This is a genomic window from Clostridium sp. (assembly GCF_050717635.1).
Classification (GTDB): domain Bacteria; phylum Bacillota; class Clostridia; order Clostridiales; family Clostridiaceae; genus Clostridium_AD.
In genome coordinates, this window is the sequence record NZ_JBOITO010000026.1 from 57,672 (window position 1) to 160,385 (window position 102,714).

100 protein-coding genes, 2 pseudogenes and 2 riboswitches (1 of these 104 cut by a window edge) are annotated in these 102,714 nt (G+C 31.0%); of the genes and pseudogenes, 18 read left to right on the forward strand and 84 right to left on the reverse strand.

What is annotated here, in order from left to right:
* The 10 genes from ACREWB_RS11905 to ACREWB_RS11950 all read right to left on the reverse strand — a co-directional run.
* A protein-coding gene (locus ACREWB_RS11905) for a peptidoglycan D,D-transpeptidase FtsI family protein (protein ID WP_431547655.1) crosses the window boundary here: on the reverse strand, positions 1-1,426 show its 5' portion. The gene continues 2 nt to the left of window position 1, outside the view; only the first 1,426 of its 1,428 coding nucleotides appear in the window; its start codon is at positions 1,424-1,426; only part of the stop codon is in view: it crosses the left edge, with 1 base visible at position 1.
* Positions 1,419-2,663 (reverse strand): FtsW/RodA/SpoVE family cell cycle protein, encoded by a 1,245-nt coding sequence (locus tag ACREWB_RS11910; RefSeq protein WP_431547656.1) that lies wholly within the window; start codon positions 2,661-2,663, stop codon positions 1,419-1,421. Before ACREWB_RS11910 ends, ACREWB_RS11905 begins: the two co-directional genes overlap by 8 nt.
* Before the next feature lie 26 nt (positions 2,664-2,689).
* Positions 2,690-3,121, reverse strand: a complete 432-nt coding sequence (locus ACREWB_RS11915; protein ID WP_431547657.1) for an FHA domain-containing protein — start codon at positions 3,119-3,121, stop codon at positions 2,690-2,692.
* Between the two features lie 68 nt (positions 3,122-3,189).
* Positions 3,190-6,012 (reverse strand): excinuclease ABC subunit UvrA, encoded by a 2,823-nt coding sequence (gene uvrA, locus ACREWB_RS11920; RefSeq protein ID WP_431547658.1) that lies wholly within the window; start codon positions 6,010-6,012, stop codon positions 3,190-3,192.
* A 73-nt stretch (positions 6,013-6,085) separates the two neighbouring features.
* On the reverse strand, positions 6,086-8,071 hold the full coding sequence (uvrB, locus tag ACREWB_RS11925) for an excinuclease ABC subunit UvrB (protein WP_431547659.1): 1,986 nt from the start codon (positions 8,069-8,071) through the stop codon (positions 6,086-6,088).
* A gap of 248 nt (positions 8,072-8,319) precedes the next feature.
* Positions 8,320-8,733, reverse strand: coding sequence for a hypothetical protein (locus ACREWB_RS11930; protein ID WP_431547660.1), 414 nt, complete (start codon positions 8,731-8,733; stop codon positions 8,320-8,322).
* A gap of 263 nt (positions 8,734-8,996) precedes the next feature.
* Entirely contained in the window at positions 8,997-10,160 is a 1,164-nt protein-coding gene (locus ACREWB_RS11935) for an SH3 domain-containing protein (protein WP_431547661.1), read from the reverse strand.
* A gap of 303 nt (positions 10,161-10,463) precedes the next feature.
* Positions 10,464-10,802 carry a hypothetical protein gene (locus tag ACREWB_RS11940; RefSeq protein ID WP_431547662.1) on the reverse strand — a complete coding sequence of 113 codons (339 nt, stop codon included), beginning with the start codon at positions 10,800-10,802 and terminating at the stop codon, positions 10,464-10,466.
* A gap of 14 nt (positions 10,803-10,816) precedes the next feature.
* Positions 10,817-11,206 (reverse strand): permease prefix domain 1-containing protein, encoded by a 390-nt coding sequence (locus ACREWB_RS11945; RefSeq protein ID WP_431547663.1) that lies wholly within the window; start codon positions 11,204-11,206, stop codon positions 10,817-10,819.
* On the reverse strand, positions 11,193-11,540 hold the full coding sequence (locus ACREWB_RS11950; RefSeq protein ID WP_431547664.1) for a PadR family transcriptional regulator: 348 nt from the start codon (positions 11,538-11,540) through the stop codon (positions 11,193-11,195). The genes ACREWB_RS11945 and ACREWB_RS11950 overlap by 14 nt, the downstream gene beginning before the upstream one ends.
* A 197-nt stretch (positions 11,541-11,737) precedes the next feature.
* Here ACREWB_RS11950 and ACREWB_RS11955 point away from each other — a divergent pair, with 197 nt between their 5' ends.
* Positions 11,738-11,872, forward strand: a complete 135-nt coding sequence (locus ACREWB_RS11955; RefSeq protein WP_431547665.1) for a ribosomal protein L7/L12 — start codon at positions 11,738-11,740, stop codon at positions 11,870-11,872.
* Positions 11,873-11,881: 9 nt separating this feature from the next.
* On the opposite strand, the gene ACREWB_RS11960 is transcribed toward ACREWB_RS11955, so the two are convergent.
* Positions 11,882-12,304 (reverse strand): helix-turn-helix domain-containing protein, encoded by a 423-nt coding sequence (locus ACREWB_RS11960; protein ID WP_431547666.1) that lies wholly within the window; start codon positions 12,302-12,304, stop codon positions 11,882-11,884.
* A gap of 530 nt (positions 12,305-12,834) precedes the next feature.
* Positions 12,835-13,086 carry a hypothetical protein gene (locus ACREWB_RS11965; RefSeq protein WP_431547667.1) on the reverse strand — a complete coding sequence of 84 codons (252 nt, stop codon included), beginning with the start codon at positions 13,084-13,086 and terminating at the stop codon, positions 12,835-12,837.
* A gap of 295 nt (positions 13,087-13,381) precedes the next feature.
* Here ACREWB_RS11965 and ACREWB_RS11970 point away from each other — a divergent pair, with 295 nt between their 5' ends.
* Positions 13,382-13,672 (forward strand): ribosomal protein L7/L12, encoded by a 291-nt coding sequence (locus ACREWB_RS11970; RefSeq protein WP_431547668.1) that lies wholly within the window; start codon positions 13,382-13,384, stop codon positions 13,670-13,672.
* Positions 13,673-13,998: 326 nt separating this feature from the next.
* Here ACREWB_RS11970 and ACREWB_RS11975 read toward each other — a convergent pair whose 3' ends face one another.
* From ACREWB_RS11975 to ACREWB_RS12045, 15 genes are all read right to left on the reverse strand, one after another.
* Complete coding sequence (locus tag ACREWB_RS11975; RefSeq protein ID WP_431547669.1) at positions 13,999-15,285, reverse strand: PDZ domain-containing protein; 1,287 nt, start codon at positions 15,283-15,285, stop codon at positions 13,999-14,001.
* Positions 15,286-15,367: 82 nt separating this feature from the next.
* Positions 15,368-16,564: a S41 family peptidase gene (locus ACREWB_RS11980; RefSeq protein WP_431547754.1), complete on the reverse strand. Its 1,197-nt coding sequence runs from the start codon at positions 16,562-16,564 to the stop codon at positions 15,368-15,370.
* A gap of 171 nt (positions 16,565-16,735) precedes the next feature.
* The gene (gene ftsX / locus ACREWB_RS11985) at positions 16,736-17,641 is read right to left on the reverse strand and encodes a permease-like cell division protein FtsX (RefSeq protein ID WP_431547670.1); all 906 of its coding nucleotides are present in this window, start codon (positions 17,639-17,641) and stop codon (positions 16,736-16,738) included.
* Positions 17,631-18,317, reverse strand: coding sequence for a cell division ATP-binding protein FtsE (gene ftsE, locus ACREWB_RS11990; RefSeq protein WP_431547671.1), 687 nt, complete (start codon positions 18,315-18,317; stop codon positions 17,631-17,633). Before ftsE ends, ftsX begins: the two co-directional genes overlap by 11 nt.
* A 354-nt stretch (positions 18,318-18,671) precedes the next feature.
* A complete protein-coding gene (locus tag ACREWB_RS11995) occupies positions 18,672-19,019 on the reverse strand; it encodes a type II toxin-antitoxin system PemK/MazF family toxin (protein ID WP_291639109.1) in 348 nt (115 codons plus the stop codon).
* A complete protein-coding gene (locus ACREWB_RS12000; protein ID WP_431547672.1) occupies positions 18,979-19,299 on the reverse strand; it encodes a CopG family transcriptional regulator in 321 nt (106 codons plus the stop codon). The genes ACREWB_RS11995 and ACREWB_RS12000 overlap by 41 nt, the downstream gene beginning before the upstream one ends.
* A 195-nt stretch (positions 19,300-19,494) precedes the next feature.
* A complete protein-coding gene (alr, locus tag ACREWB_RS12005) occupies positions 19,495-20,655 on the reverse strand; it encodes an alanine racemase (RefSeq protein WP_431547673.1) in 1,161 nt (386 codons plus the stop codon).
* Between the two features lie 57 nt (positions 20,656-20,712).
* The gene (locus tag ACREWB_RS12010) at positions 20,713-21,327 is read right to left on the reverse strand and encodes a germination lipoprotein GerS-related protein (RefSeq protein ID WP_431547674.1); all 615 of its coding nucleotides are present in this window, start codon (positions 21,325-21,327) and stop codon (positions 20,713-20,715) included.
* Between the two features lie 115 nt (positions 21,328-21,442).
* Positions 21,443-21,820 (reverse strand): holo-ACP synthase, encoded by a 378-nt coding sequence (locus tag ACREWB_RS12015; protein ID WP_431547675.1) that lies wholly within the window; start codon positions 21,818-21,820, stop codon positions 21,443-21,445.
* Between the two features lie 225 nt (positions 21,821-22,045).
* On the reverse strand, positions 22,046-22,399 hold the full coding sequence (locus ACREWB_RS12020; RefSeq protein WP_431547676.1) for a DUF6514 family protein: 354 nt from the start codon (positions 22,397-22,399) through the stop codon (positions 22,046-22,048).
* 472 nt (positions 22,400-22,871) lie between these two features.
* Positions 22,872-24,116 carry a hypothetical protein gene (locus ACREWB_RS12025; RefSeq protein ID WP_431547677.1) on the reverse strand — a complete coding sequence of 415 codons (1,245 nt, stop codon included), beginning with the start codon at positions 24,114-24,116 and terminating at the stop codon, positions 22,872-22,874.
* A gap of 2 nt (positions 24,117-24,118) precedes the next feature.
* Positions 24,119-25,243 carry a DUF58 domain-containing protein gene (locus ACREWB_RS12030; RefSeq protein ID WP_431547678.1) on the reverse strand — a complete coding sequence of 375 codons (1,125 nt, stop codon included), beginning with the start codon at positions 25,241-25,243 and terminating at the stop codon, positions 24,119-24,121.
* Between the two features lie 10 nt (positions 25,244-25,253).
* Positions 25,254-26,201, reverse strand: a complete 948-nt coding sequence (locus ACREWB_RS12035; protein WP_431547679.1) for an AAA family ATPase — start codon at positions 26,199-26,201, stop codon at positions 25,254-25,256.
* A 172-nt stretch (positions 26,202-26,373) separates the two neighbouring features.
* Positions 26,374-26,832 (reverse strand): COG2426 family protein, encoded by a 459-nt coding sequence (locus ACREWB_RS12040; protein ID WP_431547680.1) that lies wholly within the window; start codon positions 26,830-26,832, stop codon positions 26,374-26,376.
* Between the two features lie 51 nt (positions 26,833-26,883).
* Entirely contained in the window at positions 26,884-27,774 is an 891-nt protein-coding gene (locus tag ACREWB_RS12045) for a DegV family protein (RefSeq protein WP_431547681.1), read from the reverse strand.
* 229 nt (positions 27,775-28,003) lie between these two features.
* Here ACREWB_RS12045 and ACREWB_RS12050 point away from each other — a divergent pair, with 229 nt between their 5' ends.
* From ACREWB_RS12050 to ACREWB_RS12060, 3 genes are all read left to right on the forward strand, one after another.
* Positions 28,004-30,538 carry an FAD-dependent oxidoreductase gene (locus ACREWB_RS12050; protein ID WP_431547682.1) on the forward strand — a complete coding sequence of 845 codons (2,535 nt, stop codon included), beginning with the start codon at positions 28,004-28,006 and terminating at the stop codon, positions 30,536-30,538.
* Positions 30,539-30,774: 236 nt separating this feature from the next.
* A complete protein-coding gene (locus ACREWB_RS12055) occupies positions 30,775-30,939 on the forward strand; it encodes a hypothetical protein (protein WP_431547683.1) in 165 nt (54 codons plus the stop codon).
* A gap of 33 nt (positions 30,940-30,972) precedes the next feature.
* Positions 30,973-31,152 carry a hypothetical protein gene (locus ACREWB_RS12060; RefSeq protein ID WP_431547684.1) on the forward strand — a complete coding sequence of 60 codons (180 nt, stop codon included), beginning with the start codon at positions 30,973-30,975 and terminating at the stop codon, positions 31,150-31,152.
* 47 nt (positions 31,153-31,199) lie between these two features.
* Here ACREWB_RS12060 and ACREWB_RS12065 read toward each other — a convergent pair whose 3' ends face one another.
* The 5 genes from ACREWB_RS12065 to yidA all read right to left on the reverse strand — a co-directional run bounded on the left by ACREWB_RS12065 (position 31,200) and on the right by yidA (position 34,350).
* The gene (locus ACREWB_RS12065; protein WP_431547685.1) at positions 31,200-31,364 is read right to left on the reverse strand and encodes a hypothetical protein; all 165 of its coding nucleotides are present in this window, start codon (positions 31,362-31,364) and stop codon (positions 31,200-31,202) included.
* 357 nt (positions 31,365-31,721) lie between these two features.
* On the reverse strand, positions 31,722-32,372 hold the full coding sequence (locus ACREWB_RS12070; protein WP_431547686.1) for a deoxynucleoside kinase: 651 nt from the start codon (positions 32,370-32,372) through the stop codon (positions 31,722-31,724).
* Positions 32,373-32,476: 104 nt separating this feature from the next.
* Positions 32,477-32,602, reverse strand: a complete 126-nt coding sequence (locus ACREWB_RS12075; protein ID WP_431547687.1) for a hypothetical protein — start codon at positions 32,600-32,602, stop codon at positions 32,477-32,479.
* Positions 32,602-33,279, reverse strand: a complete 678-nt coding sequence (locus ACREWB_RS12080; protein ID WP_431547688.1) for a hypothetical protein — start codon at positions 33,277-33,279, stop codon at positions 32,602-32,604. Before ACREWB_RS12080 ends, ACREWB_RS12075 begins: the two co-directional genes overlap by 1 nt.
* 246 nt (positions 33,280-33,525) lie before the next feature.
* Positions 33,526-34,350 carry a sugar-phosphatase gene (gene yidA / locus ACREWB_RS12085; protein ID WP_431547689.1) on the reverse strand — a complete coding sequence of 275 codons (825 nt, stop codon included), beginning with the start codon at positions 34,348-34,350 and terminating at the stop codon, positions 33,526-33,528.
* 288 nt (positions 34,351-34,638) lie between these two features.
* On the opposite strand from yidA, the gene ACREWB_RS12090 reads away from it, so the two are divergent.
* Positions 34,639-35,586: a 7TM diverse intracellular signaling domain-containing protein gene (locus ACREWB_RS12090; RefSeq protein ID WP_431547690.1), complete on the forward strand. Its 948-nt coding sequence runs from the start codon at positions 34,639-34,641 to the stop codon at positions 35,584-35,586.
* A 59-nt stretch (positions 35,587-35,645) separates the two neighbouring features.
* Here the strand turns inward: ACREWB_RS12090 and ACREWB_RS12095 are convergent, their stop codons facing one another.
* The 4 genes from ACREWB_RS12095 to ACREWB_RS12110 all read right to left on the reverse strand — a co-directional run bounded on the left by ACREWB_RS12095 (position 35,646) and on the right by ACREWB_RS12110 (position 38,829).
* The gene (locus ACREWB_RS12095; RefSeq protein ID WP_431547691.1) at positions 35,646-35,909 is read right to left on the reverse strand and encodes a hypothetical protein; all 264 of its coding nucleotides are present in this window, start codon (positions 35,907-35,909) and stop codon (positions 35,646-35,648) included.
* Positions 35,910-35,997: 88 nt separating this feature from the next.
* On the reverse strand, positions 35,998-37,098 hold the full coding sequence (locus ACREWB_RS12100; RefSeq protein ID WP_431547692.1) for a stage II sporulation protein P: 1,101 nt from the start codon (positions 37,096-37,098) through the stop codon (positions 35,998-36,000).
* A 270-nt stretch (positions 37,099-37,368) separates the two neighbouring features.
* Positions 37,369-37,935, reverse strand: a complete 567-nt coding sequence (locus ACREWB_RS12105) for a cytidylate kinase family protein (RefSeq protein WP_431547693.1) — start codon at positions 37,933-37,935, stop codon at positions 37,369-37,371.
* Between the two features lie 3 nt (positions 37,936-37,938).
* On the reverse strand, positions 37,939-38,829 hold the full coding sequence (locus ACREWB_RS12110; RefSeq protein WP_431547694.1) for a DMT family transporter: 891 nt from the start codon (positions 38,827-38,829) through the stop codon (positions 37,939-37,941).
* A gap of 159 nt (positions 38,830-38,988) precedes the next feature.
* Between ACREWB_RS12110 and ACREWB_RS12115 the strand changes: the two genes are divergently transcribed.
* A complete protein-coding gene (locus ACREWB_RS12115) occupies positions 38,989-40,485 on the forward strand; it encodes a leucyl aminopeptidase (protein ID WP_431547695.1) in 1,497 nt (498 codons plus the stop codon).
* Between the two features lie 43 nt (positions 40,486-40,528).
* Here the strand turns inward: ACREWB_RS12115 and ACREWB_RS12120 are convergent, their stop codons facing one another.
* Positions 40,529-41,185: a hypothetical protein gene (locus tag ACREWB_RS12120; protein ID WP_431547696.1), complete on the reverse strand. Its 657-nt coding sequence runs from the start codon at positions 41,183-41,185 to the stop codon at positions 40,529-40,531.
* A gap of 197 nt (positions 41,186-41,382) precedes the next feature.
* On the opposite strand from ACREWB_RS12120, the gene ACREWB_RS12125 reads away from it, so the two are divergent.
* The 3 genes from ACREWB_RS12125 (at position 41,383) to ACREWB_RS12135 (ending at position 44,075) form a co-directional block, all read left to right on the forward strand.
* Positions 41,383-43,206: a MutS-related protein gene (locus tag ACREWB_RS12125; protein ID WP_431547697.1), complete on the forward strand. Its 1,824-nt coding sequence runs from the start codon at positions 41,383-41,385 to the stop codon at positions 43,204-43,206.
* Between the two features lie 190 nt (positions 43,207-43,396).
* Entirely contained in the window at positions 43,397-43,540 is a 144-nt protein-coding gene (locus ACREWB_RS12130; protein ID WP_431547698.1) for a hypothetical protein, read from the forward strand.
* Between the two features lie 373 nt (positions 43,541-43,913).
* Positions 43,914-44,075: a hypothetical protein gene (locus ACREWB_RS12135; RefSeq protein WP_431547699.1), complete on the forward strand. Its 162-nt coding sequence runs from the start codon at positions 43,914-43,916 to the stop codon at positions 44,073-44,075.
* Between the two features lie 144 nt (positions 44,076-44,219).
* Here ACREWB_RS12135 and galE read toward each other — a convergent pair whose 3' ends face one another.
* Positions 44,220-45,206, reverse strand: coding sequence for a UDP-glucose 4-epimerase GalE (gene galE / locus ACREWB_RS12140; RefSeq protein ID WP_431547700.1), 987 nt, complete (start codon positions 45,204-45,206; stop codon positions 44,220-44,222).
* A 137-nt stretch (positions 45,207-45,343) separates the two neighbouring features.
* Entirely contained in the window at positions 45,344-46,087 is a 744-nt protein-coding gene (locus ACREWB_RS12145; protein WP_431547701.1) for a hypothetical protein, read from the reverse strand.
* Between the two features lie 250 nt (positions 46,088-46,337).
* Here ACREWB_RS12145 and ACREWB_RS12150 point away from each other — a divergent pair, with 250 nt between their 5' ends.
* On the forward strand, positions 46,338-46,964 hold the full coding sequence (locus ACREWB_RS12150; protein ID WP_431547755.1) for a GntR family transcriptional regulator: 627 nt from the start codon (positions 46,338-46,340) through the stop codon (positions 46,962-46,964).
* A 53-nt stretch (positions 46,965-47,017) separates the two neighbouring features.
* Here ACREWB_RS12150 and ACREWB_RS12155 read toward each other — a convergent pair whose 3' ends face one another.
* The 4 genes from ACREWB_RS12155 to ACREWB_RS12170 all read right to left on the reverse strand — a co-directional run bounded on the left by ACREWB_RS12155 (position 47,018) and on the right by ACREWB_RS12170 (position 50,605).
* Positions 47,018-47,941, reverse strand: coding sequence for an ArsA family ATPase (locus ACREWB_RS12155; protein ID WP_431547702.1), 924 nt, complete (start codon positions 47,939-47,941; stop codon positions 47,018-47,020).
* 17 nt (positions 47,942-47,958) lie between these two features.
* On the reverse strand, positions 47,959-48,252 hold the full coding sequence (locus tag ACREWB_RS12160; protein WP_431547703.1) for a DUF7990 family protein: 294 nt from the start codon (positions 48,250-48,252) through the stop codon (positions 47,959-47,961).
* 165 nt (positions 48,253-48,417) lie between these two features.
* The gene (locus ACREWB_RS12165; protein ID WP_431547704.1) at positions 48,418-50,052 is read right to left on the reverse strand and encodes a carbon starvation CstA family protein; all 1,635 of its coding nucleotides are present in this window, start codon (positions 50,050-50,052) and stop codon (positions 48,418-48,420) included.
* 52 nt (positions 50,053-50,104) lie between these two features.
* A complete protein-coding gene (locus tag ACREWB_RS12170) occupies positions 50,105-50,605 on the reverse strand; it encodes a DUF8052 family protein (protein WP_431547705.1) in 501 nt (166 codons plus the stop codon).
* Positions 50,606-50,941: 336 nt separating this feature from the next.
* Between ACREWB_RS12170 and ACREWB_RS12175 the strand changes: the two genes are divergently transcribed.
* Together ACREWB_RS12175 and ACREWB_RS12180 are read left to right on the forward strand one after the other, a co-directional pair.
* Positions 50,942-51,190: a (2Fe-2S) ferredoxin domain-containing protein gene (locus tag ACREWB_RS12175; protein WP_431547756.1), complete on the forward strand. Its 249-nt coding sequence runs from the start codon at positions 50,942-50,944 to the stop codon at positions 51,188-51,190.
* Positions 51,191-51,254: 64 nt separating this feature from the next.
* Entirely contained in the window at positions 51,255-52,739 is a 1,485-nt protein-coding gene (locus ACREWB_RS12180) for a 4Fe-4S dicluster domain-containing protein (protein ID WP_431547706.1), read from the forward strand.
* A 64-nt stretch (positions 52,740-52,803) separates the two neighbouring features.
* Here ACREWB_RS12180 and ACREWB_RS12185 read toward each other — a convergent pair whose 3' ends face one another.
* Both ACREWB_RS12185 and ACREWB_RS12190 read right to left on the reverse strand, forming a co-directional pair.
* Complete coding sequence (locus ACREWB_RS12185; RefSeq protein WP_431547707.1) at positions 52,804-54,369, reverse strand: ABC transporter permease/substrate-binding protein; 1,566 nt, start codon at positions 54,367-54,369, stop codon at positions 52,804-52,806.
* Complete coding sequence (locus tag ACREWB_RS12190; RefSeq protein WP_431547708.1) at positions 54,369-55,496, reverse strand: betaine/proline/choline family ABC transporter ATP-binding protein; 1,128 nt, start codon at positions 55,494-55,496, stop codon at positions 54,369-54,371. Before ACREWB_RS12190 ends, ACREWB_RS12185 begins: the two co-directional genes overlap by 1 nt.
* Before the next feature lie 296 nt (positions 55,497-55,792).
* Here ACREWB_RS12190 and ACREWB_RS12195 point away from each other — a divergent pair, with 296 nt between their 5' ends.
* Entirely contained in the window at positions 55,793-57,484 is a 1,692-nt protein-coding gene (locus tag ACREWB_RS12195; protein WP_431547709.1) for an ABC transporter ATP-binding protein, read from the forward strand.
* 172 nt (positions 57,485-57,656) lie between these two features.
* Here the strand turns inward: ACREWB_RS12195 and ACREWB_RS12200 are convergent, their stop codons facing one another.
* Genes ACREWB_RS12200 through ACREWB_RS12220 form a run of 5 tightly spaced genes read right to left on the reverse strand, consistent with a single transcriptional unit; the run spans position 57,657 to position 61,485 of the window.
* Positions 57,657-57,779 carry a hypothetical protein gene (locus ACREWB_RS12200; RefSeq protein WP_431547710.1) on the reverse strand — a complete coding sequence of 41 codons (123 nt, stop codon included), beginning with the start codon at positions 57,777-57,779 and terminating at the stop codon, positions 57,657-57,659.
* Positions 57,780-57,821: 42 nt separating this feature from the next.
* Positions 57,822-59,783: an asparagine synthase-related protein gene (locus tag ACREWB_RS12205; RefSeq protein ID WP_431547711.1), complete on the reverse strand. Its 1,962-nt coding sequence runs from the start codon at positions 59,781-59,783 to the stop codon at positions 57,822-57,824.
* Complete coding sequence (locus ACREWB_RS12210; protein ID WP_431547712.1) at positions 59,780-60,259, reverse strand: lasso peptide biosynthesis B2 protein; 480 nt, start codon at positions 60,257-60,259, stop codon at positions 59,780-59,782. Before ACREWB_RS12210 ends, ACREWB_RS12205 begins: the two co-directional genes overlap by 4 nt.
* On the reverse strand, positions 60,234-60,524 hold the full coding sequence (locus tag ACREWB_RS12215; protein WP_431547713.1) for a lasso peptide biosynthesis PqqD family chaperone: 291 nt from the start codon (positions 60,522-60,524) through the stop codon (positions 60,234-60,236). Before ACREWB_RS12215 ends, ACREWB_RS12210 begins: the two co-directional genes overlap by 26 nt.
* Before the next feature lie 25 nt (positions 60,525-60,549).
* On the reverse strand, positions 60,550-61,485 hold the full coding sequence (locus ACREWB_RS12220; RefSeq protein WP_431547714.1) for a hypothetical protein: 936 nt from the start codon (positions 61,483-61,485) through the stop codon (positions 60,550-60,552).
* Positions 61,486-61,755: 270 nt separating this feature from the next.
* On the opposite strand from ACREWB_RS12220, the gene ACREWB_RS12225 reads away from it, so the two are divergent.
* Both ACREWB_RS12225 and ACREWB_RS12230 read left to right on the forward strand, forming a co-directional pair.
* Positions 61,756-62,976, forward strand: a complete 1,221-nt coding sequence (locus ACREWB_RS12225) for a nucleotidyltransferase domain-containing protein (RefSeq protein WP_431547715.1) — start codon at positions 61,756-61,758, stop codon at positions 62,974-62,976.
* A gap of 32 nt (positions 62,977-63,008) precedes the next feature.
* Positions 63,009-65,033, forward strand: a complete 2,025-nt coding sequence (locus ACREWB_RS12230; RefSeq protein ID WP_431547716.1) for a right-handed parallel beta-helix repeat-containing protein — start codon at positions 63,009-63,011, stop codon at positions 65,031-65,033.
* 156 nt (positions 65,034-65,189) lie between these two features.
* Here ACREWB_RS12230 and ACREWB_RS12235 read toward each other — a convergent pair whose 3' ends face one another.
* The 33 genes and pseudogenes from ACREWB_RS12235 to ACREWB_RS12395 all read right to left on the reverse strand — a co-directional run bounded on the left by ACREWB_RS12235 (position 65,190) and on the right by ACREWB_RS12395 (position 100,721).
* The gene (locus tag ACREWB_RS12235) at positions 65,190-67,334 is read right to left on the reverse strand and encodes a BppU family phage baseplate upper protein (protein ID WP_431547717.1); all 2,145 of its coding nucleotides are present in this window, start codon (positions 67,332-67,334) and stop codon (positions 65,190-65,192) included.
* A 362-nt stretch (positions 67,335-67,696) separates the two neighbouring features.
* The gene (locus ACREWB_RS12240; RefSeq protein WP_431547718.1) at positions 67,697-69,145 is read right to left on the reverse strand and encodes a flippase; all 1,449 of its coding nucleotides are present in this window, start codon (positions 69,143-69,145) and stop codon (positions 67,697-67,699) included.
* Positions 69,146-69,213: 68 nt separating this feature from the next.
* Complete coding sequence (locus ACREWB_RS12245) at positions 69,214-70,356, reverse strand: O-antigen ligase family protein (protein WP_431547719.1); 1,143 nt, start codon at positions 70,354-70,356, stop codon at positions 69,214-69,216.
* A gap of 40 nt (positions 70,357-70,396) precedes the next feature.
* Positions 70,397-71,188: a glycosyltransferase family 2 protein gene (locus ACREWB_RS12250; RefSeq protein ID WP_431547720.1), complete on the reverse strand. Its 792-nt coding sequence runs from the start codon at positions 71,186-71,188 to the stop codon at positions 70,397-70,399.
* A gap of 55 nt (positions 71,189-71,243) precedes the next feature.
* On the reverse strand, positions 71,244-72,173 hold the full coding sequence (locus ACREWB_RS12255) for a phosphotransferase family protein (protein WP_431547721.1): 930 nt from the start codon (positions 72,171-72,173) through the stop codon (positions 71,244-71,246).
* A 14-nt stretch (positions 72,174-72,187) separates the two neighbouring features.
* The gene (locus ACREWB_RS12260) at positions 72,188-73,390 is read right to left on the reverse strand and encodes a glycosyltransferase family 4 protein (RefSeq protein ID WP_431547722.1); all 1,203 of its coding nucleotides are present in this window, start codon (positions 73,388-73,390) and stop codon (positions 72,188-72,190) included.
* A 19-nt stretch (positions 73,391-73,409) separates the two neighbouring features.
* Entirely contained in the window at positions 73,410-74,753 is a 1,344-nt protein-coding gene (locus tag ACREWB_RS12265) for a nucleoside/nucleotide kinase family protein (RefSeq protein WP_431547723.1), read from the reverse strand.
* A 60-nt stretch (positions 74,754-74,813) separates the two neighbouring features.
* The gene (locus ACREWB_RS12270) at positions 74,814-75,548 is read right to left on the reverse strand and encodes a WecB/TagA/CpsF family glycosyltransferase (protein WP_431547724.1); all 735 of its coding nucleotides are present in this window, start codon (positions 75,546-75,548) and stop codon (positions 74,814-74,816) included.
* Positions 75,535-76,734 carry a glycosyltransferase family 4 protein gene (locus ACREWB_RS12275; protein WP_431547725.1) on the reverse strand — a complete coding sequence of 400 codons (1,200 nt, stop codon included), beginning with the start codon at positions 76,732-76,734 and terminating at the stop codon, positions 75,535-75,537. Before ACREWB_RS12275 ends, ACREWB_RS12270 begins: the two co-directional genes overlap by 14 nt.
* A 54-nt stretch (positions 76,735-76,788) precedes the next feature.
* Entirely contained in the window at positions 76,789-77,541 is a 753-nt protein-coding gene (locus ACREWB_RS12280) for an AAA family ATPase (RefSeq protein WP_431547726.1), read from the reverse strand.
* A 16-nt stretch (positions 77,542-77,557) separates the two neighbouring features.
* Complete coding sequence (locus ACREWB_RS12285; protein WP_431547727.1) at positions 77,558-78,244, reverse strand: YveK family protein; 687 nt, start codon at positions 78,242-78,244, stop codon at positions 77,558-77,560.
* A gap of 586 nt (positions 78,245-78,830) precedes the next feature.
* Positions 78,831-79,856 carry an acyltransferase family protein gene (locus ACREWB_RS12290; RefSeq protein WP_431547728.1) on the reverse strand — a complete coding sequence of 342 codons (1,026 nt, stop codon included), beginning with the start codon at positions 79,854-79,856 and terminating at the stop codon, positions 78,831-78,833.
* Between the two features lie 10 nt (positions 79,857-79,866).
* Complete coding sequence (locus ACREWB_RS12295) at positions 79,867-80,130, reverse strand: hypothetical protein (RefSeq protein WP_503417246.1); 264 nt, start codon at positions 80,128-80,130, stop codon at positions 79,867-79,869.
* Between the two features lie 221 nt (positions 80,131-80,351).
* Positions 80,352-80,690 (reverse strand): annotated as a pseudogene (locus tag ACREWB_RS12300) (UDP-glucose 6-dehydrogenase); the annotation flags it as partial.
* Positions 80,691-80,702: 12 nt separating this feature from the next.
* Positions 80,703-81,632 carry a GDP-L-fucose synthase family protein gene (locus ACREWB_RS12305; RefSeq protein ID WP_431547730.1) on the reverse strand — a complete coding sequence of 310 codons (930 nt, stop codon included), beginning with the start codon at positions 81,630-81,632 and terminating at the stop codon, positions 80,703-80,705.
* An 84-nt stretch (positions 81,633-81,716) separates the two neighbouring features.
* Positions 81,717-82,799 carry a GDP-mannose 4,6-dehydratase gene (gene gmd / locus ACREWB_RS12310; RefSeq protein WP_431547731.1) on the reverse strand — a complete coding sequence of 361 codons (1,083 nt, stop codon included), beginning with the start codon at positions 82,797-82,799 and terminating at the stop codon, positions 81,717-81,719.
* 297 nt (positions 82,800-83,096) lie between these two features.
* Positions 83,097-84,146, reverse strand: coding sequence for a mannose-1-phosphate guanylyltransferase (locus ACREWB_RS12315; protein ID WP_431547732.1), 1,050 nt, complete (start codon positions 84,144-84,146; stop codon positions 83,097-83,099).
* Between the two features lie 23 nt (positions 84,147-84,169).
* Entirely contained in the window at positions 84,170-85,129 is a 960-nt protein-coding gene (locus ACREWB_RS12320; protein WP_431547733.1) for an NAD-dependent epimerase/dehydratase family protein, read from the reverse strand.
* A gap of 30 nt (positions 85,130-85,159) precedes the next feature.
* On the reverse strand, positions 85,160-85,828 hold the full coding sequence (locus ACREWB_RS12325; protein WP_431547734.1) for a sugar transferase: 669 nt from the start codon (positions 85,826-85,828) through the stop codon (positions 85,160-85,162).
* Between the two features lie 373 nt (positions 85,829-86,201).
* Entirely contained in the window at positions 86,202-87,860 is a 1,659-nt protein-coding gene (gene treC / locus ACREWB_RS12330) for an alpha,alpha-phosphotrehalase (RefSeq protein ID WP_431547735.1), read from the reverse strand.
* A gap of 65 nt (positions 87,861-87,925) precedes the next feature.
* Complete coding sequence (treP, locus tag ACREWB_RS12335; protein ID WP_431547736.1) at positions 87,926-89,362, reverse strand: PTS system trehalose-specific EIIBC component; 1,437 nt, start codon at positions 89,360-89,362, stop codon at positions 87,926-87,928.
* Between the two features lie 184 nt (positions 89,363-89,546).
* Entirely contained in the window at positions 89,547-89,717 is a 171-nt protein-coding gene (locus tag ACREWB_RS12340; RefSeq protein WP_431547737.1) for a hypothetical protein, read from the reverse strand.
* A gap of 21 nt (positions 89,718-89,738) precedes the next feature.
* On the reverse strand, positions 89,739-89,882 hold the full coding sequence (locus tag ACREWB_RS12345) for a hypothetical protein (protein WP_431547738.1): 144 nt from the start codon (positions 89,880-89,882) through the stop codon (positions 89,739-89,741).
* 95 nt (positions 89,883-89,977) lie between these two features.
* Complete coding sequence (locus tag ACREWB_RS12350; protein ID WP_431547739.1) at positions 89,978-90,226, reverse strand: hypothetical protein; 249 nt, start codon at positions 90,224-90,226, stop codon at positions 89,978-89,980.
* A gap of 200 nt (positions 90,227-90,426) precedes the next feature.
* Positions 90,427-91,698 (reverse strand): bacterial transcriptional activator domain-containing protein, encoded by a 1,272-nt coding sequence (locus ACREWB_RS12355; protein WP_431547740.1) that lies wholly within the window; start codon positions 91,696-91,698, stop codon positions 90,427-90,429.
* 77 nt (positions 91,699-91,775) lie between these two features.
* A riboswitch (cyclic di-GMP riboswitch) is annotated at positions 91,776-91,859 on the reverse strand.
* Positions 91,860-92,029: 170 nt separating this feature from the next.
* Positions 92,030-92,740 (reverse strand): trehalose operon repressor, encoded by a 711-nt coding sequence (treR, locus tag ACREWB_RS12360; protein WP_431547741.1) that lies wholly within the window; start codon positions 92,738-92,740, stop codon positions 92,030-92,032.
* A gap of 52 nt (positions 92,741-92,792) precedes the next feature.
* Positions 92,793-93,734, reverse strand: a complete 942-nt coding sequence (locus tag ACREWB_RS12365) for an LCP family protein (protein ID WP_431547757.1) — start codon at positions 93,732-93,734, stop codon at positions 92,793-92,795.
* A 232-nt stretch (positions 93,735-93,966) separates the two neighbouring features.
* Positions 93,967-94,758: a glycosyl hydrolase family 18 protein gene (locus ACREWB_RS12370; RefSeq protein WP_431547742.1), complete on the reverse strand. Its 792-nt coding sequence runs from the start codon at positions 94,756-94,758 to the stop codon at positions 93,967-93,969.
* Positions 94,691-95,338 (reverse strand): LysM peptidoglycan-binding domain-containing protein, encoded by a 648-nt coding sequence (locus tag ACREWB_RS12375; protein ID WP_431547743.1) that lies wholly within the window; start codon positions 95,336-95,338, stop codon positions 94,691-94,693. Before ACREWB_RS12375 ends, ACREWB_RS12370 begins: the two co-directional genes overlap by 68 nt.
* A gap of 126 nt (positions 95,339-95,464) precedes the next feature.
* A complete protein-coding gene (asnB, locus tag ACREWB_RS12380; protein ID WP_431547744.1) occupies positions 95,465-97,306 on the reverse strand; it encodes an asparagine synthase (glutamine-hydrolyzing) in 1,842 nt (613 codons plus the stop codon).
* Between the two features lie 79 nt (positions 97,307-97,385).
* Complete coding sequence (locus tag ACREWB_RS12385) at positions 97,386-98,441, reverse strand: DUF5305 family protein (protein WP_431547745.1); 1,056 nt, start codon at positions 98,439-98,441, stop codon at positions 97,386-97,388.
* 39 nt (positions 98,442-98,480) lie between these two features.
* A complete protein-coding gene (locus ACREWB_RS12390; protein WP_431547746.1) occupies positions 98,481-99,638 on the reverse strand; it encodes a signal peptidase I in 1,158 nt (385 codons plus the stop codon).
* Between the two features lie 15 nt (positions 99,639-99,653).
* Entirely contained in the window at positions 99,654-100,721 is a 1,068-nt protein-coding gene (locus ACREWB_RS12395; RefSeq protein WP_431547747.1) for a type IV pilus twitching motility protein PilT, read from the reverse strand.
* A gap of 182 nt (positions 100,722-100,903) precedes the next feature.
* Positions 100,904-100,994, forward strand: a riboswitch (cyclic di-GMP riboswitch).
* A gap of 82 nt (positions 100,995-101,076) precedes the next feature.
* Between ACREWB_RS12395 and ACREWB_RS12400 the strand changes: the two genes are divergently transcribed.
* A complete protein-coding gene (locus ACREWB_RS12400; protein WP_431547748.1) occupies positions 101,077-101,694 on the forward strand; it encodes a hypothetical protein in 618 nt (205 codons plus the stop codon).
* Positions 101,695-101,782: 88 nt separating this feature from the next.
* Positions 101,783-102,406, forward strand: coding sequence for a hypothetical protein (locus tag ACREWB_RS12405; RefSeq protein WP_431547749.1), 624 nt, complete (start codon positions 101,783-101,785; stop codon positions 102,404-102,406).
* A 178-nt stretch (positions 102,407-102,584) separates the two neighbouring features.
* Here ACREWB_RS12405 and ACREWB_RS12410 read toward each other — a convergent pair.
* Positions 102,585-102,714, reverse strand: a pseudogene (locus ACREWB_RS12410) (asparagine synthase C-terminal domain-containing protein); the annotation flags it as partial.

Consider the following 102,714-nt stretch of genomic DNA (forward strand, 5'->3'; position numbering starts at 1 on the left):
ACTTTAAATAAGCACTGATAAGTGCCTTAGTTATAACAGCGGCCTTTCCACTACCAAATCCACCTTCTTCTACAATTACAGCGATGGCAATTTGCGGATTATCATAGGGTGCAAAGCCGATAAACCAGGAATGTGCCTTCATCGCTTTTCCAGTAGAATCATTATGATCCGCAGTTCCTGTTTTTCCGCCAATCTCTATTCCTGGAATAGCTACACTTGTACCCGTACCTTCAGTAACTACCCCTTTCATTAAATCTTTCATTATATCAGCATTATCCTTTGACATGACTTCTTCCATTGATTTGGGTTCTATTTTTTTTAGAGATTTACCCTTACTATTCATTATTTCGCTAACAAGCATAGGTTGCATCATAACGCCATCGTTGGCAACAGTGCTTGCAACTAATGCCATTTCCATAGGAGTGGCCAAAACACCCGCCTGACCTATACCGCTTTGGGCAATATTTCCTTTTTCATTGCTTTTGTAGGAAGGAAATCTACTGTTTTCTATTGTTAAGCCTTGCGCCGGAGTATCTCTATTGAAGTAAAACTTTTCTGCGGTATCCCTTAGTGCTTTATTTCCTAAATCAATACCCAAGGTACCAAAAACCACGTTACTAGATTTCACATATGCAGTAGTAAAATCTATATTTCCATAAGCATGTTTACCTGCATTCTCCAAAGATGTACTCTCATTAAATACTAACTTACCATTATCCTGAAATTTTCTATTGTAAACATCGGGAATATTTTCTAATGCGCTTATAGCCGTAATGGTTTTAAAGATAGACCCCGGTGGATACATCCCAGATACAGCCCTATTAAGCAGTGGTATATCTTTATTTGCAAGCATTCCCTTCCAATCTTTAGCTAAATTATTCGGATCATAGGAGGGCAATGACACCATAGCTAAAATCTCACCGGTTTTAGGATTCAAGGCCACAACTGCGCCTTTTAATTTTGTCTTAATCAACTCATCATAAGCTACCTTCTGAAGCTTAGAGTCAAGTGTGGTTTTCAAGCTATTACCAACCTTTTCCTTCTCATCCTTATCAAAGGAAAAAAACTTTGAAACATCTGATTGCGTCCCCATAAGCTCTGCATCATATTTTTTTTCAAGACCTGTAAGTCCATACACAGGATCAATATACCCTATAGCATGAGTAAAAACTTCTCCTCCTAAATATTTCACCTTTTGAGATGTTGCATTTATTTTTGTGCTTTTAGTTAAAGGCTCCATATCTTTATCGTAAATTGTACCCCTTAACACCTTATTTCTTTCTGCCCATAGTCTATTATTAAATGTACTCGCTACTGTTTTTTCACTATTAAACATATAAAAATAAGATATGTAAGAAATTAAAACAATAAAAAGTATTAAAAACACTAACATGACCTTTTTTATATTAATTACAAAATCATTCATAAGTTTGTCCGTCCTCCGATATCTTTTGAAGTATACCTAGGGAAAAGAAAGTTATTATCATAGAACTCCCACCATAACTAACTAATGGCAGCGTTATACCCGTTAGTGGAATAGCTCCAACTACACCACCTATTATGACTAGTACCTGAGCTGCTATCATTGTACTATAGCCCACCGCAAGAAGTCGCGTAAATTTATTTTTACCATAAACAGGCACTCTCATGCATCTATAAAATAGTAAAAAATGCACTATAAGTATAGCAAAACCAGTAAGGAGACCCATTTCCTCACATATAGCTGCAAAAATAAAATCTGTATTAACTACTGGAATCATTGTCGGATATCCAAGGCCAAGCCCTGTTCCGAAAAGGCCTCCTTCCGCTATAGAGATTAATGATTGCACCACCTGAGCACCTTGATCATAACCATATTTAAATGGATCTCCCCAAATCATAAACCTTAACTGTACATGATCAAACATTTTATAGCTTATAAATCCACCTACTATAAAAAGCCCTAGACATACTAGTACATATTTAAAATTAGAAGTAGCAATATATAACATAGTTACTGAAATAGCAAAAAATATAAGAGCTGAGCCTAAATCCTTTTGAAGTACCATGAATCCAAGTGAAACCATAACTACAATTCCAGGCTCAAGTAAGGGTTTTAATTTTGTAAACTCCGACTTATTCTTAAGGTTTATACCATAATATTGTAGCGTTGATGCTAAGTAAGCTACAAGAGATAACTTACCAAATTCAGTAGGTTGAAAAGTCACTCCAAAAATACTTACCCAATTTTTAGATCCATTTGTACTATCCGCAAATATACTTCCCATAGACATAAGTATAAGCGTACATATCATATAAAACCATCTGTACTTTCCAAACTTAGTCAAACTAGGTAAAAGTACCACTACCAAGATGAATACAGCGATTCCTAAGGCATACCAGATAAGTTGTCTAAGAGCAATAGAAGAATCTAACCTATATAACATTCCTATCCCTATAACCGCCAAGACATTTGAAAACAGCAAAATATATTTATCTCCGTCCGGAAAAAACTTTGTTATTATAAAATGAGAATAAGCAAAAAGAAGGCATACTATTACACCCATTATAATTGCACCTTTATCAAAGCCTTGTTTACCAATAAAAGATATATTTAAAAATAAAACTATGCATAAAAGATAAGTATATCTTAGAAGTTTCCTCTCTTCCACTATACTTTCCATACTATCACCTCACTCAAACTCACAATTTATCCAATAACCTTAAAAATTGAAGTTCCTATTTTAATTTCATCACCTTTTTTTATATCTACCTTGTCCACAACTTTCTTTTTGTTCATTAATGTGCCATTAGTACTCCCTAAATCATGTAAAACATAATTTGTATTTTTCAAAAATATTCTAGCGTGCTTTGAAGATACGTATTTATCTCCTAAAATCAGAAGATTGTCTGCCTTTCTTCCTATGGTAAGCTCATCATTTAGAGGAATAACATCACCGGTTCTTAAATTAAAATTCTCTCCTCTTTCTATAACCTCAAGCCCCATAGTTTTTTTTAAGGCTGGTTTCTTCTTTACACCGCCACCTTTCATGTCCTTATACATAATACGTAGTGCAAATATTATTATAATGTAAATAATCGCTATAATTACATATCTCATAATCAAACTTATCTTAATCATAATGCACATTCTCCTCTTTATAAAATAATCAAAGCTAGCATTGAAATAATATGCTAGCTTAAACTAAATTATAACATCTTTTTTAAATATTGTCCCGTATATGAATTTACATTCAATGATATTTCTTTTGGAGTTCCAGTGCATAAAACAGTACCACCCATATCTCCACCCTCAGGACCCAAATCAATAATATAGTCAGCGCACTTTATAACATCTAAATTATGCTCTATTACCACTACAGTATTTCCCGAATCAACCAGTCTTTGAAGTATTTTAATAAGTTTGCTAACATCATCAATATGAAGTCCTGTAGTAGGCTCATCTAAAATATAAAAAGTCTTACCAGTGCTTCTCTTAGATAGCTCAGAGGCAAGTTTAATTCTTTGCGCCTCACCACCAGATAATTGTGTTGAAGGTTGCCCTAGTCTAACATAACCAAGTCCCACATCCATAAGAGTTTGAAGCTTACTATTGATTCTTGGAATATTTTCAAAGAACTTTAAAGCTTCCTCAACCGTCATATCTAAAATTTCATGAATGTTTTTGCCCTTATACTTAACCTCTAGCGTCTCTCTATTATATCTTTTTCCTTTGCAAACCTCACAAGGCACATATACATCAGACAAAAATTGCATTTCTATTTTAATAATTCCATCACCACTGCAGGCCTCGCATCTTCCACCCTTTACATTAAAACTAAATCTACCTGGCTTATAGCCACGTATTTTCGACTCCGAGCTCATAGAGAAAACCTCACGAATTATATCAAAAACCCCTGTATATGTAGCTGGATTAGATCTTGGAGTTCGGCCTATAGGACCTTGATCAATATTAATAATTTTATCTATGTTCTCTACCCCTAAAATATCCTTATGAAGTCCTGCGTTTCTCTTTGATTTATTTAGCTTCTTGTTAAGCCCCTTATATAAAATATCATTTACAAGCGTGCTCTTACCAGACCCTGAAACCCCTGTAACACACGTGAAAACTCCTAGTGGGAACTCCACCGATACATTTTTAAGGTTATTTTGGTTAGCATTAATCACCTTTATACAGTTTCCGTTAGAAACTCTCGTATGCTCTGGAGCTACAATCTTCTTTTTACCACTTAAGTATTGACCTGTAATTGACGCTTCACAGTTCTTTATATCTTCTATACTTCCTGCCACCACAATTTCTCCACCATGCTCACCAGCTCCTGGTCCGATATCCACAATAAAATCTGCTTCCATCATAGTGTCCTCATCATGCTCTACCACAATCAGTGTATTTCCAATATCTCTTAAATGCTTTAACGTTTTAATAAGTTTTGCATTATCCCTTTGATGTAGACCAATACTAGGTTCATCTAGAATATATAAAACTCCCATTAAACTAGACCCTATCTGCGTTGCAAGTCTTATTCTCTGAGCTTCTCCACCCGAAAGTGTACCTGCTGTTCTAGACAAATTCAAATAATTAAGTCCAACATTCTCAAGAAAATTAAGCCTATCATTTATCTCTTTGAAAATTTGATTAGCTATAAGCATATTTTTCTCTGACAATTCAATGTTTTCTAAGAAGGTAACTTCATCAGTAATAGACATTTTACAGAATTCATATATATTCTTGCCCCCTACAGTTACAGCTAACGCCTCAGGACTTAACCTTGCTCCCTTACACTTAGGACAATGATTATCACTCATATATTGTTCAATTTCTCTTTTTATGTAATCGGAAGAAGTATCAACATAACGTCTTTTTAAATTATTTATAATGCCCTCGTAAGTGTGATTAAAAGTACCCGTTCTAAATTCCTTAACATAGTTTACCTTAATGCGTTGTCCACCAGTTCCATAAAGTATTATTTTAAGAATCTCTGGGTCATATTCTTCTATAGGTGTATCTAGGTCAAACTTATATTTTTCTCCTAGAGCACGAAGCACTGCAAAAGTCCATGAATCATCCTTAAGACTACCCTCTCCAAAAGACAATATAGCTCCGCCCTTTATACTCTTACTTCTATCTGGAATTATTAAATCTTCATCAATTTCCATAAGCGTACCAAGCCCATCACAGGTATCACACTTACCATAAGGGGAGTTAAAAGAAAACATTCTAGGAGCAAGTTCCCCTAAACTTATGCCACAATCAACGCAAGCAAAATGCTCACTAAAAAGTATATCTTCGCCATCTACAATACTAGCAATTGCAGATCCTTCTGCAAGTTTAAGCGCACTTTCTAGTGATTCCGAAAGTCTACCAATAGATTCCTCTTTAACAGAAATTCTATCAATTACTATCTCTATACTATGCTTCTTATTCTTTTCTAGCTTTATTTCTTCTTCCATAAGCTCTACTATATTTCCATCTATTCTAGCGCGAACGAAGCCATTCTTTTTGATATTTTCTAGTATTTTTACATGCTCACCTTTTTTCCCCCTTATTATAGGTGATAAAATTAAAAGCTTAGTTTTAAGTGGCAACTCCATTAATCTATCCACCATCTGGTCCACTGTTTGCTGAGAAATCTCCTTACCACACTTAGGACAATGAGGCGTGCCTGCTTTAGCATAAAGCAGTCTCAAATAATCATAAATTTCAGTTACAGTACCCACTGTAGAACGTGGATTTCTATTAGTAGTCTTTTGGTCTATAGAGATAGCAGGAGATAGTCCCTCTATGTACTCAACATCTGGCTTATCAATATTACCTAAGAACTGTCTTGCATAGGCTGAAAGGGATTCTACATACCTTCTTTGACCCTCTGCATATAACGTATCAAAAGCAAGTGAAGATTTACCAGACCCTGAAAGCCCTGTAAATACAACTAGCTTATCTCTCGGTATTTCTAAATCTACATTTTTTAAATTGTGAACTTTAGCTCCCTTTATAATAATCTTATCCCTCATAACATTCTCCTTTGCGTGTTAAACCATCCCCTGAATAGCTTTATCATATTTGAAACTATACGCTGAAATGTATTTAAATATTTTTAATCTGTTTCTTGAGTTTATATATTATATCTCTAAGCTCAGCAGCTCTCTCAAATTGTAAATCCTTAGCTGCCTGCTTCATCTCATTTTCATACCTATCCATTAACTTTTTAGTTTCCTCATAGTTTGCTTCCATAGCAGCTTCAAGAGTTTCATACACCACTTCATCCTCCGCAACTGTTACAGCTCCAATTACTTCTCTAATATCTTTCATAATAGTAGTAGGTGTAATATCATTCTTTTCATTATAGTCCATTTGAATTTTTCTACGTCTATTAGTTTCATCTATAGCCTTTTTCATAGACTTTGTAATTCTATCTGCATACATAATTACTTTACTCTCTGAATTTCTTGCCGCTCTTCCTATTGTTTGAATTAGTGAAGTTTCAGAACGCAAAAATCCTTCCTTATCTGCATCCAGAATTGCAACAAAAGCTACTTCTGGAATATCTAATCCTTCTCTTAAAAGATTAATACCCACTAGCACATCATAAGTGCCACGCCTTAAATCTTGGATAATTCTCATTCTTTCAATTGTATCAACATCCGAATGTAAATAAGCAATTTTCATTCCCATTTCCATAAAGTATTTAGTCAAATCCTCTGACATTTTTTTAGTAAGAGTTGTTACTAAAACTCTAAACCCTCTTTTTATTGTGTCCTGAATGTTAGCATATAAATCATCTATTTGACCTTTAACTGGCTTAATAGATATTTCCGGATCTAAAAGTCCCGTAGGTCTTATTACTTGTTCTGCTATATTTTCACTATGCTCTGATTCATAAACACTTGGAGTTGCACTTACGAAAACTGTTTGGTTTAAACTCTCCTCAAACTCCGGAAAATTTAGTGGTCTATTATCATAAGCTGAAGGAAGTCTAAATCCATATTCAATTAAATTAGTCTTTCTTGATTTATCTCCCCCAAACATAGCTCTAACCTGTGGAAGAGTTACATGACTCTCATCTATAAACATTAAGTAATCTTTTGGGAAATAGTGCATTAGTGTTTGAGGCGCCGTTCCTTTTGGCCTACCATCTAAAATCCTAGAATAGTTTTCTATACCACTACAATAGCCAACCTCTCTTATCATTTCAATATCATAATTAGTTCTTTGCTTAAGTCTTTGTGCCTCTAGTAACTTATCCTGTGATATAAGCTCTTTTAACCTAATCTCTAACTCCTCTTCTATTTGTTCTATAGCAGGTTCCAATTTTTCCTTCGAAGTAGCAAAATGTGAAGCTGGGAAAATAGATACATGCTTTAGGACCCCAATAATTTCCCCTGTTAGCGAATTAAAGGATCTAATTTTATCTATTTCATCTCCAAAAAATTCCACCCTAATTCCTTCACCGCTAGAAGACGCTGGGAATATATCAACAGTGTCCCCTCTTACTCTAAAGGTTCCACGAATAAAATTAATGTCATTTCTCTCATACTGTATATCTACTAATTGTCTTAGAACTTCATTTCTATCCTTTTCCATTCCCTGCCTTAGTGAAACTGTTAGCTTTTTATACTCTTCAGGATTTCCAAGTCCATATATACACGAAACTGAAGCTACAACAATAACATCATTACGCTCTAATAGCGCTGAGGTAGCTGAATGTCTTAATTTATCAATATCATCATTAATAGATGAATCTTTTTCTATAAAGGTATCTGTCTGTGCAATATAAGCCTCAGGCTGATAATAATCATAATAAGACACAAAATACTCAACGCAATTGTCCGGAAAAAAGTCTCTGAACTCTGAGCAAAGTTGTGCCGCTAAAGTCTTATTATGAGCAAGCACCAAAGTAGGCTTTTGAACTCTCTCAATAATATTAGCCATGGTAAAAGTCTTACCTGACCCAGTTACTCCTTTAAGAGTTTGAAACTTTTTGTCCTCCTCAATACCTCGCACTAGACTATCAATTGCCTGCGGTTGGTCTCCAGTAGGTTTAAACTTTGAGTGCAATTTAAATTCATTCACAAAATCACCACCTTGTTCGATAATAGTTATTAATCGCTATCTTGTATGGAACATTTGTTCTCACCTTACATTCTAACTATAAGTCTTTATTATGTCAATATATTATTGTTCACACCAGGGGTATTTTAATTTGAAAAAGTAGATAAATTATACATAAATTCATAATTTTACACCCCAGGGGTTAAAAAAAGACTTACCTCAGTAACTACTAAGACAAATCTTTATGTTTTACTCTTGTTGTACTTTTATCAAGCTTCTACAGTTTCTTTGTTCTCAGTTACCTCTTCATTTCCTAAGTCAAAAACATTTTGTTCTACAATATTTTCTTCAATCGTATCATTACTTATCTCAACTTTATTTATAATCGTTAGACATTTGATAACTTTTTTATTGACTATACCTACACCAAATAAAATAAATGAAATACCCCCATATATACCAATTGGTTCAGCTATTCCTGGTATAAGTTGAGATGTTAATAATGCTTTTCTTATAGTTGCAAGATCGTACCCACCAGTTAAAGCTTGAGCAACAGTACTCCTGTATAATAGTATATTATTAACTAATAATACAACTCCTATAAGTGCTACAACTGAAGCAACAATAAACAAAACAATTGAGATGCCTGATTTCTTAGATACTTTTTTTTCTTTAATTTCCACAATAAATCGTCTCCATTTCCGCCCTTAAAGGCTATATTATAATTTCAATCTTTTTTTAGTTATAATCTTTATAACTTGGTCTATATAGTTCTTAAGATTATTACCTTATGCGATTTATAATACTATGGGATTGTTTCGTTTAGGTGTCAATATTGTTAACAATTTATAACCAACAGGTACTATAGCTATTAATTTAGTAATTAAAAAAAGGACAAGTCCATGGAATTGGATTTGTCCTTGCTTAATCATATATAATAAAGTTCTTAATCTATCATTCTTCTACCTATTACAAAGTTATCTTTATAATAGCCAGTAAGTTCTGATGTCCTTATAATATCCCCATTCTTTGGAGACTGTATAAATTTATTATCTCCAATGTATAAACCTACATGAGATACTTGGCTAGGCTCAGCTGTATTCGTTCTGAAATATACTAAATCTCCCTTTTGAAGATCATTTATATTAACAGCAGTTCCTACATTTACCTGATCCATAGTTACTCTAGGCAAATCTATACCGAAATTTTTATAAACATATTGTACAAACCCTGAACAATCAAATCCTAGTGGCGTTGTGCCACCCCATAAGTACGGTGTCCCAAAAAACTTACTAGCGTACGTTATTAGCATATCACCAGTTATTTGTGTGTTAGCTTGTTTAGCATTATTAACTACGCTTACATATGATTTATATACATATCCCCATCCACTTGCGTATTTAATTTTATAAAATTGCCCCTCTGTTTCATATATAAGTACTTTACTATTTGGATAAACTTTACCCAAAAGGTTATTGCTTATAGAAGCCGTTCCTCGTACACATAAAAAATCAGATACTTTAACAGTACCAACCCCCGTAGCTTCTGTTTGAGGTATACTCATATCTCCTCTACTAACTGATGTGCTTGTACTATTACTTGCAGTTACAGTCTTATTTTCAATAACCTTAACATATAATGCACTTATATAGCTTGTTTTTCCATCATACACTATCTTATAAAATCCATTTGTTTTTTCATATATTTTAACCTTATTTCCACGTTTAATAACGCCATTCACAGCATAAGACAATCCCGCTCCTGATCTTACATTTAAATAATCTGCTGTTATTTCACCTTGCTTTTCCATTTTAGGAGCTTGTACACTATCTCCACTTCTAGAAACGGCGACTGTGCTTTTTACAACATTTACAAATGAACTATGCACGTATCCTGTCTTTCCTTTATAAGCTATTTTATAAAATTCTCCTTCTTTCTCAAGAATATTCACTTTGGTATCTTTATTAAGATGACCTGAAATACTTGAAGATAGAGAAGATTTTTGTCTAACCCGTAACCCACTCCCAGTAACTACTCCAGTATCTGCAGCTGCAATTTGGGAACTTGCAATAGTTATTAACATTACTAAAAAAGCTATTCTTTTCTTCATATTTTTACCTCCATTATTTTAGAATTTAAATCAATCCATTATTTTACAATTATATTTATTATTCCTTTGATTGTGTGCTAATATGGCCTATCTACTTTCTTTCCTCCTTTTCATTCCAATATTAGCTAAAATTCTATCCATAACATACTAAAGTAAATATTATGATGTTTTAATTAGCATTATAGCACTAATATACCAAAAATTTGTTGTTTTTTAAAATATAATTCTATTTTTAATTACATTAAAAAAAAACGGTATATCTCTTTACGAGGATCCCGTTTTCTTACAAATTCCCATCCTATCTTAGTGCTTGCTAAACATACGAATAATACAACCAATTCCAAGTCCCACAGCAGAAAAAAACATATAAATCACAAGATAACTACCCATAAATTCATTATAAAAAATATAACAAGAAGGTATAAATAACAAAGGTGCAATTAAAAGAAAGTACCATTTAAACCCATGTTTTATCCCAAATACTGCACCAGTTCCCAAACATACAAGAGGATTTAGCATGATCAGCAACCCAAATGCCACGTCTTTTGGTGCTCCTCCAATTTTTAAGGGAATTGGAAACAAGTAAAATACTACAGCTAAAATGATAATGTAAACTACGAGTTTTTTTAAAATTTGTTTCATATAAGTACTCCTCCTTAAAGATTTAATCTATAATAAAATATATTTAATACCGTTTTATCCATTTTTATCTCTTGTTTATCTATATCTTTAAAACTCCAGAAATAATAGCCGTAGAAACTTGCTAAAATTAAAGCTAGAATTAACCCGATAATAAGAATATGCCACAACCTTAACTTAGGAGTATGAATATGGTCAAGTTCTCCCCCTAAATCACCAGCATCCCCCATATGAAAAAGTACGGCTTGTTCTGCTTCTTCTTCAGACATACCCTTTTCCAAAAAATCCTCTTTAGATTCAATCAAATGAGCATAAATTTCTTCATAAGCCTCTTTTCGTGCTGTTCTGTCATCTATTTTGGATGAAACTTTATTTGCGTAGAAGTCAAATCTTTTATTTTTCACCATCTTCATTCCCTCCTTCTAATATAATATTGACTGCACTAGTAAACCCCCTCCACTCCTCTACTTTCTCATTAAAATACGATTGTCCTAATTTTGTAATCCGGTAATATTTTCGTTTGCGTCCAACTTCGCTTTGTTGCCAGTAACTTTCAACATATAACAATTTCTCTAAACTGTGAAGAATAGGATAAAGCGTTCCCTCTTTAAATGAAAATACTCCACTTGAAAGTAATTCTAATTTCTTTATTATCTGATATCCATACATATCCTCATTCGTAAATAGTTTGAGAACCATGATCGGTATGCTCCCTTTAAGTAATTCCTTATCAACATTCACCCAAATCACCTCTCTGTTATAAAATTTTATACACAACTATACTATGCATAGTCACCCTATGTATAGTATAGTTAAAATACTATTTTTTGTCAACAATTTAATAGTTAAACATTGGAATTCATACTAATATAAGGAGGCATTTTTAATGGATAATATATTTATTTAGTCAAGCATAATAGGTCTCTTACTGATTTTACATGGAAGTCGAATTAAAGAATATTATTTTAGACGGTAAAAAGATTCAAGCAATTAAACAATATAGAATAGTAATTGGAATTAGACTAAAGGAAGCTAAAGAGTATATTGATGAATTGAGTACAAAAAAAATATAAGGGATAGTTTCATCCCTTATTTTTTTCTTTGATACCTTTGATACCTTTAATAATATAGGAAGATCCAATAGCCAAAAACATTCCTACTGATCCCCACATTAAATTGTCTGTAATATATCCAATAGCAAGCCCTACTATCCACCCACCAACCATTAGCGAGGAATCAATATCATCGTCTTCATCCTCTTCATCTATTTCATCCTCTTTAATTTCAGTATATCCAGTATTTTTATCTTTTACTAAATCATCCAAAGTTATCTTAAATAAATCACTCAATATAATCAGTTTATTTATTTCTGGATACGTTTGTCCAGATTCCCACTTTGAAACAGATTGCCGAGATACATCTAATAATTCAGCAAGTTGTTCTTGCGACAATCCTTTTTCTTTTCTTAACCTTTGCAATTTTTCTGAAAAACTCAATTTAACCACCCCACCTAAATAATACCTATCCCCAAGCTATCACACTACCAATTTTCACTTGCACTTTTGTCAACTTGTGGTTGCTATTGCCGTAGTTAACCAAAAGTAACTATAATTTTATATTTTTTTCAGCAATAACTTATATGCAAATCATACCATTATTTTCTATAAATCTATATGTATTTATAAAATAAGCATAAAAAATACAAAAATAAAACCGGATAAAGATGATTTTCTCATCCTAACCGGTTATTTTCAACTATATTAAATTAGAAAATATTACTTTCCCTCTACTTGTAAACTTGCCCTCTATTTCCAATATTAATTACAACAATTACAAGTTCTTTATCATTCTTCTCAAACAAAACCCTAAAATATCCAACTCTTAATCTATATGTTTCATTTAGAACCTTTAATTTTTTTATATCACCTTCAGGAAGTTCAATAATTGAATTAATAATCCTTCTCTGTGTGTTTTATCTTGTTTCTTAATAAATTTTTCTGCTTTTTTAGTCAATTTTACATTATAGTTATTATTCTTATTCACCCAAATTTAGTTCCTTTATTAAATTTTCTAAAGGAATTAGTTCTTCTTTTGAATTGTTATACTGTTCACATAATTTATTCTCATTTTCAGTTGCTTCATCTTCATCAATTCTTGACCATCTTGTTTCTAACTCTTTATCATTTTTATGCTTCAAATATTCATAGAAATCTAATACTTCTGCTAAAACTTGCACATCCTCTTCTTTATTTAATTTTTCTATTACTTCTTTAGCTAATGGGCTCATTTAATCACTCCCTATTAATATTATCATCTAATAGTATTAATTATATCATATATTTTTATTTATAAACATTTCATTAGTTTAAATTAAGTAATATATTTTAGTCCTTATACTTTTCTTATGAACTAATACGAATATCATACCATTATTTTCAATAAGCTCATATGTTTTCATAAAATAAATACAACTAATGTTTGAATTTTATATTAATCTTCTTTATAATTAAATATAAACGCAATGGTAATCTATTTTTATTTTATTATAAAATAATTTGTTTTATATAAAGGAGAATTTGTATATGGATAATATATTTATCGGATCAAGCATAGTAGGATTAATATTGATCTTATTAAGCTTTATTACTCAGTTACAAGGTGAGATTTCACGCATCAAGCTAACTTTAGATAAGATAGCCAAACAAGTTGGAGTGCCCAGCCTCATAACAGAAGATGTAGAAACAGAATTAAAAAATCTTATTTTAGACGGTAAAAAAATCAAGGCAATTAAACAATATAGAATAATTACCGGAATTGGATTAAAAGAAGCTAAAGATTATATCGATGAATTGAGTGTAAAAACAAAATTTTAAAAAATATATACCTGACCTTATACCATTCTCTTACCGCCCCTTCAAAATAAGTTATGACCATGAAGATGTTTTTTCTTTGAGATTGCTAACAAAAGTATATATTGCGTAGAATGCGTTCGAACAATCCTTAGTAATTCATAATTTATTTTATTTACAGGTGCGTAAAGAAAAACATATGTTTGAGCGAAGCGAGTTTATGTTTTTTAGCAGCTGTATATAAAATAAATTTTAGAATTACTTGGCGAAGTGAGAGCATTTTAGCAATGTATACTTTTCGTTATAGCATTCTCAAAGAAAAAAGCGCAACTATCGTTACGCCAAGAAGTTTATTTTTTGTCTTTCATTTTGTCTAGTACATCTTTAAAACTCTTGTCATCCACCTTTACTATTTCAGCATCTTTTGGTACTTCCCTTGGTACAACAACCATTCCTAGTCTTTTGTTGCCATTCATATTGCTAAAACTGACATCTTTTAGACCTCCGGAAGCTTTTTTAATCTTAAAAGATACCGAATTAAAATTCCCTTTTATCACATTGAAAATTTCTGCGTCTGACTCTATTTTTTTCTCGTTAAGCTCCACTATTAAATCACCACTTTGAATACCCATATTAAATGCAGGTGATCTTGGAACTACTTCTAGCACCATTATTCCCTCTTCATTACTAGCGAATTTAGGTTTAAAAGTTAGCTCCATGTATTTTTCTAGTCTAAGCATTGCTTCGTGAGCTACTGCTGCAAATATCAAAACGAAAAACTGAAAAGACATATTAATTGCTGCAAGTTGTGCCACAGCTGCTAGCATCACACCATAACTTATTATTAAAACTCCAGAAACAAGAGTCTTTTTTTTCTTAGTTTTAGTAAAGGTAACACTACTGTATGCTATAACTCCATACAGCGAAACGGTTGCTATGAAAGAATTTTTCATTATTTTAAGTGCAATATCTCCTCTAATTAAATGCATCCAATCCGTACTCATTATATTTTGCATGGTCATTGACTCTGATGTAGCTACGCTTAAAAGTATAAGCAGTGAAATAGGTAGTGCCCAATATCTTTTCAAGGCAAAACCACCGATGATTTTATTATCTCTACTTGTAAAAACAGGAATAGCCCCTCTTGAGCCATCTATCATTACTAAACTTCCCTCTATAATATGAAGTATTCCAACCAATGTCATAAGTGTAAGGATATCTATATTTATAACATCCAGCTTAGGCATATTTAAAGTAATAGCTGCATATTTAAACAAAAGGCTGGCCATGCCTAGTACTGCTCCTGAATAAGAAAAGCATATAAATTTAGGCTTAAATGCCATGAAAAATAAGGATACCATAAACAATAAATAAATATTTGAACTTTCATCAAAAACTAATCCTGAATAAGTAAACATTAGACTAGCTATTGCTCCAGCAAAAATTCCTATTACAATTTGAGATATAGTTAACTCAAATGGAGAATCTAGTCTATCTCCCATTATCATTTTCTGCATCGCAACTATTTTCTTGTTTTTATTATAAAAAATTAATGAAATCATTATTATAATAAGCGCATTAGATGGGTCTACAATTGCTGCCGCAACTGCTTTTAGTGTATGTATTGCAATGTCCATTGCCTAAAATTCTCCTTTCATGCTGGAATATAAGCTTTTAAAAACCAAGTATCTACCAAATTAATGGTAGATACTTGTATTATTATTTAATTTTATCCTTGGCTAGTTCTAAAGCTTTTTTAAATTGTGGATCCACACTTCTATTATAAGGTTTTTCTTTAAGCGCTTCTGGATAGACAACTGCAACTTCTGGTTTAATCCCAATATGATGTATATTTTCCCCTAGTGGAGTATAGTATTTTGAAATAGTTACTTTTAATGCAGTACCATCATCAAAACCATCCCTCTTTTGGTAAAGCATAGTTTGAACCACACCTTTACCAAAGGTTTTTTCTCCCACTAAAGTACCCACCTTGTAGTCCCTTATAGCACCTGCAAATATCTCTGAAGCACTAGCAGAACCTCCATCAGTTAATACCGTTAACGGCATGCCTATGGCTAGGCCTCCCTCAGATTTATATTCAGTTTTCTTCTTATTCTTATCTACTGTATAAACTAAAACCTTATCTTTTTCAACAAAATTAGAAGTTAGTGATACAACCTGATCTAACAGACCACCTGGATTTCCTCTTAAATCTACTATTAAGCTTTTCATACCCTTGCTTTTCAATTCTTTCAATTTTTTATTAAAATTTTCAGTAGTATTTTCATCAAACATTGTAAGCTGAATATATCCAACATTACCTTCTAACATTTCGCCCTTAACTGTTACAAGATCAATTTTAGCTCGTTTCATGCTTATATCAAAACTACCCTTTACTTTTCTACTAATAGTTAATGTAACTTCTTCATTTTCCTTACCCTTCATCATTGAAACAGCTTTTTCTAATTCTTTACCAGACACATCTGTTCCATTTACCTTTTCAATAATATCCCCAGAAAGAATCCCTGCTTTTTTAGCTGGTGACGCATCAAAAGGTGCAATTACAACTATATTATCTTCTTTAACTCCTACTTGTAGTCCAAGACCTGTGTAAGCCCCTTCTGTTTGAGAATTAAAATCTGTAAATTCTTCTTTGTTCATAAAAACCGTATAAGGGTCCTCTAGAGAATTAGTCATGCCCTTTATAGCACCTTCTACTAAAACATCATCACTAATCTTACCATCATAGAGGTCATATAATTTATCTCTCACTAAAAATAATTTTTGAAACTTTGTTACTTGGTCATAATCATCTCTTCCCAATAGAACTTTTCCATTTGGAGTTCTTAAGGAAATTTGAGTAGAAGCAAATAGCGTTATAGAATTAGTAACTAAAACTAAAACTATGATCCACATAATCCATTTACCCTTTTTATTTTTATAACGTGCCTCGCTATTTTCTACAGTTTTAAACTGACTTAATTTACTTTCATCACTCATTTTTTACCCCTCTTTACAGTTCTCTATTTATTATTTATGTGAATATAATAAATTTATAACAAAAACCAGAAAATAAATACCTTATATTTATGCTATCAAGAATTTTCTTATTGATATAACACTTCCAACGGCACCAATAATTAAACCACCTAACATGAATTGCCATAAGATAGTACTTAATATAAACTGAGGGTTTATTATGGTAAACCCTAAAAAGTCTAATAATGTACTCGCATATTTTTGGAAAATCATTCTATAAGCATAATATAACCCTATAGTAGAAATGATTGCTCCTGATAGACCAAGCATCATACCCTCAATAATAAACGGCCATCTTATAAACCAATCAGTTGCCCCAACATATTTCATAATACCTATTTCTTTTTTCCTAGAGTATACTGTAAGCTTAATTGTATTTCCTATTAGGAATAATGATACACTTATCAAAATTAAAAATAATGCAAGCCCTATTATCTTTAAAGTATTCGTTATCTTTATAAGTTTATTAACCAGATCTCTTACTTCTTTAATTTTCTCTACACCACTAAGTCCTGTAGCAGCTTTAACTACATCTGTTATTATTTCAGGTTTTTCAACACTTACAAAATATGCATCGGGAAGAGGATTTTTACCTTCCTTTTCATAACCTGCAAGTAATTCTTTACTATCTTCACCAAATTGTTTCTTCATTTTTTCTAGCGCTTCCGCCTTTGTTTCATATCTAATATCAGTAACTCCCTTAACGTCATTAAGAGTTCTTTCTAAAGCTGATTTTTCCGATATAGTTATACCTTTTACTGGATAAATTTTCACTTGAAGTTCAGAACCTATTACTTTCATCCCTGAATTAATATTAAGAACAATTAATAAAAAGACACCTAAAATCAACAAAGTAGCTGCTACTGTGGCCACAGAAGCTATGCTGACAGTTTTATTTCTTTTTAAACTTTTTAAAGCATCCATAATAAAATATTTAAATGTACTAATCCTCATAACCGTACCTACCCCTCTGCTCATCTCTAGCTAGAACACCTTTTTCTATAGCTATTACTCTCTTTTTCATAGTGTCTACTATATTCTTTGCATGCGTCGCCATAATTATTGTAGTACCGGCCTTATTAATATCATTTAATATATCCATAATTTCTGCTGCTGTTTCGGGATCTAAATTTCCTGTTGGTTCATCTGCTATTAGGATTGTAGGATTATTTACTATAGCCCTAGCAAGCGAAACTCTTTGTTGCTCTCCACCTGAAAGTTCATGTGGAAAAGCCATATGTTTTTTTGAAAGTCCAACTAAATCTAATACTAATGGTACCTTTTTCCTAATATCTTTAGGCGTAGATTCTATAACTCTCATTGCAAAAGCAACATTTTCATAAACATTTAGTGATTCAATCAACCTAAAATCTTGAAATACTACTCCTATTTTCCTTCTATAAAACGGCACCTTTTCCCTGGTTAATTTTGTAACATTAGTATCATTTAAAGTAACAGTACCAGTAGTTGGTTCTACCTCTTTTAAAAGCACTTTAATAAAAGTGGATTTTCCTGCCCCACTAGGACCTACAAGGAATACAAATTCCCCTCTTTCAATAGTAACATCAATATTCGACAAAGCTATTACATTGTTATCATAAATCTTAGTTACTTTCTTAAATTGTATCATAATAAACTCTCCTTACCCTATTTCTATAATTTACTTCTGCAAAAATCCATAATAACAACATTATAACATAATCACAATGTTTAATATAAACTTAATTTTAAAGTTTTCATGAATTTGTTTCAAATTTGCTAATTAGTTTTGTCAAAAATTCAGTAATATTTATTCTTATGATTTCCTATAATTAAAATATTATGAAAACATATGAAATATTTGTTTTATTTTTATAATCAGCAAAAATTTACACCAACCTACTTTACCTATTTATTGTCTTTATTATTATACACTATTACAACATAGTTTTCGTACTTTTATAAAACTTCTAAAAAAAATAAGGGCACGAATGCCCTTATCGTTTTACAAACCTACACTAATTAAAAGTGCAGTATCTACCTTTTTCATATCATTATCAGTCATATGACCAATTTTTTCTTTTAATCTCTTTTTATCTAAAGTTCTTATTTGTTCAAGCAAAACTACAGAATCTTTATTTAAACCATACTCTTCTGAAGAAATCTCAACATGAGTAGGTAGTTTTGCCTTATTTATCTGTGACGTAATAGCTGCAATTATAATAGTGGGACTGTACTTGTTGCCAATATCATTTTGAATTATAATTACTGGTCTAACCCCACCTTGCTCTGAGCCTACAACCGGACTCAAATCAGCATAAAATATATCTCCTCTTTTCACTATTATTGTCATAAGACAAATCACTCTCCGAAAGCTTAACTTCATATTCTTTGAAATCTTTAATATCAATTTCAAAACCCATATCAGCTATTTCTAAATTTAATTCAGCCATTTCTAAATAACCACGTTTCATTTCATCTATATAACTATTTTTTTTCTTTTCCTCAATATATAGTATTATAGCTTCCCGAATAAATTCACTTCTTTTTTTACAATCTTTTTGAAGTGCCTTATTAAATTCTATATTAAGTGTTTCTGATAGGTTTACCACTAATTTCTTTGAAGTTGGCATAGAAAATTTAATACCTCCTATTTACTTAAGCAACAATATGTAAAGATAATTGTAAAATAAACTTAAGCAACATTATGTATAAAATAATTATAGTTCAATCTATGTCAATCTGTCAAAGAAACTATCCGTATTTTCACCTTTTTACGACAAGTTATCCTTCAGATAAATAGTTAATGTTTCATATACACGTTAATACTACACATAGTTTCTTATTTTTATACGCTGACCTTTTTTAACGTAAACTCTTGGAACTCTTTTAGTAATCATACAAATTACTTCGTAGCTTATAGTTCCTATTAGTTCCCCTATTGTGTCTGCTGTAAATTTATTATTATCATCTTCCCCCATTAGTATAACCTCATCTCCAACTTTTACTCCATTAATTTCCGTTACATCAATCATGCACTGATCCATGCAAATCCTACCTATTACCGGAGCAAATCTACCTTTTAAGATAACCTTTCCTTTTCCAAATAGAAGCCTTGTATAACCATCTGCATAACCAACTGGCAGTGTAGCTATAATACTTTCTCTTTCTGTTTTATACTTTCTGCCATAACTCACGTATTCTCCAGGGGGCAATGTTTTTATGTGTACAACATTCGTTTTTAATGTCATTACCGGTATTAAATTTATGTTTTCCTTGTTCACCTGACTGGATGGATAATATCCATATATTATTATTCCTGGACGTACTGCTTCATAATGAGTTTCTGGCAAATCTATAATAGCGGCACTATTAGCCATGTGCCTCATGTTTATGTTCACATCTTTCGCTTTCAACTTCTCGTAAAAATCATCATATTTTTTCGCTTGTTCATAAGTATAAGTTTTATCCTTTTCATCCGCTGAAGAAAAATGACAAAACATTCCTTCTATAATTATGTTGGGTAGCTTATAAATATTATATACTTCTTCTGCACTTTCTTCTGTTGGCAGAAAACCTATCCTTCCCATCCCCGTATCTACAACTATATGAATTCTAGCTATTTTGTTTTTCTTTTGAGCAGTTGTTGATAATTGTTTTGCAAAGTCATAACTAAATACAGCTTGTTCAATATCATATCTCAATAAATCACTTATTAAATTTGGAGGTGTGAAACCTAGAATCATTATCGGGCATTTTATACCTGAACGCCTTAGTTCCACAGCTTCACTTATTATTGCTACCGCCAGCCTATTAGCTCCATTTTCAAGTAGCACTGGGGCTACATCTATAGCCCCATGGCCATAAGCATCTCCCTTTACTACAGCTATGATATTTTCACTCTTAGATATTCTCCGAATTTCTCTCATATTATGAGCTAACTTATCTAAATCAACTTCTGCCCATACCGGCCTTAAATGCCTAAACATGGCCTTCACCTCACCTGTTATTTTGATATAATTTATCTGTTTGTGTTTTTAACATTACTATTGGATTAGAAAATCTGATGCTTCAACCTTCACATTAGGAAGAAATTTAGTATATGTTATATGAATTTTTTCTTTACCCTTAACATCGTAAATAATCATTTTCTCTGGTATCATGCTTTTAGTGTTAACATAAAGCAATGCATTATTAATGTTTTTATTGTTACCAGGTATAAATAGATTAATTACTGTATATTCAATATCATTATCGCTTTCAATAGCATATTTTATTTCTTCATTTGTATATAATAATCCTATGTACTCCCCTATAAAACTCAGTTTAAACAGTTCGTCAAAATCCTTGCTCTGTATATACTTTGTACCACTGTTTTTGTCACTAACATAAATATTATCATCTGTTTTATAAATGAACACTCTGTCACTATTTAGCTCTAATTTGTATCCGCCTCCCCTCAAATATGACTGTGTTGCCTTATAGTTAATAGTCTGCCTGTCATTTTTTATATCCATGCTCATTTCTGTAGTATAACTTTCAATATTTTTTAAGAAAGTTGTAATGTCATTAGTATCCTTTGGTTTTTTATTACATGAAGTTCCTAGTAATAAACACAAAAGCATTAAAAGGCTGAAAAATATTAGTCTGTTTTTTTTCATTGTATCCTCCTAGCATTTCTCTAGTGTACAAAACAATTATTAGTTGTCATGTACTACAACAAATCATTTCACTACTAATACTATTACTCATCCTTTAATACTATTACTAAAACAACTATTTTTCCACTTCTAATATAGCATAAGCCACTGCACTTTCTTCCCCATGTGATATGCTAAGATGAATGTTATATGGTCCTTCGCTATTAGCTATTTGCTTTGCTTTACCTTTTAAAATAACTATCGGCTTTCCAAGTGTTGTCCTGTCAATCTCAATATCTCTAAAATCAAAACCTCTAAAGCCTGTCCCTAAAGCTTTTGCTACTGCTTCTTTAGCTGCAAACCTCCCAGACACATATTCCGGCCTTAAATTTCTGCTCCTAAGATAATCTAATTCAGTCTCTGTAAAAATCTTTTCTAAAAACCTATTATTTCTCTCAATAGCATTTTTTATTCTTTTAATTTCAACAATATCAATACCAACTCCAACAATCAAAACTATCACCTCCACTCCTTAGCTTTTGTTTGCATTTTCAAATTTTATTAATACTATCTAAATCTATAATAATATAATAATACAATAAATTTATGATTATTTATAGTACCATCCATATAATACTTTAGATATGTTAACAAAAATTTCATTATATAACAAAAAGAGGACAAGTCTCCTCATAGAGGGGAGAAATTTCCTCAATATGTTAGTATAATCATATTATTATTAACAAGTCCCTATATTTTTTAACATTTCATCGAAATCAACAATATACTCGTCAATATAGTCACCCAATATATCAATCATATGAATAGGTGATACATTATTGTCATATAACATTTTTAAAAGATTTTTAACTTTATGCCTTTGTGGGCTTATGTTTTCTACACAATCCCTTTCAATGAACACAACAGTATCATCAAGTATGTCTTGTCTTTCTATTTCAATACCATAAGCTTGTACCTGAGTAAGTTCACCATACATTGAGACAGACATCTCACTTTTAACCATTCTGTAAAAGTAATTATGTTTTACATCATTCTCCATCAATTTTTTAGATAAATTTTCAATAATTATCATATATGATCCCCCCGTACTTTTCATTAAATTTATGTTAACATTGTCTTTCAGAAAATTCTGTCATACTATGCATTAGGGTAATAATATATTATCTCTTTAAACTGACAAGTTAAAACCCTCCCACCCATAATGTAATGGTTTACAAGAAATATTTAATCATCGTCTTTTAAATTCACTAGTTTATTTTGTCGAAATTATAATAAATATATATAAAAGTTTTTTTTATTAAATATTGAATATTCACTTGATAATTTGTAACTATTATTTAAAAGAGCTATTAATCCCCAATTAACTGGACATTTTGTAAAAATTTCGTATAACAATCACTTATGCAGTTTATTATTTTAGTCATTATTTAATAGCATTATATAATATGCATTTTTTTACTTTTAGCTTTTGCTGTTTTATTCTTGTTAATCTCATTTTATTTACATATTATACCAATACTGATATAACTCTAATACAATTTTTCTTACAACTGCCTCTTAATATTTTTGTGACCATTTTTAACCTGTTGCACTTGCTGCTCCGTGATATCATGTACTGAAAATTTTGCTTCATTATAGAATGCTGTCATCTCTTCTAAATCATCAGAATTATCCACAACACTTTTAGTTACACTTTTCAGCTGGGTGGCCGTCATGTAAGTCTTATAAATATCAGCTTGCTTGGTTATTTTCTCAAAACCTTTATAAGTATAAAGAATTTTATCTCTATTGCTCCCCCCGCCTGAACCTATCTTACCAAATAAACCCTTGACCCAATGTTTTTTCGTCTTTTTCACAACAATTCTTTCCTTTTCTTCTATAAATCCATTATATGTTTCTGCTTTACTTCTAAATCTTGTTAAAAATTTATATAATACATATAAAATAATCAGTATGATTACAATTTTAAAAACTAAAATAAGTATAGGCTGTAGTTGAAGCTCAGCCTGTGCAATTTCCTTTTTATCAATTGGATGGTTGTTAATTATAGCCCCATTGTTTATTGTATGTTCGCCTAATATACTTTCATCCGGATTTTTCAAATCCACCCCAGAAATAGATCCCATTGCAGGTCCAAAAATTTTAGACAGAATTGTTATTATTATAATCAATACAAAATCTATTAAATCCTTAAGTATACCTAATAATCCACTAACAATTTTGCCAGCATAATCTAAAGATAAAGTAAGCACTGAGATTCCTATTATTATATTTGTAACCATTGAAGTTTTGCTTTTAATATCATATACATATTTTTGCGTTTCTCTCATAAGTATTATAATCATGATTATATAGAGAATATGAAATTTATAAATTTCATCTACAAAATCTGTACCCAATCTAAATGAAATGATCCAGATGAATATAAGTAAAGCAATAGATTTATTTATATCTTCTTTATATTGAGAATGATCTATAGGTGCATCCTCCAAAAGATAAATTGTAAAAACAGAAAATAACAAATAGATTGTATTTAAAATACTAGCTAAATCTTTAAAAAATATAACAGAAGCTATAATGCTAACCCCCAAAGGTAAAATAACAAGGATTTTTTTGTGCTTCAAACTGGCAACATACTGCGTCAAAAACACAACGCATAAGCAAATTAAGAACAGTTTATACTCTACTGGATTTTCAAATAACCATTTACTTAAAGTTGACCAAATTATAAAAGAAATAGTAACAAAGCTTATATTATATATACTCTTAACTTTTCTATGCCCGCTCATAGTTACATCTCCCCTTTATAATTTATCTTCTCGACACCTGAAATGCATTCAACAGTAGCATTTGAAGAAACATCTATGATTTTAATTAAAATTCCCCGTCTTTTAAGTTTAGATAAAATAAAAACACTATCTTCATCTAAATAAGGCGTAATAATTACATAAGTACAATTCGGGCTAAATTCTTTTATCTTGCCTCTTAAGTAATCGCTAAATTTCAGGTTAACTGTATAGCTCATCCTTGCACTTAGTTCCATTATTTTCTTAAGTGCATTAATATCCGGGTAAACTTCAGAAGATTCTTTTATTTGAACGCCTATTAATTGAGAATTGGTCCACATTCCTACAGGAACTCCTTGTTTAATAGCAAAGGATGCTAAGGAAGCTGCCACTTTAATTCCATTTTCTATAAATAGTGGTTGAATATTGGACCAAAAAGGTTCTCCACATTGACCATTAACAATGATAGTAATCTCTCTATCTGAAGTAAAATCATATTCTTTCACCATAAGCCTGTCCATCTTCAAACTAGATTTCCAATGAATATCCTTCATTCTATCCTCTACGTTATATTCTCTTACGCCTTTAATATATAATGGATCCTTATGAATCCACCTTTTAACACAAGTATCACCTTGTATATTGGTATTTACAAATTCCAGATCATTTATATTAATAATTTCAGGGTAAACCAAAAATTCTAGAAAGTCACCTACAGTTTTGGTTTCTGAAGAGTATCCAAATAAATCTCCTACAGTAACGTCAATATCTTTTAAAACATAAGTTCCACGATGACTACACTTCAATTTATAAGTCCTTCTTTTTCTTTGGTACCAACCTATAGTGTATTTACTTAGACGCCATAAGTCATCCCCTTTTGAAGCTTTAACAGTGTCTGATACGAACTCTATAGCTGTAGGCATTTTCTCCTTTAACGTTAAAAATGATATGGGCAACCTTTTATTATTTTCAATAGTTGTAGTTAATGTAAATTCTTCACCCGGAATCATTCTATCTTTACTTATACTTCTAGTTATTTTGAGATTACAAAAACCTTTTCTTCGTGTAAACTCAGCAATTAAAGCGATAATAGCAAGTATGGAAAGCATTAAAGCAAATCGTATAAACATAACTCGCCCCCTACAACGTTTCTAGTGGAGCTTTAATCGTACTTATTATTTCCTCTATAATTGATTTACTCTTGTTTCCTGAACTAAGTTCATTTCTAAGCATCAATCTATGACTTAAAATAGGAATTGCCAATTCTTTAATATCCTCAGGAATCACGTAATCTCTTCCGCGTATAGCTGCAAGTGCTTGACTTCCCTTCATCATGTTTAGAGTGGCTCTAGGACTACATCCAAGTTCTATCTCTCTATGATTTCTTGTAGCATTCACTATTTCTATTATATAATTTTTTATTTCTTCACTTACATGTACCATAGTATAATTATTTTGAACGTAAGCTATGTCTTCCATGGTAACCACAGCCCTAAGTTCATCCATAGGATCCACTTTCATGAATCTATTCATCATAGTCTTCTCTTCACATTCATCTGGATACCCCATTGAAATTTTCATGAAAAATCTATCTAGTTGCGCTTCTGGAAGCGGAAAAGTTCCAAACTGTTCCACTGGGTTTTGAGTAGCTATTACGAAAAATGGTCTTTCAAGTTTTATAGTATTCCCCTCCACAGTTATCTGTCCCTCTCCCATACACTCTAAAAGTGCCGACTGCGTTCTAGGTGTGGCTCTATTAATTTCATCAGCTAAAACAAATTGACTTAAAAGTGGCCCGGACCTAAACTCAAAATCCTCTTTTTTCTGATTATAAAAATATATCCCAGTTAAATCTGAAGGGAGCAAATCTGGAGTAAACTGTATCCTCTTAAAACTGCAATTCATAGTTTTTGAAAGACTTTTTGCAAGCTTAGTTTTCCCAAGTCCAGGAACATCCTCAATAAGAACATGCCCAGAACATATAAAGCATACTATAACTTTTTCAATAGTATCTTCTTTACCTACTATAACTTTACCCACATTATCAACAATTATTGCCTTAAATTCCTCAAATTTCTTCGTATCCATTACTTAGCCCCCTTAGCTTCTATTGTTTATTACTAATTTATTTAATGTATGTATATTATTTATTTTAGCATGCTTCGCCCTAAAATTATACCAATTATTACTATTTTCAACAAATAAATTTCTTCGTATATTCTAAAAAAAACCTTTACCCCTGAAGGTAAAGGTTTTTTTGCTATAGTATATTTAAAAAAGCTGGAAAAGCTAAACTTAAAGCAGTAACGATAATTCCACAAATAAAAGATCCTATAACTGCACACATAACAGATTTTTTGAAATCCAACTTTAGAAAAGCTGCTATTGCAGTTCCCGTCCAAACTCCCGTAGTAGGAAGCGGTATAGCAATAAAAGTTATAAGTGCAATTTCTTCAAACTTTTCAAATTTAGCTTTATTCTTGTTTATCTTTCTGTCTATTAAATTATAAAAACCACTAAAGAATTTATATTTTCCTAGAAAGTCAAATATTTTATTGAAGAATATCAGTATAAATGGAACTGGAAGCAAACTTCCAACAAATGATAAAAAGAACACTGTTAGTGGATTAATGTTATACTCGTATATTCCAATGGGTATAGCCCCTTTCATCTCCACTAGAGGAACTGCTGACCATAGTAATACTATTAACCAATTCATAAATTATCTCCTTGTATATAAATTTCAATATTAACTATAAGTTTTATAGTTTTAAACATCGACTACATGATGTTGTCTTTCCTCGCCAACAAAAAACACTGCCAGTGCAGAAGGACCACTAAATCTTCCCACAACTGGTCCGATGTAATGTATAATCACTTCTTTAACTTGGACCCTTGCAAGTATTTCCTCTTTAAGTTTTACAGCTTCAGAAGCGCAATCAGCATGGCAGATAGCTATAGTTTGCGACTCAGGATTTTTAATCTTATCCACTAATATTTCAGCCAGCTTAGTTATGGATTTTTTACGTCCCCTAACCTTTAGCACTGGAATTACACGCCCCACCTGATTAAGAGTAAGAATAGGCTTTATATGTAGTACTAACCCTAAGGTAGCAGCTACATTAGATATCCTTCCACCTCTCTTTAAAAAGTTTAAATCCTGTACAGTAATGTAAGTATTTAAATTTGGTACGTCTTTTTCAATTTCCTGGACTATTTGTTCTGCGGTATATCCTTCATTTTTAAGTTCCACAGCCTTCATAACCATAAGCCCTTGTCCAAGTGATGCTGTTAACACATCAATAATATGTATTCGTACGCTAGGAAACTCTTCTAATATAGAAGTTCTAGCAATATTAGCACTATTGTAAGTCCCACTAAGACCTGAGGAAACTCCAACATAAATTATATCAAGTCCAAGTTCTGCGGCAGGTTTAAAAATATTATAAAAACTTTCAGAATTCGCCTGAGAAGTATTAGGAAGCGCACCAGCCCTAAGGTCATCAAAAAACTGTTTTTGCGTTTTACTTTGTCCTAAATCATCTAAGTATTCTTTATCATTATAACTATATGGTAACATAGCAAATGGAATTTTGTTACCATATATGTATTCTTTAGGCAAATCACAGCAAGAATCTGTCATAATAACAAAATCTTTCATTTGTTTTCCTCCTTCAATTTTTCATGTGTTTGTTAAAACTATCGTATTTCAGTATAGCTTATTTAAATATTCCTTTAAAAACTATAGCATAAAAACCCCCCACTGTAAAACAAAAAAGAATGCACAATATGAGAATTTTCGGTAATTTGTTATTGCTTTCTAAAAATTCTTATATTATAATATAAATAATAATTATTATTCTTAAATAATTATTAAAGGAGAGTTGAAAATGAAGGCATTAGAAGTAAAAAAAGATATATACTGGATAGGTGCTCTAGATCCTAAACTGAGAATTTTTGATATAATCATGTACACTCCTTTTGGTACTACTTATAACTCTTATGTAGTAAAAGGCAGTGAAAAAACCGCAGTATTTGAAACAGTTAAAATAAAATTTTTCGATGAATATCTGGAAAGATTACAATCATTAGATATTAACATAGAAAACATTGATTACATAGTAGTAGACCATACTGAGCCAGACCATGCAGGCTGCGTGGGTAAACTTTTAGAAATCTCTAAAAATGCTAAAGTAGTAGGCTCTGCTGCTTCCATTAAATTCCTTAAAGGGATTATAAATAGAGATTTTGAGTACATAATTGTAGGAGATGGAGATAGTATAAGTCTTGGAAATAAAACCTTATCTTTCATATCAGCCCCTTTCCTTCACTGGCCTGATTCCATTTATACCTACGTTGCAGAAGATAAGCTGCTTATCACTTGCGATTCTTTTGGAAGTCATTACTGTAATTCAGACATGTATAATGATTTAAATAGTAGCCAGGAAGATTATAATGAAGCCTTAAAATATTATTTTGACTGTATTATGGGACCCTTTAAACCGTATGTTTTAAAAGCCATAGATAAAATAAAGGACCTAAAGGTAGATATAATTTGCCCCGGTCATGGCCCTATTTTAAGGGAAGACCCTTGGACTATAGTAAACAAGTACAAAGAGTGGAGTTTACCAGAAAAATTATCAAAGGATCCACAAGTAACCATTTGCTATGTTTCTGCTTACGGATATACTGAGTCGATAGCTAAAAAAATAGAAGAAGGAATAAACTCTCATTGTAATTTCAAAGTTAAGTCTTATGATGTTATTCATCATGATATAAAGGATATTTTGTGCAGTATAGACAAATCCTCTGGGATAATATTTGGTTCTCCCACTATAAATGGAGATGCACTAGAGCCTATATGGGATATTTTAATAAAACTAAACCCTATAGTTCATGGTGGAAAAGTAGCCTCTGCCTTCGGTTCATATGGCTGGAGTGGCGAAGCTGTTCCTAATATAGAAGATAGATTAAAACAAATTAAACTAGATTTATATCCTTCAATGAAATTCAATTTTAAGCCTACAGAAAAAGATTTAAATTTTGCTTATAAATTTGGAGCATCTTTCGCAGATAAAATAGCTGAAAAGACCAAAACAAGTAGCTGTCCTACTAAACCTTCCACAGAAAAAAGATGGAAATGTTTAGTTTGTAACGAAGAATTTGATGGACCAACGCCACCTGACATCTGTCCGGTATGCGGTGCAAGCGCTGATCAATTCATTCAAATATCCGAAGACGTAGTAGCCTTTAGTTCCGATAAAAAAGAAAAATTTGTAATTATCGGTAACGGTGCTGCTGGATATTATGCTGCAGATGCCATAAGAAAAAGAAATAAAGCGTGTACAATAGAAATAATTTCAGATGAACCCTACTTAACCTATTACAGACCTGCTATTTCTGATGGAATAAGCGAAAACCTTAAAGATGAAAGTTTCTATCTATCTCCAAAAGAGTGGTATGTGGATAATAATATAAGCCTTACCTTAGGAGTAAAAGTTCAAAGCTTAAGCCCTGAGGAAAAGCAAATATTACTTGTAAACGGCAAGGCTGTAAGTTATGACAAACTCATACTAGCAAATGGTAGTAAAAACTTTATGATTCCCGTAGAGGGAGTAGATAAAGAAGGTGTATTCACTTTAAGAAATCTAAAAGATTTGCAGGCTATTAAAAATAAAATGAAAACCGCTAAAAAAGTAGTAATTGTAGGTGGTGGACTACTGGGACTTGAAGCAGCCGATGAAATTAAAAGCTCTGGCCTTAATGTTTCCGTAGTTGAATTTAGTGATTCTCTACTTAGTAGACAACTAGATAATGAAGGTAGCCTTATACTTAAAACTGCAGTTGAAAGCCGAAACATTGAAGTTATACTTTCTGATTCCGTAACAGTTATACAAGGTGAAACTTCTGTTACCGCAGTTAAACTTAAAAGCGGAAAAACACTAGACGCGGATCTTGTGCTATTTTCAACAGGTATTGCACCAAATAAAAATATAGCAGATAATACTAATATAAAAGCCAATAAAGGCATACTAATAAATGAAAATATGGAAACTAATATTAAAGATATTTATGCCTGCGGAGATATTGCAGAATTCAACGGTAGAGTATATGGCAATTGGCCTGCCGCTATAGAAATGGGAAAAGCTGCCGGTATGAACGCAGTAGGCGAGACTAAAATCTACGTTCCATCCCTAGGCGTAATTTCCTTTAATGCAATGGGCCTAGAACTATTATCTGTAGGTGAGATTTCTAGAGATGCATCCAAAACTCTTAGCACAACTGATAAAGAAAATAAAACATATAAAAAATTATTCTTCACTGAAAATATCATAATTGGCGGTATTATAATAGGAGATAACAAATCTTCAGCAAAACTAATAAGTGACATCGAAGATTCAAAATCATTAAAAGAATTAATATAGTGCCACCCCAACCTTGGTTGGGTCACCCTCGTGGCAAGTTGCAAAATGTACAAACGCAAAAGCACATAAGACTTAAAAATCTTATGTGCTTTTTTTTGCTATTAAAATCCATTATGTAAATAATATAACTTTTATTATGTTTTATATATTAAGTTCCAAGCATCTCATAGTATTTCAATAGCTTAAAAAGCCTAAAATAACAATGACAAAATATTTTTTTAGAAGGAGGTTTATTTGTGGCAAAGAATAAGAATGAATATCTCAATCACCAACGTGCTAAAGTTGAAAAATCAAATATGCTAGAAAATACAATTGAACAGATGGAAAAGTTAGTGCCTATTCTTATTAGAACAGATTACCTATATGATGAAAAAGCTGATCAAAACTCCAAGAAAAGATAAAAAATATAATCTAAAAAAAGAGGAGGAATTGATATGACACATAAAAAACAAATGGCACATAAAAAAAATGATTCTACTAATTTCGAACGTGGCAAGGCAGAAAACACCAATAACTCTGAACTAGAAAATATAGGACTGAATAATATAGAAGGCATAGAAAGCGATAAGGATTTACTTCAAAAACAAGATTTAAAAATGAGAGGATATTTTTAAATATATAATAAATACAAACCGTCAAAATCATAAAGATTTGGCGGTTTTTATTTTCTTTGTAATATTTTATTTTTCTTTCCTTTTTTCTTAGCTTTGATAGTAGCTGCAACCTCTGCATCTGTCTTAAAAGGATATTTAGAAATAATTTTTCTGTTTACAATCTTCAAATACTCTTGACTTCGGACATATCTATCTCCATTTTCTCTCTCCACAATAAAAGTTCTAGGATAGTATACTCCTCGTTTCTCGTCCTTCTCAATACCTAGATGAATCCTACGCTCATATTGAGTATCATAAAGTAAAAACTCACAAGATATCTTAGAATGTATTATATTATTACTAAATTTTATGAGTGCGGGGCTGTTCGCTTATTCCCTCACAAGACTTAAATTCTTTCAAGTCTATACATAGATTATACTCCTTTTAACCAAAGAATACAAGAATCATGTTATATATAATAATCTCTGATTTTTACGGGGATTTTGTATTTGCAAAAGATTAGAATTTCTTAATCAAAAGTTTCTTGTTTAGAGTTCAGTTGCAAGGCACGCCGGAGGAGTCATCCATTATTACTTTGCTAAAGCTTCAGCTATAAGCCTTACCACATATTCCATGTCTTTTGCACTATTCTCAAAATCTAACCCATCCACATTTATCTTTAAGATAGGAGATATATCATAATCCAAAAAATAAGCTCTATAATTAGCATTCAACTTTTCCCAATACTCACGTTCCACAATTTTCTCGTATTCTCTGCCTCTTTTATTTATTTTAGCCATAGCTAAGTCTACAGAAGTCTCTAAATATACAAGTAGTTTAGGTGCCTTGCAATGCTCAATCATATTCTCAAATAGATCCATATATAGATCAAATTCTTCCTTACACATTTCCCCAGCTTTATTTAACATTTTAGCAAAAATCACATCTCCGTAAATACTTCTGTCCATTACTGCATTTTTCACTTTTGAAGCGTCCTTTATATGTCTAAATCTCTTATTAAGAAAAAATATTTGAAGTGGAAAACTATATCTTTCTCTATCATAATAAAACTTTTCCAGTATAGGGTTCTCAGCCACTGGCTCTTCAAAAGGAATATACCCCTTCTCAGCCAATATATTCATAAGAGTACTCTTCCCTACTCCAACTACTCCATCTATAACTATCATATCCCATGTACCTCCTCGTTCTATCTTGCTCAATGTATCCTTATAAAATCCCATACTCGCCTCCCCCCTCATCTATACTTTTTACAAATAATCGCCTTTTAATACTCTTACCCACAAATTTCATTAAATTATAATCGCGAAGGTGATACCATGTAAAACTATAAAACATAGTATGAAGTTTCTCCGAAGTGACTTTCAATAAGAAGCGCAGAAATAATTGAAATTTGATTTAGAAATTCTTGTTTTGCAAGGCACGCTGGAGAAATTTCATACCTTTTTAACACTACGAAGTTTTCACATTCTCCCTTTTGGAATATGCCAAAATAACCCCTAGTACAAGAGATAAAAGCGCAGCCATAAGTACTCTATACTCTCCTGGAAGTAAAAACGTTATCGTATGAGCCGGTATCCAAAACAGAGGAATAGTTTTAAAAACAACGAAACTCATAAATCCATACCAATCTATTTTGTCAGTTACTGCTTTAAGTTTAACCTTTTTAATCTTGCTAAATTGTCCTTGACCCAAATCTATGAAAGTATCAGTAAATCTATGCAAAGTCATAAAAGTAGGTGCAAAAATCAAATTCATAAATGCACTTGTGAAAAACGCAAATAATAGTTTAGCCCCAAAAGTATCCGGTACGCCACTAGGCAATAACCCCTTCTCCATAGCACCTGTTACTCCATTCGCAAATATATCAAAGGCTATAACAAAACCCATACCTAAAAAGCCCCAAACTATAAATTTATATATCATTCCCACAGGTTTTTTATAATTTCCACTAACAATTCTAAGCGCTAACACTTCACCCATTGTAGCTAAAATAGAAACCTTAACAAACCCCATTATATACGGATGTGCTCTATTAGCTACAGTATATATCTCATTAGTTAATGGATACACAAGTAAAAAACCAATTACAAATAATATTCCAAGCCATATTAAATCCTTTTTCCTCACTATAAATCCCCCCCTCATAATTACTACCTATTATATCAGAATTCGCAGGTATTTTCACAAAAATAAAAGCTGGTAAATTGGACATTTACCAGCTTTCCTATATTTTTCTAAGGTGGGGTCATTTAATTCTTCTATATTAATATTTTTAATCTTGGGGGAGTAAATAGTATCAATCTAGAAGTTTGTATGAACTTATTATATATCTATTTTCGTTATCTGTCAACAATTATTATTAATTAATATCGACTATACTGCAAAACTTTCTTCGCCCTGTAAAACGAACTTATTAATAACATGTGCTACTCCATCTTCCTCATTGGTTTTAGTTATAAAATCTGCTATTTTTTTAATCTCAGGGAATGCATTTCCCATTGCAACACCGAGTCCAGCATACTTAATCATATGAATATCGTTACCTGCATCTCCTATGCATATAACCTCTTCTTGTTTAATATTTAGCATTTCTGCCAAAGCTGCCACTCCTGCACCTTTATTAACAGATTTATGAAGAAACTCTAAGTAGAATGGTGCACTTCTAACTACTGTATACTTATCACTTACCTCTTCTGGAATCTTATTCATTATTTCTTCGATAATTTCTGGCTCGTCCACAAACATAACTTTCACTATAGTTGTATCAGCTGGCACATCATAAACATCAGATATTTCTCTAGAAATACCATTCATATCTGCTTCATGTTTAGTATATTTACTATCTTTAGGAGAAATTACCGTAGTCTCCGTTAATGCATGTATATTACATTTAAGCTCTTTACTTAACTCAAACAAATATTTATAATCATCAAGGGTTAATGTTGTTTTTGATACTATTTCTCCACCTTCAGAACTTTGAACAAGAGCTCCATTAAAAGCTACTGCATAATCATCTTTTGAAATTAAGTCAAGTTCTTCTAAATATTTTTTAAAACCAACTAGAGGTCTTCCTGATGCTAGTACAACTTTTACTCCATTATCCCTAGCTAGCTTAATTGCCTCGTGATTTGCCGGTGAAATTTCTTTTTTATCATTCAATAATGTTCCATCCATATCTAATGCTATTAATTTATACATTCATTACCTCCACGTAACCACATTTCTTATAACCCACTTCATAGTATAGCACATGATTTTATAAGAAACGGATTACAGCCTTTGTAAATTTTATATGAATTTTTCCGTCTATAATAAATATGCTTAGTTTTGATGTTATTTATTATATAATCAATTTATGAATTTAATATTAAGTTTTGTATATGAATGTCATTGTCTAATAATGTCATGTTAGATAAAGTTAAACTAATAATTACTATAACTATGTAATAATGATAAGAAATATGTAAAAATTGGGGGGTATAAAATATGAAGCTAAAGAAAGAAAAAACATTGATTATCACCCTATCTATTATTATTATGACAGCATTAGTATATATTATTTTTACCTTAAATAATTTTTCTTGCTTTACCACATCCTCAAAAATGATTTCTGAAAAAGGAGTCTTGGATCTTACAAACTGGAATTTTAATGAAGATGGATATACTGAACTTTCCGGACAGTGGGGATTTTACTGGAAACAATTATTGACACCAGAAACTATTTCTACTACATCTGACCTTCCCTCTTATATGGAAATGCCCATGGCTTGGAATAAATATAATAGTGATTATGAATCTTTTGGTTATGCCACCTATAGTATAACCGTAAAATTGAATCCAAAATATAAGGGAACTCTTTTAGGTATAAGTGTTCCCTCCATGTTCTCATCATATAAATTATGGGTAAATGGAGACCTATTTTCATCTAATGGAATTGTTGGCACCAGCAGTTCATCAGAACGCCCTTTGTCCCTGCCTATAACCAATTACTTTATGAATAACAAGGACAAGGTTCAACTAGTACTTCAAGTTTCAAATCATAACTTTACAGAAGGTGGTACTTGGGAGAAAATTTATCTAGGTTCCCAGCCTCAAATTTCCAACAAAAGAAAGGCTTCAATTGCACTTGAGATTTTTTACTTCGGTGTACTCCTTATAATGGGCTTATATCATTTGTGGTTATATACCTTTAGAATAGATGATATTTCTAAACTTTATTTTGGTGCTCTTTGTATAACTGTATCCTTCAGGGCCTTAATGGTTGGTAATAAATACTTTTTAACCTTATACCCTGGCTTAAGTTACTCCTTGGCTCTTAGACTAGAATATATAACCTTTTACGCAGCAGCTTATTTTATGCTATGTTACGTATATCATTTTTACAAAGAAGATTGCTCAGAAAAAATTATAGAGTTTTGCAAATTCTTAATTTAGACTTATAAATATATTAACCATGAAAAAACCACCAAAATATTTGGTGGTTTTTTTTGCAACTAAATACTTACAGAAGCAAATAAATTTTTTATAACATCTATAATTGGATTTAGAACTTGCAATAGAATTTCTAGAATATCTGTTAATATAGGGATTGAAATACCTATTTGTCTAAGCACATATATTAAAAGGAATATACCAATAGTAAGACTTAGTATTCTTCCAATTATTTTAAATACCGAAATACCAAGATACACAAGTAATATGGCTACCGCAATCATAATAATGGTATTGAGATTAAAATTAGAAAAATCAACGTTCATAAAAACACCTCCATTATTTATAATAGTATAACTTACCCATTATGTTTTAGCAAAGGAATAATTTTCATAATATTTTTTTAATTATTTATCATTTTTTACCATTTAGTTGTTCTGCAAATATTCTTGATAAATACTTACCAGTATTTTCAACTTCGGTAATAGTATTAGTATATGTGCCCACTTCAATTAACACGGAATTGTCACTTTTATTTTGGTTATAAAAATCAATTCCACGATTAACAGTAGTAATTTCTAAGTTTTTTAAAAGATTAGGGTATATTTTATTTGATATTCCTATCATAGAATCTACTAGTTTTTTCTGCTTAGCATATCTAGGGTTTCCCTTTGCCATTACAAACATAATCTGGGCAACATTTTCCCCGTTTATTTTAGTAGTTACTAAATTCTTATTTTCTATACCATCTCTATGTATATCAATAACTAAATCAAAATCTCCATAAGCCTTTAAATATTTATCCAAAGTAATTCCAGATTTTTTGTATGACGCATTATAATCCCCTACATTATGCAACGTCTCATCATGTATAACTGCAATTCCATAATTTTTTTCTAGTTCTTCTTTTATTACATTCCCTACTGCGCATACATTTTTTGTTAAGTCCATATTAAAAGCACTTTTAGTTGTATCCTTTTCTGATGCGAGATAAGATTCAGTTGTATGACTATGATATATTAACACTCGTGGCTTGGCCTTATCTAGAGTTTGTTTTAAAGTAGGATTATAAAGGTCTGCAATCACATTAATTCCGTTGCTCTTAGCGTTTGACCTAGTTACTTGCTTATCATCTATTTTAAAAGGGTTAAGAATAAATGTTATTAAATTTTCCTCCTCATTACTCTCACTATTCACCTCACTACTAATTTTATTTAAATCTAAATATGAAACCTCTTTTGCTATTATTGTTATAGGATTTAAAACATCAATTCCTAAAAACGATAATACTTCAGTTTTCATATTAATTTCACTTTCTGATGGTTGTATTACAGATAATACATTATTAATAACATTAACATAAAAGTAGTTTTTATAACCTCCATTATTGTCTGCCCTAGCACTTTTGGGTATAATAAGGCTTATTAAAATGATAATAATAAATGTAAAGACACCTAAAAATATTCTCACCATGCCATCCTCTTTAATACCTTTGTTATTCATACTCATCTTCATCCCCACCCCCTGCATATATAATATATATATATGACATGATATACAAATTAATACTAGGAATGATAGTGCTACTTATTTTTGTGCAATTATAATTAATATTAGAAATATTGATTTCATTTTGGTATAATCAGATAAAAATACAATTTAATATATTTAACTTGCTAGGAGGTAGCTATAATGAAATTTCCAGATGAACTATCATTAGTGACTTGAAACTGAAACGAAGAAACTATTAAACTTCCATTAGAATTTCTTATTGGAATTTCTAGTTTAGAGTTCATTTGCAAGGCACGCAGAAGAACCTTCATACTCTTTTATTCTCTCTAAGATTTCCCGTATTACCTCTTCCGTACTAACAATTGACGTATCTATAACTAAATCATAGTTACGTGCATCACTAATATCCACATCATAAATATCCTTAAATCTACTAACTTCAAGTCTTCTTCTCTCAGTTATATTTGCCTTAGCATCCTGAACCTCTGCATACTTCTCTGATTTACCCCTATCATCCTTCATAGCCCGCTGCACTGAAACATCTATATCTACTTTCAAATAAATTTTAAAAGAATCAGGTATAAAATTCCATGCAAGTCTAGCATCAAAAATAAAATCATCCTTTCCTTTGCCGATTTTCATAGTTCTATCGTCAACTTCATTGTCTAAATTATTATCCAGCATATACTTATTGTACTGAGTTATAGATATACCTTTTTCTATAGCTAACTTCCGTTGTAAATCACCTACACTAAAATAAGTATACTTTAAGGCCTCACTTATAGCTTTAGCAACGGTACTTTTACCTGAATACAAATCTCCTGTTATAGTTATTTTCAATTATCACTCATCTCCTTTACTATATTTTTTCTTTTGTCCTAGTGTAAGAATTATTACTGAAAACAAAATCAAAACGCATCCAATTATAATGCTAAATGATAACTGTTCCTTAAGAATTAAAACTCCAAGTCCAATACTTACTATAGGCTCTAAAGTGCTTAGTATAGCAGCATTGGAAGGGCCTATAATTTTTATGCCCTTTAAAAACATTGTAAGAGCCAAAATTGTAGCTACTATAGCCATCCCACCACAAGCTAAAAGGCTATAAGGTTCTATATTAAAATCTAATCCTCCACTAATCATTCCCACTGTGAAAAGAATAAGCGAAGATATTAAGGCTAAATAAAAAGTCAGAACAAAAACATCAATCCTATTAACTTTGCTATGTGAAACTCCAATAATATAATATGCATAAAAAAATCCTGAACTTATAGCAAAACATATCCCTTTAAAACTTAATGTAACTCCACCAGTGCCCACTAGAAGATATATCCCAAGTATAGATAACCCAAGTGCTAAAATTTTACTAAAGTATAATTTTTCTTTGTACAAGATTACTGCAAAAACCGTTACTATTACAGGATAAATAAAATGCAGCGTAGTAGCAAGTCCAACTGTTATATACTTATAGGACATGAATAGTGTATAAGTTGTAGCCGTATATCCTATAATAGCCAAAAAAATAATGTGTATTATTGCTTGCTTATTTAATTTAAAATCTTTTTTTGTAATAATTATATAAGGTAATATAATTATTGAGGCTAAAAAGAACCTAAGAAACAATACTGTTAAAACATTCGCACCACCACTATAAGCTATTTTTGCAAAAATTGGCATAACTCCAAATGCCGCTGAGGATACCACCGTAAATATTATTCCGTATATCTTTTTCATATATTCACGCCCTTTGAATCATTTTATCATAATTATACAAGCTACACTATAATTATGATAAAAGTTTATTGACAAAATAAGCCTTTAACGGTACAATTAAATTAACTATTACTTGATAATCATTATCATTTTATAAATTGGAAGAGAAGGTGAAGCACTATGATATTAAATAGTAAAAGTATTAAATTATACAATAATGAAGCTCAAACAAAAATTATTACAATTTTTGAAGATTTAAAATTAGACAATTCGAATTTCGGTCTGGACAGCGAAACTCTCTCTAAAATTAATTTCATACTAGAAAACGAAGACATTAATGGTAAAAACGGAGAGCTTAAGAACGTCATTTTTTTTAGAAATCAATATCCTAAAAATATAATCCTAGTTGGGCTTGGAAAAAAAGAAGATTTTACTCTAGAAGCGCTGCGAAAAAATATAGCAAAATCAGTAAAAGAAGCAGCAAAGAACAAATCTAAATCTATTGATTTAAATATTGATAGCTTACTTAGCCTAATGAATCCCATTGAAACTATTAGAACTATTTCTGAAGCAGTAGTTATGGCAGATTATACATTTGATAAGTATAAAGGGGATAGAAAACCGAAAGACTTAGAAGAGTTCAATATAATATATTCTAATGAAGATGAATTAAAAAACATTAATAAAGGTATTAATGAAGGCGTAATACTTGGCCAGGCTAATTTGTTAGCTAGAACCTTAGTAAATGAACCTGCTAATCTATTAGGTCCCGTAGGGCTAGCATATGAAGCAAATAAAGCTGGTAATGAATGTGGCTTTCAAGTGGAGATATTTGATGAAACCTCCATAAAACTATTGAATATGAGTGCATTTCTAGAAGTAGCTAAAGCATCTACTAATCCACCAACATTGATTGTAATGAGATACAACGGTAACCCTGAAAACAGCGAAGACATTATAGGTTTAGTTGGTAAAGGCCTTACGTATGACTCAGGTGGATTGTCTATAAAGTCCACAGCCGGAATGGTTACAATGAAATCTGACATGGGTGGAGCAGCTGCAGTAATTGGTGCCATGACTGCTATAACAAAACTCAAAGCAAAAGTAAATGTAGTTGCAGTAGTTGCCGCTTGTGAAAATATGATTAGTGGCAATAGTTATAGACCAGGCGATATAATAAACTCCATGGGTGGCAAAACCATAGAAGTTCTTAATACTGATGCAGAGGGAAGATTGACTCTTATAGATGCAGTGAATTATATAATTGAAAAAGAGCATGCTACAAAAGTAGTGGATATAGCCACATTAACCGGGTCAGTTTTACACGCCCTAGGAACCACAGCTACTGGTGTAGTTACAAATAATGATTACTTCTTTAGTAGACTCGACATGGCTTCAAAAATATGTGATGAGAAGGTTTGGAAATTACCTACCTTTGATGAATATAAAGAGTTAATTAAATCTGACGTAGCCGACCTTAAAAACGTAGGAGGTCCAAACGCTGGTAGTATAACTGCTGGATTATTCATAGGTGAATTTGTAGGAGAAAATCCTTGGCTACACCTTGACATAGCTGGTACTGCTTGGGCTGATAAAGACAGTGATTACGGTTCAAAAGGTGGAACTGGTGAAGGCGCTAGACTATTGTATCACTTGATTAAGCAGCTAGAAAATTAAAAAACCCCCATCAAAATACTCCTAAGTATTTTGATGGGGGTTTTTACACTCCAAATATCTGTCTTATTACTTTTATACTGTTCTGATCAATATTGTAAATCACTGCACTCCTCATCGACATTTTTGCATCTAGCTTCTCAGCTGTACCTAATATTTTATCATCTACAATTTTAAATTCTTCTATTTTAAAAGGAACTACTCTTGCATTAATTCTTATTGAATTACCATCCGCAAAAATATTGTTATTTTTAAGCTTTGAAACTTGTGAAACCACAAATTCTTTAGGGATTTTAATCTTGCCGATTTTAAAACTCTCAGCATCAAATACAATATCTCCACTAGAAAGATTTAATTTTCCCTTAGAAGAAAATAGCAAATCAATATTTTTGTAACTAATGGGAGCCACAATTAAAAGCTCCCCCTCTAATATTTCTATATTAACTCCCTTTAGAGTTATGTTGCCCTTTTCTTTAGGATTAGCAAAATACATGCTACTTAACTCATCCATATCCTTTTGATTTAGTTCGAATTTGCCACCTTTTTCTTGTATATCTTTAAGTTTACCTAAAACTTCTATGGAATCTGTTTTTTTAACAGCTACTCCACCATTATATAATCCAGCCCTTATAAATGTCGCCATTCCTATCAAAATAATAAGTGCAAATACCCATCTATTTTTTTGTTTTTTATTTCTAGACATTTTTTCCTCCTATTTTTCATAATGTTTATATTTTAGCATAATAAAAATGTTTTTTACCATAAATTTTAAGAGTTCATAAATAGTTTATGGTTATTTTTATATTTACATGGGCATATTATCCTAATATTGAAAATTGCGGAGAAGACCATTTTTATGATATTATATATCTAGTTAAGAAAATTACACAGGAGGATATTATGGAAACTAAAAAAACACTTTATACTAATGAAAAAAGACATTACAATTATCTATTAAAAAAACAAAATGAAGCCATAAGTTTTATAGGCTTATTAAGGCTTTTGATTTTTGCAAGCGGCCTGGGCTTTACAGTTTTCTTTTATGTTCGGACTACTTATTACTTATGTCTTTCTGTAATAATTGCCACCTCTATCATATTTGTATTTTTGGCCATTAAGCATAACAAAATAAAATACAATAAAATTCGTTGTTCTATCTTATGTGAGATTAATGAAAACTCAATAAAACGCAGCAATAACAATTGGAAGGATTTCTTAGATAACGGCGACGATTTCTCTGATGAAGAACATAATTACACTAAAGACCTAGATATATTTGGTGATAACTCCCTTTTTCAATGGATAAATACCTGCATAACTTATCTCGGAAGAAAAAAACTAAAGGATGCACTATTAAAGCCTCTTTATAGCATTGAGGAAATATATGAACGACAAAAATCTATAAAAGAGTTAGCAAGCAGTCTTTCATGGAGACAAAGATTTCAAGCGGAAGCCATCCTTAGCGAACATAAAAATCATAATCCAGAAAAATTATATGGATGGGTAAAAGATAAAAATGAGTTCTTCCTAAAATCTTGGGTAATAATTACAGTAAGGGTACTTCCAATAATAACTCTATCACTCCTTGCTGCATCCTTTATTTTTTCTATTATATCCTATAAAATATCCCTTTTAGCCATTGTACTTCAGATAATACTGCTTGCAATTGGATATAAAGAGATAAGCCTCAGTTTAGACACTGTACACCAATATAAAGATACCCTCCTCATATATAATAAACTGCTTATGCATATAGAAAAGAAGACCTTCAGCTCTGAGTATTTGTTAAAATTAAGAGCTAAACTAATAAATGCAGATGGAACAACAGCTTCTTCGCAGATAAAAAAGTTAGTAAAACTAGTTAACTTAATATCTGATAGAGCAAACATGTACTACATGCCGATAAACATCCTTCTTCTTTGGGATTATCAATGTTTAATAAATCTACAACGCTTTAAAAAAGATAGTAGTCCATTTTTAAAAACTTGGCTGGAAGTTATAGGTGAATTTGAAGCCTTAAATAGTTTATCAATTATATCCTATGAGCACAGTGATTGGGCAACGCCAAAATTCCAGACTGGATCCCCTATTTTTAAAGCTCAAAACCTAGGCCATCCACTACTTGGAAGCAGCCGGATATATAACGATATTAACATAGAAAAATCACAAAACATTCTATTAATAACTGGTTCTAATATGTCTGGAAAAAGCACACTACTCCGAACTACAGGCATTAACTTAGTTTTAGCCTATGCTGGTGCTCCTGTATGCGGGAAAAGTTTTATTTGCTCTATTATGGATATATATACTTGCATGAGGACAAGTGATAATTTAGAAAAAAATATTTCTTCCTTCTATGCAGAGCTTTTAAGAATAAAGACTCTTGTAAGTGCTACAGAAAATAAAGCACCAATTTTCTTCTTGCTAGATGAAATTTTCAAAGGAACAAACTCTATAGATAGACATACTGGCGCTACGGTTCTTGTAACAAAATTAAGTAACGAAAATGCTCTAGGCTTTGTATCTACACATGACTTAGAACTAGGTGACATAGAGAATACAAACAAAAAAGTTAAGAATTATCACCTTAGAGAATACTATAAGGATAATAAACTATACTTTGACTATAAGCTTAGAAGTGGCGTATCTACCACTAGAAATGCTCTATACTTAATGAAAATGGCAGGCCTTAAAATTCCAAGTGATATGGTAATTCCAAAATAATTCTATTTTATTCAGAGTATGTTTTAATTAAAAGTATACTCTGTTTTTTTATATTTAATTTCTGATTTTTTTGATTTTTGACATTTAATCCATGTATATATTTAAACTAATTCCCTATGATTCAATAGTCTTTTAATTATATTTTCGGGCAAAATAATAACATAAATAAATCGGCGAAAGGAGATAAGTTATGAAAATTAATCTGTTATTTAGAAATATAATTATATTAATTTCTATAACGACATTCCTTAAAGGTTCTTCTGTTGTTGAATGTTCGAAAAAAGAAAAAGATTTTAAAAACAAATACGGCGTGCAATTAGTATTTACTAAATAAGCACTAATTATTACAATTAACTAAAAAAGTTGTACATGCAATCCATCAATTGGAAGCTTGTACAACTTTTTTATTTTTTTTAATTTTTTCTTGATTATTTAACTCATATTCCGCTCACCATAACGCATAAGGCACTAACGTACCTTATTCTATAGTCATAGGAAGACACTAAAATATTTAGGCATTCCAGAGATTTTTTTTGATTCCTCAGGCTGTCGCCTAAAAGAATTAATGACTTGCAATAATAATCGAGAAACTATTTAAATTTACTCTTGCTCATGCAAAAGTCTCGTAATCCAGCCACGAATATGAGCATATAACAATTAATAATTGTTATATACTCACAGAGAACTGCCCACAGGTAGATTTTTGCATGATCAAAATATTAGAATCTTTTCATCTTCTCTCAATTATTTCATCCATGACTCATAAAGATGACATAATGGATTTCTTCGCAATGTCTTTCAATAAGAAGCGAGAAACTATTGAAATTCCATTTAGAAATTCTTCTTTTGCGAATGTAAGATTCTCGTAAGCCAGCCAGGACGGCTGGCTAGCGAACCTGAGCCAGGAAGGCGAATGTGAGCGTTAGAGAATCTTACATGAGCAAAAGTTTAGAATTTCTTAATGGAATTTCTAGTTTTGAGCTCTTATTGAAAGACATGTAGGAGATTTCACATTATTTCTCGTACCCTTCTGGATGACCCTCGTGCCACGCCCATGCTGTTTCTATTATTGTTTGTAGTGAATCATATTTAGGCTCCCACCCAAGAATTTTCTTAGCCTTTTCACTAGAAGCTATAAGCACCGCAGGATCACCAGCACGTCTAGGTGCCATTTCTGCTTTTATTTCCCTACCCGTAACTTTTCTCGTTACATCTATTACCTCTTTAACAGAAAATCCCTTACCGTTTCCAAGATTACATGTTACGCTATCCTCGCCTCGTCTAAGCCTTTTCACTGCAAGTAGATGAGCACTGGCAAGATCAGATACATGTACATAATCTCTAACACAAGTACCATCCGCTGTATCGTAATCCTCCCCAAATACCATGATTTTTTCTCTTTGTCCAAGAGCTACCTGAAGTATAATAGGAATTAAATGGGATTCTGGTCTATGATCTTCGCCTATTTTACCGCTTACATGTGCTCCTGCTGCATTAAAATATCTTAGTGCCGTATATTTTATACCATAGGCATTATCACACCATTTTAAAATCTTCTCAACCGCAAGTTTTGACTCTCCATAAGGATTAGTAGGAAAAGTCTTATCTTCTTCAAGAATAGGAATATTATCCGGTTCTCCATAAGTTGCTGCTGTAGATGAAAATACTATGTACTTAACTTTATGATCTCTCATCGCCTTAAGTAAATTTATAGTTGATCCAATGTTATTTTCAAAATACTTTAGGGGCTCCGTAACACTTTCACCCACTAGTGAATCTGCCGCAAAATCTATAACTGCATCTATATTATTCTCTGTAAAAACCTTATTAAGTATTACGTCGTCTCTTAAATCTCCAGTATAAAGCTTTCCACCAAGTAACGAATCGCGATGTCCCTTTTGAAAATTATCTAAAACAACTACCTCTTCGCCTTTTTCTAAAAGCTCAGCAACCATATGACTTCCAATGTAACCTGCTCCTCCACATACTAAAATAGCCATTAATCAAATTCCTCCCTTAAAATTCCATTTATTAATTATCTTCTTATATCATTCTAACACATCTACTTATTTTAATTATAAATTTTTTATTAAGTACATATCAAAAACTACCAAAGCGTATGCCTTGGTAGTTTTTACTAGTTCTTTTCGTTATCATGATGACCATGTTTATGATGAGGTAATATCTTCTGTATTTCTTTTTCTTGATCTTTTGTTATAGTCCCATTATCAATAAGTGCCTTAAGTGGACTTTTCTTATTTTTCTTCATTTCTTTCTTATACGCCTTCTTTTCTGCTTTAGTCATATCCTTCATTTTGCTATAATTTTCTTTTCTCTGCGCATAGTTTGCCATTATAGCTTTTTCAACTTTTTCCTTTTGCTCAGGTGTTAGCACTTTGTTAACTACAAGAATGTTTAAACTCTGTCGAAGTTCTGCTGCTCTAATTTCTGTTTTCTTAAGATGCATTTTTTCTTTTAATGCATCAGATTTTTCCTGAGTTAGAATTTTTTCAGTAACTAATTCATTAAAAAATCCACCTTTTTCGCCTTTACAATTTTTGCATTCACTGTTGTCGCCACTTCTCTTGTCTGATTTTGTAGCTACATGATCTAAAACCCTTTTGCCCTCATCTGCTGTAATAATACCCGACTGTACACTCTCTTTAATTACACCCTCTAGTGTACCCTCCATATCTGCGTGCCTTGCCTCTTTCGCCTTTTCATTATCTACAGTAACTTTAAAACTCATACTTGTTGCAAGTTTTTCATTCAAATTGCTACTTTCTCTTACTGCAGCAAAAGTAATACTTGTGGATGAAAGTGCTAAGCCTGTGCATAACATTCCACTTAATATTTTCATTCTTAAAGATGTTTTTTCCATTTTCAGGTCCCCTTACAGTAAATTTTTCGTACTTTCTTATTATTACTGCATAACGTAAATAATATGCATTTTGCAAAAAGGCTGTCATCTTTATTTTATTCAATTTATAGTTAATAATGGATTTTATTTTTTAATTCGAACTTTACAACTTGCCACTTGCCACGTGGGTGGCACCGATGTATAATTAATTAGAATATCTTAGAAGGGGGGATTTATCGAAAGTATAATATTACTTTTGATAAAATCAAAAATGCCAAATGACTCTACGTTAAAACCTATATACCAAAAAATAGCTATTGATATAACTAATAGAATAATATCAGGGGATCTTTCTATAGGTGATAAGCTATATGGTAGATCTTCACTTGCAAGCCAGTATAACGTATCACCCGAAACTATAAGAAGGTCTATAACTCTTTTAAGCGACAAGGATATAGTTAAAGTTACAAAAGGCAGTGGCATAGTAATAAACTCAGCAGATAATTGTTTGAAATTTATAGATGAATTCAAAGATATAGATTCAATGAGTTCTCTAAAAAAAGATATTATGGATTTACTGGAAAAGAAAAAAGAACTTGATAAAAGTATAGAATATTCTATTGATGAATTAATAGATTATTCTAGTAGATTTAAAAATAGCAATCCTTTTATACCTTTTGAGTTTGAGATACAATCTGAAATGAGTATCATAGGTAAAACTATATCCGAAGTTGAATTTTGGCAAAATACAGGAGCAACTATAATTGGAATAAGACGAGATGACAAGTTAATACTATCCCCTGGTCCAGCTACCATATTTAGAGATAAAGATATATTTGTGGTTATTTGCGTGGAAAATAGCTATGACAGGATTGAGACTTTTTTGTCAAAAGACTAAAAATCTATAAAAACCCTTACGCTGCGGCACTATAGTGCTACAGCGTAAGGGTTTTAAAAATACCTGGCTACATCTTTAATATTATCTGCCCTCATATCCGAGCTAAGCATAGGAATTTTTATAATATTTTTACCTTTAAATGCATTATAAATTTCCTCTAAATATTTATTTTCAAGTTCTTTTCTTCCTATCCAAAACTTATCCACGCTATTCTCTGGTAAAATTCTATTAACAATCAAACTATCAACTTTAATTTTGTATGTATCTAATATTTTTATGGCTTTCACAGTTTCTTCTATGGCAAGCTTTTCAGCATTTAAAACGAATATAAAACTGAGCCTGTTATTGTCAGTTATTATTTTCCTTGCATTCTCCATATTTTCAAGTCTTTTTGTAAGAATCTTGATTACCTCATCATTAGAAAAGCCATCTTGATTCTTTTTACCTGCATTGTTTGCCATTTGCATTATACCAAGCGCTTTTTTTCTTTTAGCTATAAGAGACTTAAGCCATGCTCCTAAGAGTTCCGGTAGCGACATTAGCCTTACAGTATGCCCTGTTGGTGCAGTATCAAAAACTATTTGATCGTACTCACTACTTTTTTCATTTATTATTTCTATCATCTTATCAAAGAGAGCTGCTTCTTCAGTACCAGGTGAAACTGCCGCTGCATCTATCTGCTTTTTTATCTCCTTTACAATAATAGGACTTACTACATTTTTAAGATTAGCCTGCACACCGTTCATATATTTTTTGCTTTCTAACTTAGAATCAATTTCTAGTGCATCTAAATTTTTATCTATATTTATTATTTTACTACCAATAGGTTTTTCAAATATATCTGAAATTGAATGTGCAGGATCTGTTGAAACTAAAAGTGTTCTTTTTCCCTTTAGCGCAGAGTTTAAGGCAAAAGATGCTGAACATGTGGTTTTACCTACTCCACCCTTTCCACCGAAAAAAACTATTTTATTCATATGTATCCCCTCTTTCATTAGGCATCTAAATCATAATCTCCCCATTTTTCTCCCCATATTGATTTTCTATCCATCATTCTTCTTTGCCAACTTTCTAAATCCTCTGCTATATAAGGTAATAGCTCAAGTGCATAATAGGAAGTTGGGAAAGGAAGCCCAAGAGTATCTGCAAAACATAAAAGAATAAAATTATCCATTTCATCTCGTGCTTCTTTTTCAAGAATTGCTTTAGATTTTCTATTAAAATCTGTAGCACCCTGAAAAAACATCTTTAAATCTCCTAAAAACTCTTTTATTTTCTCTTTACCCACAACTCATCACCTCAATTCATAAATTTATCCACAGTCCACTCACCTAAATATTTATAAAGCTAACGCATTATAGTTTGAAATTTAAAACGATTAAATTTCAATGGCTACAATATGTTAGCTTTATTATTTATACTTTATTTACATTCTATACTTTTAAAAATATTTTTATGCCTTAACGTTCTTGTCTAAATCCTTAGGCTTTGAAGCTAATGCTTTTACACCAGATACTAATAGTACTATGGCTAGTACAAACAGTACGCAGGCTATAACAACTAAGAACCAGTTTGCCCCTAAATCCTTAGACTTCTCAGCTATTAATAGGACTAGTGCAACTTGAGTTACTAAAAACATAAATATAGCTGGAATAATTACCATTCTGTATTCTTTTCCCATATTCTTTAAGAATACTGCAATAGTTAGTAATGCAAGTGCCGCTAATAGTTGATTAGCTGAACCGAATATTGGCCATACTTTTGCCCAACCCATAAAGGTTAATGCACCACCAAATATAACAGTTACAACAGTTGCAACATATTTATTAGTAAGCATATTAGGAGTTTTTCCATTTTCAGTTCCATTATCAAACATTTCCTGGAATATAAATCTTCCAAGTCTTGTTGCTGTATCTAAAGAAGTTAGCGCAAAGGCTGAAATTGCAAGTGCAGTAAAACTCTTACCTGTTGCAAATGGTATTCCAAAGCTTGTCATGAAATTCCCTATACCATCCGAAAATACATTTACAGCTCCACCCTTTAATAGATCCGTAAGTTTATCAGCTCCAATATACGCTGCAGTAACAATGGCTACTATAGCTAGTACTCCTTCTATAAGCATTGAACCATATCCTATAAGTTTAACATCTTTTTCACTTGTTAATTGTTTTGCAGTTGTTCCTGAAGCTACTAGTGAGTGAAATCCAGAAATAGCACCACAGGCAACTGTTACAAATAGCATTGGGAATAGTAAATTTCCTTTTCCTAAATCGAAAGAAGTAACTGCTGGTAGTTTGATTGTTGGATGGCTAATTATTATTCCAAGTGTTGCTCCAATTAACATTGCATATAATAAGAATGAGTTTAAATAATCTCTAGGTTGAAGTAATATCCATACCGGTGCAATGGATGCTATTGAAATATATACGAGTAATATAATTACCCATGTATTATATGATAATACTAGTGGAAAACTTAGTCCAAGCCATATACAGAAAAATAGTAAAACTACTCCTATTACACTGCTTAAACCAAGACCTACACCTTTTCTATATACGAAATACCCAAAGAAAATAGCTAATATCATAAATAATCCTGAAGAAGTACCTGCTGATGGTGTACTTACAAAAGTACTTGCACATATTGATGTAAATGCAGCAATAACAAGTATAAGTGTAAGCCAAGCAAACCATGAGAATAGTCTTTTACCTGATTTACCCATATTAACATTTATAACCTCACCTATAGATTTACCATCATGTCTAATTGATGCGAATAAAGCTCCCATATCATGAACTCCACCAAAGAAAATACTACCTATAATAATCCATAATACAACTGGTAACCACCCAAAAACTGCTGCGCCTATAGGTCCAACTATTGGCCCTGCACCAGCGATAGAAGAAAAATGATGACCGAGTAAAATTGGAGCTGGGGTTGGTACATAATCTATCCCATCTTTTCTTGTGTGAGCCGGGGTTGGTCTTTTAACATCAATACCCCATTTTTTACAAAGCCATGCTCCATAAGTGGCATAAGCCAGCACAAAAACAATGATAGAACCTAAGACAAGTATTACTGAATTCATATAATTTCCCCCTTTTCATAAAATATCTATATAAATTTACAAAAAATTTATATTAGCTAGTTTGTTGAAAAAATTTTTCATTTGCCCTTGCAAACTTATTAGTAATAACTTTATTAGTATTGGAATTTATAAAAATTAATTTTACATTAACCCATCCCTTAAATCCAAATAAGAAGCTTTTATAATACTTGAATTTTTTTATAGCCTCTTGAGTTTCTAGATCAGGACTTTCAGTGCTAGAAAATATAAAAGTAATGACACTTGCCATATGCTCGGCGTCCATTTTGATGATAGCGTTTACATTTTCATCTATTAAAGATTTAATTTTAGAAATATCAAGTGCACCAAATTTATAATCTACACTTTTGTAAAAAACATATTCATGGCTCTTAAAAGCGTATACCTCTGCTGCTTTAAGGAACATATATTTAATACTTCTTTGATTAAACTCACCAGTAAAATCAAAATTAATTCCACCCATCTGCTTGTTATACTCAAGATCAAAATTACGCTGGAACTTTTTAATTAACTCTTTCATATATTTATCACTCATAGATATCTGCTCCTCTCACATATTTTCTACTCACAAACTAGTTTTAGACAACATAGTATATTATTTAACAAATAGACTATTTTTTTCTTTATATTCTGTATTTTCTGATTATTATCATACCACACAAATACAAATTTGTACACACTTTATTAACAATTCAATTATTCTTTTAAATATATTAAAGAAATTTCTAAATATAAATTTGTAAAGGTATACCTTATATTGTTTTGAAGGGTACTAAAATTACCCACTTGCTGATTATTCAACATAGTGATATTATTTTAACATATAGATTTTATTTAATGTAATAAAAACTAATTTTTAGGAGTGGTATATATAAAAACAGTAACCGTATGTATTGGTAGTAGCTGCCATTTAAAAGGATCCTACGATGTAATTCATGGACTTCAAAAATTAATTAAAGAAAATAATTTAGACAGCATCATTACACTAAAATCAGCCTTTTGTTTAGGTAAATGTGCAAACGGGGTATCAGTAAAGATCAACGATAGCTCTGTGATATCAGTTAGTAGAGAAAATATTAATGACTTTTTTAATGAATATATTTTGAACGATAAGGCGTAAATATTTTACTTGTAAAAAATAGAAAAATTTAATCTTAATTCATAAAATAGGAGAAGTGATAAACTTGAAGGTTTTTGATAATGATATACAACTCATAAAATACGAGGTAATACGAGAAGTTGTAAAACTTGCCCGCAAAGGAACTCTAAAAAAGGAAGGTAAAGACTTATTTAAAGTCCTAGTTCCAGGACCTAAAGCAAGAACCCGTTGTTGTATTCATAAGGAAAGAGCAATTATTGGTGAGAGAATAAAACTTATAAAGGGTGGAAATAAAAAAAATAAAAATGTTATTGAAGTAATTGATATTGCTTGCGATGAATGTCCTATACAACGTTTTAGAGTTACTGAAGCTTGTAGAGGTTGTTTAACTCACAAATGCATTCAAGTATGTCCTGTAGGCGCAATTCAATCTATAAATAGAAGATCTTACATAGATCCAAATAAATGTATTGAATGTGGTAAATGCAAAGATGCTTGCCCTTATAATGCAATCTCTGATGTTATGAGACCTTGCATAAGATCTTGTAGCGCAGGAGCCTTAAGCATTGATGAAGACAAAAAAGCAGTAATCGATAATGATAAATGTATACAATGTGGTGCTTGTGTTTATCAATGTCCTTTCGGTGCTATTATGGATAAATCCTCAGTAGTAGATATTACAAATGCATTGGTTGAAGCAAAAGAAGATGAAAAAACTCATGTATATGCTATCATTGCACCTGCAATCTCTAGCCAATTTACATATGCCAAAATTGGACAAGTAGTTTCCGGTATAAAACAATTAGGTTTTCATGATGTCATAGAAGTAGCCCTTGGTGCAGATATGGTAGCACAACATGAAACAAGTGAATTTATAGAAACCATAGAGGAACTCAAAACTATGACAAGCTCTTGTTGCCCAGCTTTTGTGTCATACATTAAAAAAAATTATCCGGAGCTTGGTAAACATGTTTCCAGCACAGTTTCACCTATGATAGCCATATCTAAACTTATTAAAAATACAGATCCGCTAGCCAAAGTTGTATTTATCGGACCTTGCACAGCTAAAAAAATGGAAATAAAACAACACGATATAAAAGGGATTACTGATTACGTAATGACTTTTGAAGAACTCCAGGCAATGCTTGATGCTTTTGAAATAGATATAGCAGAGTGCGAAGAACTTCCTCTAAATAACGCTTCATTTTATGGAAGAATCTTTGCTAGATCCGGAGGCCTTACAGAAGCTGTAAAACACTTAGTTGAAAAGGCTAATACTGATCTAGAATTTAAGCCTATAAGTTGTGATGGTCTTATTGAATGTGATAAAGCCTTGAAATTACTAAAATTTAATAGATCAGCTGGCAATTTCATAGAAGGAATGGCTTGCACCGGTGGATGTATTGGAGGCGCAGCTTCTCTTAGTCATGGTAGAAAAGATAAAACCGAAGTAGATAAATATGGAAAGTTATCCCTTGAAAAAAATGTTGCTGACTCACTAAGGGCAATAAAATTAGATGATATTGATTTACATCGCGGAGAAAACTTTATGTTACATAAAACCAAATAATAAAAAAAGTGGTGTTTTAAAATACTTATATGTATTTTAAAACACCACTTTTAAACTTTCTAAATTACTTTATAAATCCTTGTTCTTTTAAAAACTCCTTAGAAACATTTTCAGGAGACTCGCCTAATTTATCAACTTTATTATTTAAGACCCTCATCATTTCATCATCCATTTTACCTGACAATTTGTTTAGAACATCTTTGAGTTCTGGATACTCTTTTAAGGTATCTTCTCTAACTAGTGGAACTGCAAAATAAGGAGGAAAGAAATTCTTATCATCCTTAAGTACCTTTAAATCAAATCCTTTTAAAAGTCCATCTGTTGAAAAAGCATCTATTACATCACTACTCTTAGAATTTAAAGCTTTGTATCTAAGTCCAGAATCAACAGCCTTAAGATCTTTAAATTTCATATTATATTCTTTCGCAAGACCTATATATCCATCTGATCTGTTTGCAAATTCTATAGTTGGCCCCATTATAAGTTTATCACTTACTTTTGCAAGGTCTGAATAAGTTTCTATATTATATTTTTTAGCCGTATCTTGTCTAATTGCAAGTGCATATGTGTTATTAAAGCCCCAAGGTTCAAGCCAATCTAAAGCATATTTTGTCTTAAACTCAAAAGAAACTATGTCATATACCTTTTGTGGGTCATTAATTGCCTTTTGTTTTAGTATATTAACAAGACCAGTTCCTGTATATTCCACATACATATCAAGATCTCCCTTTTGTAATGCAGAAAATGCCACTAAAGTACCACCTAAATTTAATTTTCTTTCCACTTTGATGTCTGTATTTCCTTCTATTAAATCAGCTACAATATTTCCTAAAATCAATTGTTCTGTAAAATTTTTAGAACCCACAACAATTTTTTTCTCTTTAGGTTTAAAAATACTAGCCCCTACAACTGTCCCTATTATTAATACCGATACAATAAGTATTACTTTACTATTAACCTTTTTCCTTTTACCAGTTTTCATATGTCCATCTGTATCTTTAATTCCGTTTGGAGAAACTGATTTTTCAATTAGCCCTCCTACAAAGTCAATTAGTAGTGCTAATATACATGCCGGAATAGCTCCTGCAAGAATCATATTATTATCAACAGTTTGAACCCCTGCAAATACCATATAACCTAGTCCACCAGCCCCAATAAACGCTGCAATAGTCATAAGTCCTACTGCCGTAACTGCTGATATTCTAATACCTGCCATTATTATTGGAAGAGCTAATGGTATTTGTATCATTTTAAGAATTTGTGCATTGGTCATTCCTATGCCTTTAGCTGCCTCTAACATATCTGGATTTATGTTGTTTAGCCCTGTATATGTATTCTTTATTATTGGAAGAAGCGAGTAAAGCACTACCATAACAATAGCTGGTGTATCACCAATCCCGAGTATTGGAACTGCAAATCCAAGAAGTGCTATGCTTGGTACCGCTTGAATAACATTCGCAAATCCAATAACTGGTTTAGAAAGTTTTTTTACTCTAGTAATTAATATTCCTAGGGGAACTCCTATTGCTATTGCAATGAGAACTGCTATAACAGTTAATTGTAAATGTTGCAATAAATACTTTAATATCTCTTCTTTTCTAGAAATAACAAAATCAATAAACCCACTCATTATGCCTTCACCTCCATGTCAATAAATTGTTCACTAAGTATTGAAAGCAAACTACTTCTTGTAATTAATCCCACAAGTTTTTTATCATCATTAACAACTGGAACATACCCAATGCCGTGCTTATTCATTGTTTCCAATATATTAACTAAATTGTCATTGTCTTTAACTGTTATAACTTCTTCTTCCATTATTTCTTCTAACTTAGAAGTTTTGTTTATATCCTTTTTTATATCCTTTAATGTAACGATTCCTGACAATTTCCCATCTCTATCAGTAATTAAAAGACTATCCACTTTGTTTTTCTTCATTATATCAAGCCCTTGAATTATACTTCTTTTACCACTTATAGCTACAGGATCTTCAATCATAATATCCTTAGCCTTAATAAATTCTGGATTACTCCATATTCTGTTTTTACCTATAAACTCCTCAACATACGCACCAGCTGGATTTCTTAGAATATTTTCTGGTGTATCATATTGAACTATTTCTCCGTCTTTAAGTATACAAATTCTATCTGCAAGCTTTAATGCTTCATCCATATCATGAGTAACAAAAACGATTGTTTTCTTTACTTCTTGTTGTAAATTGAAGAGTTCCTCTTGAAGTTCGTTTCTAGTTATAGGGTCTAATGCACTAAAAGGTTCATCCATAAGAATTATATCTGGTTTTGTTGCAAAAGCTCTAGCAACTCCAATTCTTTGTTGTTGTCCACCACTTAGCTCTCCTGGATATTTATTCATATATTCTTCTGCGTTTAACCCTACCATTTCTAATAATACTAAAGTTCTTTTTTCAATTTTATCAACATCTAATTTTTGAAGTCTAGGAATGAGCTCTATGTTTTCTTTAACTGTCATATGTGGAAATACTCCAGTTTGCTGTATTATGTACCCCATATTACGTCTTAGTTCTATAGTATCTTCTGTTTCTATATCTTTACCATCTATAAGAATTTTTCCTGATGTTATTTTAGTAAGTTTATTTATCATTTTTAGTGAAGTTGTTTTACCGCATCCACTAAGGCCTATAAAAACTACAAATTCACCTTTATTGATTTTTAAACTCATATTTTTAATTACAACTTTATCTTTAAATGATTTTTTTACATTTATAAATTCAATCATTTTTTATTCCCCCTTGTGTTGCAATTTTTTTCACTTGATTTTCAAGCAACAACTTTATTATATCATAAAGTTGTTGCTTGCACAAATTACATAAATGCACTTTTTTAACTTATTTAATTCACCAAATATTATTTAAAATAACTATATTCTATAACTTGCAAAACAAAATTTTATTCTATACTTTCATTATAAGAACCACTTCCTTTATTTACATTTTAATACATATATGTTATTATATTTTTAGTGTGGGAATCTATTAAATTACTAAAAAAGCTTTAAATAAGGTGGTATTTATAATGAAAACTACAGTTACTAAAATAAAATGGATATTAAAACAAGCCAAAACTTCCATTTCACTGTTAACCTTTTTAATTGTTTTAGGAGGAATAATCTCATTATCTTCCGTATACAGAGCTATTGTAACAAAAAAACTTATAGATGCTGCTACAACCTCAAAATTTAATCAAATGATGCTATGGGTAAGCGTACTTGCAATATTTATAATACTAGATATAGCCGGTCGTGCAATTGCATCAGCATTATCTGCAAGAAGCTCCACTAAAATTACTAATTTCATACAAAAAAATCTTTATTCACGACTCTTAAACACTAAATGGTTAGAATTTTCAAAGTACCACAGTGGTGATATTTTAACTAGGTTAACCAGTGATGTTGATGCAATTTCAAATGTACTTGTAAACACATTACCAAATATCATATCACTCGGAATTACCTTAATTGCATCCACTATAGTACTTTTTTTCTACGATCCAGTTATAGCATTGCTAACCCTTTGCCTTTCACCTATACCTATTTTTTTAAGCCGAATTTATTCTAGAAAGCTAAAAATAATATATACTAAAATTCAAAAAATAGAATCTGAATATCGATCCCTACTTAATGAATCTATACAAAATATTGTTATAATTAAAAGCTTCTGTCTAGAAAAACAAAAAAACGAGAAAATCAAAGATATTCAAAAAATTAAATTAGATTTAGTATTAAAACGAAACCGTATAAATATTTTTTCTAATTCTATCCTTTCATTAGCTTCTTGGATTGGATTTTTGCTTGTTTTTAGCTTGGGAGGATTAAAACTTTCCAAAGGCACTGCCACCTTCGGAACCCTTACTGCAATGCTTCAACTAATTAGTAATATACAGGGTCCATTTTCAGCTCTTGCTTCTTCATTACCACAGGTAATTTCTGCTGTAGCTTCCAGTGAAAGAATTATAGAACTTGAAAACCTTAATCTTGATTCTTTTGACACTACTGCTACAAATTTCAATTCTGCAGGCATTATATTTGAAAATATTAATTTTTATTATAAAAAAGATAAATTTATATTACAGGATGTATTCGCTAATATATACCCCGGTGAAATAGTAGCCCTCACTGGTGCTTCTGGTGAAGGAAAAACAACCTTGGTACGCTTACTGCTTTCTCTATACCAAACAAATGATGGACATATTTTTATTACAAATAAAAATGAAAAATATGAAATCAATGCTTCAAATAGAAAAATGATATCCTATGTTCCACAAGGAAATTCACTTTTTTCAGGAACTATAGCGGAAAACCTTCGTTATGGGTCCCCAAATGCTACTGATAAACAGCTTGAAACTGCAGCTCGTGATGCTTGTGCTTGGGAATTTATTGAAATTTTAGAGCAGGGCCTGTATACCACAATTGGAGAACGAGGCTTAGGTTTATCTGAAGGACAAGCACAAAGATTAGCCATTGCCAGGGCATTAATTAGAAATACTCCCATACTATTATTAGATGAAGCAACCTCAGCTCTTGATACAGAAACAGAAATAAAAGTACTTCAGACAATACAACGCCTACACCCTAAACGAACTTGCATAATCATAACACATAGACCAACAGCTTTAAAAATATGCCACAGGATCTTTAAATTACAAAATAACTATTTACTTGAGCTTGATAATTTTACACCTGAGGATGCTGCTTTTGACGCAATTTAGTATCAATAACAATACTAACGTGTTAGCAATAACAAAGAGGAGTCCCTAAATTTATAAGGGCTCCTCTTTATTTTTCCATTTAATAACTTAACATTTACTCTAGTTTAATAGCAAAAAAATTAAACCATTGACTATGCCAATGGTTTAGCTTTTTAAGTACATTTAGTTAAAACTAAGACTTAGATCCATAAATATGATCTCCCACTAATATATGATCTTCCTCGCCACCATTTAATGTTCCTTTTGTGTCTTCTGTGCTTAATTCCCATACTTTTGGATTTTCCCATTGTTTCATAATTTTTCACCTCCTTTATATATACTTAAAATTTGATTTATATTAAATTCGGGCTTCAAATTTGTTAATAAAACGCCCAAAGATTAAACTAATAATTACCATATTCATATCTGCTGATATATTTTGTTCTGGATAATCTCCAATATCTTGCAAAGCCTTTTCAACTTCAGCCACATCGATATATGACTTAAATTTTTCTTTTTTCATCATATTTTCTAATTCCGTTTTAATTTGCTGCCAAATAGGTAATAATCTTTGTATCCAATCGGCACTTTGAGTTCCAGTAATGTCATAGTTAAGCCTTACTTTATCTGGCAAAACTCCCGCCATAGACCTACGGATTAAACTTCTTTCATGACCATTTTGCACATATTGTTCTGAAGGCAATCTTAGGCAAAATTCAATTACTCTTTTATCTCTAGTAGGGTCTCGCTTTTGTAAGCCATACTTTAATGAGGTTTTAGTATCTACAGCCCCTACTTGTGAAAAATATATTGGGCTAACAAAAGCCTTGCGTACTTCAGCTAAATCTGAATTTATCTTGCTATATGGTCCAATACAATTTTTTCTAAACCTTTCATCAACTTTATATTTTAATGATAATTTTGGATTTACTAGTTTCCAAATATTATTTTTCTCATTATTTTTTTTTCTACCTCTTATCCTATTGTAAATACCTTTTATATTATCAGGTAAAATTATTTTTAAAAATTCCTTATTAACGTCAACCCTTTTACAATTACGAAACTTACTGTACGCTCTAATTTCTCTTTCTAATGATAACCACTTTCCTCTTCTAAATAGAGTAATTAGGTGGGTAGGTAAATCTCCAAAAGAAACTGTAAAATTACCATATTGTCCATCCAGTAGAACAGTACAACCCTCTTTGACAGCAGCATTAGCTATCTCATTAACCCAGAAAAAATTTTTCGCAAATTTATATGGTTGTTCAAGAAAATCTATATATTCCTCAATATTTGTAACTGAATTTTTCCCTTCTGAACTACAATATTCAATATCTATATTTTTAAATTGTTCACGTATTACTTCAATAAATTCACTTTCATTTGTTACAACATTTTTGGGTAACCAATCCTTGTAGTCCGAAAATGGAATAGCACTAAAAGCCTTCAATCTTTTCCCAATAACTTCTAATTTTTGTGCAGCTATGCAAGCCACCGATCCAGAGTCAAGACCTCCACTCATCATTATCCCTACAGAACCCATACTGCGAAGACGACAATTAACTGCTTCAAAAAACACTTTTCTAAATTCTTGTTCATACTCCACATCAGTTTTAAATCTAAGTTCTGGTAGGCTTAATGGATCCCAGTATTGTTCTTTTATCATTCCTTTATCACTTAATTTTATAGTATATGCAGGTAATAACTGATTAATGTCAGCATATACAGTTTGATTACTATCAACTTCATGGATAGGCCCTTTTAAGGATAAAAAGTTTGCAATCCATTCATCGTTTAGCTTCGCCCCTTTTTCACAAACACAAAGCAAGGGTTTTGAAAGTGTACAAAATGCAAATATATTTGAAGAACAATAAAAGTAGAAGGCTCTATTTCCTACATGATCTCTAGCACAAAATATCTCTCTTGTTTTATCATTCCAAATTGCAAAAGCAAAGTCCCCTATTAAATATTTAGGACACTCTTCTCCCCATTTTTTATATGCTCTTAAAATAAGCTGGCTATCAGGTATATTACTCCATTCTAACTGTGGTATGTTCATTAAAGAAAAAAGTTCTCTACGGTTATCAATAATTGCATCTGCTGTAATAACTAACTCTTCTAGCTCATCATAATATGGTAATTTTTCCAATTTAGATTCTAATGTAATATGTTGCACTGCCGAGCCTAAGAATATTCCTTTATTATTCCAAGTTCCAAGCTTATCCACTTTATATTGGCTTAGTTTCTCCATTATACTTGCACTTATTTCCCCTTGTATTTCATCACCATTAAGATTTAAAATACCACAGATTGCGCTCATTGCTTTTCACCCCCAATGTTAGTTGCAAATTTTGCAACTTGAGTGAAACTTCTATAACCACTTCCACCAGTTATAATATCTGTTCCACTTCTAAGCCATGCATGTGCAATAGGATTATTTTTTTCATCCTTTGCTACTCCCAAATATAAAGTAGTACTTACCTTCCTTTTTTTAAGCATTATTTGTGCCGTAAGGGCTTTAACAAAACATTTGCTTTCCCAAGGAGTATATCTGCTAACAATCCAGACAGCCCAAGCAATTTTGTTCATATTAACCTTCTCAATATCATTTAACAATTGAGGTGATTCTTCCTTATACTTACCAGCAAACCTTGCTAACTTATAAAAAGGTAAAAATAAAATTGCAAAACGGACTATTCCAGACAAAATAAATACTTGGATAAGTAACCATTGATCCCTAAATGAAAGTTTCGAAAATTTCTTTAGTTTATTAATTAATCGATATAATATTGTCATGATACAACCTATTTAAAAATGTCATTACCGAATTTTCACAAGTTTGTGCATCCACATTAAATTCCTTTAACAATATTGAAATTATTTTTTTTACTTCTAAGGGTTTCTCAATAAGCTCCCATATACGGCTACCAACAATGTTAAATCCATAATATTTTCCTTTATTAATATCCATCATAACTATCTCACCATTCATATCTGTAGAATCTAATCCTATTTTTTGAACAATAACATTATCAAGTAAAATTTCTCTATCTTTCCCCATATTACTACCTACTCCTCGCCTTATATTATAAACATTCTACTTTTTCTTTTATCAGTCTGACTTGATCCTCTATAGAAAATATACCTGCTGGCCTTATTAGTTTAAAAAACTTAGTGTCCTTAGACACATTTAAACATTTTTTAAAATAGTCCGGCCATATACCTAATGTTTTTAGATACTCAACACGATATATATTTTTAAGTAAACTATTAAGTTTATCTATTCCCAAAATCTGTTTCACTTCTACACCGGTACATTCCTCTTGACTCAGTTCAAAAATAGCGGAAATTGGAACAGGTCCACTTGAATATCCTTTATCCACTTTAACCGCATACTTATCCTCATCATCATCATATACTTTTAACAACTTATTACTATCTACCCCCATTACCTCTAAACTATCACTCCATAGTTTTTGTTGAGGATATGCTGGTTGCACTAAAGGGATACCCTCTTCATTAAAAGTTACTGCTGAAATATCGTCAGCTAAAAAAACATGTCCCATTTTTCGTAAAGCAGAAGATATTGTTGACTTACCAGCCCCGGAAGCTCCTGTAAATACTACACACTTTCCATTAATAACTACTGCACTTCCATGTATAGGAATTATATCTCTTTGTATAAGGAGTACTCCTAATGCAGACCCTAATATAAATAGCTTAACTGAATTATTGTTAGCTTGCGTGTCAGGTTCTACTATAATGGTTTTACCATTTACAATATAATATTTTGCAACACCATCAACATTAAATAGCAGTTCATTTTTCGATATTTTAAAATATTCGTTATCACTAATACTTTCACTAACTTCTTCCGGCACCCTATCTAAATAAATATTAACATCACCTTCACACTCATCTTTACATTCCAATTTCATCAGTTCAGGAAGATAAATATCTGAAGCAATATTTAATCCAAAGGCACGGTAAAAATATCTGTTTTCCTTCTTATACATTTCCATATCATTTTCTCCTATAAAACGTTTTATTAAAGCTTTCAATTTTTAAAAAATACATAACCCTTTTTAAATTCTCTCCCTTATAATATTATACATTTTTTTCACATATTGTCAATGTGATACTTGAATTAATAGTAAAAAGAATTAGGCGTTTTAATCGCCTTCTTTCGTTTACATTATTTTACTTTTATGTTATGATTAATTTGTATTTTTAATTATTATACAATATTAAAATAAGCATATAATATTATTACTTTTACAGGAGGAAATATTATGAATAAAACTCAAAAAACTATAATTTTTTTACTGTCTTCCTCAATAAGAGAAACAAAAGTTGAAAATTTAAATACAGATAATATAAATTGGCTGGATGTTTTCGAAGAAGCAGAAGCCCATAATGTTACTCCACTTATATTCCCAACACTAAAAGCTCTTCATCAATACGCTACTATTGATGAAGAGCTAATATCTAAGTGGAAAAGAGCTTCCCTTTTATGTGGAATTAACCAAATAATGCATATAAAACAAATGAGTAAAGTCTTTGAGAATTTTAGAGAAGCTAATATACCTATAATTGCATTAAAGGGCCTAGTAATTAGAGACTTATATCCACATCCTGAACTTCGCAGTATGTCTGATGCTGATATTTTAGTACATAAAGGTGATATTGATAAATCAGAAAAAGTTCTTGTAAATCTAGGATACTATAAAGATAGTTCAATTGAAATACATAGTACCTTTGATCACAAAAAACACCTATCTATCGATTTACATTGGGCCCTTGTAAATGAGCTACATATTAAAACAGTTTCTCATTTTGATAAAACGCTTTGGACAAACACAAGGACTGTCGCTATGAATGGTTTACCTATATTAGCCCTATCACTTGAATATGAACTGTTGCATCTTATATTACATATGGCATCTCATATGATAAAATCCGGCTTTGGGCTTCGTCAACTTTGCGACGTAGTTTTATTCATTGAAAGCAAAAAGGATCATATAGATTGGAAGATTTTTTTTGAAAAGGTTAAATTATATAATATTGAAAACCTTACAATAACAATTTTCATTGTATGTAAGGAGCTATTTAATATGGATTTGCCAAAAGAACAGGATATAAAATATTTTAATTACAATCATCATATAGAATTCCTAATTAATGAAATATTTGCCAGCGGTGTTTTTGGTAAAAGAGATTATATAAGAAGTAACAGCACAAAAATTATGCAAGAAAATTATAACAATGATGAAAATTCAACAAACGAAATAAATTTAATGATTTCATTTTTGTTTCCATCTCCTAAAAAACTTAATGTAAAGTATTCTTATGCTAAGAAATATCCATTTTTAATTATATTTGCTTGGATACATAGAATCATGTATACCTTATGCTTCTATGGTTTTTCAAAATTCAAACAAATCGGTACCTTATACACAACAGCAAAAATAGCAAAAGACCGACTTAAGTTACTTAGATGGTTACAATTATAAATTGTTTTCACAATAAGGAGCATTGATATTTTATGAAAACTCTCTCTAAAAATAAATTTAAGTTTACCATATTTGTTTTAACAACTATGTTGCTATGTTCAATGATGTATATTTTCTATAAATCTAATTCCGGCATTTATTTTTATGTATCAACTTATGGTGATGATACAAGTAACGGAAGTAAAACTCATCCCTTTAAAACTTTAGACCGTGCAAAAGATGCCATCAGAATAACTTTAAAAGATAAAACAATCCATAAAGATATAACCGTTTTTCTTCGTGGTGGTAACTATTATATAAGCAAAAGCTTCTCTCTAGAAAAAATTAATTCTAACAATGAACAATTATCCATTACATATAAATCCTATAAAAAAGAAGAGGTGTTTTTTATAGGAGGATACAACCTAAAAACGACTGATTTTAAACAAGTTAATGACAAAACTGTACTTGATAGATTTATAAATAAAGATGCATCTAAAAATATTCTTGTGGCTGATTTATCTAAATATTTAATGGATTTTAATAGCAGTAAAGAAAGTATCAGTAACGCTCCTGAGTTATTTTTTAATAATAATCCTATGACTCTAGCTAGATTTCCAAATGATGATTTTCTTACCACTGGAAAAGTTATCGAAAATACCAACACTCCATTATATTCTTTTAAATATAGTGGAACTGAAACTTTTCTTTGGAATAAAAATCAAAATATCTGGATGAGTGGCTATTGGTATTATAATTGGAGCAATGCTCATATTAAAGTTTCAAATATAGATGCTAGTAATAACCTTATTAGCTTCAATGAAGAAGTAACTTATGGCATAAGAGAAAATCAGAGATTTTATTTCTTTAATATATTAGAAGAGCTTGATAAAGAGTGTGAATATTATATTGACTATGAAAAGAAGCTTCTGTATTTTCTTCCTAATGATTCCATAGCAAATTCAAAAATACAATTATCTCAGCTTAATGAACCTTTTATAACAATGACGGATGTATCAAATATAACTTTTGAAGGTATTACCTTTGAAAGTAACAGGTCTACTTCAATTGTAATTGAAAATGGAACTAATATTAAAATAAAAAATTGTATAATAAGAAATACTTCTCAAAATGGTATTTCTATAAATGGTGGAATAAATAATGGAGTAGAGAATTGTACAATTTATAACACTGGAACAGGTGGTTTAATTATTGATGGCGGAGACAGAAACACTCTTACACCCTGTAAAAACTATGCCACAAACAATGAAATATATAACTATTCTAGAATAAAGAAAACCTATAGTGCAGCCATTAGAATTTCTGGCGTTGGAATAATTGCTTCTCACAACAGTATTCATGATGCACCCCATACTGGTATTTTATTTACTGGTAATGATCATCTACTTGAATACAATGAAATATATAATGTAGCCACAGAAACAGATGATGTTGGTGCTATCTATACCGGCAGAGATTGGACTTTCAGAGGAAATATAATACGGTATAATTTTTTGCATAACATAGATAATAATATTGGTGATATGAAAGTTTCTGGAATTTACTTAGATGATTGCATGAGTAGTGCAGAGGTTTATGGGAATGTTTTTTATAAGGTTAAAGACCCAATTTTTATTGCAGGAGGAAGGGATAATATTGTTGAGAACAATATTATTGTAGATTGCGAGAATTCTATTAAATTTAATGAAGGAGGATTAACTAACAATTTAGGTCAATTATATACAAATTTAAAGAAAGTTCCATATGAGAGTAAGATTTGGACTAATAAATATCCTGAACTTAAAGACTTACTAAAGAATGGTAACCCTGGTACTCCTGATAATAATGTTATTAAAAATAATCTACTTTATCATACTAACATGCCATTAATTAGTGACTCTGTTGTAAAGTATGGAAATGTTAAAAATAATATTTACTATGATGTAGATCCTGGATTTGTAAATTCGGATAAAATGAATTTTAGATTGAATAAAAACTCAATTATATTCAAACAAATGAAAGATTTTAAAAATATTCCTTTTGAGAATATTGGAAGAAAATCATATGCTCCTTTTTAACCAACTTCTTCTATGTCTGTTGAAAAATAATAATAAAGAGGTACTTACTAAAAAAGTAAGTACCTCTTTAATTAATTTCAATTTTATTGCTAAAGTTTGGGTATAATTAAATCTGTTATCGTCCAGAGCGAGTTAATTGTAATAACTTATTCAGACTTATGCTTGTACTAAACCAAAGCCTTTCCATACACCAGGACTTCCAGTTGTTACACATACCCATCCCAGATAACCACTTGCCGTCGGTGAAGTATTAATCATTTTATCACCCTGTTGCCAATCCCCTGTAGTTGGTATCGCTGTGCCATAAAAAACCATATCTACTACTGCCATTTTCGCAAGCGTGGTTGTTATTGTAACTGCTACTACTGTAGTTGATGCGGTTTTATTAACTGTTATAATCTTATTAGTAAAATCAATAGCTGTTATCATAGCAGTTAATGTAGCGCCGGACTTACCTGCACCTGGAATATCTATACTTTGACCTGGAACACATGATGAACTATATATTGGTGATATAGTAGTTATTGTGTTTTCACCTGTATTCATTGTTCCTGTACCAATTGTTGAAATTGCATTCAACCCATTACATCTTCCATCTACATTTTGTACCGCTTTATATGCAAAAGGTCTGCCTACTCGACCACCACTATTAAAAGGTAGGGTATAATAACTGAAATCACCTACTCTATAAACACCTTGATTAATATAGTTGTCACTCGATACATGAGTTCTATTCATACCTAAAAACTTATTAAGTCTACTATTATATGCTACTTCATATCTAGTATCATCTGAAACTATTTGAGAAATTCTAATAACTGCACTTAAATGACCAGGAATTGCGTTCTTAGATGTGCCCAAATCATTATTATATATTTCTAGAAGACCATATACAGTCATATTACGAACATTCAATGATATTTCTCTATAATCATTAGAAATTAATCTTATTTCCTTTGATTTAGCATTAACATCCACTGTTATATTTTCTAAATTTAACATTATTTGTGGAGGTAATGTATCTAATCTTGTGTTATTTTGAACAAACCTTATTACACTGTTTGATGGCTTAAAAGTTATTAAGTTTCTATTAACTTCGATTCTAGCATCCTTAAAACTGACTATTCCTTTTTCAGCAGACATATTAGTAGTATCCATATACATTAAGCCCATTCCACCTGTAGCCCCAAGTGAGCCATTATCATAGGTGAAATTACTCATAGAAAATATAGAGTGAGTGAAAGTCTTGGCATCTCTAACATTAATAGCCCAACCACCAATTTTATCAAACCTTACTCTATCAATATGCCAATTAAGATAGTCAGATACACTTAATCCATCAGTAACTACTCCTTCTGCTCCTCCAAACTGTAAATCTACAAATCTTACTTGGTTATCAATTGGACCATCATAATAGACTAATGCAGTACTTTGACTTCCACCCCTAATAGAAACTCCCTCAAACCCATAATAAGGACAAGCAACATATGCATCTGTACCTCCTGTAATATGAATAACAGGTGTAGGATAACCATCTTTATGAAGTATCTGCGAAATACCAGAACCACAACCTAAATACATTATACCTCTAGCATGTGCTATTCCTTGCGTTATATATTTTCCTGCTGGAAAGTATACGCAATTGGTAGTAATACCTGTCATTGCTAAAGCTATAGCACTATTAATTGCCGTGGTATCGTCAGTTATTCCATCACCTACAGCACCAAAACTTTTTACATTTATATAGATTGAGTTACTAGAAGTATCTGCTCCCCTTAAACCCTCATTTGAGATTCTTATATCTTCTGCTATAACTCTATCTGACTCATTTGATATTCGTATATCTTCCGCTATAACCCTATCAGCTTCTGCTGAATTCATCTCCACCAATTTATCATCTATAATACTTATATAGTTTGCACTTAATATACCGTCTTTCCCTATTGAACTCTCTACCACAAAATTAAAACTTGGCATAGTTAATTCTTTACCATCTTTACTTCTGTGTATTTCGCATATTACTACACCAGCAACAGCTAATGTATTAGATTTTATTATACACTGTACTTTACCATTTCTTTCGTCGAGTATGCTTATCCCACTCGTTGCATTTTGGTATACAATAGTATTATCCGCCTTTAGGAATCTAAATTCAATTTCTTCCCCCGTTATATCCACAGATGATCCATCATCAAAAAGTGTAATTTCAAGGGTCGATGTATCTATATCTCCTTGTTTAAATTTTATATCTGTTACTGCATTTATTTTTATATCAAAATTTATTTTATATCTATTTTCCATAACATACCTCCAAATTTTAGAATTATAATTTATATTCTACTTACACCATAAAAACTTAAGTGATTTAATGTTTTTATGTAGTTTTTGTGTTTAAATTATATAATTCACGAATATTGGAGACTCTTACATAATAGGATTTCTGCAATAGCACGGACATGTATGTAAAACATTAAATATTGTAAATATTAAAACCATTGTGAGGAATATAGTTATAAAGACACCTTCGCAGGTATCTTTGTTAGTTCTTTCTATATTTCATAATATGTATAAATTACTTTGATGTGATTAACTTTATAGTATCTGTATAGTATCTGTACTAAATGAGTTACTAGATAATCTATATTATCCTCCACTTAAAGAAATCACTTTTTCTTGGTTTTGTTTTTTAATGCACCCATTATAAAGTTATATCCATATAATAAATTTTCATCTTTAGTTATAATCATTATTGATAAATATATTACTCCACCTACTACAGTAAGAATAATACTACTTAATATTGTAGCATTCATATTTGAACACATTACCCAAATTACAGAAAACATTATTAATGATGAAATCAAATACTTTCCTACGGGTTTAAATAATTTTTTTATATTTAATACGTCTCTTAAAAAATATGCCATTAAAAACATTCCCGTATATTCCGCTATAACTGACGAAATGGTTGTTCCAAAACCTTCATATCTATTTATTAATAAAAAATTTAATAGTACATTTATTATTGCCCCTGTTGTAACAGCGATAGTAAAATGTTTTTCTCTTTTTATTGATATTAAGACTTGATTTCCTAATATGCTAGACCAACCTAACGTAATCATAAGAAATGAACCTATATAAAACATGGGTATGATCCCTTCAAACCCTTGTCCATAGAACCAGGGTACAAAAGACCTGCATACTCCTATTAATCCAAAAGCCATAGGAAAAGCTACAAATGAAACAAAAGAAAAAGATTTATAAACATTATTATTAAACTCTTCATACCTCTTGTTTCTATATAAATTTGCCATCTTAGGTATTGTAACTATAGCTAACGTAGTTACAACTGTTATAAGTATTTTTATTACTTTTTGAGAGTTATCATACATCCCTACTTGTGATTCATTAACTAATGCACCTAACATAACTTTATCCAACATAGTATAGACATTAATAGCAATTTGAGGTATAAATAATCTGATTGAATATTTTAGATGTGTTAGTAGATTCTTTTTCTTTGGTAATACAAAGTGAATGTTTCGGGGTATCTCCAACCACATTATAACTTGTCCAATAAATTGAGTACTACCTAATATTAACGCATAAAGCCATACTTGAGAACTATCCTTAACAAAAACAAATATTAATACAACTCCTATAATTTTCACTAATGTATTTCTAATTACAACCTTTTTAAAATTTTCTAATCCAATAAATAACCATGATATGTCTACTAAAGAACTTAGAATAACAAGAGCTTGTATTATATAAACACTTGTATAATTTGAGTCTACAACCATTCCAAATACTACTATATATATAACTAAAGACATTCCCATTGTTATAAATTTCAATAAATTTATTTCCCAAAACGTTCTACTCAGTTTTTCATTATCATCTCTAACATATGCAATCTCTCTACTAGAATATGCTGATAGTCCTACCATACCAAAAAGAACAAAATATAGTGCATACGTATTAGTTAAAGCATATCTACCTAATCCATCAGCACCGAATACTCTTGATACATATGGTATTGTTATTATTGGTAAAATTATAGTAAGTATTTGATATGTTAAATTATATAAATAATTTTTTATAACTTTCAAAGTTACCACCCTCTAATATCATAATGTTCTGTTTTAATAACTAATATAAGAATTATTTAATTAGAATATTAATCTTCCCACTTGAAAATAAAACTTATAAACAATGTCATCGGAATAAGGCTTTCACTATTAAAGAATATTAGAAAAAGTGAAAAAGTATAAATAGAAGCTAAGCCTTTATTACCAAATATATCTCTTTGCCCTTTATAAAAAAAATACAGATATAAAAGCATTATAGGTATTCCTAAATCATAAAATGATATAAGTAAACCATTTGAGTTATGTACTACCCCGTATTTATTTTCCATATTATTTCTTACGTATTTATTAGATACTCCATAGCCTGTGAGAGGCTTTCCAGATATAACAGTTAAACTACTAACGGTATCATTATACCTAGTGTTGTACGATCCTTCTTTTGCAACTAATTTGTGGCCCATTATATTAAAATTTATCTCAATAAAAACCATTATACCTATTAAAATCAAGGATAAAACTTTAATTTTAAAGTTCTCTTTTCTATAACTCTTGTCCATAAAAAAGCTATATAATAACGCTATTATATAGCATACATATCCTGTTACTGAAAATGTTGTTATTAATGTTATACTAAATAAAATAAATTTATGTATGCGATATTTATCTTTTTCTCGTTTATGCATTAGTAAAATGATGGCTATTATTATAAATACTTGATACGCTCCAGGTTCCCAAAATATCCCTGAATTCCTTTGATAATCTTTAGTCCATGACATTGTATAATAAAATGTATAAATGTATTGGTTAAAACCACGAAAAGATTCCATTAACAATGGTAATTTGAAGTTTGGTATTACCGTTAATATTCCAAAACAAATGTCACTAATTAAACATAGTGCTGCCATTATATTAATAAAATATTTTTTAAATTTATCCATACTAATATTGCTTTGTATCACCATTAATGAAAATAATTTAATAAATATAATAATAGTATCAGTAAGTGCTATATCATAATCAATATTAATAATAATATTGATTATCAGTATTATTGTTATTGAAAAGAATATATACAAATTTCTTTCAGAAATCCTACCATTTTTCATCAAGTAAATAACAGCAATTAAAAACAATATACCCATAGTGACCTGCATTCTAACAATAGTAAAAAAAACAGATCCAGACGAAATTATAATCCAAAGGACAGCCAAAATCTCTAAAATATTAATCAATTAATCCACCAACTTTTCAGCTTTTTCAATTCTTTAATTATTATTTATTTATTAACAAATAGTCCTTTGCCAAAATTAATCGTCTTTTTAATAAATTATAGAAAAAACAAATTTTATAAAAATACTTATCTGAAATGATTCTAATTTCTTTTTTATAATATCTATTAATTATTATTATACTTTCCTTTAAATTTTTATCTTTAACTTCTGGTGATAAGTTGCTTTTGTTATTTTCATGTATAGTAAAGTATGCCATTATCATACTAATATATTTAAATTTTTTATTTAAATTTGCTAAATGTGCAAAAAACTCTTTATCCATACATACATCAAAATCTATATCAAATCTTACCCCTTGGTCTATTATGTTTCTTCTCATAAAAAATGAAGTCGATGGTATATAACAGTAGAAATAGGTGAGATTTTTATTATAAGAATTAGATTTTTTTGTTCCCAGTAGTTTTTTTTCTGAATTTACAAAGTAATTATCACCATATAAAATATCAATATCATTATTATTGAAGCTATCAGATATAATATCAAATATACCATTGCTATAGTAATCATCAGTATTAAGCCATCCTATTATATCACCAGTAGCCATAGCTAAAGCTTTATTAAGTGCGTCACTTTGGCCTTTATCTGGTTCTGAAATCCATTTTAAATGTGGATACTTCTTAAGTATACTTATAGTATCATCACTAGAACCTCCATCAACAATTATATGTTCTATATTATTATATTTTTGATCTAGGACACTATTAATTGCATTTTCAATAAAATGCCCCTGATTAAAAGATGGTGTTATTATTGATATTTTTGGTTTATTCAATTATGTACCCCTTTCTAGAAAATTTTAGTTATTAATATGTAATGATGCTTGGTTATCAAATCAATATCATATTACCGAAGGTTTTTTTATATTCCTCTTCATACAATTCTGTAAGCTTATCATCAGTTATATGCCTCAAATTCTCATCCTTTTTCTTTGCTTCTTTTATAGCAATTTCCAGTGCATCGCAATGATCTTTGCCATTCAAGAGTTTTTGAATCTCATAACTATAATGTATAATATCAAATCCATAAAACCTCATTCCACAATATTCCCAATCAAATATTATTATTTTTTTTCCTTCTTTTCTCATATTCCAGGGTGCAAAGTCCCCATGTGAAAATGTCATAGTACTTCCATTTTTATTCACTATAGACCTTTTAATCGATATTACTTCCTTAAATAGCTCATATATTGCGCCATTTAGATTTGGGTATACTTTTTCACCATTAAATTCTTTTGTTATTAACATATTAATTCCATCAATTCTATAGCTATTAACATAAGTAGGCAATTCTAATGTTTTAAATTCTTTTAAATTACTGCATTTTAAAAACTCTATTTCTGCATTCATTTGTTTTGCTGTATTTTCATTGCCTATTTTACAATATCTAATACCAGTTTCATTAAATAATTGTATAACAATTTTTTGGTGTTCTCCATATGTTCCAATTATCACATTATAAGAATACTTATTTTTAATAACATTTTTATTAATAAAATTTTCTATACGCTTATCTAGATTTAACTTCACGAAATTAGCCTTGTTAACTTTACTTAACACACATATAGGAACTAAATTGATTAAATTACTAAATAAGTTATGCTTTACAGAATATGAACTCAATGTCTTAACTAAGTTCTTTTTTGCACTACTATCCCTAGCTATATAATATCTAACTTTTCCTTTATTAAGTATAGCAATATGTGTCCATTTATCTTTACTACCACATATCTGTTCTTCTAACAAATCCAGTATACCCATAATTTCTCCTTAATTTATAGTTGAATTACTCTTTCATAGATTTTTTGCATTTTTTTTGATTTACTTGTCCATAAGTACTCAGATTTAATTCTGCTCTGAGCTTCTATTCCCATTTTGTTTCTTAGGTTATTATCTTTGTACAACAATTCTATAGCTTCAGCCAATTTACTTACAACATATTCCGGACTTATTGGATCTATTTTAATTCCACACTTCTCACTTACAATATCCGCTACTCCATGATGATTTATTACAACAACTGGCTTACCATTAGCCATTGCTTCTAGTACAACATTCCCAGAAGTATCTCTTAGGCTTGTAAATATAAAAACATCACATTGTTGATATAAATTATCCATTTTAGAGTGATTTACACTTCCGCAAAAATTAACAACCTCTTGTAGGTTGTTTTTGTTACAGAACTCTTCACATTCTTTTCTTAATTCGCCCTCACCTACAACGTTAAGTCTTAAATTAGGTATATCAACAATTCTTAATGCCTCAAGTAAAATTATTAATGCTTTCCTATATATAATATTTCCAGCCCACATTAAATTAAAAACACTGCTATCTCTATATTCATTAATAGTTTTTATATTTTCTTCATTAATTCCTGTTTCAAGAAATATTGCACTTTTATTTATTAAACTATCATTATATAAAAAATTATAAGTATCAGTATTTGCAAAGATTATATACTTAGATTTTTTTAACGCTTTTTTTAATGTTAAAGATGATTTATAATAGCTATTTATTAACTTGCGAACTTTTTCTTTAAATAGGTGTTTTTTATAGTACCGCTCAAAACCATTAGGTATATGTTGGGCTCCCCCTATAGGTCCTAAAACGAAAGGTTTATTTAACCTCCACAAATATCCCGGAGTTCTAAATTCATTGAATGTAACATGGTGTACTAAATCAATATCATGTTTTTTTATAATCTGTTTTGCTTTAAAATAAATACACAGTTGCCAAATCTTATAGTATATATGAACCCCACGGTTTCCCTTTTTCCAAAATCTTAACCATTTGGGCAAATCAAAATACTCAAATCTTATATTTTCATTTTTGTTTTTCACCACTTCTTTTTCAATATTATCTCTATTGGAGCTCCTAGTAATAACTATAATATCATTGTAATTTGACATATGCTTGGCCCAATTCCAGCCTACTCCCGGTTCAGAACCTTTGTTGGGTTCACATGCATATGCTGACATTAGCACTTTCACTGTATTATCACTTCCTATTTTCTTTGAATTTTTCTTTATATCTTTTATTTAAGTAGCTTATAACCTCAATGCTGATATCTTTAGATACTTCCTCAATGCTCTTTTCTGCATTTATATAATAACAGTTATTAAATCTTTTTAGTAATCTCATGCTTCTCTCTTGTTGCAATATTATTTGATCTATAGGCAACTCTTTTTTCCTTTTTAACACTTCTTCAGGACTACAATCCAAATAAAATATCAAATCCGACTTAGGGACTATCCTAGAAAGCATAAAAGGCAATTTCAAAGTTGAATAGTATCTCTTAGCCTCTGGAAAAATATAATAGTCCATTGAATATCTATCAAATATTATAAAAGTGCTTTTTATTTTTTCTTTAGCTATTCTAAAATAATATAAAATTGTATAACAAAATATAAAATTATAAAAAACTTTTATATAAGACATGATCTTATCTTTTAATGTTGGTTTATATTTAAAATCAAATACATATTTTATTTCATCTGAACCATTTGTTGGATTACCTTTTGCTTTTAATGAGGGCTTTAGATGATAATAGGCTGTCTTTCTAAATGTATCATGAAAGTTATTAATCAGTACGTTAGCTACACTTGTTTTTCCGACTCCATCAGGACCTTGCAGCACTATCATACAGCCAGTAGGATTAAATATTCTCATAATTTTTCTATTGAAATTAAGTATTTTATATTTGTAAGTTCCTAACCTATCTTTTTTTCTTAGATTGTTTAACAAATCTTCTTTTAATCTTTTATTATTAGTTTCTATTATACTAAAATCTGCACTAAGACCTTGCTGAAATATTATAATACTATCCTTTGAGAAATAATTTTTAAGCATTTCATTTATGCTATCTGTTTTAATATTGTATAAATCTAGCAACTTATTCTTTTGTTTTTCCTTAAAAAATTCCTTAAGTATTTTCTTCATTATTAAATATATAAATTCATATTCCTCATTTAAAATATAAAAATTTTTATATTTTCTTGTGTTTGAAATTAAATCTATATTTTTTAGGCATATTCGTCCATCCCTAACATAATCAGTATTAAAATCTAATTGAACTGTATATAATTGATTATTATCATATGTTATTAAAACATAGTAATATGCACAGTACTCATGCCTTAATTTTTGCACTACTTTCCATCCAATTTCATTCTCTATTTCCTCAAAAATTTCTTCGATTTCTTGTATTTTATTATATTCTATAGTTATATCAATATCAGATTCAATCTGATCTGGAATCAAGTCATAAGAATGTAAAACGCAATATTTAATGTTCCTACTATATAACTTTTCAAAGAATATATTTAAAAGTTCATTTATCAAATTATCACTTCCTCTACTGAAAAATTGCTAATAATCAGATTGAATTATTCTCCTACCTCACTATCCATGACACCTAAATATTAAAAAAATAAACTTAAAGTTGGTACTTAAATACCTTTTATATAATCTCTTTGGATCTTGAAGTAATCTATATACCCATTCCAAACTTAGCTTCTGAAGTATAATAGGTGCTCTTTTTATTTTTTCTGCATAGTACTCAAAGCCTGCTCCTACACCTATCATAAGAGAACTAACTTTATCTCTATGTTCATACATCCATATCTCCTGTTTGGGTGCCCCTAACCCTACCCATACAAAATCAACATTGCTTTCATTTATAATTTTTATAATATTTTTATCTTCATTAACTGTTAATTTGATAAAAGGTGGTGAATACATTCCAACTATTTTTAAGTGTGGATAATTTTTATTTAACTTCACTTTTAATTCGTCTAAAATTTCTTGAGTGCTCCCATAAAAATAGTGTGTATATCCTGTCTTTTCTGATATCTTAAATATCTCTCCCATAAGGTCAGGTCCAGTAACCCTTTCAGCCTCCTTAAACCCTCTCCTCTTGCATATTATTGATAATGGCTTTCCATCTGGCAAAGCCATAAACCCGCCATTCTGAATTTCTCTATATTCTTCATTGTCATATGCCATAACCGTAGTATGTACATTTGACACACATATATAATTACCTTTTATATTACGTAAATTTTGCTCTATGAGGTTAATTGTTTCCCTCATATTAGTAACATTAATATCTACACCCAATATGTTACATTTTATCATTTGCATCACCTATTAATTCACTATAAATATTGTTCAAATATTTATAGTTTATTTTATCATCATAATTTTCAATAAAAGTCTTATAAGCTCCAACACTAAGTTTTTCATTTAATTCATTATCATTTATTAACATGTCAATATTTTCTTTCAAATCATCTTTGCTGCGATATTTAAACAAAAGCCCATTTTTTTTATGAGTAATGATTGCGCCTAAATTCCCTATATCTCCAGCAATTACTGGTACTCCTAATGAAAAACTTTCAACTATTGTCATTGGAAAACCTTCATACCATTGCGAAGCCATAATTATTGCTTTAGCTTTCTTTAATATTTCAAATGCTTCTTCTCTTTTCATGAACCCTAATAATTGAATATTATTAATTTTGCTATCTTTTATTAGACAATCTAATTCTTTTTTTAATGGTCCGTCCCCTAATACAATTAGTCCTGTCTCTTTAATGTCTTTCCAACTTTCTATAATCAAATCAATTCCTTTTAATTTATCTAACCTTCCTATGAAAACAAAATAATTTTCAACTTCTCGCTTTTCATCTTTTCTATTGCTTGTACCTTTTACAAAATTTGGTTTAACATGAACTTTATCATCATCCACTAGGCTTAATAACTTATTTTTGTTAAACTCAGTTAATGCAATATATCCATTAATTTTTTGATATGTTTTTAGCATTCTATGAATTTTTAACATAGTAACAATTGCAAATGTTTGCAAATATGATTTTCTATAACATTTATACTTTAAAGCTGGTGCTAATCCGTTTTTTATACACTTCTCGCAAATCAAACCATTTCTAGTTAACGTTGCTGCCGGGCAAATGAGTCTAAAGTTATGAATAGTTTGTACAACTGGTACTTTAACTTTAAAAGCAGCATAATAAACAGATGGGCTTATCAATGGCAATGTATTATGCACATGTACTATATCTATCTTTTCTTCTTTTATTATTTTTTTAACTTCTCTATATGTCTTAACAGAAAAAATACTTACAAAGAACAACTTGATTTTACCAAGTATACTTATATTCTTTATTTCATCATTATGTCTAGTATAAAATATAACCTCATGTCCATTTTCCATTAGCATTGTACTCTCATTTTCAACTACCGTATCTTCTCCACCTGGAATTAGATAGTAATTATGAACTATTAATACTTTTTGATTATTCATGAATTACTCCTTTGAGTTACTTAAAGTATTTGAATATTGATATATAACTTCTGATCAAACAATAGCTTTTGATTTCCTTAATTCTACTTTTCTAGCCTTATATTTAACATTACTAAAACTGTTATTTGTACCCTCAAACAATTCATTACGATCATTACCTTTATTAAATATACACCCCAGTACTTTGCATTTAATGGTAGCTATTTTATCTTTAATTTCACTACCCTCATTTATTTCATTAGATCCTTCCTTTAGAACAAATAAGCATCCATCAGTTGCTGCAGTTACAATCTGCGTATAACTCAAATTTATAAAGGAAGGAGCATCAATAATTAAATAATCATAGTATTTTTTTAGATATTCCATAATAGTTCTCAAATATTCGGTCTTAAACACTAAATTATAATTTTCCAAACTATTTACACCTAGTGATAACGTTGATATATTTTCCCGTTGAGAATCTATAGTATAGTTTATCAATTGTGCATCATTTATATTTCGGCTGTTACCCCCTTCTGTCTTTTCGTTATAAATAACTTGAAGCATTGCAATCAATCCGTTTGTTTTACCACCATTAATATTTTTTACTTTTACCATATCAGGCAAGCTACAATCTATAAATAATACTTTTTTTCCATGTTTAGCTAATGACATTGCTAAATTCTTAGCTATGATGGTTTTACCTTCTGTCTCGCTATTACTTGTGATGCTTATACATTTAACACCTTCTTTATTATAAGTTTCTATAATGTTGCAAAGTATTCTGTATTTTTCCATGGCAGCTTTTTTATAGTTATTTTTTTTCATGATTGCACCTTCCTTATTAACTAATAGTAACTAATACCGGTATATTTAGTATGCTAACAATTTGTTTTTCATTTCTTATCTTAAGGCAATCAATATAATTCCGGAAAAATACTATTCCAATTGCTGTTAACAATCCAAATAAAAATGCAATACCAATGTTATTAGATGCATTTGTTGCTACTGGATCTACTGACGTTTTTGCTTTATCCAGTACCTCAATTGTTCCTACTGGTAATATACTCGTACTTTCTTTAATGAAATTATTACGATATACATTAGCAATATTAGTAACATCTCTATTACTACCCGTTACTGTCAATTCAATTATTTGAGTTCCACCCATTTGAGCCACATTTACCATTCCTTTTAACTGATATGCAGAATATGTCTTAAGCTCTTTTGCAGTTTTATCTATTACCAAATTTGATTTAGCAATTTCTACATAAGTTTCTGCTATTTTCTGATATAATAAAACATCATTTTGAGTGTATTGAGAATCTTCTATAATGTTTGACTCTCCTTTAACTATTACAACAGTAGTATATGACTGATACATCGGGATTGAAAAATAAATACTCTTTGCCACCATAACGCCAGTACACAATAGTGTTAAAAATACAATGAACACTATTCTCTTCTTTAAAATTTTAATAATATCTATTAAAGTTAATGATAGTTGCTCCAATTTATTATTATTTTCCATATTTAAATCCTCCTACCTACCTGCTTTTTTTCTAAACTACTCATAAGCAACCCCGCCTTTATATTCTCCTGTTGAAATTCATACTTTATATTTTTTTACATTTTATGCAACTTATCGATTGATTATATAACTTTTGGAATATATTTACAAGCGCTAGTTTTGCCAATATAGCACATTAATAGCTATATACTACACCATACATCAAATTGCTAATTATTTTACCATTTTGAAACTATTTTATAAATAAATGTAATATACATGCACTGTCTCCATTTAATATATATAACCCTTTAAGATGTTACATATAAAGACTCACATTTCTGCATCTATCGACCTAATATGATTCTTTTATGTCATTAAAAAATCTATTCAATAATCTCAGTTCTTTTCTATACATATTTACGAGTGCTGATATTCATGTCTAAAAGTGAGGATTTACTGCAAATTAAAGTGTCCTCTAATAGTAATTATTAGTTACTATTTCCAATCGCATCACAACTGTAGCTATCTGTATATTGAAATATTATAGAATTATTAGGTTTACGGCTATGGCTCTTCCCTTGAGGCACTAAGAGATGACTGGAAGTCAGATCCTTGCTAACCTTCCTCCTAAAAACATAGCATTTAGATACTTGTTCTTTTTTATAAAAAGAGAAACTCCAATACAAAATCCTATAATAAGTGTTGTTAAAACAGGTGTGAAAATAAAATTATAGATAAAAAAATTATTCACCAAAAAATTTGGTATGGTAACTCTAGCAAGTAGTATCATAATATATGTTTGAATTATATAAATTCCTAAAGTATATTTCCCAATTATATTTATTATATTTTTATTTGCATTTTCTTTATATGTCTTGTAAGTAATGTAAATAAAAAAAACACTACCAGTTAAACCTGATAAATATCTGTAGCATATTATAAATAGTTTATTAAATATATTATCTACATATAAACTCATTCCAGTTGTATAGATATAATAGGGCTTTGTCCATCCAGTTAATAAAACTACAAATAAAATTATACAACTAATTCCTATAAAATCGTTATATTTTCTAAGCTTAATTTTATGTTTATTTAATAGATATCCCAATACAAAATATGGATACATAAATTTAACATACACTAAATTAAACCCTTCAGGAAGACTTAAAATTAAAATCGCCATAATAGCATAAATAAATACATTATCCATAAAGTATTTATGAACAAAAACAACTATCAATGTTATAACAAACAAAGTAAATAGAAACCAAAAGCTACTTATATATCTGTTAATTAAATTTACTATACTAATTGAATTTCCAGTCAATAAATGAGTTAATAGATAATAAGTAGTAGACCAACAAACTATAGGTACAACTAATTGCTTGATTTTATTAATAATTACCTTGCTACATCTTTTATTGGATACGCTATATAAAAATAAGTATCCACCAATAAACACAAATAATGGCATATGAAATGTGTAGATGAAAATGAAAATTGGATTAAGAAAAAAATCAAATTCTCCATTGTTGGCAAACTGGATAGTGTGTCCCCAAACTACTAACAAAATAATTAATCCTTTCAGAAAATCTATTCTGTTATTTCTCTTTAATATATTATTCATAATATTAACCTCACAAAAACAAACTATTTTTTGATGCTTTCGCCTTTAATCCCTTCTTTATAAATTTATATCCAAATATTAAATTTTCATCTTTAATTATAATTATTATTGTTAAATACACTACTCCGCCTACTACAACAATAATAATACTACTTGTTATTGTTGTAGCATTATTCGAAAATATTACCAAAATTATAGAAAACATTATTAAAGATGAAATCAAGTACTTTCCAACTGGTTTAAATAATCGTTTTATACTTATTATATCTTTCACAAAATATAACATCAAAAATGCACCTGTATATTGTGCCAAAACAGACGCTATTGTTGTTCCTACACCTTCATACTTATTGGTATAAATAGTCTTACTGAATATTTAAAATGTCTTACTATATTATGCTTTTGGGGTAAAACAAAATAAATATTTTTAGGGATTTCAAACCATATTATGACTTGTCCAATAAATTGCGTTCCACCTAATATTAATGCATAAAGCCAAACTTGAGTTAATATGTTCTGAGCATTTTCTGTTTCAACACCAATTACAATTCTACTAGCATTAAGAGTATCTCTAACCGCGGTTCCCTGTGTTAAAAATTCAGGATTTGAAGCTACTTCAACATTTACATCATTTAATAAATTTCCCTTTAAAATTTCTTCAACTCTGTCATTAGTCCCTATGGGCACTGTATATTTTATTACAACTAAACAATCTTGTTCTATATTTCCAGCTATTTGATTAACTACAGCAAATACATAATCTAAATTCGCTGACCCATCTTCTCTTTCTGGGGTTCCAACTCCAATAAATATTACATCTGCATTTTTATAAGCTTTGCATAATCACTACTTATAATTTTCCCTGAACCACTCATAAGACATCTTAACCCCATCTTCCAACTCAACCTTATACTTCCACCCAGTTCCATCCAACTTCCCAATATCTAATAACTTCTTCATTGTCCCATCCGGCTTCTCACTATTAAACTTCAACTCACCGCTAAATCCAACAACCTTCTTAACCAACTCTGCCAATTCCCCTATAGAAACCTCATTACCAGTCCCCACATTAACATGCTCTTCCCCATCATAATTCTCCATCAAAAACACACAAGCATCCGCCATATCATCTACATACAAAAACTCTCTAAGCGGCTTTCCACTTCCCCAAACCTCTACGAAAGGCCTATCATTAACCTTAGCCTCATGAAATTTTCTAATAAGCGCAGGCATAACATGTGAATTATTCAAGTCAAAATTATCATTGGGCCCATAAAGATTAGTTGGCATACAACTTATAAAATTATCACCATATTGCCTCTTAAAAAACTGACACATTTTAAGTCCTGCTATCTTTGCTATTGCATAAGCTTCATTTGTTTGCTCTAAATATCCTGAAAGTAAATATTCTTCCTTTATTGGTTGAGCACACATTTTGGGATATATACAAGAACTCCCTAAAAATAATAGTTTCTCAACTTTAAAATCATGAGCTGCTTTTATAACATTATTTTGTATTTCTGTGTTTTCATATATAAAGTCCGCAGGATACGTACTGTTAGCATGTATCCCTCCAACTTTCGCTGCTGCCAAAAATATATACTCTGGTTTTTCTTCTTCAAAAAAACTTCTAACCTCTTGTTGGTTAGTTAAATTCAATTCACTATGAGTTTTTTTGATTATATTCATATATCCTTTTACCTTAAGGTTTCTAACTATAGCTGAACCTACAAGACCTCTATGCCCTGCAACATATATTTTACTATCTTTGTTCATTAACTCACATCCTTACTTTGTAGTAGCCGCTTACTGCTACTTAGTTGTAGCGGCTTACTGCTACTTAGTTGTAGCGGCTTACGGCTACTTGGTAGTAGCAGCTTCAGCCTGTGCAATAAAATCATCTGAACTGATTCCTGCGATTTCTCTCATATCACCATCCACCATCATCTTAACTAATTCTCTAAAGCTAACTTCTCTCTCCCATCCAAGTTCCATCTCTGCCTTTGTACTATCTCCCCAAAGAAGTTCAACTTCTGCTGGTCTAAAATATCTTGAATTTATATCGACATATAATTTTCCTGTTTCCTTATCGTATCCTTTTTCATCTATGCCAGTGCCTTTCCATTCTATTTCTATGTGTACCTCTTTAAATGCAAGTTCAACAAACTCTCTAACTGTATGTGTTTCATTTGTTGCTATAACATAATCATGGGGCTTATCTTGTTGAAGCATTAACCACATAGCTTGTACATAATCCCCTGCATATCCCCAATCTCTTTTTGCATCCATATTTCCAAGAGATAATTTCTCTTGCTTCCCTGCCATTATACTTGCAACAGCCCTTGTAACTTTTCTTGTAAGAAAAGTCTCTCCACGCCTTGGAGACTCATGATTAAAAAGGATTCCATTACAAGCAAACAAACCATAGGATTCTCTATAATTTATAGTTATCCAATAGGAATACAATTTTGCAACTCCATATGGACTTTTCGGGTAAAATGGAGTTTTTTCGCTTTGTGGTGCTGTTCCTGGAATTCCCCCAAAAAGCTCTGATGTTGATGCTTGATAAAATTTACATTTCAATCCGCTTTCTTTTATGGCATCTAATATTCTAAGCGTTCCCATACCATCTGTATCTGCAGTATATTCAGGAACATCAAAGGATACTTGCACATGACTTTGTGCTCCTAAGTTATATATTTCATCTGGTCTTATCTTTTCAATTAATCTATTTAAGTTACTTGAATCTGTTAAATCCCCATGATGCAAAAATAATGTTTTATTTCCTATTTCCTTATTTTCGAACAAATGATCTAGCCTCTTTGTATTAAAAGAGCTAGCACGTCGTATTATTCCATGTACTTCATAACCCTTTTCTAATAAAAATTCTGTTAAATATGAACCATCCTGGCCAGTTATTCCAGTAATTAATGCTTTCTTCATTTAAAATACTCCCCTCAATATTGACTAATTTACATTTTATGTAATCACGTTCAATTGATTATATATCTTTTGTAATTTATTTACAAACATTTTTTTTCCTAATTTAGAACATTAATAGCCAAATACTCCATCATACATCAAATTGCTGATTATTTTTACCATTTTAAAACTATTTTATAAATAAATGTAATGTTTATTTCACTAGAATTATAAGTGATAATATTATAGTAAATACGCACAAAAGACACACGTTGTATTGAATACATCTTGTGCCTTTTGTTTAGAATTTAATTAATCTTAACTAATTCTATTTTTCAGCTCTCTTAAACTCTCCATTCCATCTTTCTTACCCACAAATATCATATCGTCACTTTCAACCACATATATATCCTGAAGTCCTGAAATAACTATAGGTTTACCATTACTAATAATAATATTATTGCTACATTCAAAGTTTATTACACTACCCATACATACATTGTTATAGAAATCTTTTTCCCTATATCTTTCAATTGCTCCCCAGCTCCCTACATCATCCCATCCAAAATCCCCGGGAATAACGTATATGTCTTTTGCTTTCTCCATAATTCCAAAATCTACAGATATGCTGTCTACATTATTGTATTTTTCTTCTAATACTCTATAATAATCTTCTTCTCTCGTTGCTGCTATTTCACATAACACTTCAAAAGTGTTTATCAAATACTTTCTTGTAAGTCTTAAAATATTGTCGGCCTTCCAAATAAACATTCCACCATTCCAAAGATAGTTTCCATCTTCTAAATACTGCTCCGCCTTAAGTAAGTCTGGCTTTTCTACAAACTTTTTCACCTGTCGTATTTCACAACCATTTATTGCACACTGCATACGGCTATAATTTATATATCCATAGCCCGTTTCCGGTCTATTGGGTTTTATACCTATTGTAACTATAGCTTCAGTATTTTCATCCACAAATTTATCAGCAGAATCTAATACCTCTAAAAAATTATCTTCATCCTTTATAAGATGATCTGATGGTAACACCGCTATGGTAGCATCTTTATATATTTTGTTAATATGAAAAGCAGATAGCGCTATGCAGGGTGCTGTATTTTTCCCTACTGGCTCTAAGATAATGTTTCTAGTTGGCAAGTTAGGTAACTGTTCCTTAACTAATTCCATATACCGCGTGCCTGTTACTATAAATATCCTCTCAATAGGAATAAGCTTTTCTAATCTTTTCACACTCATTTGAATCATTGTGTCTTCACCAATAAGTTTCAAAAACTGTTTTGGTTTTTCCAGCGTAGATAAAGGCCAAAATCTTGTTCCTTTCCCACCAGCCATTATTAATGCACATAGCATACAGTCACCCCCTTTTAGCATAATTAATTTTGTTCAATAGAAGCTGCAACCTCAATATCAGATCTCATTATTCCCTTATAATACTTCAAAGTCTCCTTAATCCCATCTTCCATACTAAACTCAACTTTCCAGCCTAATTTTTCTTCCGCTCTTTTATTATCTAAATAACTATAAAGTATATCCCCTTTTCTTTCTTCTTTATGAATTACATCAACCTTACTTCTTGAGATATCTTTCATAACTTTATATAGTTCATTAACAGTAATTGCTTTATTAGTACTTATATTCATAAGCTCATTATTGCCTTTGTGTAATGCAAGTATATTAGCTCGTGCTATATCCTTCACATAAATAAAGTCTCTAGTTTGCTCACCATCTCCAAATATAAAAGGTGTTTCATTATTTAATAATTTATCAACAAATATTGAAACCACACCACCCTCACCTTTAGGATCTTGTCTTACACCATAGACATTGGCATATCTAAATATAGTGTAATTAAACCCATATAACTGTGCATAAATTTTTATATAATGCTCTGGTGTGTGCTTTGAAATTCCATAAAAAGATATAGGTTCAACCGGATGATTTTCATCTACTGGAAGATACTTTGGTTCTCCATATACTGCAGCGGAAGAAGGATATATTAACTTTCTCACCCCATATTCTCTGCAACATTCTAATATATTAATAGTTCCCACTATATTGTTTTCTGCATCAAAAGCTGGTTTTTTCAGTGAAGTTTGTATATCTATTTGAGCTGCATGATGTATAACTACTTCTGGCCGCTCTACTTCAAAAACTAATTTTAATCTATCCATTTCCGTTATATCACATTTATAAAATGTAGCTTCCTTATTTATATTTTTTTCATTTCCAGCAGATAAATTATCTACTATACATACATGATGATTTAACTCAATTAACCCATCCACTATATGTGAAGCTATAAATCCCGCTCCCCCAGTTACTAATACTCTCATCTTTAATTGCCCCCCAAGTTACCCTAATTTCTACCTTGCCCCTTCATCCCCAAACAATACTTTCACTGTCTTTAAGATAAGCCAAATATCTATCCATGTATTTCTTTGTTCTATATACTTAACATCCATTTCCATCCACTCCTCAAAACTAACATCACTTCTTCCACTTACCTGCCAGTAACAAGTGAGCCCTGGTTTTGCAACTAATCTTTGTTTATGAAAGGAGCTAAACTGTGCTACTTCTTTAGGCAGACTTGGTCTTGGTCCTACTATTGACATTTCACCCTTTAATATATTAAAAAGCTGAGGTAACTCATCTATACTTGTCTTTCTTATAAATTTCCCTACTTTAGTTACCCTTGGATCATCTTTTATTTTAAACATAGGTCCTGACATTTCGTTTTTATCTTTAAGCTTTTCTAGGAGAAATTCTGCATCTGTACACATAGATCTAAATTTATACATCATAAATCCTTTACCATCAAGGCCGACTCTCTCCTGTGCGAAAAAAACAGTTCCCTTGGAACTTAATTTAATCCAAATTGCCACTACAATTATCACCGGAAGTAGTAATAAAATCCCACACAAGGCGCCTATAACATCAATCATTCTTTTAATTACAAAGTACCTTCGATTTTTACCATATTTACTAACAGTTTCCATCTCAACCGAATCTAATTTTATTCCTAATTCCTCCACTTATATCCTCCTACCTTCCTGTGATATTAAAATCCCTTTACTTGCTCCCACTTATAAAGTATTGGTATCGTTCTATATAAATATTCACATATTTTTAATAATATTACATTATTTCAAACTTGATATATACATGTACTTTATTATTGTAAATTTATGGTAACATATTATAGTCACGTCTCAGTCCTTACTTACTCTCATTTAATTCTTAGGATAATCATAAATAAAACTTATATCAGTCACACTCCAGTCACAATCAATTTAAAAATCGCACAAAAAAAAACATAACGTTTAAAACGTTATGTTTTCTTAATTACTAAAGTAGGAGCGTAACACTAATTTGGTACGGCAATCTTTAAATTTAAACTTATATTTTTTATTTAATATAAAACACAATGGATTCATATGGTCTTAAAGTTAAGCTTTTAATATTATTTACAGTATCACAATAATTAGATAACAATATTTCAGACTTACCTTGAAGACTTAACCCCTCTGGTAAATTAAAAATAGTATCTTTCCCATAGAAATTATTTATAACTAACAGTTTCTCATCGTTATAATATCTCACATAAGCAAAAATCTGAGAATCCTCTTCTAATATAGGTTTAAAATCACCATAAGAAATAACATCATATTCTTTTCTAAGCTCAATAAGCCTTTTGTAATGATAAAAAATAGAATCACTATCCTCTAAAGCTTTTTCTACATTTATCTCACTATAATTATCACTTACTGATATATAAGGCTCTCCTGTAGTAAATCCAGCATTCTTTGTCCCGTTCCACTGAACTGGAGTACGTGCATTGTCCCTAGATTTTGATCCTAAAATCTTAATTGTTTCTGCGTCGGAAGTACCTTCAGCCTTCAATATATTATAATAATTAATGGATTCAACATCTTTATATAGTTCGATTTTATCAAAGTGAGGGTTAGTCATCCCTATCTCTTCACCTTGGTAAATGTATGGAGTTCCTCTTAGCATATGCATTGTTGTCGCTAACATCTTTGCAGACTCCTTACGGTATTTAGTGTCATCTCCAAAACGTGATACAATACGTGGCTGATCATGATTGCACCAAAATAGTGCATTCCATCCACCACTCTCTTGAATTCCAATCTGCCAAGCACTAAGAATTTCTTTTAACTTAAAAAAATCAAAATCCATAAGGCTCCATTTATCACCATCTTTATAATCAACTTTAAGATGATGGAAATTAAACACCATAGATAATTCCTTCTCCTGTGGATTTGAATATCTGCTACAATTATCTATAGTTGTAGAGGACATCTCTCCAACAGTGATAATATCTTCATCACGTCCAAAAGTTTTACTGTTAAGCTCTTTTAAATATTCGTGAATTTTAGCACCATCTGTGTAAAAATGCCTGCCATCTCCTACATAATCATTTTCATATTTTTCCGGCTTTGAAATTAAATTAATTACATCAAAACGAAAGCCCTTTACGCCTTTTTCCATCCAAAAATTAACCACCTGAAATAATTCTTTTTTAAGTTCTTCATTTTCCCAATTAAGATCAGCTTGTTTTACGTCAAATAAGTGCAAATAATATTCTTTGAATTTACTTGCATATTCCCATGCTGAACCACCAAACTTAGAAATCCAGTTTGTAGGTTCGCACCCTTTTACAGGCTCTTTAAAAATATAATAATCTTTATATTTCTGGTCACCCTTCATAGCATTTTTGAACCATTTATGCTCCGTTGATGTATGATTAAATACCATGTCTAGCATCACTTCTATTCCAGATTTTTTAGCTTCTGCTACCATTTCCTCAAAATCTTCCATAGTTCCAAATCGTTCATCAATATTTAAGTAGTCAGCAACATCATACCCATTGTCTACTTGTGGGGAAATATAAAATGGAGTTAACCATATATAGTCTACTCCTAAGTTTTTTAAATAATTCATTTTTTCTGTTACGCCTTTTAAGTCGCCAATTCCATCTCCGCTAGAATCCTTGAAGGATCTTGGATATATTTCATAAACTACACTTTTTTTAAAATCTTTCATAATTCTAACTCTCCTTTAAATATAGACTACATACAATCTATGTAGTCTATAAATTATTTCCTCTTCTAATCCTCTTGTGAAAATTTTGCTGCGAATTTTGTTTTAGATAGAACAAGAGTTAATATAAATGGAATTACAACTGCAACTACCATTGCTGCTGCAAAAATCATCATAAATTCAGGTTTAATAGATAGTATTCCTGGAAGTCCACCAACACCAATTGAATTTGCCATAACTCCTGAAGCCACTGATATTACACCTGCAATTGATGAACCTATCATAGCTGCTACGAAAGGATACACATATTTCAAATTAATACCAAACATAGCCGGTTCTGTTACTCCAAGATAACAAGAAATAGCAGCTGGAATAGATACTTGTTCTTCTTCAGGTTTAATCTTTTTATTTATACGTATCATTGCCATAACTGCAGATCCTTGAGCTATGTTTGAAAGTGCTATCATTGGCCATAAATTTGTTCCGCCAAATTCAGCCATAAGCTGTAAATCAATAGCATTTGTCATGTGATGGAGTCCTGTAATTACAAGTGGTGCATAAAGGAATCCAAACACTGATGCAAATAACCATCCAAAAGCAGAAGTTAAACTGCTATAAACTACATTTGATATAGCTGATCCTATTGCCCAACCTATTGGCCCTAAAATAGTATGTGCTATTATTACAGTTGGTACAAGCGCTAGGAAAGGTACCACTATCATTGATATATATTCTGGTACAATCTTACGAACATTTCTTTCTAGGATTGCTAAAACAAATCCTGCAAGTATGGCTGGAATAACTTGCGCTTGATATCCTATCATTTGAATCTGGAAAAATCCAAAATCCCAAAATGGAATCTTTGACGCTACAGTACCCGCAACATCATAAGCATTTAATAACTGAGGAGATACAAGCGTAAGACCTAATACAATTCCGAGTATTTCAGTAGTTCCCATCTTCTTAGCAATTGACCATGTTATTCCTACAGGTAAGAAGAAGAATATAGCTTCACCAATTAACCAAAGAAATGAATGAACTCCCGCCCAAAATGGATATATTTGAGTTATTGATTTTGTTCCTTCCTCAAGGAATTTAATATCTCCAATTACATTACGAAAACCAAGGATTAATCCTCCAACTACAAGGGCTGGAATAAGCGGTGTAAATATTTCTGCTAAATTAGCAAGCATTCTTTGAACGAAATTCATATTACCTTTTGCTGCAACCTTTGCATTTGCTTTACTCACTCCATCTACTCCTGAAATCTCTACAAAAGTATTATAAAAATCAGTTACTTCATTTCCTATAATAACCTGGAATTGTCCAGCTTGTACAAAAGTTCCTTTTACCCCTTTAATTGCTCTTATCTTTTTAACATCTGCTTTTTCATCATCCTTAAGGACAAATCTCATACGTGTTACGCAATGAGATACCGCAGAAATATTTTCTTTGCCACCAATATGTTCTAATAACTCTTGTGAAGCTTGTGTAAATTTACTCATATGTAATACCCCCTATATAATTTGATTTTAATTTATTAAAACGTTATCTACTTGTCTATACAAGTTGTCTATATATTTATAATAGCTTATATATACAAGTTCGTCAATAGATTTTCGAAAATAATGTAAACGATATAACAAAAAACTCCACTCTCATAGATTTCTCTATAAAAATGGAGTTAATTCAACTTGTAACATTATTGCTACTAAGTTCCATCATTGATGTATTTTCAATTTCCTTAGCTTCTATTCCAATCTCAATCAATATTCCACCACACTCATCGCACTTTTGATTAATACTCGTGTTAGCCGTGTACCAAATATGATCACATTTTTTACAAACTAGCCTTATCATAATTAACCCCCTAGATTTTCATTAAGCATTAGATTCTTCCTCTTCTTTCCCCGCCCATGTATGAAAATCAATTCTTCTATCTTCGTCTGCACCCCTCAGTGCCTCTTCAATCAGCATCATAAGTTCAAGGCAACTGCAAAAATGTCTTGTTTGTTTGCCTTCCAACCATTGAATTGTCCCCTGCCAACTTTTATTTTGCCTGTATTTTATCCTTAATAAAAAGGAGGTTGATGCTTCTATTGAAATTCTTTCTACTTCATCTATAACACCCTACCCCCTTTTAAATTTCTTAGGATTTTTGGTACATTCCATGAGCGCATCTGTTCAATAGGCTTCAGGAATTTTAATTGATCTAATTTCCCATTGATTAATAGGATAAGCTCAACTAAACTTCTAAAATCCTTTGTCTCACCGGATTCGCAGTGCTGAATTTTACCATGAACATCACCATCATTACTTTCCATAACATTTAAGATAAAATCGGACTTCTTGTTGCCCTTCATTTCCATAATCAATTCTCCTTACTTGCATACCTTATATTGTATGTATTTAAATGGTAACATATGTTAATCTCAACTTAAACCTTGTTTACTCTCATTTAATTCTTATACTAATCACATCTGAGACTTATATTAGTCACAACCCAGTCACAACTATATAAAAGATTAAAAAAAGCATAACGCTTTAAACGTTATGTTTTTCTAATTCTTTAATCAGACACTGATAATTCTTCATTACATGAATCAGTGCAATTGATTGGTTTTAATAATGTTTCTACAACTAGCTCCTTTGAAGCAAAGTCTATTTGATATTTATTTAAAATTCGAGCTAATACCATTTCCGCTTGCTCAAATGTTGCTCCAGGAAGTAGCACAAGTATTTGAGACTCACTCCATTTTGATACAACATCACCTTCTCGAAGACCTTGTATTAATAGATTGAGTATTGATCCCATTCCCTTCGTTAATACTTTACTATCTTGTTTTCTATGTTTTACCCTAGACACAGTAAACATTCCCATAAATACAGTTTCCTCAGTCCTTGCTGCTCTACGGCATGCTAATTTATAAAAAGAAATAAAAGTATCTGCCTCACAAAAGAAAGCACCATCGGAATCAGGCCTATCCATCATCATTTCTTGAATAGAACTTAAGTCTAATGAAATATTGTCATCCGTGCTTTTAATCTGCTGATATAAGTTACGTAAATCAGATGATGGTTTTACCCCCATCTCTTTGTATAGCTTAGATGTTACATATTCATATTGACTCTGCGCTTGCTTTATATTACCATCCTCAAGAAGTGCTTCAATATAAATTATATGTAAGCTTTCTTCAAATGAATCAATCATTAATGCCTCTTCACATACTTTTAAAATATCCTCAGTTCTTCCATAATGTTTTAGCAGTTTTGTCACCCTACCTATTATATCCATGTAAATACGCCTGTAATAGTTTCTAATTGGAATTATCCATTCATTGTAGGCGTCTTCGGAAAGGTAATCCCCTTTATATAAAATTAACGCCTTTTGATAGGTTTCAATTGCATTGTAGAAATTATCATTTTTCTCATAACCCTTACCTTGTTTATAAAGCTCCTCGAACTCATCAACATCTGTCCAATAATGGAAATCTTTATTCCAGCTATAACACCCTTGCGAATAATTTATAATTGACTCTCCATCTTTATTTACTCCTTCATAATTTAAAAGCATTCTAAGTCTATAAATAAGATTTTGCAAAGCTTTTATAGGATTATCACATTCCTTATCACTCCATAAAATTTCAAAAAAATTTTCTTGTACAATTCTTTTATTTCTATACGTAAGAATATACTTAAATAAATTCCACAGCTGCTGTGAACGTTTGCAATCATTTGAAAGCACCTTTTTTCCTGATTTCACTTCAAAACAACCTAGCGTATATACTTTAAGACAATCTGCAGCATCATTGCAATCACAGTTTAAATCATTTGCTAACAAGCGATCCCCCCCTGTATATTATAATTAACCACCACTTTTATAACTACATAATAAAACTCCATTCTCATAGATTGCTCTATAAAAATGGAGCGGGTTCACTATTAGCTCTTCATATTCAAAGTGACCAAATTAGAATACGTTTCATTGCTTCCAAAGTTTTATTACATATATTGTAAATTATAGGGTGTAAATATTATTATATACTAAACAAAATGCAATTCATACACTAATAACAACCTATTTTACTGCTAATAAAGTAATATTTTTACATATTATTAGTATTACGCCTAAATTGTTTTATAAATATATCACATACAAAAAAAATCGCCCATTATAGGCGACGTGCAAAATCAGAAAATACAAAACGATCTGGACGATGACGAGATTCAGTATACTCAAATTGAGTTCCATCACCTAAACACACATAATTTTTAACAACCACAACAAAATTATAGAATTTCATATCTAGGTTTGCTTTATCCTTTAACGTCGCCGTTTCAACTTGAATGACTTTATTAGCAAAACCTATTTTTATATTTAAATTCTCCTCAATATATTCATAAATTGATCCACCTGCAATTTCTTTAGTTAAATTTTTCACTACATCCTTAAGAAAATAATTTATATCAAAAATTATTCGCTCATTATCTACACTTCGTACCCTATACAATTTATAAGCTTCTTTTCCTATAGGTAAATTGCTCTTTTTATTTATGGCTTCATCAACAATAAGTTCACGAAATTTGGAAACCGAAGTGCTAAAGTTTTGATTACTTCCCTTACTAGCTTCTTTAAAACTAACTAAGCCTCCAAAAGAAAAGTTGATAAAATCATTTTCTAAAACATACACTCCTTTTCCATGAAGACTATTAACAAGTCCCTGCTCAGCCAGCATATCCAAAGCTTTCCTAACAGTACCACGACTTGTTCCAAACTCCTTACAGAAATCATTTTCTGAGGGAAGTTTTTCTCCTTGTTTGTAAATTCCCTTAACAATATTATCTTTTATGTTTTCATATATATCTGTATATAATTTTTTCATATTAATCCTCCAATAGAACGCATAAAATCCTTTTTATGATTATCCCTTAATCCTAATTGCTTTTAGCCACCGGTTTTATATCATCATAAATAAAGTTATGCAATTGTTCTATAGTTGACTCCATATCCGCAAGCAAATACCAAACTCTGTCAATAGTTTTACCACTCCAGTAACCATCAACTGGGAATCTTGCCTGTTCTAACGTTTTTGTGTTTGAAGTTAGCACCTTTGTGCCAAGTTTTATTATATCTATGCTATTCATACTTGTCTCAGTAAGAGGCAGAAGCTCAGAAACAACACCTGGGAAATCTGTTACTCCTATAGACTGAATTTTTGTGAACATAACTGATAATATCGTTCTTTGTCTTTCGGTTCTCCTAAAATCATTACCAGAAGTATGACGTATTCGTGAATAAGCTACAGCTTGTTTACCGTTTAAATTCTGAGATCCAGCTTTTGAAACTCCAGGAATTTGACTGATCTCATCTTGGTCAACCTCTACGGTCACTCCACCAATAGCATCTATAATTTTTTCAAGATTAGTAAAATCAACTGTCACATAATCTCTAATATCCAAGTTAAAATTTTCATTAAGAGTTCTTATAGCAAGCTGCGGTCCACCGTAGGCATAGGCATGGTTAATTTTTGTTTCACCATGCCCTTTTATTTGTACATATGTATCTCTCATAATAGATGACATTTTTATTTTCTTGTTATCTGTATCTATAGATAGTATTATCATAGAATCCGAACGACTTGCTTCTTCTTTAGTTCTTCTATCTACTCCAAACAATGCAATATTTATTATTTCGTTAACTTCTGTTTCTTTTTTCTCAATTACTTCAGGCTTAATACCTAAATCCTCATTAGTTTTCGATATTTTCACAGTACTTATTTTGCTAAGTTGAAAAAACGTATAACTAAACGCTACTACGCCAACTAGTGCAATAATAGCAACTGCACTTAAAATTATTTTCTTTGATCTTTTCATGATTGACCTTCCCCTCTTTAATAACATAATTACTCCCATTATTATATACTCTTTTCTTACCTTATGCACTATTTACTTGTTAAATTAGCGGTTATTGTGTAAATATGTTTTGTTCGATAAGAAAAAAAACTACCAAAATAAATATATTTCAGTAGTTTTTTTAATATATTTCTTTCATTTTTTTACATGTGCCTGTCACCAGACATGGGTGTCCCAATTGTTATTGGGGTGGCACCTATTCTTCAGATTTTCTGATAGTGAAGTTATCTTGTAGTAAAGCCCAATTTTGAGGAAACGGATACCCTAAGACCCAATAACTTATTCCATTTAAATTATAGCTCTTGACTACGTCAAATTTTGCCTTTGCACTACGTGCATCCTCAAACCATACTTCATGAAACCTTAGTTTTTCATCTCTATACCGATAGAAAGGTGATTGAGCTATTGAATCATACTGAATATTAGCACCATATTTTACAGCTCTTAATATTGCTTCCTGACAACTAAATGTTTCAGCTTCCTGCCCCTCAATATGTGGGAGAAGCCAATCTCTTGAATATATTTGGAACCCAAAGTATATTTTCTGCTTAGGAATCACCGTGATAGCATAGTCAAGAACTCGTTTAATTTGATTTAGTGGTGAAATTGCTTGTGGAGGACCTTTTCTCCATCCCCATTCATAAATCATTAGCACAACAAAATCAACTATTCTACCATGCGCCTCATAATCATGTGCTTCATACAATAGTCCCTGTTGTGCTCCACTCACTTTTGGAGCTACCGCTGTAGATACAAAAAATCCTTCTGAATGTAACCGAGTTACCGCACGCTGGAGAAAACTATTATAAGCTTCACGGTCAGCTGGAATTACATTTTCAAAGTCAATATTTATCCCCAAATACCCCTTTTGTTTCATTGTACTAATAATATCCGTAAGTAAACTATCTACAATAGTGGGACTATTTAATACAATATGTGCAAGGTTTTCTCCTTTGGTAGTTGAAGTAAAGTTTGTAATGGCCATCATAGGTAGGCTCCAGGCTTCCATTTTCTTTAATTAAATAAGCAAAGGGGCTAAGGTAGGTTAAATTCTCACCCACTTTTTCAACAATTGGAACAGCCTCTTCTTTCAAGAAATAAATATATGCATTTACGTTTATAGCAGCCCTTAGTTTGCGTGGAATAACTACTATAGTACCTGGGTAAACAAGGTTTACATCAGTAATATTATTAACCTGTATCAGCCTTTGCAGGTAAACTCCATATTTTTGGGCTATCATCCATAATGTTTCTCCTGGTTTAATACGATGTCTGAGTGCAGGTATATATAGTACTAATCCTGGAAATATATTGTCAGGACTTATAACCTGATTATTTTGCAGAATTATTTGGACAGTAGTTCCATATATTTGTGCAATTTTCCATAAGGATTCGCCTTGTTTAACAGTATGATATACATCTTCGCTTGGGTTGACCAAGGCCTGACCTATTACAAGCTGATTAGGATTTGGTAACTCATTTACCTTTACTATTGCTGCCATTGAAACACCATAGTTATTTGCAATTTGCCATAGTGTTTCTCTTGCCTTTACTACATGAATCAACATTACATATTCCCTTCCATCTTTTTACAGGCGCCCATTTTTTTACAGGTGCCTGTCACCAGACCTAGTTTGACACCGGCGTAACACAACTTACAATCTAACCCAAGTGCCTGTCACCAAATTACCAAATTACCAAATTACCACCTTGTACTCCCTAAGCCAAATATCTACTTGGATTAAATAAGCTATAAGTTGCGGGCCAGCCATAAGTTGCCCAAACCAAGGCTTACCGTAAGCTTTCCCTCCTGAATCAACTATTTGTTGAACTGTATCCTTATTAATAAGTTGAAGAATAGGTGAGGTTTTATCTTTTAGTATTGCGTTCATCCACTTTTGAACCGCAACAGTATAGCCTGGATTATGGGTTTCTGGATAAGGACTCTTCTTTCTCCATAACACATCATCTGGAAGTAACCCTGTAAGAGCTTCTCGTAGAAGTCCTTTTTCTCTATCTTTATAATATTTCATATCCATAGGAATATTAAAGGCATATTCTACAAGTCTCTGGTCTGCAAAAGGAACTCTTACCTCAAGGCCGCTCGCCATACTCATTCTATCTTTTCTTGTAAGTAAGGTTATCATAAACCACTTTATATTTAAATAGAACAGTTCTCTCATTCTGTGCTCCCTTTGACTTTCACCGGAAAGCCTTGGAACCTGTGCCATGCTTTCATCATATTTAGCCTTAACATATTCCTCTAGTGGAAGACTTTGAAGATCTTTAGATAGTATATTCTTTCTGTCACTTACTGATTTTGACCAAGGAAAGGTTGTAGCATTAATATCTTCTTCACGTCTAAACCATGGATATCCTCCAAAGAGTTCATCAGCACACTCACCAGACAGTGCCACAGTTGAATTTTTTCTTACCTCCTTGCAAAACAGATATAATGAAGAATCCACATCCGCCATACCTGGCAAATCATTAGAAATAACCGCATCCTTAAGTGCTGATGTAAGCTCTGGTGTATCAAGAACTATATTATGATGATCTGATCCAATGTAATTCACCATCTTATAAACCCAGTCAGAATCCGTATTAGGTTGGAACACTGTAGGTTTAAAAAACTGTTTATTATCAGCATAATCAATAGAATAGGTAGTTAAATTACTCATATTATTCCTCTTAAAATAAGAAGAAGCTACCGCCGAAATTATACTTGAATCAAGACCACCTGATAAAAAAGTACACACTGGTACATCGGCAACTAGTTGTCTTTCAATTGAATCTACCAAAAGGTGACGAAGGTGCTCAGTAGTTGTAGATAAATTCTCATTATGTCCTTTTGCACCAAGATGCCAGTACTCCTTTGCTTTAAAACCATCTTTATCGTAGCTTAAGCTAAAAGCTGGAGGAAGTTCACCTATATTTTTAAAGATACCACTCCCAAGAGGTCTTGCAGGTCCAAATCCAAACAGTTCCGTCAGACCCTTTTTATCAACAATTGGCTGTACCTTTGGGTGAGCTAAAAGAGTCTTTATCTCAGAGCCAAAGATTAGTGAATTATCATTGATAGTATAGAATAGTGGCTTAACTCCTAGTGGATCCCTTGCTAAAAACATTTTTTGCTGCGTCTCGCTCCAAACTCCAAAAGCATAAATACCATTTATATGCTTAACGCATTCCTCGCCCCAGAAAATATAGGCTACTAAAAGCACCTCAGTATCAGAATAGGAAGAAAAACTAAATCCATTATCTATTAATATTTTACGAACTTCCTCTGTATTATATAACTCACCGTTATAAACTATAGTATAGGTACTATCCCCCATTTTTCTTGTCATTGGTTGCGCTCCACCGCTAGGATCTACAACAACTAGACGTCTATGGCCTAAATTTGCATGCTTTGAAAAATAGAAACCAGTATCATCCGGTCCTCTTTTTTTCAAGGTATCCGTCATTTTATATAAAATCTCACGTTCACTTTCAATATTAGCATACAGATTAACCCACCCTGCAATACCGCACATATATATCATCTCCTAAATTAAAAAACATTCATCCTTATAATATGCAATTAACTTAGGAGTGTGAACGTGAATAATAACTTTAACTGTTTCCCATTGTTCCGAACATCACCATATAATATAGTCTAGTTTCATTAAAAACATAGAACTCAATTTTACGCTCATCATTTTCATTAGCTCTATAGTAAAACACTGGCTGCCCGATTTCATCTGCTATTTTTATCATGTCCTTTATTGAGTTAACTGTGATAATTACGGCTGCCTGATAAGGTAGCGAACTGTCTAATCCAGCCAATCTATTTCCATACTCTTTGAATATGTTTGATACGTTTTTGTCAAAAGCATCAATATCTTTTTTTTGTTTTGTTTTAAATAACAAAAGAAATAATAGAACTATAAAAATAACTACACCTATAATTAAAATAACTAGTTTATCCGTTTTAGATTGCTTGTTAATGCTTTGTTTTTGAACAAACTCAGATTTTAAAACGTTGTTTTCTTTATTAATTTCATATATATTTTTATTTAGAGGAATAGATAGTTTTGGATTAAAGTCTTTTATTACTGTCTGTCCCTCGTACTCAATAAATAACTTCCCCTCCATTCTAATGAGTAAATTATTAGTTGCATCAATATTCATATCTTTATATAGAGATTTGACATAGGATGTATATTTATTTATATTAATTGTGATGGAGTCATTAATGCTCAATGTTTTCTCCTTAATCTTTGATGTTGTTTTTGAAAGTAGTGTTTCTTCTTTACTCCATAGTATTTTTTTGTCTTCCCCTACACCAATGGTGGACTCAATTTCTGCATATATATTATAGGAGTAATAAATACTTGCCGACTTCTCCCCTATAAATTTATTTGTGTATATTATATTAATATAATCTGTATAGGGTAGCATGTACATTTTACCACTAGGTAAAAAATCTAAACTTCCGTATATGGAGTTTGGCGACAAATATACTTGATAATCTAGACCTGCTTCGTAACTGTAACCATAAATATTTTTCATGACTACTTTGTCTTTCTTAAAGAAGACTGTATCCACTGTTAAACCTATTAATATGATGATTATCATCATCAGCAGTGCTAGAGTACTATTACGCAGTCTTTTGCTAATATAAAACAATATAATCCCCCTTTTCTCATTACATTTGTGTTAGCAAGATTAAACACCACTTATTTGTTTTTTTATCCATAAAGGTATTCTTCCAATTTTATGAATAGTATAAATTACAACACCCTTAACCTGTTCCGGTAATACTGGCGCATCCGCAAATTCATTGGCATCTCCCTTTGTTATATAATATTTCTGACCGTCTCTTACATAAATGTCGACAATTCTATGAACAATATAATAATTACCATTCCAATATTTAACCACATCTCCCAGTTTTACATACTGTGTATCAATCTTTTTAGCAATTATAACATCACCAGGATTTATTTCAGGTTGCATACTCTCAGTCAATACCAATGAAGGTGATATCGGAAAAACTCCTACAGAAAACCATACCAATAGAACTGAAAAAATAGCAATTAAGACCCAGCTATAAGGGTTATTCTCACGGTATTCTCTTGTTTTTGTTATTCTTACTTGTTTATTATAAGTATTAATAATCACATATAAACTAAACATAGGAAAAACTATTCCAATCACCGAAATAGTAAACCAAGTTAAGTTGGGTATAGGGCTCATAAACCATAATGGGACTTGTGAAACAAGAACATAAATAGTTGTAGCAAATGCTCCCGATAAATATGCGATATAGGTTAAAAATATATTCAATGCAAGTACAACAAAAACCTTTGACGAAAAAAATGTTATATAATCTTTAAATGACTCAATTCTAAATAGCGGGTTCCAATTTACACTTATAAAAGTATATACAAAAACTAACCCTACCCCCAAAATAAGAGCAAATCTTTTTTGAACAGAATTTATTATGAAGCTCCTTACCCATTCTTTAAAGATTATTACAGAGCCATAAAGTAGTAGACTTTTTAAAATACCAACAGCAGTAGTATCGTAAGGCGTTTTGGCAAATCCTTCTATAAATCCAAATGCAAAATAGGTGAAAATATACAAGCAGGCGGAAATGAAAACCCAAAGTGTAATAAAACTGTGAAATCTTAACTTAGATTTACCCCTTGGTCTATCAAGAAACCAGATGTAAATAGCTGTAGCAAGCCAAAACAATGTAGTAATTAATGGCCTAATAATTGCATGAATTTGAATATTGGAGTTAGAAAATAGAATATAGGCTAGTTGGAAAAATATTATAATTGCCATCAATTTCAAAACTCTTTTTTCATTAATAAACATAATTCACCCCAATATTTATCTTCTTACTGATAATTTATTTAACATATCAGTTGTGTTGCTAGTAGAGTTTAGAGCAGTATCCTTAGAAATAGTACCACTATGAAATAATTGAGCGATTGATGTATTAAAAGTAGTCATTCCTAAACCTAAACTATTTTCTAATACTATAGGTATTTGAGAAATCTTATTTTCCTTTAATAAATTTGATATCGCAGTTGTTTGCAATAATATTTCAAAAGCAGGAACCATTGTATTTTCATTCGTAGGTAGCAATTTTTGAGAAATTATGCCTCTTAAGCAATTAGCTAGCTGCTGCCTATTCCAGTTAGTACTTTCTTTAGGTGAAATATTAATAAAAAACTGCAAGGTATCTAATACATCTTTAGTATTCATTACAGCCACAACTAATTTCCCTGATTGTGCAAAATCTAAAATTTTAGAAATACTTAATGCATTTTTCAATTCGCTTACATATATGACATCTGCATCTTGATAAAGAACAGCCTCAATTCCATCATCAAAACTAGTAACATCTAAACCAATTTCCTTTTGACTTACAATACTTTGGTCATGCTTAAACAAATATTCAATAGGATTTTCTATTGTAACGATATGTCCGTTTAGAGTTTGTCTTATTTGATCTATAATATATGTAGCGGTGCTTGTCCGTCCACTAGAGGATGTACCCGAAATTATTATTAATCCTGATGTAAGATTGCACAATGGATCTACACAATCTGGTAATTTTAAATATTCTTTTGTATGGACAGAGAAAAAACCGATTTTAAAGGTAATTGAAAAAGAGCCTCTTTGTTTATAAACATTTACCCTAAATCTACCTCGCTTATCAATTGAATGAGTAAAATCACAAGATCCCTTTTCTTCTAATATTAAATGGTTGTCTTGACTTACAAACCAATTTATTAATGTCTCTGCCTCCAGTGTACTAAATTTATCAAAATCAGTGTATTTTAGAAAACCATTAACTCTAATTGCGGGAGCTATACCTGCGCTAAGATGTAAACTTGATGCTTTTTCTTTCATTGCATAAAGTAATAAATTATTTAATTTTTCCCTATCCAATAAACCCACCCTTTCATAATATACAATTTACAAATAGGATACCACTTTGTAACTTAAATGTAAATATTTTTGATTTCAATTAAAGCCAATAATTCATTATAAAAAAATTACATTAAAACTAAAATTTGTATTGACATCCTAGATAAAACGAGTTAATATAATATTAACAAAAATACAAATTAATAGGACAAAGGCAAACTTATTGAAAAATAAGGACGCAAAGCGTGAATCTAAAATGAATTAATTTTTCATTATGATCGATCAGCTACCAAGAATTATATTTCTTTGGTAGCTTTTTTGCGTTAATTTTAAACCTTCATTTAGAAACAGAAAAAAATATTAGGAGAGTGATAAAGTGAAGAAAACAAAAGTTATTGCATCAGTAATTGCTATGTCAATGATGTTCATGGGTGTTGCTTACGCATGGACAAACCCTATAAGTATTAGTGTTGCAGCTGATACAGCAGTATTTTCAGTTGACATTATTAATGCTGGGGCACCAACCGCTTCAAAGTTAATCGACAACTTAGTAAGCTCAATTAGTAGTGACGGAAAAAGCATGAGCTTTACAGCAGCTAACTTATATCCAGGCGCATTTGCAGAAACTGTTCTTACTGTTAAAAATACAGGCACTATTGATGTTAAGTTAACTGATATGTTATTATCATCTACAGAATTTCAAAGCTCTGATTTAGGTTCAAATGTAGAAATTACTGTATTACCTAAATCAACTGATGCAAATCAAAGCCCTATGCTTTCAGGTTGGACAAGCAAACTATTATTAAATCAACAGGGTTCCTCATTTTTTACTGATAAAACATTAACATTTGATGGAACTAAAACAATACTTGTACCAAATGACACTGCAACAATTAAGATAAATATCAAATTGAAAGACTCTGCGCCAAACATAACTACAGAAGGAGAAAAATTTAAATTTACTATTGAACCTATTTTCAATATAGCTAATTAAACACATCTTAGTAACTCAAGTTATAACGTCATTTTTTTATATGTGTTGATCAAATAAATAATTATATAAAAGAAAAGGAGGATTTATTATGAAAAAAACAAAAATCATTGCATCCGCAATTGCTCTATCAATGATGTGTATGGGGGCTGCGTATGCGTGGACCAATCCTATAAGTATTAGCGTTGCTGCTGATACCGCAGTGTTTTCAGTGGATATTGTTGGTGCGGAAACATTAGCATCACCGTTGGTTGACAACCTGTTAAGTACAATTTCAGGTGATAAAAAAAGTATGAGTTTTACTGCAGAAAACTTATACCCAGGGGCATCTGGTGAAACTAGATTCTATGTTACAAATACTGGAACAATTGATGTTAAATTAAGTGATATGTTATTAGAATCAGCAGATTTCGGCGGCATCGCTGAATTAGGTTCAAATGTAGAAGTTGAAGTAAAACCAATATCATCTCAGGGAACTGACCCAAATCAAGGTCCAATGGTTACTAACGGTTGGGGTAGCGCTATATTATTGAATTCACATAACAAATCATTCTTTGCTAATAACCCACTATATGAAGTTAGAACTGTAATTCATCCTGGACAAACAGCTAAAATTGACGTAATAATAAAATTGAACGCTTCTGCACCAGATACAACTACAGAAGGTAAAAAAGTTTCATTTATTGTTGTACCAGTTTTTGAAATAGCTAAATAATTTTATAGTAACTATATAATATATATCTTTCTTAGGACTCTCGAAACATTTGAGAGTCCTTTTTTTCGCATGACATCACCAGTAAATATTTCTATTATTTCATAAGTGCCTGTCACCAGACCTAGTTTGACACCGGCGTAACACAACTTCCAATCTAACCCAAGTGCCTGTCACCAAATTACCAAATATCTACTTGGATTAAATAAGCTATAAGTTGCGGGCCAGCCATAAGTTGCCCAAACCAAGGCTTACCGTAAGCTTTCCCTCCTGAATCAACTATTTGTTGAACTGTATCCTTATTAATAAGT

What these genes read in the sequence shown, in the direction of transcription:
- treP (WP_431547736.1), bottom strand. Translation starts at nt 89,362, where the DNA reads ATGAGTAAATTTACACAAGCTTCACAAGAGTTATTAGAACATATTGGT.
- ACREWB_RS12100 (WP_431547692.1), bottom strand. Translation starts at nt 37,098, where the DNA reads ATGAAGATGAGTATGAATAACAAAGGTATTAAAGAGGATGGCATGGTG.
- ACREWB_RS12215 (WP_431547713.1), bottom strand. Translation starts at nt 60,524, where the DNA reads ATGGGGAAAGATAGAGAAATTTTACTTGATAATGTTATTGTTCAAAAA.
- ACREWB_RS12050 (WP_431547682.1), top strand. Translation starts at nt 28,004, where the DNA reads ATGAAGGCATTAGAAGTAAAAAAAGATATATACTGGATAGGTGCTCTA.
- ACREWB_RS12340 (WP_431547737.1), bottom strand. Translation starts at nt 89,717, where the DNA reads ATGATAAGGCTAGTTTGTAAAAAATGTGATCATATTTGGTACACGGCT.
- ACREWB_RS12115 (WP_431547695.1), top strand. Translation starts at nt 38,989, where the DNA reads ATGATATTAAATAGTAAAAGTATTAAATTATACAATAATGAAGCTCAA.
- ACREWB_RS12200 (WP_431547710.1), bottom strand. Translation starts at nt 57,779, where the DNA reads ATGAAACAATGGGAAAATCCAAAAGTATGGGAATTAAGCACAGAAGAC.
- ACREWB_RS12235 (WP_431547717.1), bottom strand. Translation starts at nt 67,334, where the DNA reads ATGGAAAATAGATATAAAATAAATTTTGATATAAAAATAAATGCAGTA.
- alr (WP_431547673.1), bottom strand. Translation starts at nt 20,655, where the DNA reads ATGTTTAGGCATTTAAGGCCGGTATGGGCAGAAGTTGATTTAGATAAG.
- ACREWB_RS12305 (WP_431547730.1), bottom strand. Translation starts at nt 81,632, where the DNA reads ATGAACAAAGATAGTAAAATATATGTTGCAGGGCATAGAGGTCTTGTA.
- ACREWB_RS12150 (WP_431547755.1), top strand. Translation starts at nt 46,338, where the DNA reads ATGCCAAATGACTCTACGTTAAAACCTATATACCAAAAAATAGCTATT.
- ACREWB_RS11915 (WP_431547657.1), bottom strand. Translation starts at nt 3,121, where the DNA reads ATGATTAAGATAAGTTTGATTATGAGATATGTAATTATAGCGATTATT.
- ACREWB_RS12045 (WP_431547681.1), bottom strand. Translation starts at nt 27,774, where the DNA reads ATGAAAGATTTTGTTATTATGACAGATTCTTGCTGTGATTTGCCTAAA.
- ACREWB_RS12035 (WP_431547679.1), bottom strand. Translation starts at nt 26,201, where the DNA reads ATGGATACGAAGAAATTTGAGGAATTTAAGGCAATAATTGTTGATAAT.
- ACREWB_RS12210 (WP_431547712.1), bottom strand. Translation starts at nt 60,259, where the DNA reads ATGACAATATTATATCGATTAATTAATAAACTAAAGAAATTTTCGAAA.
- ACREWB_RS12135 (WP_431547699.1), top strand. Translation starts at nt 43,914, where the DNA reads ATGATCAAAATATTAGAATCTTTTCATCTTCTCTCAATTATTTCATCC.
- ACREWB_RS12030 (WP_431547678.1), bottom strand. Translation starts at nt 25,243, where the DNA reads ATGTTTATACGATTTGCTTTAATGCTTTCCATACTTGCTATTATCGCT.
- ACREWB_RS12390 (WP_431547746.1), bottom strand. Translation starts at nt 99,638, where the DNA reads ATGTTTATTAATGAAAAAAGAGTTTTGAAATTGATGGCAATTATAATA.
- uvrA (WP_431547658.1), bottom strand. Translation starts at nt 6,012, where the DNA reads ATGAGGGATAAGATTATTATAAAGGGAGCTAAAGTTCACAATTTAAAA.
- ACREWB_RS12020 (WP_431547676.1), bottom strand. Translation starts at nt 22,399, where the DNA reads ATGATAATTATTGAAAATTTATCTAAAAAATTGATGGAGAATGATGTA.
- yidA (WP_431547689.1), bottom strand. Translation starts at nt 34,350, where the DNA reads ATGTATAAATTAATAGCATTAGATATGGATGGAACATTATTGAATGAT.
- ACREWB_RS12000 (WP_431547672.1), bottom strand. Translation starts at nt 19,299, where the DNA reads ATGCCAACTTCAAAGAAATTAGTGGTAAACCTATCAGAAACACTTAAT.
- ACREWB_RS12320 (WP_431547733.1), bottom strand. Translation starts at nt 85,129, where the DNA reads ATGAGAGTATTAGTAACTGGGGGAGCGGGATTTATAGCTTCACATATA.
- ACREWB_RS11975 (WP_431547669.1), bottom strand. Translation starts at nt 15,285, where the DNA reads ATGGACATTGCAATACATACACTAAAAGCAGTTGCGGCAGCAATTGTA.
- ACREWB_RS12255 (WP_431547721.1), bottom strand. Translation starts at nt 72,173, where the DNA reads ATGGGTATACTGGATTTGTTAGAAGAACAGATATGTGGTAGTAAAGAT.
- ACREWB_RS12090 (WP_431547690.1), top strand. Translation starts at nt 34,639, where the DNA reads ATGAAGCTAAAGAAAGAAAAAACATTGATTATCACCCTATCTATTATT.
- ACREWB_RS12220 (WP_431547714.1), bottom strand. Translation starts at nt 61,485, where the DNA reads ATGGAAATGTATAAGAAGGAAAACAGATATTTTTACCGTGCCTTTGGA.
- ACREWB_RS12375 (WP_431547743.1), bottom strand. Translation starts at nt 95,338, where the DNA reads ATGTTGATTCATGTAGTAAAGGCAAGAGAAACACTATGGCAAATTGCA.
- ACREWB_RS12290 (WP_431547728.1), bottom strand. Translation starts at nt 79,856, where the DNA reads ATGAATAATATATTAAAGAGAAATAACAGAATAGATTTTCTGAAAGGA.
- ACREWB_RS12040 (WP_431547680.1), bottom strand. Translation starts at nt 26,832, where the DNA reads ATGAATTGGTTAATAGTATTACTATGGTCAGCAGTTCCTCTAGTGGAG.
- ACREWB_RS12025 (WP_431547677.1), bottom strand. Translation starts at nt 24,116, where the DNA reads ATGAGCGGGCATAGAAAAGTTAAGAGTATATATAATATAAGCTTTGTT.
- ACREWB_RS12185 (WP_431547707.1), bottom strand. Translation starts at nt 54,369, where the DNA reads ATGAGTGGGTTTATTGATTTTGTTATTTCTAGAAAAGAAGAGATATTA.
- ACREWB_RS12130 (WP_431547698.1), top strand. Translation starts at nt 43,397, where the DNA reads ATGAAAATTAATCTGTTATTTAGAAATATAATTATATTAATTTCTATA.
- ACREWB_RS11910 (WP_431547656.1), bottom strand. Translation starts at nt 2,663, where the DNA reads ATGGAAAGTATAGTGGAAGAGAGGAAACTTCTAAGATATACTTATCTT.
- ACREWB_RS11945 (WP_431547663.1), bottom strand. Translation starts at nt 11,206, where the DNA reads ATGGTGAAAAATAAAAGATTTGACTTCTACGCAAATAAAGTTTCATCC.
- ACREWB_RS12095 (WP_431547691.1), bottom strand. Translation starts at nt 35,909, where the DNA reads ATGAACGTTGATTTTTCTAATTTTAATCTCAATACCATTATTATGATT.
- ACREWB_RS12225 (WP_431547715.1), top strand. Translation starts at nt 61,756, where the DNA reads ATGAATAAAACTCAAAAAACTATAATTTTTTTACTGTCTTCCTCAATA.
- ACREWB_RS11965 (WP_431547667.1), bottom strand. Translation starts at nt 13,086, where the DNA reads ATGAGCCCATTAGCTAAAGAAGTAATAGAAAAATTAAATAAAGAAGAG.
- ACREWB_RS11980 (WP_431547754.1), bottom strand. Translation starts at nt 16,564, where the DNA reads ATGTGGATCATAGTTTTAGTTTTAGTTACTAATTCTATAACGCTATTT.
- ACREWB_RS11955 (WP_431547665.1), top strand. Translation starts at nt 11,738, where the DNA reads ATGGAAGTCGAATTAAAGAATATTATTTTAGACGGTAAAAAGATTCAA.
- ACREWB_RS12280 (WP_431547726.1), bottom strand. Translation starts at nt 77,541, where the DNA reads ATGAAAAAAAATAACTATAAAAAAGCTGCCATGGAAAAATACAGAATA.
- ACREWB_RS12405 (WP_431547749.1), top strand. Translation starts at nt 101,783, where the DNA reads ATGAAAAAAACAAAAATCATTGCATCCGCAATTGCTCTATCAATGATG.
- asnB (WP_431547744.1), bottom strand. Translation starts at nt 97,306, where the DNA reads ATGTGCGGTATTGCAGGGTGGGTTAATCTGTATGCTAATATTGAAAGT.
- ACREWB_RS12190 (WP_431547708.1), bottom strand. Translation starts at nt 55,496, where the DNA reads ATGATTGAATTTATAAATGTAAAAAAATCATTTAAAGATAAAGTTGTA.
- ACREWB_RS12205 (WP_431547711.1), bottom strand. Translation starts at nt 59,783, where the DNA reads ATGAGCGCAATCTGTGGTATTTTAAATCTTAATGGTGATGAAATACAA.
- ACREWB_RS12260 (WP_431547722.1), bottom strand. Translation starts at nt 73,390, where the DNA reads ATGTCAGCATATGCATGTGAACCCAACAAAGGTTCTGAACCGGGAGTA.
- ftsX (WP_431547670.1), bottom strand. Translation starts at nt 17,641, where the DNA reads ATGAGGATTAGTACATTTAAATATTTTATTATGGATGCTTTAAAAAGT.
- ACREWB_RS12145 (WP_431547701.1), bottom strand. Translation starts at nt 46,087, where the DNA reads ATGGAAAAAACATCTTTAAGAATGAAAATATTAAGTGGAATGTTATGC.
- ACREWB_RS12110 (WP_431547694.1), bottom strand. Translation starts at nt 38,829, where the DNA reads ATGAAAAAGATATACGGAATAATATTTACGGTGGTATCCTCAGCGGCA.
- ACREWB_RS12070 (WP_431547686.1), bottom strand. Translation starts at nt 32,372, where the DNA reads ATGGGATTTTATAAGGATACATTGAGCAAGATAGAACGAGGAGGTACA.
- ACREWB_RS12370 (WP_431547742.1), bottom strand. Translation starts at nt 94,758, where the DNA reads ATGATGGCCATTACAAACTTTACTTCAACTACCAAAGGAGAAAACCTT.
- ACREWB_RS11935 (WP_431547661.1), bottom strand. Translation starts at nt 10,160, where the DNA reads ATGAAGAAAAGAATAGCTTTTTTAGTAATGTTAATAACTATTGCAAGT.
- ACREWB_RS12125 (WP_431547697.1), top strand. Translation starts at nt 41,383, where the DNA reads ATGGAAACTAAAAAAACACTTTATACTAATGAAAAAAGACATTACAAT.
- ACREWB_RS12315 (WP_431547732.1), bottom strand. Translation starts at nt 84,146, where the DNA reads ATGCTATGTGCATTAATAATGGCTGGTGGGAAAGGAACAAGATTTTGG.
- ACREWB_RS12270 (WP_431547724.1), bottom strand. Translation starts at nt 75,548, where the DNA reads ATGATAAAATGTAACATATTGGGTGTAGATATTAATGTTACTAATATG.
- ACREWB_RS12350 (WP_431547739.1), bottom strand. Translation starts at nt 90,226, where the DNA reads ATGGAAATGAAGGGCAACAAGAAGTCCGATTTTATCTTAAATGTTATG.
- treC (WP_431547735.1), bottom strand. Translation starts at nt 87,860, where the DNA reads ATGAAAGATTTTAAAAAAAGTGTAGTTTATGAAATATATCCAAGATCC.
- ACREWB_RS12195 (WP_431547709.1), top strand. Translation starts at nt 55,793, where the DNA reads ATGAAAACTACAGTTACTAAAATAAAATGGATATTAAAACAAGCCAAA.
- ACREWB_RS12230 (WP_431547716.1), top strand. Translation starts at nt 63,009, where the DNA reads ATGAAAACTCTCTCTAAAAATAAATTTAAGTTTACCATATTTGTTTTA.
- ACREWB_RS11940 (WP_431547662.1), bottom strand. Translation starts at nt 10,802, where the DNA reads ATGAAACAAATTTTAAAAAAACTCGTAGTTTACATTATCATTTTAGCT.
- ftsE (WP_431547671.1), bottom strand. Translation starts at nt 18,317, where the DNA reads ATGATACAATTTAAGAAAGTAACTAAGATTTATGATAACAATGTAATA.
- ACREWB_RS12170 (WP_431547705.1), bottom strand. Translation starts at nt 50,605, where the DNA reads ATGAGTGATAAATATATGAAAGAGTTAATTAAAAAGTTCCAGCGTAAT.
- ACREWB_RS12165 (WP_431547704.1), bottom strand. Translation starts at nt 50,052, where the DNA reads ATGAATTCAGTAATACTTGTCTTAGGTTCTATCATTGTTTTTGTGCTG.
- ACREWB_RS12010 (WP_431547674.1), bottom strand. Translation starts at nt 21,327, where the DNA reads ATGAAAAAAAACAGACTAATATTTTTCAGCCTTTTAATGCTTTTGTGT.
- ACREWB_RS12275 (WP_431547725.1), bottom strand. Translation starts at nt 76,734, where the DNA reads ATGAATAATCAAAAAGTATTAATAGTTCATAATTACTATCTAATTCCA.
- ACREWB_RS12120 (WP_431547696.1), bottom strand. Translation starts at nt 41,185, where the DNA reads ATGTCTAGAAATAAAAAACAAAAAAATAGATGGGTATTTGCACTTATT.
- galE (WP_431547700.1), bottom strand. Translation starts at nt 45,206, where the DNA reads ATGGCTATTTTAGTATGTGGAGGAGCAGGTTACATTGGAAGTCATATG.
- ACREWB_RS12060 (WP_431547684.1), top strand. Translation starts at nt 30,973, where the DNA reads ATGACACATAAAAAACAAATGGCACATAAAAAAAATGATTCTACTAAT.
- treR (WP_431547741.1), bottom strand. Translation starts at nt 92,740, where the DNA reads ATGAAAAAATTATATACAGATATATATGAAAACATAAAAGATAATATT.
- ACREWB_RS12285 (WP_431547727.1), bottom strand. Translation starts at nt 78,244, where the DNA reads ATGGAAAATAATAATAAATTGGAGCAACTATCATTAACTTTAATAGAT.
- ACREWB_RS11995 (WP_291639109.1), bottom strand. Translation starts at nt 19,019, where the DNA reads ATGACAATAATAGTGAAAAGAGGAGATATATTTTATGCTGATTTGAGT.
- ACREWB_RS11970 (WP_431547668.1), top strand. Translation starts at nt 13,382, where the DNA reads ATGGATAATATATTTATCGGATCAAGCATAGTAGGATTAATATTGATC.
- gmd (WP_431547731.1), bottom strand. Translation starts at nt 82,799, where the DNA reads ATGAAGAAAGCATTAATTACTGGAATAACTGGCCAGGATGGTTCATAT.
- ACREWB_RS12155 (WP_431547702.1), bottom strand. Translation starts at nt 47,941, where the DNA reads ATGAATAAAATAGTTTTTTTCGGTGGAAAGGGTGGAGTAGGTAAAACC.